This window comes from Shewanella sp. ENK2, assembly GCF_043568515.1.
GTDB classification, from domain to species: Bacteria; Pseudomonadota; Gammaproteobacteria; order Enterobacterales; family Shewanellaceae; genus Shewanella; species Shewanella japonica.
Map to the genome: position 1 here is coordinate 4,432,956 of NZ_CP171406.1, position 115,343 is coordinate 4,548,298.

The window sequence follows — 115,343 nt, forward strand, 5'->3', positions numbered from 1 at the left end:
GGCAAGAGAAAACCGTGCAGAACCTCATGTAAAAACAAAATTGGGGTTTCGTAAAGTCACGGTAAAGCCTAATTACTATAAATTACCATCCGCTGCAGGCGTCAATGCCAGTATCAATGACATATCGAAATGGCTAATTGCCAATTTAGGTGAGAATCCTGGTGTCATTTCAAACAGTGTGATTAAAGATGTCACGACGCCAGGCGTTAGAACAACCAAAGAGTTACGCCGCCGTGACTGGCGAGCACACCTTGATAATGCACATTACGGTAAAGGCTGGCGAGTATATGAATTTGAAGGCCGTCCATTAATTTATCATGCTGGTTGGGTCGCTGGTTACGTGGCAGAAATATCGTACTCACCCGAGTTGAATATTGGTATGGCGATGTTGTTAAACGGTGAATCAAGAGTGATTGCTAAATTAAGCTCTACCTTTTGGAAAAATGCTTTTGAACAAGCGAATAAAAATAAATCTTAGTGCGTAACTCGCCCTATCCACTTGTTATCTTTATAAACATTCAAGCATAAAAAAGGATGCCATTTGGCATCCTTTTTTGTATCACACTATCAGAATGTTATTGGTGATTAAGCATCTGATTCTGGTGTAGCTGAATCGTCAGCAGCATTCGTTTCAATGCTCTCAGCGGTTTCGCCTTCTGCACCTTCTTCGATTTGCTCATCTTCTTCAATTTCATCAAGACGCTGCAAGCCAACCACTTTCTCATCGTCAGCTGTTCGAATAATGGTGACACCTTGCGTGTTACGACCAATCAGCGAAACACCATTTGAAGGAGTACGTACAAGCGTACCTTTGTTACTAATGAGCATGATTTCTTCAGATTCAGTAACTTGAACTGCGCCAACTACGGCACCATTACGTTCACTGACTTTGATAGAAACAACACCTTTCGTGCCACGACTCTTCGCTGGGTACTCTGATAAGTCGGTACGTTTACCGTAACCATTTTCGGTAACAGTAAGAATTGCACCTTCTTCTTTCGGAATGATCATGGAAACAACTTTTTGACCATCTTCAAGTTTAATTCCGCGAACACCAGTAGCCGTTCGGCCCATTGGACGGATAGCAATTAAGTCTTCACCAGTTTCAGGGTCTTTTTTCACTTCACCCGTTTCTGAATCACGTACTTTTTCGTTGAAGCGAACCACTTTACCTTCGTTAGAGAACAACATAATGTCGTCACTACCGTTAGTAATATCGACGCCAATTAATTGGTCATCATCTTTAAGGTTTACTGCAATAATGCCGTTTGCACGTGGATTACTGTATGCAGTCAATGCCGTTTTCTTAACCGTACCGTGCGCTGTTGCCATAACAATAAACTTATCATCAGCGTATTCGCGTACAGGTAAGATAGCAGTAATGCGCTCACCATCAGCAAGAGGTAATAAGTTAATAATTGGACGGCCACGAGCTGTTCGACTTGCAAGTGGTAACTGGTACACTTTAAGCCAGTACATTTTGCCAAAGTCAGAGAAACATAAAATCGTATCGTGAGTATTCGCAACAAGCAGTTTTTCGACGAAATCTTCGTCTTTCACTTTCGTTGCCGCTTTACCCTTACCACCACGACGTTGAGCTTGGTAATCAGTTAGAGGCTGATACTTCGCATATCCCATATGAGATAGCGTTACAACAACATCTTCTTCATTGATTAAGTCTTCAAGACTCATATCAACTTCATTTTGATTAATCACAGTGCGGCGCTCATCACCATACTGCTCAAGCATTTCTTCAAGCTCTTCTTTGATCACTTCCATTAAGCGTTCAGGGCTACGAAGAATGAAAAGCAAGCTTGCGATGAACTCAAGTAATTCTTCGTATTCGTTTAGAATTTTCTCGTGCTCAAGGCCTGTTAAGCGATGAAGACGAAGTTCAAGAATGGCTTGCGCTTGTTGCTCAGTTAAATAGTATTTGCCATCGCGAATACCAAAATCTGGTTCTAACCATTCTGGACGAGCTGCATCATCACCTGCTTTTTCTAGCATGCCTTGTACGTGGCCTAGATCCCACCCTTGCTCAACTAATTTTACTTTTGCTTCAGCTGGCGTTGGTGAGTTCTTAATCAGCGCAATAATCGGATCGATATTCGCTAATGCAATCGCAAGTGCTTCAAGGATATGAGCACGGTCACGCGCTTTACGTAATTCAAAAACAGTACGACGAGTAACAACTTCACGACGATGAAGGATAAAGCACTCAAGCATTTCTTTAAGGTTGAACAATTTAGGCTGACCGTTAGTCAGTGCCACCATGTTGATACCGAAAGAACATTGCATCTGAGTTTGAGCATATAGGTTGTTCAGAACAACTTCGCCTACTTCACCACGTTTAATCTCAACAACGATACGCATACCGTCTTTGTCAGACTCATCACGTAAACCTGTAATACCTTCAATTTTCTTATCCTTAACAAGCTCGGCGATTTTTTCAATCAAACGTGCTTTGTTAACTTGATAAGGAATTTCGGTAACGATAATACGTTCACGACCGTTATCTTCTTCAATCTCAGCTTTAGAGCGCATGACGGCACGGCCACGACCTGTTTTGTAAGCATCAATAATACCTTTACGGCCATTAATTGTTGCAGCTGTTGGGAAATCAGGTCCTGGAATATGTTCCATTAACTGTTCGATTGAAAGACTTGGTTCAGCAATCAATGCTAAACAGCCATTAATCACTTCAGTAATGTTATGAGGCGGGATATTGGTCGCCATACCCACAGCAATACCGGATGAACCATTAATTAATAAGGTTGGTACGCGTGTTGGTAATACTGCTGGAATAAACTCTGTACCATCATAGTTAGGTACAAAATCTACTGTTTCTTTTTCTAAATCGGCTAAAAGTGAATGAGCCAATTTTTCCATACGGATTTCGGTATAACGCATTGCCGCAGCAGAATCACCATCTACTGAACCAAAGTTACCTTGGCCGTCAACAAGCGTATAACGCATTGAGAATGGCTGCGCCAAACGAACGATTGTGTCATATACAGCTGTATCACCATGTGGGTGATACTTACCGATTACGTCACCAACAACACGAGCTGATTTTTTATAAGGCTTATTGTAGTCGTTCTTTAATTCGTTCATTGCGAATAGAACACGACGGTGAACAGGTTTTAACCCGTCACGAACGTCAGGTAATGCACGACCTACGATTACACTCATCGCATAATCTAAATAAGAATTTTTTAGTTCGTCTTCGATGTTAATTGGCGAAATTGATGTTGCCAGATCAGTCATAAACTGCTCGTTCCCCTAAAATTAGCGCACAATAATTATTCCATTTTATTGTGTAGCTCAAAAACGTGATTTGGCATTCTAACACAGATATATAAAGTGGCTAGACCCTAGAACAACAATAAGTGAATGCAAGTGAAAAACTTAATAAAAACAGCGATAATTCCCCTAATTTGATTCGTAAGTTCTACTTTTTAATTTCCTGATATACGTGTTTTGAGAATTAATGTGTTTTTTATCGGCAAAGATTGCTGCTTATATAATCAATTGAAAATTAATCTTGTTTTATCTCACTTTGTTTATTGAAACGGATGGTTATAATACCTGCAATAATCATAAATATATTATGGGTCCTGTTATGTCTAATCACGAAAACCAAAATCAACAAAATGTTGATCACCAAGAAATCGAAAAGTTTGCTCAAATGGCACAGTCTTGGTGGGATCCAAATGGTGATTTCAAACCACTACACCAACTTAATCCTTTAAGGTTAAATTATATCGATCAAACTTGCGGCGGATTGTTTGATAAACACGTTATTGATATCGGTTGTGGCGGCGGTATTTTATCTGAGAGCATGGCAAAAGTTGGCGCTAAAGTTACCGGCCTTGATATGGGTGATGCGCAAATTGAAGTGGCCAAGCTTCATGCGCTCGAAACAGGTATCGATATTCACTATGACACTATGACTGCAGAAGAACACGCTGCTAACAATAGCGAAAAATATGATGTCGTAACGTGTATGGAAATGCTTGAGCACGTACCGGATCCATTATCAGTGATTCGTGCATGCTGCGATATGGTAAAACCAGATGGATTTGTTTTCTTTTCTACCATTAATAGAAATATGATGTCTTACATACAAGCGATAGTAGGCGCAGAATATGTATTAAAGATGCTGCCTGTTGGTACCCATGATCACAGTAAGTTTATTAAGCCGTCAGAATTAATCAATTTGGTCGATCAAACTGATTTAATCTGTAGAGACGCCTTAGGCATTACTCATAACCCGTTAACAGGTGTGTATAAATATACCAATAAACTTGACGTAAACTATATGATAGCGACTCAAAAAGCTGGATAAATCACACAATTCAGGACATGTCCTTGATTCATAGTTAATGGTTAATGATTAATGATTAATGATTAAAGATTAAAGGACATGACCACTTATTGCCTATTAGCAGTGTTCAAAACCAGGCTAGTTGATGTTCTACACTTTTATGTAATGTCATTATTAGTCTTTTTACTTAGCTTGCTTAGTTAACCTATTTATTCGTTTGATTACTTAACCCAATATAACGTGACGTTACTCTTTCCATTATTGATAAACGAATTAAAACCTAAGGTAGTACAATGAATCAAATTAGTGCGACGGATCAGATTAAAGCAGTATTATTTGATTTGGATGGAACCTTGGCTGATACCGCACCAGATCTGGTATATGCATTAAATTTAGCCTTGCAAGAGCGCGAAATCTCCCCTAAGTCCGTCGAAGCACTACGCTATTCAGCTTCACACGGAAGTTTGGCCTTAGTAAATGCTGCTGTACCAGAGTTAAATGAATCAGAGCAAGTAAGCATTCAACAGAGTCTGCTTGAACACTATCAAAAAGTGAATGGTCAAAAAGCCTCTTTATTCGAAGGTTTAGCTTCATTTCTCACTTTACTTGAAACAAAAGCAATACCGTTTGGGGTGGTAACAAATAAACAAGCAAAGTTTACTCGTCCGTTAATTGATGCTTTAGGGCTAACTGAACGTTTAACTAGCATCGTTAGTGGCGACTCTACCCTTCACCCTAAACCTCACACTGCCCCTATGTTATTAGCAGCTCAGCAAATTAACTGTGCGCCTGCAAATATATTGTACCTAGGTGATGCTGAGCGAGATCTAGTCGCAGCTAATAATGCGGGCATGATTGGCGGCACTGCTATGTGGGGATACCTTTCGGACGATGATCAGCCAGAATTATGGCCAAGTAAAATTGTATTTAACACAGTTAACGATTTACTCCAATTTTTTGAATAACAAGAACAACTAAAATAGTACTCTTCATAAACTCAATGCTTACATGTAAATCTTAATGTAATGATGCAAAAGTGATTGGTAAATTGCTGCTTCAAATGTCACAGTTGAAGCATCATTGACATGACTCACTTTCGATACATATCAGCAAGCCTTTAATGCCCTCACTATAGAGTTTCTTTACTAACGACTTTTCTGTACTAACGGCATTGCTGTCACTTCACTTTTTATCTCACTGTTCTAAGGATAACAGTAGTCATTTTGTGCAATGAACTCATCAATGGCACTGTACTTTGACTCATAAAGCCAAATGAAAACTCATTTTTCATTTTACATTCAAACATCACAAAAAAAATCAAACTATTTTTATATAAAAACAATCGATCGCTGAATATTTTAGCGATCAATCCAATCACGTTAACTGTCTAAAAAAACAACGTCACGAGAAATTCAAAGGCTATTTTGCGTTAGCAGGTTAGCTTTTACTAACTTGAATGACTATCCATAAGATATCCACAACTTATTAATTAAAATCCTACTTGCAAATGGTGACCAACCTCACTATCTTGTATGTTAGTTTTTATAAAACACCATATCTTGTGTGTGACATCAATACGAGGCACTAGCGATAAAAGCTCAGTATCTCGCTGTAACACTAGTATTTTTATCAATATTAGTTTGTTAATTGAATTTGGATGATCAACTTACAAGGGACGTATTGTGATTTATTGGCGATCGTAACGTAGTCGATAAAAAAAGATCCAATGAATAAATTACACCAATAAATATCGAATCAAGGCCTCTTTTTAATGAACAGCAATATGACAGTCACTAAACGCAGTGGCGAACGCGAAACAATCGATTTAGATAAGATCCATCGCGTAATCGAGTGGGCAGCCAAAGGCTTAAACAACGTATCAGTTTCAGAAGTAGAATTACGTTCTCACTTACAGTTTTTTGAAGGCATTCCAACAGAGGCTATTCACGAAACAATCATCAAAGCAGCAGCTGACTTAATCTCTCCAGAGTCACCAGATTACCAATTTCTTGCTGCGCGTTTAGCTGTTTTTCATCTGCGTAAAAAAGCCTTCGGTCAATTCGAGCCTCCAAAATTAATTGATCAAGTCAATCGTTTGGTTGAGTTGGGTAAGTACGACAAGCACATTATCGAAGACTACACAGCAGAAGAGTTAACTATCTTAGATAGCTACATCGACCACTGGCGTGACATGGACTTCTCATATGCTGCTGTTAAGCAACTTGAAGGAAAATACCTAGTTCAAAACCGTGTGACTAATGAAATTTACGAAAGTGCACAGTTTCTCTATATCTTGGTAGCTGCTTGCTTATTTGCTAAGTATCCAAAAGAAACACGACTTGACTACATTAAGCGTTTCTACGATGCCGTATCGACATTTAAAATTTCACTTCCAACGCCAATCATGGCTGGTGTGCGCACCCCTACTCGTCAATTCAGTTCGTGCGTATTAATTGAATGTGACGATAGCCTTGATTCAATCAATGCGACAGCATCTTCAATTGTAAAATACGTAAGTCAACGTGCGGGTATTGGAATCAACGCAGGCCGTATTCGAGCTTTAGGTAGCCCAATCCGAGGCGGTGAAGCATTCCACACTGGTTGCTTACCGTTTTATAAATATTTCCAAACTGCGGTAAAGTCTTGCTCACAAGGCGGAGTTCGTGGCGGCGCAGCGACATTATTTTACCCATTATGGCACCTAGAGGTTGAATCACTTCTTGTGCTTAAAAATAACCGTGGTGTAGAAGATAACCGTGTTCGTCATTTAGATTACGGCGTGCAATTAAACAAATTGATGTACCAACGCTTAATTAAGTCTGAAAATATTAGCTTATTTAGCCCATCTGATGTACCTGGTTTATACGATGCATTCTTCGCTGACCAAGTAGAGTTTGAGCGCCTATATCTTCAATACGAAGCGGATAGCAGCATTCGTCGTAAAGAGATTAAAGCCGTTGAATTGTTTTCATTAATGATGCAAGAACGAGCATCAACTGGCCGAATCTATATTCAAAATGTTGATCACTGTAATACTCATAGTCCATTTGACCCGCAAGTAGCGCCAATTAAACAGTCTAACCTTTGTTTAGAAATCGCTTTACCAACTAAGCCAATGCGTAACATTGAAGATCCTAATGGTGAAATTGCATTATGTACTTTATCAGCGCTTAACTTGGGTGCTATCAAAGACTTATCTGAATTAGAACCGCTTGCAGACCTAGCCGTTCGTGCATTAGATAATTTACTTGATTATCAAGATTACCCAATTATCTCTGCTCAACTGGGTTCTATGAACCGTAGAACGCTAGGTATAGGCGTTATTAACTTCGCAAATTACCTTGCGAAAAATGGCATGAAATATTCTGATGGCTCTGGTAATAACTTAACCCATAAGACATTTGAAGCGATTCAGTTCTACTTACTCAAAGCTTCTATGAACCTAGCAAAAGAGCAAGGTGCATGTCCTTTATTTAATGAAACTACTTACGCTGAAGGTGTTTTACCAATTGACACATATAAGCGTGATTTAGACAAAATCTGTGATGAACCATTACATATGGATTGGGAAGGATTACGTAGTGACATTAAAGCTCACGGCTTACGTAACTCTACTCTATCAGCATTAATGCCATCAGAAACGTCTTCGCAAATTTCTAACGCTACAAATGGCATCGAGCCACCACGTGGCTTAATCAGCGTTAAAGCAAGTAAAGATGGGCAATTAAAGCAAGTTGTTCCTGACTTTGATGAGCTAAAACATCAATATGAATTGCTGTGGAATATGCCAAATAATGATGGTTATTTACAGCTCGTTGGTATCATGCAAAAATTCGTCGACCAAGCAATTTCGGCTAATACTAACTACGATCCAACACGTTTTGACGGTCAAAAAGTACCGATGAAAACCTTGCTGAAAGATCTATTAACAGCCTATAAACTTGGTGTTAAAACACTTTACTATCACAACACCCGTGATGGTGCATCAGACAACCTTGATGACATTACCGTCGTTGAGAAAGAAGATGATGGCTGTGCAGGCGGCGCTTGTAAGATTTAATTCAACAATTTGCATTTAAATGCGGGGACTTATCCCCGCTTTTTTAGGATATATAAATGGCTTATTCTACTTTTTGTCAAACACCAAATAATCCGATGAACGAACCTATGTTCATGGGACAGTCAGTTAACGTTGCTCGTTATGATCAACAAAAATATGAAGTTTTTGAAAAGCTAATTGAAAAGCAATTATCTTTTTTCTGGCGCCCAGAAGAAGTAGACGTAAGCAAAGACAAAATTGATTACCAAGGTTTACCAGAACATGAAAAACACATTTTCATTTCAAACCTTAAGTACCAAACATTATTAGATTCTATTCAAGGTCGCTCACCGAATGTGGCGTTATTACCGTTAGTATCGTTACCTGAATTAGAAACATGGATTGAAACTTGGTCTTTTTCAGAAACAATTCACTCGCGTTCTTATACCCACATTATTCGTAATATTGTTAATGATCCGTCTGTCGTATTTGATGATATCGTGGTGAATAAAGAAATTTTAAAACGTGCAGGTGATATTGCTCAATACTACGATGATTTAATTGAACTGACCCAAGTGCTCAATTTACATGGTGAAGGAACACATCTGGTTAACGGTAAACAAATCACTGTTAGTCCACGTATCCTTAAAAAGTCTCTGTATTTATGCATGATGTCTGTAAATGCATTAGAAGCGATTCGTTTTTATGTCAGTTTTGCATGTTCATTTGCTTTCGCTGAACGTAAATTAATGGAAGGCAATGCGAAAATTATTCGTTTAATTGCTCGTGATGAAGCCTTACATTTAAATAGCACTCAGCATATTCTTAATATTATGCAAGGTGGCAAAGATGATCCTGAAATGGGTGAAATTGCCAAAGAGTGTCACGATCAAGCCTACGATATTTTTTATAAAGCAGCTGAGCAAGAGAAAGAATGGGCTAAATACTTATTCAAAGACGGTTCAATGATCGGCTTAAATGAGCAAATTTTATGTCAGTACGTTGAGTACATTACTAACCAACGTATGAAAGCCGTTAACTTGCCTCAACCCTATGCAGAACAAACTAACCCGTTACCATGGATGAAAAACTGGCTTGAAAGTGATGCTGTACAAGTGGCACCACAAGAAGTTGAAGTCTCATCTTACTTAGTTGGTCAAATTGATTCGGCCGTTGACAGCGATGAGTTTTCTGACTTTGACCTATAAGCCCAACTTTAAAAAAGCACCTATTGTTAGCTTAAATGGTGAGCCAGTGTTGTTGTTTAATCAACAACAACACACCTTACTAGATGTACTCGAAATAAAAAAGTTAATATCTTTTCTGAATGCAGAAATGGTTTTTGCGGTTCGTGTAAAACTCGCATCAATAAAGGTTCAGTGACTTATATCTCTGAACCTTTGGTCGAACTAGAAGCTGATGAATGCTTGCCTTGTTGCTGTGTACCTGAGACGAACCTAGATCTCGATCTCACTACAGATGAACCAAGTAACCTTTATGTTCAGCATAACAAAACACTGATTACACTCGATTAAATATGAAACGAGCCTTCTCGCTCGTTTCCCTTTTCAATAGCAAGTATTCGTTTTTACCGATTATCTAATTGCCGTAGTAAACCAAATTTCAACAAAAAAGTCGCCAAGATAAATAGTTAACCCTAATTTTTGTTCTTTTTAGCCTCAAGAAACATAGCTTCAAGTTCAGCAAACATCCAGTTCATAATATTGCCAGCACCTTTGTCTCGTCGTTTAACTAACCCCATTTCAATCAACAATGATTCGGGTATATGGTAAGTGCTCAACTCTTTTATTTCACCTGAATACCACTGAGAACCGGCAATATGTTCTGGAACCAACGCCCAACCCAAGCCACGAGTAACAAGTGACGTCATGTAATAGTAACTGTCAACATGCCAACAATTTGCAGATATGGGTTTACTTGCAGTTTGCAAGTCACAAATAACCAGTTGTCGATATTCATTTAGCTGCGATATGTTTGGAACCGGGATATCTGCTAATGGATGATCAACCGATACGATAAGAGATTGATGAAAGCTATCAATAGTAAAAAACTCTAGACGTTCACAAAGTTGCTCGCCTTGAAATAACACACCTAAGTCCGCTTTTCCAATATCTACCCAATGGGCAATATCATCCCTTGATCCATTTAAAATAGTGAGTTTCAACAATGGAAAGGTCTCGGCCGTTTTATCAAAAAAACTTCGAAAGTAGAAATTGGGACAGCTTCGTCAATCGCAATGGTTAATGCTAATTCGTTATTTGTTTGAACTGACATTGCTCTTGAGTTTAAACGCTCACACTGCGCAATCACGGCTTTAGCTTCAATTAATAACTGTTCCCCCTGCTCTGTTAGCACAGGCAAACGGTGGCTGCGATCAAATAGTTTAAAGCCTAAATCTATTTCTAAATTTGAAATTGCCGTACTAACTCTTGATTGCGCTTTACCTAAATCACGTGACGCAGCTGAAAACGAACCTGTATTGGCTGCGGCAACAAATGCTTTTAATTGTTCTATAGACCAGTTCATCTTTTTCCAACCGTAATGGCTCATTCCAATTATTATAACTATCCGATTATCGGATGGATACTAACTTTTTCCTATCTAAAATCAGATTATAATAAGCAATATTATTTTGTGTCCTGATAGTATTGAGAAATCATGTTAGCAATATCAACAGCGTCAATTGATCAATTAACCGTTAAACAGCATTTTTGGAAATACGCTATTCCATCCATTGCAGCAATGTTAGTGAGTGGCTTATATCAAATCATTGATGGGATCTTCGTTGGTCATTATGTAGGATTTGAAGGCTTAGCAGGCATTAACATGGCTTGGCCAATTATATGCTGTGTTGTGGGTGTTGGCATGATGATCGGTATGGGCGCTGGTAGTTTACTATCCATCACCCGTGGCGAGAAAAAGCCTTTAGAAGGACAAAAAGTACTTAGCCATGCCATAGTATTAATTGGCATAATGAGTATCGCATCAGCAATTTTCATTCACTTCTTCGGTGAGACTTTATTGCTCCTGCAAGCAGCAGATGGACAAAGCTTTAGCATGGCATCAGATTATATAGAAGTATTTGCCTATGGCGCTTTTTTTACAACTGCAGCTACAGCAATACCTTTACTCGTGAGAAATGATGAACAGCCCGGTTTTGCCACTATGTTGTTAATGATTGGCGCAGTCATGAATATCGCGTTGGATTACTTATTAATCGCTGTTTATCCTTTAGGACTAACAGGCGCTGCAATTGCGACATTGATTTCTCAAGCCATTGTAATGCTATTCGGTTTTTACTACTTCTTTTCAAGGAAAGCTAACACCAGGTTTAAGTTTTCTTATAAGGATATTAAGCTTAAACAACTACAAAAAATACTCGTTTTAGGTAGTTCGAGTTTGATTATGTTTATGTACTTTAGCTTCATTATTGCACTTCATAATTTCCTTTTTATGCAATATGGCTCGGCAGTTCATGTCGCTGCTTTTGCAATTGTAGGTTACGTTGCAACGACTTTTTATTTATTAGCAGAAGGTATAGCTGGCGGTATGCAGCCCCCTGTTAGTTACTATTATGGTGCAAAGCTGATCCCACAGATCAAACAAACAGTGAAACTGACCGTAAAAGTTGTCGCTACTCTGGGCGTTTTTACCGTTTTATTTATAAATATTTTTCCCAACTTTGTCATAGGTTTTTTCAGTAATCATGATAATGCTCTTATGGCTGAAACTTTAATCGGTATGCGTCTACATTTATTTGCGTTAGTACTGGATGGGTTTATTTTTATCGCAACCATGTATTTTATGGCGGTCAATCAAGGGAATAAGTCATTGTTTATTTCGATGGCTAATATGGCAATACAAATTCCGTTTTTACTCACGTTACCCAACTTGATTGGCGTCAACGGTATATGGCTATCTGTGCCACTTTCTAATGTCGTCTTATGTCTTATTCTGACACCATTGATTTTGTCAGAAAATAAACGGATAAATGCACTACATAACTAATCAGCAATGAGTCATTACATCAGCTTTTTAGACATTTGCTGATGTAACTGATTTACTTTCATTAATGCAGCGCTGCCATACCAAGGCTTTAACTCCATAGTAAGGCTACCAGCTTTAATGGCGGGATCTGATTCAGTGAGTATTTTGGCTTCAGCAACCGTTTTTACATCAAAAATATAAATTCCACGTAAATCATCGTTACCAAGAAAAGGCCCAGCCAGAACTAATTTGCCTTCATTTGCTAACTTAGTAATATTGTCTATATGAGCTTTTTGCAAAGCTAAGGCATCCTCCTCACTTCGTTCGCGATTGGGTCCTCGTTTCAAGAATGCAACAACGTATTGCTTCATGCCATACTCATCTGCGCCAACTTCGTTAGCTAATGCAGGATCAAATTTCGGGTTATCTTTGACCTTGGTAACGGTTTCTGAAGCCCATAGAGACGAAACCGACAAGAACAAAGTTAGAAAACACAATAAGCGAAAGCTTGATATGAACTGAGAATGTGATGTGTTTGATGCTAAGAAAGTCATTGTTTGCTCCAATCATTACCAATAATGAATATCATGGAGCAATTAAATTAAGATGTAAATTCGACTCAATAAGGTAAGAAAAAGCTGTTATGGTATAAATTACCCTTCGCTACAAATAGTATTTTTGCCTTGGGATTTAGCAATATATAAACGTTTATCAGTGAGTTTTATTAAACTCTCAACATCGTTCATCATGCGGCAGTCACTTGACTCAGCTAAACCGATGCTCACTGAAACAGAAAATGAATGAGTAGAATCGTTAAAATGCCTTTCAGCAAAACGACTTCTTATCACTTCAGCAGTTTGTAATGCGGCTTGTTCGTTTGCTGAAGGTAAAAATGCAATAAACTCTTCTCCCCCCAACGACCAACAGCCCCAATGTGATCTGCAAACGCATCACGTATAATTTCAGCAAGAGCTTGAATGACGAGATCGCCATTGTGATGACCATGAGTATCATTAACTAATTTAAAATTATCAATATCAAGTAAAACACAGGTCAACTGGTCATTGATTTCAATATGTTTCTGTAACCATTCTTGCACTGCACTGCGATTTAAAAGGTGCGTCAAACCATCATGACTTGCTTTAAATGCCAGCTCTTTTTCTAACTGTACTTTCTCGGTTACATCTTCCATTACGACTTGTACTGCAGGTTCTCCATCCCACTCAATAAGGTTATCATAAATATTAAAAAACCGATGTATGCCATCAAAGCAGATATTTTCGACCACACTGTTACTGCCAACAGCCACGCCATTAACAATATCTTGATAATGCTGCTTGGCCTGTTGTTGAACTGTTTCAGGAATGAGTGTGAGTAGAGAGCTTAAACTCATCACTTGCTCTATTGAGTCTGCGTGTAAATGCTTTACACAGGCTTGGTTTACCATCAGTGGTTTAAATTCCCGATGCACCATTATACCTTGACCTGATTGTGTAATGAGCCGCTTATACATTAGGTCTTTTTCACGTATACGCTTATTCGCTTCAACTAACACAGAAAGATCAATCACTGTCACCTGTAATGCTGGACGGCCTTGCCATTCAATTAAATGATCCACTGAAAAAACCGTGAACTCACGGCCATTTCTGTCAATATTAACGAATGTATGACCACGTGGATAAAGTGTTCCATTGACTATGTCATGGTAGTTCTGAGTGGCAATTTGATGATTTTCTGCAGGTAAAAGGTCAAGAAAAGAATCGATGCTGGTAAGTAGTTCTTCGGCTGAATTATAACCATATATTTGAGCATATCGTTCATCAACATGAACAGCATTCATGTCCTGAATAATGATAACTCCATAACTTGAATCAATATTAATCTTTGGCATAAATGATTTTTATAAAATTAATCTTTTAATTGATATACAACAATTATAGGCAGAAACAACTTAACTGCACTAGCCTGCGAGGATAAAAATGTTAACTGTAATGTGCTCTAAATCTTTTAGTTTTATGAAAAGACTTTTTGCTGGCCCAAAAAAAGTAGCGAATAATATCGCTACTTTCATTTTTAAAATCAGTTAATAAGTGTAACTTGCACCCAGTCCTAAAGGTAAACCAATGGACCAGTAAATGAGTAGCCATGTACTCCATATTGATAAAAGTGCCAGACTAAATGGCAACATCATCGAGATTAAGGTCCCTATCCCAATACCTTTGACATAGCGCTGACAATATACGACGACAAGTGGGAAATAAGGCATTAATGGCGTAATGATGTTAGAACTTGAGTCACCAATACGGTAAGCCGCTTGCGATAAGTCTGGACTAATGTTTAGCTGCATTAACATTGGCACAAGTACTGGGCCAATTAACGCCCATTTTGCTGAAGATGACCCAACGAATAAGTTAACAAAGCCAACTAAAATAATCATCCCGACCACGGTCACTTCTGCTGGAAGGTTGAGCGCCTTAAGGCCACCAGCTCCTTCAACAGCAATTAATGCACCTAAATTAGACGCCGAAAAAGCAGCAACAAACTGAGCACAGAAAAATGCCATTACGATGTAATGCGACATGCCGCTCATGGATTTAGACATTGCTTGCACGATGTCTGCAGACGACTTAAAGCTGCCAGTCATATAACCATATACTACCCCCGGAAGCATAAAGAATATGAAGATCAATGGCACAATAGATTGCATTAACGGCGCACCAAAGCTAGTCAGTGAACCATGCTCATCTCGCAGTGTTGAAGTTTCAGGAATGGTAAGCGAGAAAAAACCAATGATTGCAACGAACATAACAAGAGAAGCCACACTAAATGCACGCATTTCTTTTGGTGTTGCTTCTTCCATTGCTGGTAAGTCAACTTGGTCACGTTCTACTTTGTGCGTTTTATTTAATCTTGGCTCTAAAATTTTATCGGTTAAATACCAAATCACTAAGGTAATCGGAATACACGAAGATGCAGCGAAAAACCAATTATTCAATGGGTTAATTTGAATGTCAGGATCGACGATCTGGGCTGCCGACTGGGTAAAGCTTTGTAATAAAGGATCGATACCTGATGGAATAAAGTTGGCACAGAATCCACCAGAAACACCAGCAAAAGCCGCTGCAATACCAGCAAGTGGGTGGCGACCAACGGTAAAGAATATAACACCCGCAAGTGGTATCACTACAACATAGCCCGCATCTGTTGCGGTATGAGAAATAATACCGACCACAACAACCGCTGGCGTTAATAGCTTAGCAGGTGTGACTTTAAGCATTTGTTTTAATGCAGTATTGATAAAGCCTGACTGCTCAGCAATCCCCACACCTAGCATTGCAACCAGTACAACACCTAACGGTGCAAATGCGGTGAATGTTTTCACCATAGAAGTTAAAAATTCTGTTAACGCTGTTGCACTTAATAAGTTATTAATAACAATTGGGCTATCGGTTCTTGGATCTATCGCATCAAAACTGACGCCAGATAACAAGGCTGATATTACCCAAACAGCAAACATTAAAATTAAGAATAGCATTGCAGGATCTGGTAGTTTATTACCAATCCTTTCAATACTGTCTAGCGCTCTACCGAGCAATCCGGGTGCATTATCCCCAGATTCTGTTTTCGTCGTCATGATTCCCTATTCCTCACTATGGCACTGATTGAATCTAACTATCACAGTTTTATTCAATAGCACCTTAATATAATTATTAGCATTACATATTAAATATACAGTCTGTAACTAAACTTAAAATTTACGACATATTGCATACAAAACGAGCGGTTAAGCTTGTTTTAATCTAAATACTCAAAAACTGTGATACCTATTACCATAGAAAAGATAAAAACAGAGCATACAAATTTTACCAAGGTAATGTTTGTCCGTTTGAATGTTTGAATACACCAGTTGTTGTCATATCCAGTGAGTTAATTAGCCCCACCAGTCGACTCGCTGACTCTAAAGCCGAAATATCGCCTCCGTGATTTACCATATCGGTTTGAACATAACCTGGGTGGTATATGCCAACCGCTATTTGTTTTGGAGATAAATCATGGCTTAGCGACATCGATGCGGCATTAAGAGCAGCTTTAGACATTCGATACCCATATCGCCCTCCAGAGGTATTATCCTCGATTGATCCCATACGTGAAGTGATCATAGCGACTTTGCCGCCAGCATTCAGTTGATGATTTAGTGCGGCAACAATGCGAAGTGGTGCCAGAGCATTAATTTCAAATTGCTGCCTAATGGTATCAAGGTTTAAGTGTGCTAATTGCTCATCACGTAAAATGCCTGCATTACAAATCAAAACATCAATATTCACTCCCGCTAAAGAAGTTTGCATATTATGTATGCCTTCATCAGTTGCAACATCAATTTGAGTGATAACATTCACGTCTAGCAGCTCAAGCTCATCTGAAGTGTGGCGGCATAAAGCAAACACTTTATCACCCTGTTGCTTAAATAATTTAGCCAATGCTAAACCAATCCCTCTGTTCGCACCGGTAATAACAACATTTTTAGCCATCGTCGTTCCTTTATTTAAAATCATATTGAAAACACATCATAAAAAGTATCAATAAAACTTACACATACCAAACCCTAATTCTGAGCCATCTCTTACTAAATATTGATATTTTTTATAAAACCCTTCTTTACCTTGTGCGCAAAATAGACCCACTGTAGTGCCTTGTGTGACTTGTTGAGTTAAATACATTTCGATAGCTTGCATAATAAAATGTCCCAAGCCGTTACCTTGGTATGCTTTAGCCACAATGATATCTTGAATATAGAAAAACAGCCCGCCATCACCGATCACTCTGCCGGTGGCAATCAATCTAGTTTCTTGGAAGACACAAACGAAAAATAAAGAATTATTTAGGCTATTGTTTACTGTATCAACTGGAGCCGTTCCCCAACCCGTTTCTGTTCTTAATCGGTTAAATTCCTCAGCACTAGGGGCATTAAGCGTAAAGTTAAACACTTGCTTGGTATCAACCTCATTATGCCAAGACTTGAAAATACCTTTTATTTCGTCCATTTATATTCGTATCATTAATAAAATATGACGTTTAATAAAAACAAAAAACCTAGCAATTTGCTAGGTTTTATTAAGTTAACGATTAGAACCTTATTAGATTCAGTGGTTAAATAGCCATTGCTAGTTCAGCGCCTTGTCTAATTGCTCGTTTAGCATCCAGTTCAGCAGCAACATCAACACCGCCAATCAAATGCACTGGTAAGCCAGTTGATTTCATATCGTCTACAAGCGTGCGGTTAGACTCTTGACCTGCACACAGTACAACATTATCAACTCGCAGTACTTCGGATTCTTCCCCTACCTTGATGTGTAAGCCTTCAGTGTCAAATTTCTCATAGCTCACACCCGTTTTCATGTTCACTTTATGCTGTTTAAGAACACTTCTGTGGATCCAGCCGGTTGTTTTACCGAGGCCTTTCCCCATCTTAGTCGTCTTACGTTGCAATAAGTAAACTTCGCGATCTGGTTTATGTTCAGACTCCTCAGTTAAGCCGCCTGGATGTTGATAGGTTTTATCAATGCCCCACTGCTCGAGCCATTTGTCCGGTTGTAATGTGCTCGACTCACGTTCACATAAAAAATGTGCCATATCAAATCCGATACCGCCCGCTCCAATCAGCGCCACTTTCTCGCCAATATAGACTTCTCCTTTCAGGACTTGCTGATAATCGACAACTTTAGGGCTATCAAAACCAGGTAGATCAAGCGCACGCGGGACAACACCTGAAGCGACGATCACTTCATCAAATTTTTCATTCGCTAAAACATCTAAATCTAAACGAGTATTTAAACGTAATTCAACCTTGTGTAGCTTCATTTGGTTGTTGAAATAACGGATGGTTTCGTCAAACTCTTCCTTACCTGGGATCTTGCGTGCCAAATTAAACTGGCCGCCAACTTCATTTTTAGCTTCAAATAAAACCACTTCATGCCCACGTGACGCTGCATATACCGAAAATGCCATGCCAGCAGGACCTGCTCCCATAACTGCTAAACGTTTTTTGTGTTGCGTTGGGGTGAAATTGATTTCTGTTTCATAGCAAGCGCGAGGGTTAACAAGGCAAGTAGCACGCTTCATTGAAAACGTATGATCTAAACAAGCTTGGTTACAACCAATACAAGTATTGATAAGTTCACTTTGCCCAGCAGCGGCTTTATTAACAAACTCTGCATCCGCAAGGAAAGGTCTTGCCATTGAAACCATATCTGCTTGGCCAGAAGCAATGATTGATTCGCCAATTTCAGGCGTATTGATACGGTTAGTTGCAATCAAAGGAACTGACACTTCAGATTTAAGTTTCTCAGTCACCCAAGAAAATGCCCCTCTTGGAACACTTGTCGCAATTGTAGGTACACGCGCTTCATGCCAACCAATACCAGTATTGATAATTGAAACACCTTCACGCTCTAACCATTTTGCTAATTTAACGACTTCATCCCATGTCGAACCGTTATCAACTAAATCCAACATTGATAGTCTGAATATTATGATAAATTCTTTGCCCACCTTCTCACGGATAGCTTTGACTATCTCTAATGGGAAACGTGCACGTTGAACAAAGCTGCCACCCCATTCATCAGTACGTTTATTGGTACGAGAGCTAATGAATTGATTAATGAGATAGCCTTCTGAGCCCATTACTTCTACACCGTCATAGCCCGCTTTTTTAGCAAGCGCAGCACTGGATGCATAATCTTTAATTGTTCCAGCAACTTGTCTAGATGACATTTTTGAAGGCGTAAATGGTGTAATTGGCGATTTAATTTTACTCGGTGCTTGTGAAAAAGGATGATAACCATAACGACCAGCATGGAGGATCTGCATACAGATTTTACCATCAGCTTCATGGACAGCCTTTGTGACAATGCGATGCTTCTTAACTTGCCAAGGAAAACTTAATTGGCAAGCATGAGGTGCTAGGCGTCCACGAAAGTTAGGCGCGATACCGCCAGTTACGATTAGCCCACAGCCACCTGCTGCACGTTCTTTATAAAACGCAGCCAGTTTCTCAAATCCGCCCTTTTCTTCTAAGCCAGTATGCATGGAGCCCATTAACACTCGATTTTTTAATTGAGTGAAGCCTAAATCTAAGGGTTCTAGTAAATGTGGAAACGACATTCAAACATCCTTTTTAAACAAGTGATTTAAACTAGCATACAACGAGATTTTGTTAAGCTCAATGCTTTCGCTTTGCTATTGTTAAAAACCGTTACAATTCAATTTCCCATAGCCAAGCTTTTTCAGTTAGCATAATAGTAATGAAATGCTATAGGAGTGGCTTAATGTCCGCTAAACCCTCACTGATTAAACGAATTTTCTCTTTGATTTGGAAAACCATCAACGGGATACGTAAAGTCATTCTCAATCTTATCTTTTTTGGTTTAATTGCTATTATCGTTGTCGCGTTAAGTGCTGAAGAAGAAATTGTCATCGAAAACCAATCTGCACTTATGCTCAATCTTGCTGGCACTATCGTTGACCAAAAGCGTCATGTTGATCCTATTGAAGCGGTATTTAAACAAAGTAAAGGCAATGATCCAGAGGGCGAAATGTTGTTATCCGACATCATTTACGTCATAGACAGTGCTATTCAAGATCCTCGTATCAATACCATCGTCATTAACATGCAGCACTTGCGCTCTGCTGGTATCAGTAAGATGACGACTATTGGTGATGCATTGAATAAATTTAAACAAGCTGGCAAGTCTGTCGTGGCTTTTGGTAACTACTATGAACAGAACCAATATTTCTTAGCAAGTTACGCGGACACCATTTATCTTAATAATAAAGGGGCTGTTTCTCTTGAAGGTTTAAGCAGTTATCGCTTGTTTTATAAATCAGCATTAGAAAAATTAAATGTCAGCACCCATGTTTTCCGTGTTGGTACATTTAAGTCTGCTGTAGAACCTTTTATTCGTGATGACATGTCAGCGCCAGCTAAAGAAGCAAGTCAGGCGTTATTAGGCGATATTTGGCAAAGTTACGAATCAATTGTAGCGACAAACCGTAACATCGCTCCAGACAATATTGTACTAAGTCCAAATCGTTATCTAACAGAGCTTGACAGTGTATCCGGCGACTCAGCTCAACTTGCAATAAAATTAAACTGGGTAGATGAACTGGCATCTGATGAATCTTTCAGACTTGCCATGGTTGAAAAAGTGGGCGCTGATAGTGACGGCGATAACTTTAAACAAGTTTCTTTTACCGAATACTATAACGCTGTAAAACCGCTTCCTGCCCTTATCGAGAAAGACTCAGTTGGTATTATTGTTGCCAAAGGTAATATTTTAAATGGTACCCAACAAGCTGGCCAGATAGGGGGCGAAAGTACTTCAGCTCTTCTGCGCAAAGCGCGCTTTGATGAGAAAGTAAAAGCGGTTGTATTACGAATTGATAGTCCTGGCGGCAGTGCTTTTGCTTCTGAGAAAATTCGTCAAGAAGTTATCGCATTAAAGCAAGCAGGCAAGCCTGTTGTTGTCAGTATGGGCAGTTTAGCGGCATCGGGCGGTTACTGGATTTCTGCAAGTGCGGATTATATCTATGCAACACCAACAACCTTAACTGGTTCAATAGGTATCTTCGGTATGTTTGCCACATTTGAAAATGTCTTATCTAACTGGGGGATCCATTCAGATGGGGTTTCGACTTCAGATTGGGCTGGTATATCAGCAACCCGAGCTTTAGATCCTAATGTAGCAGCAGTCGTTCAACGACATATTGAACATGGGTATCAAGAATTTATTTCGTTAGTTGCTAAAGAAAGAAATATGAGCCTAGATCAAGTAGACAGAATTGCTCAGGGCCGAGTTTGGTCTGGTACAAGAGCTGTCGAGTTAGGACTTGTTGATGCAATAGGTGATATGGACAGCGCCATTGCTAAAGCAGCTGAAATGGCACAAATTGAGGTATTTGATACAAAAGTTATCGAACAAGAGTTAACTGCAGAACAAGAGTTTGTACAACAAATGCTTGCCTCAGTAGCAACCTATCTACCAGAAGCATCAAGTCAATCACCTGTTCTAAATCAAATGCTAGGTGAATGGCAAACTGTAGTTGATGAATTCAGCATGTTTGATGATCCTAAAGGCATGTATTTGTATTGCGAAAATTGTAACCTTTAAACAGTGTTTGCCTTAAACAGCCAGAAGGCTGGCAAAACCTTTAAAATATAGAATATTCAAAAAAGCCCGTTTTAAGGGCTTTTTTATTGAGTTTTATTCAGTTAGACACGTATAATTTAACGATTCATCAAATATCAGTCCTGAGAAATGCACGAACATGACAACAAGCATGATTAAACGCTCAATTTACGTCGCTTATACTGGCGGTACTATTGGTATGCGAAAAACCGACAATGGATTCGCCCCTGTTGCTGGATTTCTAACAGATTGCGTTAAATCTATGCCTGAGTTTTATCATGAAGAAATGCCCGACTTTGTCATAAACGAATATTCGCCATTAATAGACTCTTCAAATATGGCACCGACTGATTGGCAGTTGATCGCAAATGACATTAAAGCTAATTATGATAAATATGATGGCTTTGTCATTCTACATGGCACAGATACCATGGCATACACGGCATCTGCGCTCTCTTTTATGCTACAAGGGCTATCTAAACCAGTTATTGTAACAGGTTCTCAAATTCCTTTAGCTCAGCTACGTTCAGATGGCCAAACAAACTTATTAAACTCGCTCTATATTGCAGCCAACTACCCTGTCGCTGAAGTATGTTTATTCTTTAATAACAAACTGTTTAGAGGTAATCGTTCTACAAAAGCCCATGCTGATGGCTTTGACGCTTTTGCTTCACCGAATTTTCCAATACTGCTAGAAGCTGGTATTAAAATTAACTTACGTGCAGGCAAAATATCTGAACCTACAACGCAAGCCTTAGATGTTATTGAAATCAGTCCCCAACCTGTTGGCGTCATAACCCTTTATCCTGGTATTTCGACTGAGATATTCAACAACATATTAATGCAACCTGTTAAAGCGCTTATTTTGCTGACATTTGGTGTAGGAAATGCACCACAAGATAACGCTTTATTAGATACGTTAAAACAAGCCGACGAACGTGGCATTGTCATTGTTAACTTGACTCAGTGTTTTCAAGGTAAAGTCAACATGGGAGGTTATGCAACGGGCAATGCATTAGCTCAAGCCGGAGTGATTAGCGGCGCAGATATGACCATTGAAGCGGCATTAGCAAAACTGCATTATTTGCTATCAAAAGATTTGACCGCTGCAGAAGTAAAATTTGCAATGAAGCAGAATCTGCTAGGTGAATTAACCGAGTAAAGACAGATTACTAAAATAAATCAATAGATAATAAAAAAGCCACTGCAAACAGTGGCTTTTTTTGAATCAAATATTCTCATCAAATGTGATAGATTTATATGTAAAATATCAAACTCACATATTGAGCGATGTATTACTGCCTTTAAATATCTGATTCTTTGAATTCAGCGATTGATTCACCACGGAATTGTTTTTTAAGTTCAGATTTAGACAACTCATTTATTTTACCACCAGCACCAATAGTAAAGTGATCAGTTTGTTCAAGTTTACGCGCTTGATATAACATGACTACCTGTAATGTTGATTCTTTTTGTTCTGGCGATAATGCCGTGCCATCTTCCCATTTACCTGTTTCCGCAGCAGAGCGAAGACGCTGATAAACTTCATCTGGCATTTCATCAATCACTTTGTTGATATCGTTCATACACTTTTCCGTTTATGTAAGACAATTCTAGCTCGCGTAATCGTATAGCCTACGAAGCCAAACACGAAACAACCCACAGCAATATACGACGTCATTCCGGTTGCTGGTTCACCACCCCAAAACCAAATAACAACACCTGCTATAAATAACGTTAAAAACACAAAGCTATGTGTCATTAACTTATTAGATTGTTGTATATGACTTATCACACGGGCAGATTGATTATCACCATCGACTTTCACTTTGCAATGCTGACACTCTTTCACTTTGCTAGAAATACGTTTTTGGCACGAAGGACATTCAATTAACGCCATAATTGATTACTCGCTTAAATTGTCTACTACGGCAAGCATCGCCAGTAACGAAGCTTCACCTAGGTATTCGCATCGCGCAGGAGACCAACCGACAACAGGATCAGGTAAGTTATCATTATCCTTAAATGGCATTTCTAACGTATTAGCAAGACACTTAAAGGTGTTACCGACCCAGTTAGAACCAACGGTCAAGTTCGCTTTTCCTGGCTCATCTTTGTCATAACCATATTTAGTTTGGAAATCAGCACTTGCCATACCTAACGCTGCAAGGAACTGTTCTTGTAACTTGGCCATATGTGGAGTGTAATTTGGTGCACCTTCACAGCCAGCAACAAACACATAAGGTAAACCTTCATCACCGTGAACATCATAGAATAAATCGACACCCGTCTCTTTCATCTTATTGGTAACATAATAAACCTCAGGACTACGCTCTAAACTAGGCGACTCCCACTCACGGTTTAAGTTAGTACCAACAGCATTCGTACGTAAATGGCCTCTGACGCTTCCATCTGGATTCATGTTTGGCACGATATAGAAATTAGCTTTATCAAGTAACAACTTGGCCGTTGGGCAATCGCTGTCTAATAATTGGTTTAATAGCCCTTCTATTAACCATTCTGCCATTGTTTCGCCTGGATGCTGTCTGGCCGTAATCCAAATGTTCTTTTTAGCAGGATCGTTATCGCCAATTTTTAATAGGCTCATGTCACGGCCATCTAGCGTTAAGCCCAAGTTTTCGAGGCTAACAGCAGGATGTAATTGTACAGAGCTAATCAGATCTAGGTGACGCTCGTAACTGTACGGTGCAAAGTAAGCAATGTGAATCGCTTCACAATCTAAATCAACTTGAATAGAAAGCTGTCCATCTTGATAACTCGTTGGCAGACGGAACCAATGTTGACGATCGTAACTGGCTACCGCTTGATAATCTTCCCAACCTTTTGGATAAGATGCAGTACCCGCATTCATAATGTTCAATGTGTAAGTTTGACCGATTTCACCTTCCATACGGAAGTTAAACCATTGATAAAACTCACCACCTTCATCTGGTCGAATAGCAAGTTGAATGTCATCGTGTTTGTCTAAATTGATAGTCTCAATGTTGCCGCCATCAAAATTCGCGCTAATACGCATAGGACTTCCTTATGTAAGGTAATTATCGATTTTTTATGGCCACATCTTATCAAATGCTGTCACTCAATAAAATCTATTGCTGATTAACTGATAATCATCTGCTCAATTTATCGCTATTGCAGCCCTTCGCGTCATCACAAAAGTAAACTCCTACACAAATAGGGAACGTCACGCTTATTGAAGACATAAAAATACCGAATAACAATATTCGGCATCACTTGAAAATATGTAAAAGAAACAAACCTAATACTCAGATAGACAAAATCGTTGAGCAAAGACCAAAGACCAAAGACCAAAGACCAAAGACCAAAGACCAAAGACCACAAATCTAAATAAGGATTGGACTAAAGCAATAACCTTTACCACGAACAGTATTAATCAGCTCACGAGGTAAACATTTGTTAGCCATCTTACGCCGCGTATTACTGATATGCATATCTAGGTTGCGATCAAACTCACCGAGCTCTTTGTGTAAAACACGCATTTGCAATTCAGCTTTAGTGACAACCTCGCCTTTTCGCTGAAACAAATATTTAAATAATCGATACTCAGTTTGAGTCAGTTTTAAATGCTGTGTATTGAGCATTACAGTATTGTTTGTATCATCGAATAAGATGTCATCAAAGTCTGATTGATGAACAACCTTTTCACTTCGACGGCGCAGTACGTTTACACGCAATAATAATTCTTTCACGTTAAACGGAGATGCTATGTAATCGTCAGCACCAAGTTCAAATGCATGGATTCGTTCTAAGTTATTATTATCATTTGCCAGTACGATAACCGGCGTATGGCAATGCTTAGCCATCAGTAACCAAAATGATTCCATTTTAGGTACACAATAGTCTAATAGAATAACCTCAAATTCATTACGCTCTAATTCTACTAGTGCATTAAAACCATTATCCACGATTTCAATGCTGTAGCCCATCGATTCCATTTGCTGACAAAGGCGAAGACTGTGTGTGAGTTGTTGGTCAATTAGGAGAATTTTTTTCATAACGGTCTTAATCTAAACGATAACAATTACCATTTAGATTATCACCGAGAATATGATATTACTACCGAATTTATGTAAATTTGAGACCTAAGTTAGCTTTTAGTTAATTTATTAACAATTTTGACGATCAGTACGCCAAATTTATTGCAGAAAGCAACAACTAGGCATACTATATCGTTAATCGACGATTAACTATTGAGCTAGCAGAAGCTAAGTACCTAGACAAATGTAGACAGGTTTATAGTTAAGCCGTTTAACAACTACTTTAAGGAATGACCATGGTACAAAATTGTAAACAAAGTTCTGTATCAGCTTTTGAAGTCAATGAGCAGCAATTACTCATCGAAAAAACATTCGCAGCACAAGCGAAAGCCATGTCACACCCAGCTCGCATTCGAATTCTGAAGATATTGTTTAATCTTGATGAAATTGGTGGCTGTTTAAGTAGTGACCTTGTTTCAGAAGTTGGACTTGCTCAATCTACGGTATCGGAACATATACGTATTTTAAAACAAGCCGGTTTTATAACCGCTGAACCTAAGCCTCCTAAAATTTGTTACCGCATAAACCGCACTGCACTGACAGATTATCAGCAGCAGTTTAAAGATTTATTTTAACCAGACACTGATTGTTGAATAACGGAGTATGTAGCAACATACACCACACTATCGTTATTCGACGATATACGATTAAAGTCAATATAAGAGATAGTTACTATGAATGAACCAATTCCAGAAATGGTCAGTAAAAAAATGAGCTTTCTTGATCGTTATTTAACGGTTTGGATTTTTGTAGCCATGGCAATTGGCGTGTCAATTGGCGCATTATTTCCACAAGTAGAACAGCTTACACAATCAATGAATGTCGGTAGTACCAATATCCCCTTAGCAATTGGCCTTATTCTTATGATGTATCCGCCTCTTGCAAAAGTGGATTACAAGTTATTAGGTAAAGTCACTAAAGATAAACAAGTGATTACCCTTTCATTAATCATGAATTGGATTGTAGGTCCAATACTCATGTTCATTTTAGCCATGACTTTTTTAAGTGATTATCCGGGTTATATGGTTGGCATTATCTTAATTGGTATTGCTCGTTGTATCGCTATGGTATTGGTGTGGAATGATATTGGCGGTGGAAATAAAGAACTTGGTGCAGCACTCGTCGCCATTAACAGTGTATTTCAAATTTTAACTTACAGCTTCATGGCTTGGTTGTTTATCACTGTACTTCCACCCGTGTTCGGATACGAAGGTTTTGTTGTCGACATTTCAATGGCCGACATTGCTCAAAGTGTTTTGATATATCTGGGTATCCCATTTTTAGCTGGTTTTTTAACGCGTAAAATCCTAGTCGGAAATAAAGGAGAGCAATGGTATAACGATGTCTTTATTCCTAAAATTTCGCCTGTGACTTTAATCGCTTTACTAGCAACGATTGTCTTAATGTTCAGTTTAAAAGGTGACATGATTTTAGAATTGCCTATGGACGTATTAAGAGTTGCGTTGCCATTAGGGATCTATTTTATACTTATGTTTTTCATAAGTTTTTTTATCGGCCAAAAAATGGGACTTCCTTACGATAAAAATGCTTCAATTGCATTTACTGCCACTGGTAACAACTTCGAATTAGCCATCGCTGTTTCAATCGCAGTGTTCGGTATTCATTCTGATCAAGCTTTTGCAGGCGTGATTGGCCCATTGATTGAAGTGCCTGTTTTAATCGCATTAGTGAATATTGCCTTAAGAATGAAAGCTAAATCAGAGGCTAAATTGACAAACAAAACGATGAACACAAATTAATCTATTAATGGCTAATTTATAGATTTACTTGTTTTTACTTAATCAATAGCGTGAACTGCATAAGCAAATTATATTCAAAGGATTTGAAGAATGACATTTAACGTGTTTATAAAGCGTTTATTGATATTAGCGGTAGTATTAAACCTACCGCCTATTATCACACCACTGATTTTATTAATCGGTCTTGAGCCCACATTGCTTATCATGTCCCTAGGTGTTTGGGTAAATGTACCTCTGTTATTCGGGGTACAGTTAATCGTCGATACAACACAATTGAGTTATGGATCTTTTGGGCTAAATGAAGCCCCTACCATTGTTTGGTTTGCTATTACTTTGTTTTGGACAGCTTGCGCTGCAATATGTTCTGCATTAAGCCTTATCATATTTAAAGCTAAACCTAGCACTCAAATGTAAAGAAAAATCGCGTTTGCACTTTATTATTTACACCTTATCGTTTAAACCTTGGAAATATTAAGATACGTATAAAAAAGCCGACACATGCTGTCGGCTTTTAATTGTTGCGCTCTACTATGAGAACGGTATCGCAAGTTCTGATAAACAAATTAGGTCATGCAAACTATTGGCTAGTCATTAGTTGCTTAATGTATTTAACCGGTGCACTTCCGTAACTTAGAAACTGTTCATGGAATGATTTTAAATCAAACTCTTCACCTTGAGCTTGTTTTAACTCTTCACGTAAATCATAAATTTCACGATATCCAGAGTAATAACTGGTTAATTGTACTTGGCTTAATGTTGCACGGCGCCACTTTCCTTCCGCTTCTGCTTGCTGCTGGAACGCTTCCTTAGTCATAAGCTCAATGGCTTGCTCTTCAGTCATCCCATTGACCTGAATGCTGTAATCCAAAATGGTATTTGCGATAACACGTAAATTCCACTTGTAGTACATCAACCACATTTCAGGTTCGAAATTACCGTACCCTTCTTCCAGCATCATCCGTTCGGTGTACACTGCCCATCCTTCAACCATGGCACCGTTACCAAATAAACTTTTTATCAAGCTAGGCGATTCGTTTGAATATACAAGCTGAGTATAATGTCCTGGAATCGCTTCATGGATATTTAATACTTGTAGAATCCAATGATTGTATTCACGTAAATAACTTTCTGCAGATTCATCGCTCATACCATCAAGTGGTGTGACATTATAGTAAGTATTAGCAGATTTTTCGTATGGACCGGGGGCACTGATTGAGGCTCCAGCAAAACCACGCATATATTCCGGTGTTTCTCTAACAACTAACGGTTTTGAAGGATCTAAAGTCATCAATTGTTTTTCATTAACAAACTTCACTAGCTCCGGAATTTGAGCTCGGACTTCATCGACAAAATCATCTCGTTTAACATGCTTTACTGATAACACATCAATTAACTGTTTTATTGCGACATTGTCATCTTTAGGGATAGGTGTATCGATATATTTAGACCAAATATCATTTGTTATTTTAGCCATCTCACCTTGAACACGAAGTTTGTCAGCTGTCGCTTTTTCAAACAGTGCTTTCCCTGACATACCAGCTTGAATATCTAATGCAAACTTTTCTTCGTAAAGCTCTTCACCAATTCTAAAGCTACGTGCACCTTCTTTTTCAAGTTTAGCTTCTAGTGCTGTTAACCAATCAATATGTTGATTAATCGCTGTTTTAGCTAATTCAAAACGTATATTAAACAGTGCTTTTTCAGTTGAAGATAAACCAGATTCAGCCACTTTATTCGCTAAGTCATCTGATAATACTGAAAACGCGCCTTTATTTTGCATTATGGCAAGTTGAGTATGTTCTATCGTCGGGTTCTCAATATTCGCTTGCGCAGCTAAGTAATATGCAGGCACATTTTCAAGACGAGCAATAACAGACTGCAGTCTTTCATCTAAAGGGGCAAAATCTTCATTAATGATTTGAGCGAACCCGCCTGCCACATTGTATTGCGAAGGATTCCATTGCCATGCTTTAAACCTTTCCTGTTGCCATTTAATACTCGCTAGAAGGTTATAAATCAGCTCATAATCAATTAATTCACTCGTGGTCAAAGCGGTTTTATCAAAAGCAGTTAACTTAGCTTGTTGCTTGGCTACAAATGCTAAAGTTTTAGCGCGAGCCTGATCATTTGGCACTTCTAGATAGCCATCATTAACGTGTTTCCCACTGTATAACGCCCAAGTTGGGGACCATTGCCATAATGCGTTGATAAACTCATCAGAGTATTGCTGAAATGAAACTGCAGACTGCTGTAACTCAGATTGTTGAACATTTTGGGCTGTTTTGGTTTCATTAGTCATTGAATTACAACCGACTAAACTGGCTAGACCCAATGAAATTGCTAAGGTAAGCGCTGATTTTTGCATCTTAATAAGTCCTTTTTATTCATCAAAACGATATTTTTATTGTTTTAAAAGGTTAATTTTTAATATAAAAGCGGATTTACGTTTAGTTGTTATTATTTTTATGGCATAAGTAAATCATGAACGTTATGACTTTGCAGCACAATAAACGTATTTGACATCTTTTGTGACATCTTTTTGTGAATAAAAAATCACAAAGCTGCCTTATCAACAATCGGGACGAGCACATTCGATTTACTGACATCAATCAGGAAATATCCATGACAGCCAAATATTTCAGTTTAATACTTAATGGAAAAAAAGCCGGTATACCAGAAATTAGAACTGCGGTTTATGCACTAAGAGAAAGTGGAATAAAATTAGATGTTAAGGTCACTTGGGAAGGGCCTGACATGGAAAGGTTAATTAAAGAATCAATTGAATCAGGTGTTGAACGAGTCATTATTGGAGGTGGTGATGGCTCACTCAATGAAGCTGTCACAGCATTAATGCATTTAAAAGACAATGTCTCGTTACCTGAGGTTGCTGTGTTGCCTTTGGGGACGGCAAATGATTTTGCTACCGCCTGTAATATACCAACCAGCATTACAGATGCCCTCACCTTTGCTATTCATAATAAGGCGATAGATATTGATTTGATTGCTGCAAACGATCGACACTTTATTAATATCGCAGCCGCTGGCTTCGGTGCGCAAGTTACTGCAGAAACACCCGTAGAATTAAAAGACTTTTTAGGCGGCGGTGCGTATACCCTTACTGGCTTAGCAAAAGCCATCGGTTTTAAACCCTACGAAGGTAGCATAACGACTGATGAAGGTAAGTTTACTGGTAATATCGTAGTCGGAGCCATGTGTAATGGGCGCCAAGCTGGTGGCGGACAGATTCTCGCACCTAATGCAAAAATTAATGATGGTTTAATGGACGTCACTTTGCTTAAAGGATTTACACCATTAGAACTGCCTCAGGTGTTAGAAGAAATACAATCTGAAACGGCTAAAGGCGAGTTTTGCTTTCACTTTCAAACTCAGTGGCTAGAAATTGATTTCCCATTAAGCTTACCGCTCAACTTAGATGGTGAGCCTTACCGCAGTGAAAAAGTGCGATTTGAAGTGAAACCAAATGCGATTCGATTTGTATTACCAGAAAACAGCCCGCTCATATAGATTAACGACAACACCAGTGTAATGCTTGCAGTTAGAGATGTAAGCATTACACCCTGAGGTTTATGTCTGTTTATCATTTTATAAACAATCTTCTTGAAGTTTATAAGGAAACTTTAACCCTGCTCCCTGTGTCCCGTAGGAGACTTCTAATTGACATGTACCCAAGCTGTCATGATCTGGCGCTAAATGAGTTGCAGTCATAAATGAAGCGACACATAACATTAATGAAGCCATGATGGTGGCATTGCCGTAAAACAACATTAATACTTCACCCGCATTCCACTGCTCAGACAATCTATTCGGTTTCATACTCTTCCTAAAAGTTGAATCAATAATCAGCGTTAATCTAGTCGAAGAATTATTAAATATTAGGGGTATTAATAGTTATCATTTCACGCCAAAGCATAAAATATATAAGAATAGTGCAGGTAAAAATAAGAACAAAATGATGTCAGTTGGAAAGGCAAACTAGAGATTAAGAAGAAATATCAGAAGATAAATTGGCGGTGACGGAGAGATTCGAACTCTCGAAAGGTTGCCCTTTACACACTTTCCAGGCGTGCTCCTTCAGCCACTCGGACACGTCACCTTTTCAATTTATTGTGCTAAAAGCACCGCCACTGTCAATGAAACAAAGTGAATAATGATTTCAATATCCTGTGAACGGACGGTACTTTACGCAAATGCGCTAGGAGGGTCAAGGGAAAATCCCCTCTTGTGTTCCTATTGCGCATTTGCTGTTCAAAAAGTCGATTAAATTCACTAACACTACGGATATTAAGCCATTAATGTCGGGAATAATCCCTTTAATCCTGCAGCAACAACTTCAATACCAATGGATAGCATTAATAGACCCATTAGACGAGTGATAACATTAATGCCTGTTGTGCCCAGAATTTTGAAGATGATTGGCGCCATTCTGAATAAGGCAAAACTCATTAAACCGAAAACGACAACAGTAATCGACATACCGATTAAATCGATCAGTTTATTATGATCAGAAGCAAAAACAATGACCGAACTAATGGCACCAGGACCAGCCATTAAAGGTAACGCTAACGGAACAACCGCAACTGATTCCATACCTGATGCTTCACGATCTTCTTCTTGGTTACGTTTAACTGGACTCAATTTACCTTGCAACATTGACATCGCAATAATGGCAATCAAACTACCACCTGCAATTCTAAATGCTGATAAAGAGATGCTAAACATATTTAATATATGCTGACCAATGAAAATAGTAACAAGCAATATCACTACCACAGCAAAATTAGCAACTTTACCAGTATGATTACGTTCTTCTTCTGTTTGATGACTTGTTAAGCTGACAAATACAGGCAATAAGCCCACAGGGTTGATAATCGCTACTAAGCCTAAAAAGAACTTAACATAAAGCATTAAATCCACATTTATACCCTCAAATATCGTTAGTTTTGTGGCTGAAAAAATAGTCGCGCAACTTTACTGTTTTTTGTTTCTTTTTCAATCGTGTTTTCTTAAAAGTTTGACTTAGTTAATAGTAATTTTACACTTGCTTAATACTCTTTAGTAACGACATCGTCGCCGTCACATTGACCACAGGTGTTCGCTCGTTTTGAATCATAAACACACATTGTTGAAATTAAGTTTCAAAATTCAGTTATTATGAATAATTCTAAGCCTTAAAAGAATAATATTTGTTATAATAACCATAGTTCTGAATTTCAATTACGCTGAGTTATTTCGATAACTTTTATGATAATAATAAACAGCATAAAAAAGCTAAGTTAAGGTTTTCAATGGGTAAACGTAACCGAATTAGTCAAAAAAATGGGCAGCGAAAATTTACCTGCTCAAGAAGAAGATTAGCTTATTTTTTGTGGATAACAAAAACAGGCCATAAATGTCCTCCAACAGAACTCAAACTTGCTGATAAAGACTAGGTCATGACTATAAAGCTTACGCTTTGACACTGAGTTACTGCCACTTTATTCGTAGTAATTTTTAATATCATCAACATAAACTAGCTAAAGTGACACAAAAAAGAGATGCCATTGGCATCTCTTTTTTATTGGTTAACTGTAATGACAGTTTATTTATTTTCAGTCCAGCGATCCATCCAGCCTAAAACATTTTTGTACCACTGCTGTAGATTATCTTGATTAAGGATCCAGTGATTTTCGTCTGGGAACATTAATAACTCTGATGGGATACCGTTACGCTGCATATAGGTAAATGCCGCTAAGCCTTGACCATATGGAACACGGAAATCCTTTTCGCCATGAATAACTAGCATCGGCGTTTTCCAGTTTTCAACGTAATTAACTGGGTTAAATTTCTCGTATAAGTCTTTGTTTTCTGTATACGTACCGCCAAACTCGTACTCAGGGAACCATAGTTCTTCTGTGACGTGATACATAGAGCGCATGTCAAACAAACCAGCGTGGTTAACTAGACACTTAAAACCATCGCTCCAATTACCTTGGAACCAATTCATCATGTAACCACCGTATGAACCACCTAAGGCACATGCGTTTTCGGTATCTAACCACTTTTGTTGCTGACCAACTGCTGCTAAGCCTTTTTGTAAATCTTCTAAAGGTTTACCGCCCCAATCTTTAGATATTGAATCAGTAAAGGCTTGGCCATAACCTGTTGAACCATGGAAATCCACCATCACCACACCGTAGCCAGCACCAGCCCATAGTTGTGCATTCCAGCGACCACTAAATGAGTTGCCAAATGAACCTTGCGGGCCACCGTGAACTAAATATGCAACTGGGTACTTTTTACCAGACTCGTAGTTAGCAGGTTTAATCCAGTAACCATGTACAGTCTCGTTGTTCCAGCCTTTAAAGTTAAACTGTTGGAATTCACCAAATTGAATTTTGGCTAACTTATCTTCGTTGACATTCGTTAGGCGTGTTAAATTTTCGCCTTCTAAACTAATTTTGTATAAATCACCAGGTTCAACCAATGACTTGTTACTGAAAATAATGCTTGAATCAGTCACAGCAACTAAGCTGTTGCTGCCATCATTATAAATTGGTCGAACATCACCAAACTGTGTGTTGACCTCGAAAATACTGACTTGACCAACGTCTTGAGCTGTCACATACAATGTGCGTCCATCATCACTAAAAGTCAGTGAATGTGGGCTGCGATCCCATAACGGTGCAACTTCTTTTTCCGCGCCAGTTACAGTGTCACGTAGCATAATACGGTAGCGATCGGCTTCAAAACCTGGTTTGCTCATCGCTAAATAGGCTAATTGACGACCATCTTTTGAATAAGTCGGTTGTGCATCCCATGCTAAATTTTTCTCAGTAAGGTTTTCTGCATCACCACCAGTTACTGGCACTTTCCATAAATCATAATTCGTTGACCAAGCCTGATCTTTGCTTGGCGCTTTAGCGCTATAAACGATGTGTTTACCATCTGCGGTAAAAGTGACTTCTTCCATTCCTGAAAACGGCTTTGGCGGTGTTTCAGTATCTAAACCAAATGTAACGTCAACAACTTCAGTTACAGGCTTACCATTTAGCTGGCCTACAAATAAATGGCTACGGGCATGATCTTCCCAAGTATCCCAATGGCGAACCATTAATTGCTTATATTCACGGCCAGTTGTTTTCTTATTTTCTTCAGCTTCAATGCGATCGACTGTGCAAGTTAAATCTTTACAGTCTGGGAAAACACGCATATTCATGACAACTTGTTTGCCATCGTTTGAAAGCTTGTAGCCATTGACATCAAGTGGTAAATCGGTGACTTGCATTGCTTCACCGCCAGTTAACGGCAGATTAAAAAGCTGACTGGTACCATTACGAGCCGCTAAGAAGTAAATTGATTTATCATCAACACTGAAATTAACATCGTGTTCGGTGCCACTGTGTGAAGTAATTTGTTTTGGTTTAGCGTCTTTATTTGTTAAGTCCAATAAATACAAATCAGAACGGCTTTCACCCTGTTCATCAATTTGTTTGACCGCATAAACCAATTTACTACCGTCATTTGACACAGCAGCAGAATGAAGCTTATTTAAATTAACCAGCTGTTGAACATTAAATGGCGTTTTGCTTGTTTCTGCAGCTTGTGCAGTTAACGCAAAACCTGCGGCAGTTAGCGCAAGTAAAAGCGATGATTTTCTCATTTGATGATGTTCTCTTGTTATTTTTTGTTGTTTATAGCAATAGCATTGCCGATATAATTCGGTTCAACTTTAAACGTTGACGCCGTCTAGCGATGGCCTGTTAGATTCTCGTTGTTGTTCTGCAACCGCTATGTTTAAAAGCTGATTAGCACAGTACCCAAACAAAAACGCTCAGGCAATAGAGCAGTTCAAAAAAATGAAGCATTCTATTTCTGAGCGTTAATTTTTATCCAATTTGGCTAAATTTACGCCACAAATGGACCGTATTATCTAGCATCGCAAGCGTTAATTAACTTTTTGCGTTAGCAATGTTCACTTTCCAGATTGCAGGGCCCGTTTCGTGAGCATTCACGCCTTGAGTATCCACCGCCACAGTAACTGGCATATCTTTAACATCGAACTCATAAATGGCTTCCATACCTAAATCTTCAAATGCAACAACACGAGACTTTTTGATTGCTTTAGAGACTAAGTATGCAGCGCCACCCACAGCCATTAAGTAAACCGCTTTATGTTTCTTAATTGACTCAACGGTTTGTGGGCCACGTTCTGACTTACCAATCATGCCCATTAGCCCAGTCTTTTCAAGCATTAGGTCAGTGAACTTATCCATTCGTGTTGCAGTTGTAGGGCCTGCTGGGCCAACCACTTCATTGCCAACAGGGTCAACTGGGCCTACGTAGTAAATAAACTTACCAGTAAAGTCGACCCCTTCAGGTAAACCTTCACCTGATTCGATAAGGGTTTGAATTCGCTTATGCGCAGCATCACGGCCCGTTAACATTTTTCCGTTAAGTAATAATGTATCGCCACTCTTCCAAGTTTCAATTTCAGCTTGAGTGACATTGTCTAAATCAACTCTGTGCGTGTTTTCACCTGCTTCACGGGTAATTTCAGGCCAGTCAGACAATGAAGGTGGAGATAAATCAGCTGGACCTGTTCCATCTAAGTGAAAGTGGACATGTCGTGTTGCAGCACAGTTCGGGATCATCACAACCGGTTTAGAGGCAGCATGTGTTGGTACTGATTTAACTTTAATATCTAGCACAGTGGTTAAACCACCGAGTCCTTGAGCACCGATACCCGTATTATTGGCACGCTCAAAAATGTCTAAACGTAATTTTTCTTCAGTTGTTTCAGCGCCTCGTTCCATCAATTCATGGATATCGACTGGATCCATCAATGATTCTTTCGCTAATACTGCCGCTTTTTCAGCTGTGCCACCAATACCTATACCTAACATTCCTGGAGGACACCAACCTGCCCCCATCGTCGGTAAGGTTTTTTCAACCCAAGCAGCAATATCATCTGATGGGTTTAACATCACCATCTTAGATTTATTTTCTGACCCACCGCCTTTCGCTGCGATCATCACTTCAACATGATTACCAGGTACCATGTCGATATGAACGACCGAAGGCGTGTTATCACGGGTGTTTTTTCGAGTACCTGCAGGATCGGCAACAATAGACGCACGTAACGGGTTATCTGGATTGGTATATGCTTGACGTACACCCTCATCGACCATTTGCTGCACGGTCATATCCGTTTTATCCCACTGTACACCCATGCCGATTTTAACAAACGTCGTCACAATACCCGTGTCTTGACATAAAGGACGCTTGCCTTCAGCAGACATACGAGAGTTGATAAGAATTTGTGCAATCGCGTCTTTCGCCGCTGCACTTTCTTCGCGATCATAGGCTTTAGCCATCGCATCAACAAAGTCTTTTGGATGATAATAAGAAATATACTGTAATGAATCTGCAATGCTTTCGATAAAGTCAGCTTGCTTAATTACAACACTAGCAGAATGTGTAGACATATAGGGGCGCTCCAGCAGCCGTTGCGGCATAACTTGTTTTATTTTTATTTGAATACTCTAAATTGTATTCATTTAGCTATTAATCCTTGCAAGGACAATATGATACTCTTTCCAACCTTTTTGGGCTACATCACTTTTTAAATAGGTTTAGTAATGCGTTTAATTAACTCCCCATCATTAGCTGTCAAATCACTCGATTGGGCTCAAGATAGTCATACTGTCTTTAGTGCCATTGCGCAGCAACCATGGGCAATGTTATTAGACTCATCCCATACCGGTCATCAAGATGCCAATTACGATATTATCGTATTCAATCCAGTGGCAACAATAGAAAGCATAGCTGACAATATTCAATGGAAATTTCATCAAAAAATCACAAAAAATCAGGATTTTGCCCCAAAGAGCAAAACACGAGTTTCATTAACTGTTTTTGATGTTATTCAACAATTACAAACCTATCTTTACCCAGTAAAACAATCAAGCCAGCTACCTTTTAGCGGTGGCGTGGTTGGCAGTTTTAATTATGATTTAGGTAGAATAATCGAAAAGCTACCTCAACAAGCACTGAAAGATATTCAGCTTAACGATGTAAACCTTGGTTTTTATGACTTTGCCTTACTTTATTGTCATCAGCAACATCAATGGTTCGCTGTCCATTATTTAGGTGAAGAAGCACTCAATATTGAATTGAATAAAATTGATAACTTAATATCAAAAAAAGATAGCACTCACGAAACACAAGAGTTCACATTAACTTCTTCTTGGATAAATCAAACTACAAAACAGCAATATACAGAAAGATTTAATAAGGTTCAGCAATATCTTCATCAAGGTGATTGCTATCAAATTAATTTAACCCAAAGATTTAGTGCAAGTTATAAAGGTGATGAATGGCAGGCATATTGCGCGCTTTCAGATGCTAACAAAGCCCCCTTTTCAGCCTTTATACGGTTAAAAAATCACTGCATTTTATCTATTTCACCTGAACGATTTATTCAGCTTCACGACAATAAAATATCCACCAAACCAATTAAAGGCACCATGCCTCGCGGCGCCACATCAGATCAAGATTCACTGTTTGCAGAGCAGTTACGTCAATCAGAAAAAGACTTAGCTGAAAACGTCATGATTGTTGATTTACTTAGAAATGACATCAGCAAAGTGGCTACAGCGGGTTCCGTGAATGTACCGAAATTATTTGAGATTGAGAGTTTTCCTGCAGTACATCATTTAGTCAGTACAGTAGAAGCGACACTCGACAGCCAATATGATGCAGTAGACTTACTTAAAGCGGCTTTTCCTGGTGGCTCAATCACTGGCGCGCCCAAAATCCGTTCAATGGAAATTATCGAAGAATTAGAGCCTTCAAGACGCAACATTTATTGTGGCAGTATTGGCTATATCAGTCAGGATGGTCGTATGGATACCAGTATCACCATTCGTACCCTTGTCACTGAAGATAATAAGCTTTATTGCTGGGCCGGCGGCGGAATCGTTGCTGACTCGAATGTTGATGCTGAATATCAAGAATCATTTGATAAAGTCAGTAAAATTTTGCCAATACTTACTAACGTTAATCAATCCAACGTTAAATAATCTAACCTTAGACAAAGCTAAATCATCAAACGTTATGGAAATTAACCATCAATAATGCGTCAATTTCCATACCTTAAGTTTTACGCAAAGACTATTAATAACTGCCTTTTAATATCAGCATTTTGATACAAAGCGATTAATTCAAGGGTCTTGATACCGACTATTGATACCTGGCTATTAATAAAAGGCTATTAATAACAGTCTATTGATACAATTTATCTTTGTATTGTTGCGCTACACTATGCCAATCAAAACGCACATCCGCCGCAGACTGTCGCATTTTTTGGTATTGTATTAAATCATTAGTATGTAGTGATAATGCACTGACCACTACTTCAATCAATTGCTGTGATTGCTCAGCTAATCCTTGCCCCTCAAATAACCAACCATTTTTTTGATGGATTATGGTGTCTTTTAAACCACCTACACTGTGGGCTATGCAAACTTGTGCTGATTTCATCGCAAGTAATTGACTTATACCGCATGGCTCAAAGCTACTAGGCATGATAAATAAGTCCCCTTGCTTATATAAGACTTGTGATAATGCATCATCATAGCCGTTTAAAAAGACAAAATTGTCATATTTAGCCGCAATGACTTGAAACTCTTGCGCTATTTTTTCATCTCCACTGCCTAGTAATACAAATATACCATTTGGTTTATGAATATTTAGTTGAATCAAGATTGCTTCTAGCGTCGAACCATACTCATGATGTGGCTGCCTTAAGAGTAATACCTTTTGGTCGGTTAGACGGCCAACAGAGGTCATAACAAAATCAACCGTTACAGCATCAGAGCTAGTCGTAATAGCGCGATGGTCATATGAGTTTTTCATCGACAGCAATTGCAATCGCGATAGTGCAATTTGATCCACGCTTTTTACCCACTGACTTTGTCCCATCCAACGAATTAACGCGCGTTGCGCTGACGCTTCGATCTGAATAAACGCAGGTTGTGAGCCAAGTTCAACTGATGAATCGTCATAAACACAGCCATTTAGAATACCTACAACATCGCCACGTTGATGTTTATCTTGAAGTGATTGCTCCAAGCCTTCTCCACCAAAAAATCCATTTTGATGATCGGATGGCAGTAATACTTCTGTTGCATAGCTTGGCGACACTAAATGTACTTTATCGCTCAATTCTATACCCATTCTCATTGGATTAATGCACTCAGGATAACGAGGGTCGGTAATTTGCAGCTTCTGTTCATGGGTTAATTGTCTTGCTAAATCAGGATACCAAGCACAAAAGGATGAAACGTCATCTCGAATAGGTCGTATCCCTTGTATCGCTAGATTGTGAATTGAAAAAACACAACGAATATCCTTTAACGTTTTATATTCTGTTGCGAATGCTCTTAACATCACTAAAAAGCCAGTATGCCAGTCATGCATATGTAAATAATCAACTCGGCCAAGCAAACCATCAACATACGCTTGGGCAACTGCAAGATTAAACAAGGCAAACTTACTGGCATCTTCAGCAAACGGCCTTTCACTACTGCCATTACAGTAAACTTGATTGTTAGGCCCATTAAATAGCGGATGCTCAAACAAAAAAACCTGGTTATTTATTTTGGTTGAATTGGCTGCCTTAATCGGTAGTGACACCTGCCATAAAACTACTTTCTCGCTATTAGCACCAAACTTAACAACGACCTCGCCAACGAGTGTTGCTTGCTGCTGTTTTGCGATAAAGCCATAATTAGGCATGGCCACATCAACGTTAATATCAACACCCGCCAAAGCCAAAGGAAGATCACGAATGACATCTGCCATCCCGCCAACTTTGGCCCCCTTTATGGCATCATTTTCAGCAGCAATCATCAGCACTTTTTCAAAACATCTCCTTGCTTGTAGTTTTTCTATTTAACAAACTCACTCAACATTGAAGCCACAAGTTCTGTGGCTTCAATGGCAGTAAACTTTAGCGATTACTCATATCCAACCGGCAGTCCAAGCATATTGCGAGTAACTAAAGTGATGCCTTTTTCAGATACTCGAAAGCCGCGGTCTAAATCTTGTTGTTTGTTATAGCCAATCTCCATCCCCTCAGGAATGATGCAGCCACGATCGATAATCGCATTTTGAATTTTGCAATTTTTCAACACGACAACATCTGGCAATAGCACAGAGTCTTTCACAAACGAGTATGAACACACGCGTACTTCATCAAAAAGCACGCTACGTTTAACCTTCGCACCCGAAATGATACATCCACCAGAAACGATAGAATCTACCGCCATCCCTCTTCGGTCATCGTCATCAAACACGAACTTAGCCGGTGGCAACTGTTCTTGATATGTCCAAATTGGCCATTTTGCATCATACAAATTGAGCGCTGGCGTCGGTGACAGCAATTCCATATTTGCTTGAAAGAAAGAATCTAAGGTACCAACATCACGCCAATAAGCCGGCTCGTCAGGCACTGCACTCGTGAAAGGAAATGCAAATACATTCGCATCTTTGATAATTGAAGGAATAATGTCTTTACCAAAGTCTCTATCAGATTGATCATTGTCAGCATCTTTGCGTAACTGATCAAATAGGAATTTAGTGTTAAACACATAGTTACCCATTGACGCTAAACAAAATTCTTCATTACCGGGAATAGACTTAGGCACTTCAGGCTTTTCTTCAAAACCTATTACACGTTTATCTTGATCCACTTCCATGACGCCAAACGAACCCGCTGCTTCAGGTATCGGTGTTTCAAGGCAACATACTGTCATATCTGCGCCTGACTCTGCATGTGCAGCTAACAGCCCAGCATAATCCATGCGATAGACATGATCTCCAGATAAAATCATGATGTATTTGGGTAATTCATGTCTAATAATATCGATATTTTGGAATACCGCATCGGCTGTACCTTCATACCAATTACCTGAGGTTTGTTGTGATGCAGGTAGTATTTCAACTGACTCACCTAATTCCTTTTTAAAGTGGCCCCAGCCCCGACTGACATGGCGGATCAGTGAATGTGACTTATATTGAGTCACAACCCCAACTCTGCGTATGCCTGAATTTATACAATTTGATAAAGGGAAATCGATGATGCGAAATTTACCACCAAAATATAACGCCGGTTTCGCACGCCAGTCAGTCAACTCATGTAAACGAGAGCCCCTTCCTCCTGCTAATATGATGGCGTATGTATCCCTTGTAAGATTACTGATATATCGAACGTTTGACATATAAAATTAACTCCTAACTTCACAACGTAGATCGATTAAAGCGATAAATTGCTCATTGTTTAGCAAGCCAAATATCATCACGATAAGCACTGATGGTATTGTCACTAGAAAAACGGCCGCTTGATGCGGTATTTCGGATGCTCATTTGGGTCCAACCTTGTTGATCGGCATACGCCAAAGAGACTTTTTCTTGAGCTTGTTTATAAGCTTCAAAATCTGCGGCGATCATCCATTGATCGAAAGGATCTTCAATTGCAGCAATAATACTGTCGAATATGCCAGGTTCCACTAAGTTAAAGTGGCCACTTTTAAGCATGTTGATGACATTCGCTAATGCGGGGGATTGCTGAATAAAATCATGGGGGTTGTAGTGAGATTTAAGCTCACTGACTTCATCAGCGCGTAAACCAAATAGGAAGAAGTTTTCTTCTCCAACTTCTTCTAACATTTCAATGTTAGCGCCATCGAACGTACCGATAGTCATGGCGCCATTCATCATAAATTTCATGTTGCCAGTACCTGACGCTTCTTTACCTGCAGTTGATATTTGCTCTGATAAGTCAGTACCTGGGCATATTTTTTCCATTGCGCTGACGTTGTAATTCGGTAAGAAGGCAAAACGTAGGTATGGAGATACAATAGGGTCAGAATTCACCATGTGCGCCACATTGTTAGCCAATTTTATTATTTGTTTGGCCATGGCATATCCAGGAGCAGCCTTGCCTCCTATCAACACACATCTTGGCTGTAAGTCTTTTGTGTCACCCGACAAAATACGTTGATACAAATGAATGACGTGTAAAATGTTTAACAATTGACGTTTATATTCATGTATCCGTTTCACTTGAACATCGAACATCATGTTCGGATCAAACGCCACTTCACATTCATCAAGAACCAATTTAGCTAATTCGACTTTGTTATCGTATTTCACTTGTTGCCACTGTTTGACAAACGTTTTGTCGTCAGTGAAAGCATTAAGCGCGGTAAGTTGAATGAGATCGGTTAGCCAACTCTCCCCTAAACGGCGATTAATAAGCTGGGTTAATCTTGGATTACAATGCACAAGCCAACGTCTTGGGGTAACACCATTGGTCTTATTATTAAACTTATGAGGCCATAATGAATAAAAGTCTTTAAACAGCCCTTGCTTAAGTAATTGAGTATGAAGCCCTGCAACGCCATTGACAGAAAAGCTTGCCACAATTGCTAGATATGCCATACGTACGTGTGGATGCGCCCCTTCCTCAATTATCGACATCGATGCCAATTTATGGGTATCACCTGGCCAATGATGTGCAACATGCTCAAGATAGCGCGCATTTATTTCATAGATGATATCTAATATCCGTGGCAGCATATTACCTAACATTCTTACAGGCCAGCGTTCTAGCGCTTCTGGTAATAATGTATGGTTGGTATAAGCCATCGATTCTGTGGTGACTTGCCAAGCTTCATCCCAACCTAGGCCATAGCTATCCATTAAAAGACGCATTAATTCGGGTACAGCAATACTCGGATGAGTATCGTTTAGCTGCATCACATTGCGCTGACTAAATTGGCTAAAGTCTGCACCGTAAACGGCGGTATAACGCTGTAAAATATCTTGTAAGCTTGCTGATGATAAAAAGTATTGCTGCCTTAACCTGAGTTCTTTACCATTTTCACTGGCATCATTTGGGTACAGTACCATCGTAATTTGTTCAGCTAAATTTTTACGCGCAACGGCTTCGGTATAATCACCATCATTGAATTCTGCTAAATCAAAATCATCAGTTGCTTCAGCTTTCCATAACCTCAATGTATTAATTCGGCCGTTACGAAAACCTGGTACTGGCATATCATGTGGAATCGCTTGTACATCTTGTGTATCAACCCAGACATAATGGCGATCGCCACTTGGGTCGACATAAGTTTCTGTATGACCAAAGAACGGAACAGTAATGGCATGGTTGGCCATCCTGACTTCCCAAGGGTTGCCTTCACGTAGCCAACGATCAGGTTGTTCGACTTGATAACCGTCCACCAGCTTTTGTTTAAACATGCCGTACTCATAACGAATACCATAGCCAACAACAGACAAGTCTAAACTTGCACAGCTGTCTAAAAAGCATGCAGCTAAACGCCCTAAGCCTCCGTTTCCAAGTCCAGCATCTAGTTCAGCTTCTTGTAGCGACTCGAGGTCTGCTGCATACTCCGCCAGTGCCTCATGTGTTTCTTTGGTCAAATCAAGACTTAACAGCGCATTACCTAATGATCTGCCCATCAAAAATTCTAACGACAAATAAGCAACTTGCTTTTGTTGGTACTGATTGTCTTTGAGGCGTGTCTCTCGCCATTGATTTAAAAGTTGATTTTTAACTGTAGAAGCAAGTGCACTATACATATCGTTAATGGCATGCTCATCACGGCATAACGACCCATGTATTTGACGCTTAAATGTAGCTGCCAACGTCTCGCACGGATCGCAATCATGGTTACTGCCCACGACTTCCAATGTTGATTGATTTACTGCTGAATTGGTATCTAATTCATCAGGCTTCACCTGTTTGGCTTTACCTGACTTTGCCGTCTTGGCTGGCTTTTTACTGAAGACTTATCTTTAATAGATGGTTTTTCAGTAGTCGATTTCCCTTTCGTTACTGTCATATAGACTCCTTAGCACCTTACAATGTTAATCGTTCAATAAACCGGATCTGACTCGGTTAGCTAATTTGTTAAACAACGCGTTTTACATAGTCTTTTGACGACTGAAATGACGACTACAAAGCGCATTTTCAATTGACTACCTTGTTGTTAAGCTGATGATGTGCATGAAATAATTTTAAGCTTCGCCCACAAAGTAAAACTGCCTCTGATTTTTCTTTTTCATTGGGTTTAGTTTGAAATTTTTGATGGGTTAATTGCGTATCAACTAATAGTTGCCAACCTTGATATCCCTCAACTTCGGGTAATTGAAACGGCTTTGATTCTTCACAAGCATTCAATAGGAGTAATAAGGCTTGTGGGTATTGATAAGGTGGTATCACTTCTGAGGTGATCACAACTGCTAAAGTGCGAGTTTCAGCTTCGCTCCACTGTTGTTTGACCATAGGCTCGCCATGACGGCTATACCAAGTAAAGCCGTTTGCATATTGATCTTCTGGTTCATGAATGAACTCGGCATGACAAAGAATCGGAAAACGCTGGCGCAGTTTAATAAGTTCAGACGTAAATTCTACCAATGGCCAGTCAATTTGCTGCCAGTCTATCCAACAGATCGAATTGTCTTGGCAATATGCATTGTTATTACCTTGCTGACTGTGGCCCATTTCATCACCACTAAGCAGCATTGGTACGCCCTGAGATAGCATTAATGTAGTGATGAAATTTCTTTGTTGCCTAGCTCGAATATTAATAATATTTTCGTTGCTAGTATGGCCTTCAACGCCATAGTTATGACTTAGGTTTTCATGATGGCCGTCTCGGTTGTCTTCGCCATTGGCTAAATTGTGCCTGTGTTGATAACTCACAACATCACGGAGAGTAAAACCATCGTGGCTGGTAATGAAGTTAATACTGGCAGAAGGTGCTCGACCATGATGTTCAAAAAAGTCACCAGAACCATGAAATCGTCGAGCAAACTCCGGCAACATGCCTTTATCGCCCCGCCAAAAACGTCTCATGGTGTCACGATACCTGTCATTCCATTCACTGAATGCAATGGGATAATTACCGAGTTGATAACCGCCTGGTCCAATGTCCCAAGGTTCGGCTATTAACTTAACCTGACACAATACAGGGTCTTGACTTAATGCATCAAAAAAACCGCAGCCTGGATCAAACCCATATACTTCACGACCAAGACAACTTGCTAAATCAAACCTAAAGCCATCTACCCCCATGACCTCAACCCAATAGCGTAATGAGTCCATAATTAATCTCAGTACCTGAGGATGATTAGAGTTAACCGTATTTCCGCAGCCAGTATCATTGATATACAAACGCTGATCGTTTGACACTAATCGGTAATAACTGGCGTTATCAATACCTCGGAAACTAAGTGTTGGTCCTAGGCGGTTTCCTTCTGCAGTATGGTTATAAACTACGTCTAAAATAACTTCGATACCTGCATCATGAAAACGATCAACCATCTTTCTAAACTCACCAATATCCTCGCTACTTAAATAACTGGGATTTGGCGCAAAAAAACCAATCGAGTTATAGCCCCAATAGTTGTTTAGATTTTTTCAATTAAAAATGGCTCATTTAAAAATGATTGAACTGGTAATAGCTCAACACAGTTCACGCCCAACTGAGTTAAATATTGCAATGAGCTTTTAGAGGCTAAACCTGCAAACTTTCCTTGATGAGCTTTATTAACTTCGGGATTCAGTACACTGAATCCTTTAACGTGCATTTCATATATAACGGTGCTTTCAAGAGGAATGTTAAGTCTTTTTACAGGTGTAGATTTCAGTACTGAATCATCAATCACGACACATTTAGGCATATATTGTGCGTTATCGATTTCACAAAACGACAAGTCTGCATCAACATCATTACGCGTAATGTCATAACCATAATTTGCATCGTTGGGTGCTAAGTTGCCTTTAAGTTGTTTTGAATAAGGATCGAGTAACAATTTATTGTGATTAAACCTATGACCTAAGTGAGGTTGATACGGACCGTAAACACGATAACCATATAAATCCCCCGCTTTTACACCAGGCACAAAACCGTGCCAAATTTGCTTGGTTTTATGTACCAAACAAATTTGTTTTTCGTTATTACCGTTATGATCAAACAGGCATAACACAACTTGTGTTGCATTCGCTGAAAAAATAGCAAAGTTCACCCCACCAGCAATCACCGTTGCACCAAGTGGATATGATTGTCCTTTGGTAACAAGAACATTGAGGTTATTTTCAGCGCCGTTGTTCATCTTTACGCCTCGTTATTTGTTACAAGTTGACTTGCTGCTAACACAACACAACCTAGAGGTGGCACAGTGATAAATCCGCTTTGCTCCATGCCTTGCCAAGGTACCTCGTCGTTAATAACAGTTTGATTAATCACATTACTGCCTCCGAACTGGCTCGCATCACTGTTAAGCAGTTCTTCGTAGTGATTTGGGGTCGGTAAGCCAATTCGAAAATGATGATGTACTTGCGGGGTCATATTGATGATGAAAATGAGTGCGTCATCAGAAGATTGCGCATAACGAATAAATGAGAAGACACTGTCTTGACTGTTATCACAATCAAGCCACTGAAAACCTGTTGATTGATGATCTAATTCATATAAACAAGGATGAGATATATACAGACCATTAAGCGCCTTTACCCAGTCTTGTATGCCTTGATGAGGTGCAAACTGCAGTAAATGCCAATCTAAACTTTGGTTATGATTCCATTCATCACGTTGACCAAACTCAGTTCCCATAAACAATAATTTTTTACCAGGTTGCCCCCACATCATCCCGATGTAAGCACGTAATGTGGCAAACTTTTGCCAATCGTCTCCGGGAATTTTATGTAAAACTGAGCCTTTTCCGTGTACGACTTCATCATGGCTAATAGACAATATAAATTGTTCGGTATAGGCATAGACTAAAGCAAATGTCATTTCATGGTGATGATGTGAACGGTAGATAGGATCCCGTGCTAAGTAACGTAAACTGTCATTCATCCAGCCCATATTCCATTTAAAACCAAATCCTAAGCCCCCTTTTTCCGTAGAGTTAGTCACCCCTGGCCATGCAGTGGATTCTTCAGCAATCATTGTTGCGCCAGCAAAGCTGGCATATATACGCTCATTGAGTAGTTTTAAAAACTCTATGGCTTTAATATTTTCACGACCGCCATATTCATTCGGTAACCATTGACCAGATTGACGGCTGTAATCTAGGTAAAGCATTGATGAAACAGCATCTAAACGTAATCCATCAAAATGAAATTCAGATAACCAATAACAAGCATTACTCAGTAAGAAGCTTTGCACTTCACCACGGCCATAATTAAAGATAAGCGTATCCCAGTCAGGGTGCTCACCTTGTCGAGGATCTTCATGTTCATATAAACAACTGCCATCAAATTTAGACAAGCCGTGGGGATCTTTAGGAAAGTGTGCCGGAACCCAGTCCAACAGCACAGCAATCTGATGTTTGTGGCAAGCATCGACAAACGCCTTTAAGCCATCAGGATCACCAAAACGATATGTTGCAGCATACAAGCCCACAGGTTGATAGCCCCAAGACCCATCAAAAGGGTATTCACAAATGGGCATCAGTTGTAGATGCGTAAAGCCCATTTCAACGATGTAAGGAATTAACTCGCTAATTAGATCGTCGTAGCTAAGGTAAGATTCGCCCCATTCACCTTTTCGCTTCCATGAGGCAAGGTGCACTTCATAAGTTGACATTGGCGCTTGATGTAATTGAGTGTTGGCGCGTTTAGTTAACCATTTGCTGTCTTTCCATTGATACTGGCTATTCGCGGGAACGATAGATGAGTTACCCGGCGCAGCTTCCATCGCTTTTGCATAAGGGTCTGATTTTTCAATCGACTCACCATATTGATTAACAATATAAAATTTATAAAAATCCCCCGCTTTGGCATTGGGCAAAAATATCTCCCATATGCCATTGCTTGGATGAAATCTCATTACATGTTGTCTAGGATCCCAATGATTAAAATCCCCTACAACGGATACACGCTGTGCATTGGGTGCCCATACACAAAAAAGCACACCATCTACCTTATTAACTTGTTTCCAATTAGCACCTATAAATTGATAACTGGCTTGTTGTTTCCCTTCAGCAAATAAGTACACATCATCCGCATCTAACAAGCTTTCGAATTGATATGGGTCAATTATATTTTCTACGCTTAATGGATATGTCACTTTAAGACTATATAAAAACGGCTTAACCCTTCGCCCCATTACGCCTGCAAATAAACCTTGTTCATCAACCTGTGATAATTCAGCCACTTTTTTACCGTCTTTTATAGCAATAACCTCAACACTGACTGCCCCCTTGATAAAACATCTCACAATCAGTGATTTACCATTGGGTGCCTTGTGCATGCCTAATAAAGAAAAGACATCCGTATAATCTCCTTTCAAGATGGCAATATCCGATCCTTGATTAAATAAAGGCGCATTATTCGTCATTGTGTATTGCTCCATAAAATTAATAACTGTTCTAACTACTGCTCGAATTGTGCATCAGTCATTCTGGAATGATTAATCACACTAAGACGCTGTTTTATCGCATCTGATGTTGTTATATGTTCAAGTGACATTGATAAACGACGGCGCCAATTAGGGTATTCTTTCCATGTGCCAGGGATATTGACAGGCATGGTTTCACAAATAAGATCTTCAAGTTGTACGCTGTATAAAGATGAGTTTCCTGATGCGGAAAGTTGAAGCCAAGCCGTTAAAACCACATCAAACTTAATACGACTTATGTCGCCTTCAAACAGCAATATTCCTTTCTGACAAAATAGATGGATCAATTGATGCTTTTCATGGTCACGTTCATTTAGCATCTCTTGCTGTTGCTGATGATTAATTAGGTTTAGTTGGTGTCTTAATTCGATATCATTACCGTGCCACCAAGCTGATAATGTCGGCACATCATGATTAGCCAGCATCATCAAACTCTGGCGTTTGTAATGCTCTGGAGATGTAAACCCATTATTTTGCTTTGAAAAATAAAACAACTCATTTGAAAATATGTTGGCATTAGAAAGGTTTTGAACAATTTCTGGCGGAACAATGCCAAGATCTTCACCTATAACGATGCATTGAGCTCGCTGACTTTCTAACGACAAAATTGCAAGTAACGCATCAAGTGGGTAATACACATAAGCCCCATCACCTAAGCTTAAGTTTTTAGGCCACCACCAAAGACGAAGTAATCCCATGACATGATCAATTCGTAAACCACCACAAGATTGCATGTTGCTTCTAATTAAGTCTTTGAAGTGAAGAAAATTTAATTGCTGTAATTTAATCGGATCCATCGGGGCAAGTCCCCAATTCTGACCTTGGGGTGCAAAAGGATCTGGCGGGGCGCCAATATTAGCGTTAGCACAAAAATAATCAGCATTTTGCCGCACTTCTGATCCTGTCGGAGAAGCCCCTACGGCCATATCTCGGATTAAACCGATGGACATTCCCACAGATTTCGCCGTTAATTGGCACAAACTAAGCTGACTTGTTGCGACAAATTGTAAGTAGCACCAAAAATCGGGGTTAGAAAATGTATCCTGACTGCTATCTTCTTTATGATGACCTACCTGCCAGTCAGCATATTGTTGTAATGCTTGTTCATGCTGTTTTTTGAAGTCACTAAATGCTTTAAATCGAGCTGTTAAAGTCGATTGATTTTCTTCAATAAAGGTATCAAACAATAAACAGAAAACCCGCTGTTTTAGTGCATAAACTTCTGCGTAATCTAACAGTGAATTCTCAGATAGTTTGTGTTTATTTATTTGCCAATCAGGCGTTGATAAAACATGTTTAACGCTGTCATATTCTTTTACTGATTCAATATGAATATAAAGTGGATTCAGTCTACGTCGGTCATCAGGACTGTACGGACTAATATGGCTAGGTAAGTCTAGAGCATGAAGGGGATTGAGCAGAATAAAGTCAGCACCTTGCTCGGCACTGAATACAATTAACTTTTGTAAATCATTAAAGTCACCTACGCCCCACTGGCTCTCACTTTTAATGCTATATAACTGCGTAGAAATACCCCAAGGATTGGCTTTTTTACTTAGGGAAAAGTTGCCAGTAGTAGCTTGTTGATGATGCCTGAAACTTGATAATGGCTCAGAAAGCGATCCTGAGTAGGCATGTCTTGGTGCGAGCATCAGCTGACACAAATACTCAGTGACATGATTATCTGAGTCCAGTGAACACGTCAGTTGATGATAGCCAAGCCCAATTGCATTATTTTGATGCTCATTTAATAAAAAGTGATACTTGATATAGAGGCAATCATTTGTTTTATAGTCACCAATAGCGGTTAACTGACTGCTGTGTATTTGAAATCTAAATGATTCATTTTGTTCGCTAAAAAGATGTAAACGTATATAACCAACAAAATGTTCAGTCAAACATAACTCTACATATGGCTCATCGACGTAAGTCCACTGAAATGCCCCTATGGGTTTAAGCCAGGGTGCCACGTCTAATTCGTGGATGCGCTGCTCGATGAACTTATCATTGAGAACTGACAATGCGCCGTCGACATCAGATTGATGCGGCGCCAAACACATTGACGTTAGAATTCCTTTTCTATCATTAGGCGAAATATGAACATGATTGCCAAAGCAATCAATAAACTCTGCGCCTACGCCTTGCAAATACAGTAACTTTTCCAGTCCCATATTTGTCATCCTCGCAAATAACATGCCTGATTAATAACTCAGCAGTTACCATGCCAGTCAAACATCACAGTTTAACTACAGTGATATTTCATCAGGATGACAGAATATATTTACAACTTTTCAGTAACTTACTCTAAAGAAGTAAAAGAGGCACAATACGCCTTTGTTTAAAACTCGATGGATAATTCACGATATTTCAATAGTTTTGGTGCAATTTACGCACAAATAACGTGCAGTTAAATAAACAACTACAGGAGTCATAAGTAAGTTTTTAATCAACCTCATTGGCAAAAGTTACACCTTATTGGTGGCAATATGATAATTTAGTTATAACTGATTAATCAAAGATGCGACTTTTAAGTTAGGAAGGTAAATGAACGCTCAACAGTTTAATGTCCATTTTGCACTTCAAAACCTCAGCGACAATTCTAGCGATATCCCCATTCAACAGGCATTACGTAAAGCTGCAGTGTTAATCCCGCTGATGGAGGTTGATGGCCAGCTACACATGCTCATTACACGCAGAGCGCTGCATTTAAGAGCACATCCTGGACAGTACAGTTTCCCCGGCGGAAAAGTCGATAAACAAGATAATTCCATTATCGAAACAGCCCTTAGGGAAGCAGAAGAAGAAATTGGCTTAAAACAAAGTAATGTCGACGTGATTGGTCAGTTCCCCGCCCATGCGACATTCACAGGGTTTCGAATCACCCCTATTGTAGGAATAATAAAACAACCATTTGAGATCAAAATCGATCCAGGAGAAGTATCAGAGACTTTTTGGGTGCCACTAAGCTTTTTCACAACCGCCAGCAATCGATATCAATTAAGGTATATGCGTGATGGACAAACGTTTGATGTGCATTACATGCCCTATAAAGGCAAATTCATTTGGGGTGTTACTGCGGCGATTATTGATTTGTTGTGCAAACACATCAGTACCACTGATCAGAGCTAAATAACATAACGTATATACAAGCCAGCAACAATAGAGACCATCAGTAGCAATGGTATATTGACCCAAAAACCTATTCTCTTCGACGTTTGAGCATAAAAATTAACCCCAAGATTAACAAAACTAATTGCAGCACAAGCCCAGATAACATACTCCAGTCTCACAGTTAATTCTGGATCCCAATTTAATCTGACTTCAACACCTTTACTCATAAAATAACCTACCGCACGATCAGGTCTTGCGTCGCCAAAAACAAGCAGCGCATATACGGCCAAAGACCAACCGGCCACAGACAAAATGGTTAATATGATTTGCAAAAATTTTGTTTTGGTCACTAATTCACCCCACTACCAAGTGTTTTATTAAAATAGCGCTTTTGTTCATATGGTTACAAGATAATTTTTACAACCTATTGTACGTATATGACAGGAAATTGGCTCAATTAAGGCATTTATTAGTAAAACTTACGCATTTATCTGCGTCTAAGGGCGTTTTCGGCTTGTTAAACGCCGATATCAAGGTAATATAAAGCACTTATTTTTATCATTGATTCATTGGAGAACTAAGCAACAATGAGCATTACATCTGTCGCTTCTGTATTTAAAGGTGACTTCGCGATTGGTTCGCAAGTTACAGTTCGTGGTTGGGTTAGATCTCGCCGCGATTCTAAAGCTGGTATTTCATTCCTTGCTGTTTATGACGGTTCATGTTTTGACCCTATTCAAGGCGTAGTACCAAATAATTTAGATAATTATACTGATGAAGTGCTAAAGCTTACTGCTGGTTGTTCAGTTATCATGACTGGTGAAGTCGTGGAATCTCCAGGTAAAGGTCAAGCATTCGAAATGCAAGTTACGCAGGTTGAAGTAGCTGGGTTTGTTGAAGATCCTGACACTTATCCTATGGCTGCAAAACGTCATTCGATTGAGCATTTACGTGAATTAGCACACCTTCGTCCACGTACTAACATCATTGGTGCGGTTGCACGTGTTCGTAACTGTTTATCGCAAGCCATTCACCGCTTCTATAACGAACAAGGTTACATTTGGGTATCAACCCCGTTAATCACTGCTTCTGACACAGAAGGTGCTGGTGAAATGTTCCGTGTATCAACCCTAGACATGGAAAACTTACCTCGCACAGATAAAGGCAATGTTGACTTTGCTGAAGACTTTTTCGGTAAAGAATCATTTTTGACTGTATCAGGCCAATTGAATGCTGAAACTTATGCATGTGCTTTATCTAAAGTATATACATTTGGTCCGACTTTCCGTGCTGAAAACTCTAACACTAGCCGTCACTTAGCTGAGTTCTGGATGGTTGAACCTGAGGTTGCTTACGCTGACTTAGATGATGCAGCTAAACTCGCTGAAGACATGCTTAAATATTGTTTCCGTGCAGTATTAGAAGAACGTCGTGACGATTTAGAGTTCTTCGCACAACGTGTTGAGAAAACGGCAATTGAACGTTTAGAAGCATTTGTGACAAGTGACTTCGCGCAAATTGATTACACTGATGCAATCGAAATTTTAAAAGCCTGCGATAAAGAGTTTGAATTCGATGTTGAATGGGGTATCGACTTACACTCAGAACACGAACGTTACCTTGCTGAAGAGCATTTTAAAGCACCTGTTGTTGTTAAAAACTATCCGAAAGATATCAAAGCATTCTACATGCGCTTGAATGATGATGGTAAAACAGTGGCTGCGATGGATGTATTAGCACCTGGTATTGGTGAAATCATCGGTGGAGCACAACGTGAAGAACGTTTAGATGTGCTTGATGCTCGCTTAGCAGAAATGAAGTTAGATCAAGAAGATTACTGGTGGTACCGTGATTTACGTCGTTACGGCACTGTACCGCATGCAGGTTTCGGTTTAGGTTTTGAGCGTTTGGTATCTTATGTTACTGGTGTAAGCAACATCCGTGATGTAATCCCATTCCCTCGTTCACCTAAATCAGCTAATTTTTAATCGTTGGCTTTATAAAAAAACGCGCTATATGCGCGTTTTTTTGTGCATAAGAAACGACTAATTAATTTTCTCTACGCACAGTTCAATATATCCATAAATAGCAACAAGTACCATCCAAGGTAGCAGTAACCATAAATAATGAGTGCTAGCGGCTTCTTTAGAATATTGATATATAAGCAAGATAATGCTGGCAAAAATGCTCGCGCAATAGGTTAACCACAGGGCAATAATGACAGAGTTGTTTGTTTCAGTAATTTTATAGCCTGTTAATGCGCTTAATCCGAATATCAGCCCCATTGCAAGCGCTCCACCGACCAAAAACTGAATGGCTGAAGCCAATATAACTAAACCCATAGATTTTTATTTCCTTATAGAATGACAGCTTCTTATCCCTTGAAGCTTCAGTGTTATGTTGTATTGTGTTTTTTAGTAACAAATGATGAATCATCAACATAAGTATTCATCTCTATGATTAACTACTCACATCAAACTCGGTTAATTATTGGCTTTATCACTCCCCTTCTTAAACTTAGATAATCCCCAAAACAAAATACCCGTGCCACTACAAGAAAGAAAAAAGAATAAACCCAATCCAACAGGCGAACCCCAAGAAAATGCAAAGTACAAAACGTCCATATTTTTTCCTTTTCAACATGTCTAATAGAAGAAGATTGGATGCAATTGTGCACTATCACTGCTTTAATTAGCATTTAAGTTGTTACTTAAATCGTGCAACAACACTTTCGAACCAAGTGCCCAGCGTAGACTTTCTACTATTTAAAAATAAATGTTCGAAATCTGCAGCGACTTCCATTGCAAGAATGCAATCATCAAAATGTGTTTTGAGATTATCGTCAGTAAACACAAAAACCTCTCCATCAAATTGGATACAATGTTCGTTATCATCAAGGATAGATATCAACAAACGTGTATTGGCTATCCATGATGCACGAGCATTAAAAAACATTGCTTGTTCTATCGCTTTTTTCTCAATTTTAGAAACGCCGCTATGAATAGATTGACTCAAGCCCTTCTGTTTATTGTTTACTAATGTATTTAAAAAATCGCTACCAGAATTAAGTACGTACTGACAATAAAAACGTTTGTATTGAGATAATAACAAAGACAAATGATCTAATCGTTCTACACCCTGTTTTCTAAATTCTTTTGAACTGAGATAACTTGGCTCAATAAACTCATGAAGATTAAGCGCATTTTGCTGCGAGGAAAAATAAGACTGAGCTTCAGACAGCGTCATGTTATCAGCAGTATTGCTACTAAGAACCTGCTCAAACGCTACTGCTTCCATCTCTAATTCCCATAAAGTGTCTGATTCATGCTAAAAGTGTGGTGTCTATTACTTATAATGGCGTTATTATGCACAAAACGAGATAACAAGGCATTAACAATGACAGTTTTATTCAAAAAAAGAGGCTAACGCCTCTTTTTTAAAACACTAATGGATTAATATTTGGAGCGAACTAAAGATTTTTGTAAACCTTGCCATCTTTCATAACAAAACTGACGCTCAATAAAGCTGAAATATCCTTAAGTGGACTCTTTCTAGTCGCAATAATATCGGCAAATTTACCAGTTTCAATGGTACCTAATTTATCAGACATATCGATTAAATCAGCCGCATTCACTGTAGCAGACTGTAAAATATCGCTATTGGACATACCAGCTTGGTGCATTAACACCGCTTCTTGTGCATTAATACCATGCTTTGACACGCCACTATCAGTACCAAACGCAATCTTGACGCCCGCCTTATATGACTTCTCGAAGTTAGCTAACATATCAGCGCCAACACGGATCGCTTTCGCTTTGATAGGTTTAGACATAAAATCAGATGTTTCAGCCATATCTACAACCGTCGCACCAGCCAATAATGTGGGCACTAAATACGCACCAGTTTGCTTAAATAGTTTGATGGTTTCGTCGTCTGCATAACTACCATGCTCGATACTGTCGACACCTGCACGCAATGCGGCATTAATCCCTGCAGTTGCATGGGCATGACTGGCTACTTTTCGGCCAAGATCATGTGCTGTTTGCACAATTTCTTTTAGCTCTAAATCAGTCATTTGTTGACCCGTACCCGTATTGGTATCCGATAATACTCCACCAGTTGACGCTACTTTAATCGCATCAGCGCCATATTTAATTGCGTGCCTGGTCATTTTTCGACACTCATAAGGCCCATCACAAAGTGTTTTAGGAGACTTCATTGCTAATAAATCTGGCGCCATTCCATCTGCATCTAAATGTCCTCCTGTGATAGAAATACCTGCAGCGGCAATAATTCGAGGCCCTTCTATCCATCCCTTTTCAACACCATCTCGTAAAGCGTACATTTGCTCTGATTCACTCAGTAAATCACGCACTGTTGTAAAGCCAGCTAACAACGTTGTTTTTGCGTAATGAACACTTTTCATTGCGATATCAGCATCAGATAACTTTACTGTATCTTTCGTGTTACCTGGACCAAGTTCCATTTGTAAATGCACGTGCATGTCCATTAAACCTGGCATAACGAAACTGTTTGATAAATCGATTAACTTAGCGTCTTTTGCAATCGACTTAGCTGAAATAAAGCCTTCTCTGACATCAAGGATTTTACCATCTTTAACCACAATAGTTTGCTGAGTTAATGGCGACTTCCCTGGTATGGCAAGTAGCTCACCTGCATGAATAACTTGAGTTGCTGCGAATGCTGATTGAGCCATAACGCCGCTTAATAATAAGGATACTAGGCTAACAGAACCGCGAATAATAGTAGGTTTAAATGAGTGTTTATGATGATTTATCAGGGAATGAGTAAACATGAGTAGCGTCTTTTATAAGTTATTTATACGGGTAATATACCTAACAAAACACAAATGTAAACCAGCATTCACATCCCTTTAATATTAATTCTTTATATGCTAATTTACAGTAAAGACTAATTTTATTCGTCAAATCAGTATATAAAGGCTTATACAAAAGCTAAAGATTCATACTTCTCCAATGCTTAATTTTACTCGTCAAGGAATACACATGAACAAAGGCATATATCTGGTGTTAATGCTGACACCTATGGCCGTTGCTATTAGCTCAACAATGGCAATTGCGGATACTCAATCAGCGGATACGCAAGCTAGCCCCGACAATACATTGCAACTTGAGGATATTTTTACCCTCGAATATGCCTCAAACCTTGAAATCAATAACGACGGAGATGAGGTTTACTTCGTTAGAAACTACATGGATATTCAAAGTGATAAAAAGCTCGGCAATATCTGGAAGGTCGACAACAAAAAGCGTTTAACCCCTGTAACTAATGGTTTGCATGTGGACTTTTCTCCAACTTTATCACCCGATAACAGCAAGCTTGCTTATGTATCAACCGCGAGTGGTTCACCTCAAATACATATAAAGTGGTTAGAAAGCGGTGATGTAGGCCAAATGAGTCATTTTAGTCATGCGCCCAGTAACCTTACTTGGTCACCAGATGGCACAAAAATAGCCTTTACTCGTTTTGTTCCAAGCAAACCAAAGTCAGTTGTATCTTTGCCCGGTAAACCACATAACGCTAAGTGGGCTAAACCAGCAGTTTATATTGATGATATGTACTACCGTTTTGACGGTGCTGGTTTTACGAAACCTGGTCATAGCCATATTTTTGTCATGTCTGCTGATGGTGGCTCTGCTCGACAAATTACCCAAGGTCAATTTGATCATCGCAGCAACCTCAGTTGGACAAAAGACGGCAAACAGATAATTTATGCAACGAACACCCGTGAAGATAAAGAATTAGAATGGACTGATAGCAATATATTTAGTGTTGATGTCCAGACTCAAAAAGTTAGCCAACTCACTGACCGACTTGGGCCTGACAATGCACCTCATGTATCACCTAACGGTAATTACATTGCTTATTTAGGCTACGATCAACATCATATGAATTATGAGAACACTTTATTGTATGTCATGGATATTGATGGCAGCAATAAACGTGCAATCACGACTGATTTAGATCGCTCAATCAATAGCATCCAATGGGCTGACAATAGTAAAGCTGTGTATATGAGCTATCACGATAAAGGTGAAACTTATGTCGCTTATCAACCATTAAATGGTAAACGTAAGATAGTAGCTAAGAACCTCGGAGGCCTTGCATTTGGCCGACCTTATACAGGCAGTGATTTTGATGTAGCAGAGAATGGTACTATTGCTTTCACTTACTCTGATCCACAGCGCCCAGCAGATATTGCAATCACTCGAAAAGGCAAAACTCAACAGTTAACAGATCTCAACAGTGATGCTCTCGATTACAAAACATTAGCCGATATAAAAGAAATCAACGTCAAGTCGTCTTATGATGATCGTAATATTCAAGCATGGATTGCCTACCCACCTGGTTACAAAGCCGCAAAAGAGGCTGGCAAACAGTTTCCATTGATTTTAGAAATTCACGGTGGCCCAGTCACAAATTACGGTCCTCATTTTTCAGCAGAAGTGCAATTAATGGCAGCGAGCGGATATGTTGTTGTTTATGCAAACCCTCGAGGAAGTGATAGTTACGGTAAGGAGTTTGCCCAAACTATACATAACAACTACCCAAGCCAAGATTATGATGACTTAATGTCTGTGGTAGACGGTGTCATCGCCCAAGAGGCAATTAATAAGGACGCGCTATTTGTCACCGGTGGCTCGGGCGGAGGCGTATTAACAGCATGGATCATTGGTCACACCGATAGATTTAAAGCTGCTGTTGTCGCTAAGCCTGTCATTAACTGGTACAGCTTCGCATTAACAACAGATATTTATCCATTTGTTATCAAAAACTGGTTTAAAAAAATGCCATGGGAAGATACAGCTCACTACATGAAACTTTCACCAATAAGCTATGTAGGAAACGTTAAAACTCCAACTATGCTATTAACTGGTGATGCGGATCAGCGAACGCCCATAGCAGAAACAGAACAATACTACCAAGCACTAAAACTTCGCAATATCGATACAGCAATGGTTAGAATTCCAGATGCGCCACATGGGATTTATAAACGCCCAAGTAACTTAATGTCTAAAGTCGCTCATATTCTTTGGTGGTTCGAGAAATACCAATAGCTAAAAAAATATTATGCCCTTTCTAAGCCAGAGCCATGCTCTGGCTTTTTCATTAAAGTGTGTGAGGTTCTTATTAGAACTTCCTATCAATAGGTTACTCATTCATCGCTATTGGTTTCTGAATATAGCAAAGAGAAAGGAATATGAAGCTACATTGATTACGCTACAACCCTATTGCTAAAATTTCAAAATAAAGAAAGCAAAAAGCCCGCTATAAAATAGCGAGCTTCTCTAAATATGGCGGAGAGATAGGGATTTGAACCCTATATCGATTGCGCTACAAACCATTTCGATAAAAGTTCGAATCCAAACACAAAAAAGCCCGCTATTACTAGCGAGCTCTTTCGATAAATATGGCGGAGAGATAAGGTTTTAACCCTACATCGATTACGCTACAAACCCATTGCCAGTATTTCAAAATAAAGAAAGCAAAAAGCCCGTTACTTTGCAGTAACGGGCTTTTCTAAATATGGCGGAGAGATAGGGATTTGAACCCTAGATGGGCTACAAACCCATGCCGGTTTTCAAGACCGGTGCATTCGACCACTCTGCCATCTCTCCGAACGAGCAAGATAATAGCTATCACTCTGGTTAGTGTAAAGTATTAATTTAAAGATAATGATTGTTTGGCTAACTATGCATCAAATAGTGAGTTTAGTGAGCAGTTGCGTAGGCTGAGTAAATCAATACTAGAATCTGCAAGAAATAAACATATGGCACTCAGCTTCTACTCTTGCCTTTATTGCGCTCAAACCCATTGCCAATATTTCAAAATTGGAAAGCAAAAAGCCCGCGACTTTGTGGTAACGGACTTCTCTAAACATGAATGAGAAATAGGAATTTGAACCCTACATCGATTACGCTACAAACCCATTGCCAATAATTCAAATCGAAAAAGCAAAAAGCCAGCAATAAAATAGCGGGCTTCTTTAAATATGGCGGAGAGATAGGGAATTGAACCCTACATCGATTACGCTACAAACTCATTGCCAATTTATCAAAATAAAGAAAGTAAAAGGCCGTTACTTTGTAGTAACGGCCTTTTCTAAATATAGCGCAGAGTTAGGGTTTGACCCCTACATTGGCACCCTACAAACCATTTCATTAAAAGTTTGAATCCAGAAACAAAAAAGCCCGCTATTGCTAGCGGGCTTTTTCGATAAATATGGCGGAGAAATAGGGAATTGAACCCTACATCGATTACGCTACAAACTCATTGCCAATTTATCAAAATAAAGAAAGTAAAAAGGCCGTTACTTTGTAGTAACGGCCTTTTCTAAATATGGCGCAGAGTTAGGGTTTGCCCCCTACATTGGCACCCTACAAACCATTTCATTAAAAGTTTGAATCCAGAAACAAAAAAGCCCGCTATTGCTAGCGGGCTTTTTCGATAAATATGGCGGAGAGATAGGGATTTGACCCCTACATCGATTGCGCTACAAACCCATTACCAATATTTCAAAATCGAAAAAGCAAAAAGCCCGCTATAAAATAGCGGGCTTCTTTAAATATGGCGGAGAGATAGGGATTTGAACCCTAGATGGGCTACAAACCCATGCCGGTTTTCAAGACCGGTGCATTCGACCACTCTGCCATCTCTCCGAACGACGAGAATAATAATGTTCTCGACGTTTGCTGTAAAGTACTAAAACTAATAAAACTAATCGATTGCTTGACTTACAATCAATCTGTCGATTTTTTATCTGAATAAAGCCCTACTCTTGCTGGATCTGGCGCTACAAAACCATTCGACATGCTCGCCCAACTATCTTGCTTAGATAACAAGTAACCTAAATAGACTCCAACAGCGCTCAGTAATATGCCTAATCCAATAGTCATTTCAGCATATTGAGCCAGCATAGCAACAATACTCGAAGCCCCAAAAGCCATTCCGATTTGAATAAAGTTTTGTAAGCCAGCTGCCTTAGTCGCATTATTACTAAACTGCTGTAATGCGTTATTGACCACAATAGGATAAATCGCACCGTTGGCAGCCGCTAAAACAGAGAAAGAAATCAGCAATGGATATATAGTTTCCATCGTCATAACTAAAGTGACTAACGCAATTACAGCAACACAAGCAAAGAATAAACCTAGTACGTATTTAAGGGCTGATTGTGCTCCGCACTTTTTAACCAATACCTTACTCATATAACCACCTACGATAAACATGATGGTTTGAGGAATAAAACTGAGTCCAATTGCCTGCGCTTCGTAGCCAAACTTAATCATGACACTTGGCCACACAGTTAAGTAACTAAAAAATGCAGCCGAACACGCTCCAAAAATAACCACGTTTCCTAAGTAACGGGTGTTTTTCACAATGCTTTTATAGCTGATGCTTTGCTGCACTTCAGCTTGTTTTGATTCACTTGCCACTAACCATTTAGTGAGTACGATAAGTAAAACGGCCACAATGACTAAAGTAACAAATACCGAACGCCAGCCAAATGAATTAACAATCGCGGCTCCAATTAACGGCGCAACAGCTGGAGATAAAGCCACTAGCGGCATAATATTCGAGAACACTTTTTGCGCTTTGTCAGCATCGTATTTTTCAACGACGATGGCTTGCCAAATGACACCAGCACTACATGCTCCTAATGCTTGAAAAAAACGGGCAATATTTAACATCGTAATTGAATCACTTGCCACAATGACGCCACTTGCAGCTGCAAATAACGTTAAACCCGCAATTAATGCGTTTTGCTTACCAATTTTTTCAACTAAAGGACCATATAATAATTGGCCTATGGCGAGACCAGCTAAGAATGTGGTCAGTGAAAAGGCAACATTATTCAAGCTTGTTGAAAAAGAATCAGCAATATTCTGAAATGCAGGCAAGTACATATCAGTTGCAATAAAACCTAACATACTTAACAAAGCTAAATAGGCTAATAAAATAAAATACTGCACATTGGCAGTGTTTGAAGACGCATTAGTCATCTTAAAAATAATTCCAAATAAAGGGCTGTTAAAAATCAGCGTGCAGTCTAATCACTTGCAAAATGTTTGTGAAACGTTTACTTTTGATGACTGCATTCATATTTTTTCACAGCAAAGGATCGCCCTCTATGCTTTCAGAACAAGCATTGGAAATGATTGATATTGTCGCTCGTGTAGGTAGTTTCACTGCTGCAGCTAATCAATTGCATAAAGTTCCATCAGCCGTTAGTTACGCAGTAAAACAAATTGAAGATGAACTTGGTGTCATTTTGTTTGAAAGGCATCATCGCAGTGTTAGCTTAACAGAGCCAGGTAAACATTTTGTCCAACATGCAAGAGAGTTGCTGGCTGAAATGAATGACCTAAAACGAAGCACTCAACGTGTCGCAAACGGTTGGCAACCTACACTTTCTATTGCGTTAGATAACATTGTTAGAGCAGACCGAATCAGTGTGCTGATCTCAGATTTTTACCGCCACTTTAGTGATGTAGAATTAATTATTCGCATTGAAGTGTTTAATGGCGTTTGGGAAGCGTTAGCTACAGGCAGAAGTGATATTGCCATTGGTGCAACCACTGCGATACCTGTCGGTGGTGTTTTTCAGTATAAAGATATGCGAGACATTGAATGGGCGTTTTTAGTCAGTAAAAATCACCCATTAGCAGACATCGATCGTCCTTTAACTGATGATGAATTACGTATCTACCCTTCTATTTGTCTTGAAGATACGTCAAGAGAGATCCCTAAACGAACCACATGGCTACTCGACAATCAACGCCGTCTAGTTGTGCCTGATTGGATTCGAGCCATTAATTGCTTTAGAGACGGTTCAGGTATTGGTTATATGCCACTTAATCTCGCTAAGCCTTTTATCCAATCGGGTTCATTGATTGCGAAAACCTTAGAAAACCCTAAAAATGCAAGCCCATGTTGTCTTGCTTGGAATCAAGAAAAAATGTCCCCAGCACTTGAATGGGTGCTCGACTATCTTGGTGATACAGACAAGCTCCATCGTGAATGGTTAGCGTAAACACGGCTTTGTCGTCCTTTAAGATTGACCAATTTAATGTTCATTTAAGTATTGTTTTCAACAATAAGGTTAATGCTCAACATATTGTCTGATTTTGCGACATTGAAGATAAATTAATGGCGCAAAATCAACTAGTTCATCATGATGACTTTAAGCTGTAGCAAAGCTGTTGTATCATCAAGTTAAGTTATCAGTAATTTACCATGTGCTGAGAGAGCATTTTGTTAAATTACACTCTTTTTAACGTCTCGGAGACTGTTATGAATCAACAAACTTTGTCGGGTCAACAAGCCACGACGATGGAAACCAACAAACTCATTAAAAACACTTATATGCTGCTGTCTATGACATTAGCATTTGCTGCTGTAATGGCAGGTGTCGCAATGGCGTTAAATATCGGCCCATTCATGTCTATCGGTTTATCTCTTGGTAGTATTGTCGTCATGATGGTCACCTTGAAAAAAGCTGACAATGCATCAGGATTAGCGTGGATCTTTGCCTTCACAGGTATGCAAGGTGCTTCATTAGGCTATATTCTAAATCACTATGTTGGTTTGAATAATGGCCCAGAGCTTATCATGCAAGCATTTGGTTTAACGTCTGTTATTTTTGTATCTTTATCAGCTTACGCAATCACGACGAAGAAAGACTTTAACTTTATGGGTGGCTTCTTATTCGCCGGCCTACTTGTTGTTATTGGCCTTTCATTAATCAATATGTTCTTTGTTAATAGCGGTGCTATGTTCATGGCATTACAAGCTGCTGTCGCTATGATCATGGTTGGTTTAATCCTTTACGATACAAGTCGTATCGTAAATGGCGGCGAAACTAACTATATCCGCGCAACAATTTCGTTATTCTTAAACTTCATCAACCTATTCATGGCACTTCTTCACCTGCTTGGTATGGGAAATGATGATTAATAGCGTCAAGTAACGGGTCAGTCACTTTATAAATCCACTGTGATTAATCAGTTAACTAGGCTAAAATGGCTCCTCATTCAGGAGCCATTTTTTATTGTTATGAGTAAATTTATTATCCAAGTTAATGGCACGGTTTATGGGTCTACTGCCAGTTTTAGAGCGCTTCGTTTTACTGAAAGTGTTTTATCACTAGGTCATCAAGTCAGCCATATCTTCTTTTATCAGCAAGGTGTATTCAACAGTAATAGCCTCGTTTGCCCAGCATCTGATGAGCATGATTTACACCGCGCTTGGACTAAACTGGCATCAGAACATAATGTCAAATTAGTCAATTGCGTCTCTGCTGCATTAAGGCGTGGAGTCCTATCAGCGCAAGATGCATTAGAAAATGACAAGCAGCAATATAATGCTAGTGAACAATTTACTATGGGTGGTTTAGGTGAGTTAGTCACGGGTATTGAGCAATCAGACAGATTGGTTTGCTTTTAGTAATGCATACAGGAATGGATATGAAAAAAATCTGCGTCATCTTCAGAAAAAGCCCTATTGGAAATACATCCAGTCGTGAAGGCTTAGACTTTGCTATGCTCAGTGCAAGTTTCGAGCAAGAAGTCAGTATTATATTTACCGATGAAGCTGTACTGCATTTACTGCCTGAACAACAACCTGAACTTGTGGGAAGTAAAGATTACCTGTCGACTTTCAAAGCATTAAGTTTATACGATATTGATACTGTTTTAGTCTGCCGAGAGTCAGCAGTACAATTTGGTATTACAGCTAAAGATTTTAACTTTGAAGCTGAATTAGCCTCAGAAAAACATATCCAAACTTTAATACAGCAAGCAAATGAAGTGGTGGTGTACTAATGATAATGCACCTAGTACAACACTCAGCAACGACAGATAACGCACTAACCTGCTGTTTACGATACATCGCAGAGCAAGACAGCATCTTGTTATCAGACGATGCCATAAACTGCTTACTTAATCATAAGTGGCAACAGCGATTATCAAACATCAAAATTTACGTGTTAATTGAAGATATTGATGCAAGAGGATTAGGCGCTCGCCTACCTCAGACAAACAATATTAAGGTTATCGATTATGACCAGTTTGTACTGGCCACATTGGAACATACGAAGGTGATCACTTGGTAAACTCATTTGACTTTAACGGTCAGCAAATCGAAGTCGATGCTAAAGGTTATTTAAAAAATTATACCGATTGGAAAGCTGATATGGCGCCTATTCTAGCGGCCACAGAAGACATTGTCCTTACAGAGCAACATTGGGAAGTCATAAACTTCGTTCGTGACTTTTACTTAGAATACAAAACTAGCCCAGCTATTCGTGTTTTAGTAAAAGCGATAGGTCAAGCATTAGGCCCAGACAAAGGTAATTCTAAATACCTTTACACATTATTCCCTATTGGCCCCGCAAAGCAAGCAACCAAAATTGCCGGTTTACCAAAACCCGCTAAATGCATTTAACCTACTTGGTGACTTCAACAAGCCTGACACGTATTCGTTCAGGCTTTTTTAATTGTGTCGTTATCGCACAAGCTAACGGGCTAACGGGTAAATATCTTCAATATAAGCTTAAATAAACTAAGCAATTGGCAAATGATCACGTCCAGCTTTAACCACATTACTATCCCCTACTCGACTGTCGTTAAGGGCCATACCATAATTGTCACGACAATACTGGCATGGGCTCATGGTGTTAATTAACCGACCACGCTTACTGTACTTACGAATATAGGCATGAGAAATAGTGACATTTTGTTGAGTTAATAAACTGACATCTGCAACTTTATCTTTTAGATCAATAACAGCTGCATCCTCAGCACAATGCCGATCATTAGCTCGCCCCCAACCAATAAACTCATTACCCACTTCATCAAGATACTTTGCAGCAACCCATGGCCCACTATGATGACCTGTCGGCTCTCCATTAGGTAAGTAAGAAGGTTTATTGGCAAGTTGATATGGAATTAATTCAAGTGGGTCATCAGGTGGTTGCTCACAGCTAACTTCAAGAGCCGATTGAGGCTGTTGTGTAACGAAGAAGTGATGGTTATGACTTAACTTAACGTCACGTAATTTAGCCACTAGTTCTACATTGGGTTTACGAGTATCGACTTCAACAATTCGTAATATACTTGCTTGGCTACCATTACGGGCGATTATTTTGTCACCCGTTTTTAATGATGCAGCGGTGACCCATTGTTTGTTGAAATTACTGAAGATATGAACTTGATCGACATACATTAGGGTGGTGATGTCATCTATGGTGTATTTAATTTCTAGCATGAACTCGTTGATTAAGTTTAGTGTTGATTGCTGAAAAGCATTTTAGCATTAATTACTCGACAGCGTTTACCTGTACTAATAAACAAGAGTGAATCAATAAAAGCGAATCAAATTAAACCACTTCCGAGGACAAGTACACTTCACACCCTTACACCCTTACACCCTTACACCCTTACACCCTAACAAAACGCAAACTATCACTATCACTTACAATAAGCTGAATTTAATTCGTTGAACGAGCCAAGCGCTTGCAATGAGAAACACACTAAAAGTCCAGTAAAGATAAATACAAGACTCAATACCAATTTAGCGTGTCCTTTACCTCGATTAGGATTTAGAACATGCAAATAAATGGTTGCGTGAAGATTGAATTAATTGATTAAACTCAGACGCTGATTGAAGATGGTTCTCTACAAAATGTTGATCCAAAAAATATGGAAACTTATCAGCTTTATTAACCAATAACTGATAACGCGTAGTGGCATGTTGCACATACGGAGAGAAACTTGTCTGCTCAGCACCTTCACATTGCTCGGAATAAAGCGTTAATAGCTTAGATGCGATAGCAATTTCATTCGGATAATCATTTATCTCATCTTGAAGTTGAGCTCGGGTTGCTTGAAAACTTGCTAATCCGTATCCGCATACAAAAACAACCAATAACGACATTCTTTTCACTTATTTTTGATCCGTAATAAAAAGGAGAATCTGGCTATTCAAAAAACTGATTTAAATTAAGCAGCGGCCTCGATAAAGTCATAAATTGTATGCTTTAGGCACTAATAACCTTCTATGAGAATCTCTTTTATACTCCTTAACAATGGTCAAATGAAGCGCGTCGTTGTAATTCCACATTTTCTCCTTATTGTTTGCAGAGATTGACGAATTTGTGTATTTCACTTATCCATTATTGCTATGTAAATCCAATAGATCACAGTGTTCATATTGCAATTTTTATTTCAGCACGTGTTAACTTCATTAAACTCGGATTTACTTTGCGTTATTTTATTTATGGCATAAAAAAACCAAACACAGGGTTTGGTTTTTTGTAGAGAAAACTGGCTTACAGAATATTAGGCCATTTTAATAGCTAATTGCATTAGCCAATCTTCTCTAAGCCACGCATATAAGGACGCAATACTTCAGGGATCGTGATTGAACCGTCCGCATTTTGGTAGTTTTCGAGAATCGCAACGACAGTACGCCCAACAGCTAAACCCGAACCATTTAATGTATGCAGTAATGTAGGCTTTTTATCATTAACACCACGGTAGCGAGCTTGCATGCGACGAGCTTGGAAATCCTTCATGTTAGAACAAGAAGAAATTTCACGATAAGTATTTTGTGCAGGAAGCCAAACTTCTAGATCGTAAGTTTTAGCAGCGCCAAAACCCATGTCGCCAGTACATAAAATCATTGTGCGGTAAGGTAAGCCTAACCCTTGTAATACTTTTTCAGCATGGCCTGTTAACTCTTCAAGTGCAGCCATAGAATCTTCAGGCTTAACAATTTGAACCAGTTCTACCTTGTCAAACTGATGTTGACGTATAAGGCCACGTGTATCACGGCCATATGACCCTGCTTCACTACGGAAACATGATGTTAATGCCGTCATTTTTAATGGTAAATCCGCTTCATCGATAATCGTGTCACGAACCATGTTAGTTAATGGAACTTCAGCAGTAGGAATTAAGCTTAGTCCTTGGCCTTCTTCAGTAGCAGGTTTTGTGTGGAATAAGTCTTCACCAAATTTTGGTAGCTGACCTGTACCTAATAAACTTTCTTCATTGACTAGAAGTGGTACATACATTTCTGTATAACCATGGTTTTCAGTATGTAGATCTAGCATGTACTGACCGACAGCTCGAGTTAAACGAGCGATTTGACCTTTCATGACAATGAAACGAGAACCGGTAATTTTAACCGCACTTTTAAAGTCTAAACCATCTAAGCCTTCGCCAAGATCTAAGTGATCTTTGATTTCAAAATCAAATTTAGTCGGCTCACCCCAAGTGCGAACTTCAACGTTATCATTTTCGTCAGCGCCTGCTGGTACTTCATCATCAGGTAAGTTAGGCATGCTCATCGCAATACCATTTAGCTCTGCTAATAACGCTGCTAGTTCTGATTTCTTCGCATCGAGCTGAGAACCTAAGTCACCCACTTTCGCCATGATTTCACTAACATCTTCACCACGAGACTTTGCTTGACCAATGGATTTAGAGATTGCATTACGGGATGCTTGTAATTCTTCTGTTTCCACTTGTAGCGACTTACGTGTTTCTTCTAAAGCAGTTAAGCGGCTAACATCAAGGATAAAGCCACGTCGTGCTAAAAGCTCAGCTGTGACTTCAAGTTCGTTACGCAAAAATTTTGGATCTAACATGTTATATATTCTTAATAGTTAAATGCGAGAAAATACTAGCTGCTGACCGACATACACCATGAATATACATAGGATGACATTCAACAACACGTTGAGAATTGCTTTAATGAAGAGTCCCTCTTGCATTAGCAATAATGTTTCATTGGAAAAAGTCGAGAATGTAGTTAAAGCACCTAAAAGGCCAACTCCGACCATCGCTTTTAGCTCTGGGCTTAAATGCGAGGTTTCGAGACTAATGGCATATACAATGCCCATTATGAATGATCCCAATATATTGACCAACAGTGTACCAAAAGGAAAACTGCTTCCAAATAGCTGAAGCATTAAAATTGAAATAACATAGCGAAAAACTGCTCCAATAGAGCCGCCGAGTGCCACAAACATGATATTGGTCAAGCTAATCATATCGTTTTACCTCACTTGTTCTGTCAAGTTCAGCCAAATGGACCAATTTATCTTTTATCCGTTTTTCAAAACCACGTTCTGTTGGATAGTAAAATTGGCTGTCTTGTAATGATTCTGGGAAGTAATTTTCTCCTGGTGCATATGCGCCAGGTTCATCATGAGCGTAGCGATATTCTGCCCCCAATCCCATATTTTTCATTAGTTGAGTTGGTGCATTTCGTAGATGATCTGGCACTGATTCATGGCCTGACTCACGTGCTAATGCTCTTGCGGCTTTAAAAGCAGTATAAACGGCATTACTTTTTGGGGCACTTGCCATATACACTATCGCTTGTGCAATTGCTCTTTCACCTTCTGCAGGTCCCACTCGGTGGAAGCAATCCCAAGCATTTAGCGCAATATTCATTGCCGTTGGATCTGCATTGCCGATATCTTCTGAAGCGATAGCTAGCAATCGTCTCGCAACATATAGCGGATCGCCGCCACCTTCCAATATACGGCAATACCAGTATAAAGCGGCATCAGGAGCAGAACCGCGAACTGATTTATGCACTGCCGAGATTAAATCGTAAAATTGATCGCCATTTTTGTCATAAGCCGCCATTTGATGCCCGGCAACTTGCGTCAACATGTCTGGTGTAAAACTGCCGTTATCGTCAACCAAGTCACTCATTAACTCTAATAAGTTTAATGCTTTTCTCGCATCGCCATCTGAAATGCTGGCTAATTGCTGCATCACGTCATCTGGCATAACAAAATGACGAGTCCCAAAGCCACGCTTTTCGTCTGTTAAGGCTTGCTGGATAATTGTAGCAATGTCTTGGTCTGAAAGTGGTTTGATTAAATAGACTCTTGCTCGAGATAACAACGCGTTGTTTAACTCAAATGAAGGATTTTCAGTGGTGGCGCCAACAAAAATAACCGTGCCATCTTCAATAAAGGGTAAAAATGCATCTTGTTGGCTTTTATTAAAACGGTGTACTTCATCAACAAACAATAAAGTACGTTGGCCTCTACTTTGTGCCACGGCTTGAGCTTGTTCTATAGCTGCTCGAATTTCTTTTACACCAGACGTTACAGCAGAAATTCGCTCAACATGCGCGTTCGCATAATGGGCAACGAGCTCTGCTAGGGTAGTTTTACCCGTTCCTGGAGGCCCCCAAAGTAACATTGAGTGAGCACGGTTGGCTTCAAGAGCTTGCCTTAAAGGTTGACCTTCACCTAATAGGTGAGACTGCCCGACATACTCACTGATATCCCTTGGACGCATTCTAGCAGCCAATGGGCGAAAGTCAGGGGCAAAGTCAAATCCTAAATTAGCCACTATGATTTATCGCTCTGATTGACGCTGATCATCAATATCGACATCTGTTGGGATAACAAACTCAAACAACCCCTTTTCTTCTGTTGATACATTAGTCTGCTCGCTTAAAGCAAATTGACTATGATTACCTTGCTGATCAAGTAAGCTAAAATCACTAATGCCTGAATCGTTAAAGCACACAGTGACAGTCACAACAGACGTATCCAATGATTTAGGCTTAATCAAATAACACGCTTTACCAGACTCTGGTTGCACTTGGCTAACATGGTATTGTTGCCAGGTACTCTCATCTCGATGTACCAATAATGCGATTGGCGATGCTTCAACTGCATCAGCAAAATCCATTACCGTCACCTCTTCTGCAAACGGGTTGTATATCCATAAATCAGAGCCATCAGCGACGATTAATGACTCATCAGGTTCAGTCAAATGCCAAAAGAATTTATTGGGGTACGCTAATGCAAAGACGCCACTACCACTTTGAATAACTTTGTCGTTAATATCTGTGACTTCTTGTGTAAAATTCGCTTTTAATGATTCAAGTTGTTCTAATTTGCTACGCAATGCTTGTGAATCATCTGCCAGAACGTTAGCTGATAGCAACAAGGCTACCATTGAAATTACACCAACACTTTTTGTCATATTGTTTCCTACTACTTGTTTGAGGTGCAGAACGCTTATTACACACTACCTCATATCTGAGGTGCCATTGCCAATCAGGTTAATGTTAGCCTCTAGGCGGTGGTGGCGCTAATACTTCACGATTTCCGTTATGGCCTTGTGTACTGACAATCCCCTGCGCTTCCATCATCTCGATGATTCTAGCTGCTCGGTTATATCCAATTTTAAACTTACGTTGCACACTGGATATTGAGCCACGACGCGTTTCAGTAACAAATGCCACCGCCTCGTCATAAAGTTGATCGGTATCGTCATCAGTCTCAGCTGTTTCACCTGGCAGTAATACTTGTTCACCTTCGCTTACGCCATTTAGAATTTCATCAACATATTGTGGTTTACCTCGTGCATGCCAATCAGCAACCACTTTGTGCACTTCGTGATCGTCAATAAACGCGCCGTGAACACGAATAGGAACGCTTGTCCCTGGTGGCAAATAAAGCATGTCACCCATGCCAAGTAAGGTTTCTGCACCTTGTTGATCTAAAATGGTTCGAGAGTCAATTCTTGAAGAAACTTGGAAAGCTATCCGTGTTGGAACGTTGGCTTTAATCAAACCAGTAATCACATCCACAGAAGGTCTTTGGGTTGCTAGTATCAAATGGATACCCGCAGCTCGCGCTTTTTGGGCAATACGAGCTATCAACTCTTCTACCTTTTACCAACAATCATAATCATGTCGGCAAACTCATCAACCACAACGACTATTGAAGGTAATTTATCTAACTCAGGCGCTTGTTCATCCATGCTTTCCGATGATTTCCACAACGGGTCAACGATCGGAGTGCCAGCTTCTTTAGCCAGTTTAATCTTAGTGTTGTAGCCTTTAAGGTTACGTACACCCAGCGCCGACATTAACTTATAACGGCGTTCCATTTCCCCAACACACCAACGCAGCGCATTGGCTGCTTCTTTCATGTCGGTGACAACTTCACAAAGTAAGTGCGGAATGCCTTCATAAACCGACAGTTCCAACATTTTCGGGTCAATCATGATAAAGCGAACATCATCAGGACCAGATTTATAAAGGATACTGGTGATCATGACGTTCACACCGACAGACTTACCCGAGCCTGTAGTACCCGCCACTAATAAATGCGGCATTTTACCTAAGTCAACAACAACAGGGTCGCCCGCGATGTCTTCACCCAGCACCATAGATAAGTTCGACTGGCTTTCATCAAAGGTTTTACTATCAAGCACATCTCGCATAAAGACCGTTTCACGGAATTTGTTAGGTAACTCTAAGCCAACATAGGCTTTTCCTGGAATGACCTCTACAACACGAACACTTTCAGCAAGTAGAGAGCGCGCTAAATCCTTAGAAAGGTTTGTAATTTTCGAGGCTTTAACACCTGGTGCTAGTTCAAGTTCAAACCTTGTCACAACCGGTCCTGGAAATACGCCAACCACGTTTGCGACAATGTTAAAATCAGCTAATTTAGTTTCAACAAGCCTTGCAACTATATCTAGCTCATCTTTAGTTATTGGGTTTTCTTTACGATCAGGTACATCTAATAAACTGATACTCGGTAATGGCGGCATTGCCACTCTTGGCTGACTCGTGACCACTTGCGGCTCTTGACCAGGAATAACAATGATTCCCTCGGCAACATACGGTTTTTCAGCTGCACTTGCTTGAACGGGTGCGCTTTCAGTAGAAGCCACAGAATCTGATACCGATTCTGATTGCTGGTTTTTAACCGCAGCAGCCATAACCGTTGCACCAATAGACGTCGTACGTTCAAACTCATCGCCAAATTCTGCAACACTGTTTTGTTGGTTCTGTTGAGTAAGATCAACCGCTGGTGCATCACCTGTTGCGGCCCACGCTGGCGTGTCATCAGCTACAATAGCGTCATTTGTGTTTAATTGAGGTTCGACTCTGCCCTGCTCATTTATATTTGCCTGAGTATGCTCTGAGTCATTCAAATATTCGTCATCCAAAGCATCATTTACTTGTTGACGACGTGGTGAAAGTTTAGATTTTAAACGCGAGAAAACCGAAGGTTTATCTTCGCTATTATCTTCATCAACGTAAACGGAATCATGGTTTGATTCTTCGTTGTCGGCGGTAAACTGAGGTTCTAGTTTTCCGCCATATTCACGTGGCGTTGCAGGGTTAATTTGATTGTCGCCCTGACTTTCGTCATGTTGTGGTGCACTGAATTGCGTATTACCGTCAGCAGTGACATTGGCATTGTCACGACCTTGTTTGAATTTATCGACAACAGATAAGAAACCTCGCGTGTCTTCTGTTTCTGTATTTCCAGAAAAGTAGGTAGGCAAACTAATAATTTTTTTGACACACCATATCGTGCCATAACCTGTGCCTTCAATAACCGTGAGCCAGCTAATACCTGTCGCTAATGTAAAGCCTGCACCAATAAAGCAAAGCAACAAGAGTGTCGTGCCAAGATTATTAAAGTAAGGCAGCATAGCTTGGCCAATGACATCTCCCGCAACACCACCTGCTGAAAAAACATAAATATCATCAGCATTCATACTCGCTAAAGCAGCTAAGGCTAATACCATAAGCATGAACCCAATGATTCTTAATCCAACCGAAAAGTAGTCAATTTCAAACAGTTTATGAGTTCGGTTAAATATGAACCAACCTGTTGCCGCAATAATGATGGGAATAAGGTAAGCAATAAAGCCAAAGAAGTAGAACAAGACATCTGCAGTCCACGCGCCCACAGCACCAGTTAAATTACTGATTTCCCCTTGATAATGGGACTGGCTCCAGCCTGGATCATTCGGGTCAAAGCTACTTAAAGCTAAAAGGATATATGTTGCTGTCATGCAACAAATGATTAGGCCACCTTCAAGAAGACGCTGTAGGCCACTAAGTGTTTGAAGACTATTTCCCTGAGACAAACGAAAACACCTGAATATGAATTAAATAAGAATGATAACAATAACAGAATATCAATGACGTTGCAGTGATTATGCAATGCTTGAAAGCCAAGCTCAACCTAATGTTTTCATATAGATGCCTGCATAACCAATATTTAATTAACAAAGCGATTTTGGAGTGAAAAGTAAGCAATTCAGGCTGTAAAAAAGCCAAGAAGTGGGATTTTAGATAAAAAAATAAAGGGCAACGCCCTTTATTTTATTTGGTCAGAAAGTTTAGTAGCTATCTGCTAATAAATTTAATGCGACTTTATTAGTTTGTTTGACTTCTTCCATGACCACGTAAGTACGAGTATCAGAAACTGATGGCAACTTAAGTAGTGTCTCACCTAATAAACGACGATATGCCGACATGTCAGATACTCGAGTCTTCAATAAATAATCAAAGTCACCAGAAACTAGATGACACTCTTGAATATCATCTAACAACTGAACAGCTTTGTTGAAGCGCTCAAAAATATCGGGCGTATCTCGTGTTAACGTGATTTCCACAAAGACAAGTAAAGATGCACCAAGATAATGCGGGTTAACTAATGCTGTATAGCCATTAATGTAACCTTGTTTCTCAAGACGCTTAACTCGCTCTAAACAAGGAGTCGGACTTAACCCAACTCGCTTGGATAACTCCACGTTTGATATGCGACCATCAACTTGAAGTTCATTGAGGATATTACGGTCAATCCGATCTAAATCTTTTACAGAATTTTTTTATTATTTGCCATATTATTAACCTTGCTTTAGCACAAAAACAACATATTCATCTTTTAATGTGTAAAGTTTAGCAGCATAAACTGCGTCTAGGGCACTATACTAGACTTCCCTGAAATAAGCACGTTCAGGCGACCGAATATAATAACAATTGATATGTCGACACCGACAAATTTAAATAGAGGCACAAAATGATTATTGGTATCCCTACTGAAATCAAAAACCACGAGTACCGTGTAGGTATGGTTCCTTCAAGCGTTCGTGAATTAACGATTAAAGGCCATGATGTATTCGTTCAATCTAATGCCGGTATGGGCATTGGCTTTACCAACCAAGATTATATTGACGCTGGTGCTTCTATCTTAGAAACAGCTGCAGAAGTCTTTGCTCAGTCAGACATGATTGTCAAAGTAAAAGAGCCGCAAGCTGTTGAACGCGCTATGCTTCGTGAAGATCAAATCCTATTTACTTACTTGCATTTAGCTCCGGATATGCCGCAAACAGAAGACTTAATTAAGAGTAAGTCTGTCTGTATCGCATATGAAACTGTCACTGATGATCGTGGCGGCTTACCGTTACTTGCTCCAATGTCAGAAGTTGCTGGACGTATGTCGATTCAAGCTGGTGCACGCGCACTTGAAAAGTCTTTAGGTGGTCGCGGTATGTTACTTGGTGGTGTTCCAGGTGTTGAGCCAGCTAAAGTCGTAATAATTGGCGGCGGTATGGTCGGCACTAATGCTGCGCAAATGGCTGTGGGTATGGGCGCAGACGTTGTTGTGCTTGATAGAAGTATCGATGCCTTACGTCGTTTAAACGTTCAGTTTGGCTCTTCAGTTAAAGCAATTTACTCAACAGCTGATGCAATTGAACGTCATGTTCTAGAAGCGGATCTTGTTATTGGTGGTGTCCTAGTTCCTGGCGCTGCAGCCCCTAAATTAGTGACTCGCGACATGATTTCACGCATGAAAACAGGTAGTGCGATTGTCGATGTAGCTATTGACCAAGGTGGTTGTGTTGAAACGTCGTACGCAACAACTCACCAAGAGCCAACTTACATTGTTGATGATGTTGTTCATTACTGTGTTGCCAACATGCCTGGTGCCGTTGCACGTACATCAACTTTCGCACTCAATAACGCTACACTGCCTTATATCATTAAGTTAGCGAACTTAGGTTACAAAGCAGCGTTATTAGACGACAAGCATTTATTAAATGGCTTAAACGTTATTCATGGCAAGCTTGTCTGCAAAGAAGTTGCAGAAGCATTAGAACTTGAATTTACTGAGCCTAAAAGCATGCTAGCGTAAACAATATCAGCTTGATTTAGTTGATAAAATCATATTTAAAAGCCGCTGATTAAGCGGCTTTTTTTATTTCCTCACCGGTTATACCCAAGCTAAACACGTCTTACTTTTTAATCCCAAATGCATAAACTTCTCAATTTTCAAACACGTTAAATGCCGTTGAAAAGCGCGTTTAATGCACTCTACGTACACACAAAAAACGGCTATAAAACGTAATATAAAATGCATCAATTTGTATCAATCGTTTGTTTTACACTCAGCTAACACGTGTTAACCTTTTTATTAGCTGTTGCTTAAGCAAATAATTTAATAATTCTGCTCTTGACAGCATTTTTAGTGTTTTTTGATTAAGCGTTTAAAGGATACCCTATAAGTCAATGCTGGTAAGGGTTTCAAAAAATACAACAAATAAAACACGCCAAATCATCACGTTAATCACCCTAATAGTGTTTTCTACTGAGTTAGTTTTTTTGAACAGTATTTTAAACTGTTGGAAAAATGACTGATTTTAACTACAATTTGGACTCATTTTTACCATCTCAGTGATTAAGTTATGTGGCTACAAAAGCAAGTACAACTCGCATCAAAAACACGTGGATTTCATATCGTCACAGACGAAATCCTCAATCAAATACCCGAACTTAATCAGCTGAAAGTTGGTTTAATGCATGTTTTTTTACAACACACTTCCGCTTCCATTACTATCAATGAAAATGCAGATCCAAGTGTAAGGCAAGATTTTGAATCTTACTTCAACCGTGTCGCTGCAGAAAATGAGCCTTATTATATTCATACCTATGAAGGCAGTGACGACATGCCCGCTCATTTGAAATCTAGCTTATTAGGTTGCCAAGTAACCATACCGATTAAAAATGGCCAACTTGAGCTAGGCACCTGGCAAGGAATATATCTTGGAGAGCACCGTAACCATGGCGGACGTCGGCGTTTACTGGTTACTATAAATGGTGAGTAAGATGTCTGATAGTCATCGAAAGCGGTGTTATATCCATTTTATAAGCCGACATATCACGGTTAAATAACATCAAGTATTAAGGGTTATCTAAGCTTAGTTTATTTCAGTATTTATTTTAGTCAGCTTAAGAGCAAAATTGTTTTTCAACTAATGCCAAAAACTCCTTTTGCGGCATTGGTTTATAAAAAAAGTAACCTTGAATATCGTCGACTTTTTGCGTTTTAACGAAATCTAACTGAGTTTGTGTTTCAACGCCTTCAGCTGTAACAGTTAACTCTAAAGCATTACTCATACTTGCAATGGCTTCTACTAATGCTTTGTGGCGTGCGCCCTGTTCAATTTTTTGGATAAACGCTTTATCAATTTTTATCTGATCAACTGGGAAGTTGGCAAGATAAGATAACGATGAGTAACCAGTGCCGAAGTCATCGACCGATATTTTAATTCCCCACTCTCTTAATCGTATGAGTAAGTTTTCAATATTTTGATGCTGGTCCATCATTAGCGACTCGGTAATTTCCAAGGTTAATAACTCAAACGGAAATGCGGTTTTGCATGATTGTTCACTGCAGGATTTGATTGAATCAATAAATTGATGTTGTAACTCATCATTTAAGAATTCGCAGGTCGATACATTTACCGACAGTGCAATAGGTGTATTTTGTTCAACGAATTGATTAATCAGCTTGATGGCTTTTTCTCTAACCCACTTTCCAATTGGTACGATTAAACCCGAATGCTCAGCTATAGGAATAAACTCCTCAGGTGACACAAACTCTCCGTGAAGCTTCCAGCGCAATAGAATCTCAGCCTTAGCAATATGAGTATTTAGAGTCGACACTATTGGCTGAAAGTACAATTCAAAGCCTTGCTCATTTAATGCCTTAGTCATCTCCATTTGCAAATAAGCGGTACGTTCAGCATTTTGCTGCATTGTCTTATTAAAAAACTGATAACCGTTACGACCGGTTAACTTAACGTCATACATCGCTTGGCTGGCACAATTGACTAAAGATTCAACAATGGTAGAGTCTTCAGGGTAACGAGAAATACCAATACTAATAGAGGGGTGAACTTGTTGATTATCAATATTAATTTTATCAGTCACCACTTGGTTGATATCTTTGGCAATGCTGATTAAATCTGAGGTGGAGATTTTGCCAGGAATGAATAAACCAAATTCATCACCCGCGATTCTCGCTAGTAAGCCATTTGAAGGAGCGACATTGGCTAAACGGTTTGATACTTCTTTTAACAATACGTCGCCATTTTCATGTCCCAAACTATCGTTAATCTGTTTGAAATTATCAATATCCATTAACAGAACACTACAAGCCGCCCCTTTTTGATGGGTACGCTCTATTTGCCAAACATAGTCATAGATTTTATCTAAGAAACAACGACGATTAGCTAAACTCGTTAATGCATCGTTATTTGCTTGAAAATGAATCAAACGATTAGCATTTTTGTGCTCGCTAATGTCAGTAATAAGCCAAGAAAAACAATTCTGTTCACCGTGATAATCCCTAAAAGTGGTGACCGTTACATCAGCATCAAAGGTTTGCCCATTTCGCTTATAAGCAAGTAACTCACCTTGCCAAGTATTGCCACGATGAATGTTCTTCAGCATTGATTCCAGTACTACCGGATCGGATTGCTCAAAAAAAACATTAGGATCAAAACATTGCTTGTCAGCAGTAAAGTCTCTCGTGATGGTTTTGAACATCGGGTTAACGGACAAAATTGAATGTTCATCATTGGTGATAATCAAGCCCATTGGCAGTTTATTAAATATACGGCTAGTTAATCGTTGTAAATGCAGCCCCTGACTACGCTCTATGGCAAGGCTGCCAAGCTTTGCCGCTTCTTGGATTAACTCAAGATCAACGCCAGCAGGAGATTTAATCGTATCGTAATACATGGCAAAAGTACCAAGTACATTGCCATGGGTATCGATAATAGGCTCTGACCAACACGCTTTTAACCCTGCTTTAAGCGGTAGTTCTTTATAGGCGGCCCAATTGGGGTGATTTGCAATATCTTCAACAATGACACGTTTTTTGGTTGCTGCAGCGGCGCCGCATGAACCAACATCAATACCGATTTCAACACCATGAATTGCTTGATTATATTCTTCAGGTAAACTTGGAGCAGCACCAGTCAGTAATCTTTTTTTATCATTGCTTAGCAATAATACTGAGGCTTTAGTACCGATTTTTTGCGCTTCTATGGAAAGCACTAATGAATGGAGGATTTCTCTGAGTGGTGACCCATCTAAAACCATAGAAAGTATCGTACTATAACGCACGATACTTGATGAACGATGACTTAGTACGGCATGTTCTTCAATATTCATTGGTTGATATTGGGCACTTTCCATAGAGCTCCTTAGCATTACAGCTAGCCTACAATGCTAGTTTTTATTTTTGATTTACTCTTGAGATTATTCATAAAAACAAAGAAGATCAACCAAAGTATTACTAAAATTTAACATCTCCATCTGGGACAAACACCTAGCTAGTATGATTATCTTACAAAAATATGCTTTGGTATATTTTGTTCTTAGAACAACAAAAAAAGCAGTAATGTCTGCTGACATGACTGCTTTCATAACTTGTTTTAAATTAAAACAACTGAGTTTACGCTTCGCTAACGCGTTCCATTCTCGCTAAGTAAAAACCATCAAACCCGTGCTCTGAAACTAAAATCTCTTCATCATCGATAAAGCTAAAATGCGGGTTAGCGGCTAAAAATGCATCGACTTGATTACGATTTTCATCAGGCATAATTGAGCAAGTTGCATAAACCAATATACCGCCAACTTTCACCATTCTGCTGTAGCTTTGCAAAATATCTTTCTGTAACTCCATTAGAATAGGTAAACGTTCAGGCGTATCTCGCCATTTTGCATCTGGATTACGTTTTAATACACCTAAACCAGAGCATGGTACGTCCAACAGTACGCGATCAGCCGTTAATTTTAGGCGTTTAATTGTTTTACTGCTGGCAATAATTCGAGTTTCAACATTGTGAGCACCAGCTCTTCTAGCACGTGCTTTTAAATTGTCGAGTTTCCATTGTTCAACGTCCATTGCTAGCAAACGGCCTTTGCCTTGCATTTGCGCTGCAATATGTAAGGTTTTACCACCAGCGCCAGCGCAAGCATCTACAACACGCATCCCCGGTTTAGCGTCGACTGCTGCTGCAACTAATTGAGAACCTGCATCTTGTTGCTCAAAAAAGCCTTCTTTGAACGCTGCCGTTTTAAATAATGCTGAATCAGATCGCACTTCTAATGCACTCTCAACACCTTCGACTTCGTTGGTTGCTACCAGCTCTTTTGTTAAACGTTGCTTTAACTCTTCTCGACTCGCTTTTAAACTATTCGCGCGAATATAACGTTTTGGAGGCATTGCTAATGCAGCACGCTCAGCTGGCCATTTTTCGCCAAGTTGCGCAGCGCCAATGTCATCTAACCATTCAGGACAACCATCCCACAGTGCTGGTTTAGTTTTCGCTTCAGCGAGTTTCTGCGCAAAATCATCTTGATCAACGGGTAAAGCATATTCCATTTTCGGCAAATCTAATTCATGAAATAAATGCCAGCCATTTAATAATTTCGAGCCCATACGTTCGATATCGGAAGCTTGTATATCTACAAGTTCACAATATAAGTTTAGTCGACGCAGGATATCACCCGTTACCGTTGTAATTCGCGCAAGCTCTGCTGGCGGTAATTGACGGCCTGAGAAATTGTGAGAGTATGCTCTATCTAATGGTTTACCATCAGTTAACACCATGGTTAGCACATCTATTACCAGCTCAGAAGAACTGCCAGAAAGTGGAAAAGTCAGCATTGAAAATCTCACAGAATTATGGAAAAGAAATTTATATAGGAAAAGCGGATGGATCATAGGAGCTATCAGGCTGTAGCGCAAGTATTGATTATGATTTATCAGGCGTTAACCCGAATTAACAAGGTCTATGTAGAAAACTAAAAAGCAGCCAAAAGGCTGCTTGATAGTTACAACATAATTATCTAACAGAATTATGACATCTGAGAGCCTTTAGCACCGTAAAATACGATAAAAGCATAACAAACAACAGGCAATATAAATGCTGGTTGAATGCCCATTGAATCAGCCATAACACCTTGCAATAAAGGAATGATTGCACCACCAACAATTGCTAAACATAATATACCACTGCCTTGTGACGTGTGCGGCCCTAAATCTCTTAGTGCTAAACTGAAAATGGTCGGGAACATAATTGAATTAAATAACCCCACGGCTAAAATGGCATACATAGCAACTTCACCGCTGGTATACATTGCCACTAACACCAATATAGCGGCAACCAAACCATTAAAGGCTAATACTTTACCTGCAGCAATTTTTTGCATTACAGCTGAGCCGATAAAGCGCCCTACCATAGCTCCGCCCCAATAATAGGTAATGTATTTAGCAGCATCAGCTTCTTGTAAGCCGACAATGTGCTCTTCACCTAAAAAGTTAACTAAAAAGCTACCAATAGAGACTTCAGCACCAACATAAACAAAAATACCCACTGCACCTAATACTAGATGTAAACTTTGTACCGCACTGGTTTTGCCTTTATAGCTCACTTCACCTGTGGTTTCTTGTTCTACGTGCTCTTCAATAACGGGTAAAGACAATTTGGCAAAAATAATTGCTAAAATTGCTAGAGTGGCCGAAAGAAAAAGATACGGCATTTTAACGACTTCAGCTTCGGCTTGAGCATGACTCATTTCCCCAACGGCACCTGTAGCGACCGATAAAATCAAGATAGCGCCAAAGTATGGCGCAACTGTCGTGCCTAGCGCATTGAAAGCTTGGGTTAAATTAAGACGGCTAGAAGCTGTTTCTTCGCTCCCAAGTGCATTTACATAAGGATTAGCAGCAACTTGTAGAATAGTAATCCCTGATGCTAATACAAAAAGTGCCCCTAAAAACAAACCATAAACGGCTAAATCAGCTGCAGGGTAAAACAACGCACAACCGAAGCTTGCAATAACTAATCCTGTAACAATACCGCGCTGGTAGCCAAGTTTTTTGACTAACTTACCCGCAGGTAAAGACACTAAAAAGTAAGCACCAAAAAAACAGAATTGAATCAGCATAGCTTCGGTATAGCTTAATGAAAATACAGCCTTTAAGTGCGGGATTAAAATGTCGTTAAGACACGTTATAAACCCCCACATGAAAAAGAGTGAGGTCAGCGAAACCAATGCAAACCGGTATTTTCCATCACCTGAATGGCTAACGGTCGTATTAGAACTAGAGATAGTAGAGGCCATATTCTTGTTACTCTTGTTATTGTGTAATGGTTGTTAATTGAATATATGAACAGCGATCGTGAGATCGCTATTTAAGATTTAATCAATCACAGCGAAGAAACAGTTAAATGCATCGAGAGAAACGCTATTGTTTTTATCTACAACTGCACTCGCCAAACCATGGTCAGTAATGACTTGGTTAATTGTAAAGTTCGAAACATCAAACTCGTGAGTTTTATTTGCCAGGTTAAATATCACTAACAAGGTTTGTGTTTCGAAATGACGTGTGAAAGCAAGAATAGGTTCACTGCTATCAATAAACTTAATGTCACCTGCAATTAATGCAGGGAAATCTTTGCGCCAAGCTAAGAAATGACGATATGCGTGTAAAGTTGAATTGCTATTTTGCTCCTGAACATCGACAGCTAACTGTTTGTGGGCATCAGGTATGGGTAACCACGTTTGCTTACTTTGACTGAACCCAGCTTGCAAATGGGCATTATCCCAAGGCATAGGCGTGCGACAACCATCTCGACCTTTAAACATTGGCCAGAATGTAATACCGAACGGGTCTTGTAATTGCTCATATTCAATAGGCGCTTCAGTTAAGCCCAGTTCTTCACCTTGATAGCTGCACACACTGCCGCGAAGCGAAAACAACAAGCCATTTAGCATTTTGACTAAGTCAGGGTTCGCTTCACCTTTGCCCCATCGTGTCGCAACACGTTGAACATCATGATTACCAATAGCCCAACAAGGCCACCCATTTCCAATACTGGCTTCTAATTCTTCAACAGTTTGACGTATATAAGCAGCACTAAAATCATTGGTGAGTAATTCAAAGCTATATGCCATGTGTAAACGATCGTCACCTTGAGTATATTCTGCCATCGTCGCTAGCGAATCTTCAGATGAGACTTCACCTAAGGTCACTGCACCAGGGTACTTGTTGATCAATGCACGTAAGTCTTCGATAAAACCAACCGTTTGTGGGCGAGTGTTATTATAATAATGGTACTGATACGCGTAAGGGTTATCTTCGCTGAAGCCTCGGCCTTGGCGTTGATCTTTAGGTTTTGCAGGGTTATCTCGAAGTTGTTCATCATGGTAACAGAAGGTAATGGCATCTAAACGGAAACCATCAACACCTTTTTTAAGCCAAAACTCCACATTATCTAGAACCGCTTTTCTCACTTCTGGGTTATGAAAGTTAAGATCTGGCTGACTTTTAAGAAAGTTATGCAAATAATACTGCTGACGACGTGGTTCCCACTCCCAAGCACAACCACCAAAGATAGCTAGCCAGTTATTAGGTGCCGTTCCATCCTCTTGTGGATCTGCCCAAACATACCAATCCGATTTATCATTATCACGGCTTAATTTACTTTGCTTAAACCACGCATGCTCATCTGAGGTATGACTCAATACTTGATCAATAACCACTTTAATATTTAACTTGTGCGCTTTGGCGATTAACTCATCAAAGTCATTCATGGTGCCAAACATAGGATCAACATCGAGATAATCACTAATGTCGTAACCAAAGTCTTTCATTGGAGACTTAAAAAAGGAGATATCCATATCGCATCAACATTTAAGCTAGCAATGTAATCAAGTTTCGCAATAATTCCCTGTAAATCGCCTACTCCGTCGCCATTGGAATCCATTAAGCTTCGTGGATACACCTGGTATATCACTCCACCGCGCCACCATGATAACTGACTCATTGCACACCCTCTGTAATAAGAGAATTAACTATTAAACAACTTAGACATAGTTAATTCTTTGTTGCGACCCAGTAACGAGCCGTCATTATTATTTAATTGACTCGAGGATACGTGAATATGGAAATCAGGTTCAATAGAGCTGCATACGTATGCAAAGAATTAATACAAATTTTAAAAATACAAAACCACAAGTTAAGTGCTACAATTCAACAACTTAATTAATCAGCAACAAGACTTTTGAATGTTAATTAAAAGTAAAAAAACGGCCTTTTTTAGCCTGCATAACCTTTGAATACGTATGCATAACGTTGTCGTAGAAAGAATGCTAGGAGTAGTATCTTCACTGTTCCGCAACAAAACGGACATATACCTCAGCGCTTATGCAGTCATTTAAGCAAGCTGAAGGAAATACTATAAAGACTGTAAATATAAATAATAGAAATCTAGCAGCCTAACCTTACACATTAATTAAGGGCTGCTGGCCATTCAGAAGGGGAAAGATGGATGTCGCTATTTAAACCAAGCTTACTAACGTTAGCAATGGTTGCTGCCAGTACAAGTATGTATGGTTACGCAGCTGAAGCAGAAGAAGGCACAACTGCAGATGAATCAATTGAGGTGTTAAAAGTCACCGGTATTCGTCGAAGCTTACAAGAATCTCAATCATTAAAAATGTCTTCTTCATCAATTGTTGAAGCGATTTCAGCTGAAGATATCGGTAAATTACCTGATGTCAGTATTGCAGAATCACTTGCACGTCTGCCTGGTGTATCAGCACAGCGTCTTGATGGCCGTGCTAACGTTATCTCTATTCGTGGTATGGGTCCTGACTTCACAACTGCAACATTAAATGGCCGTGAACAGGCTTCTGTTAACGACAACCGTGGTGTTGAATTCGACCAATACCCTTCTGAATTATTAAACCGTGTTGTGGTTTATAAAACGCCAGATGCATCAGTAATGGCTCAGGCTATCGGTGGTACAGTCGATATGCAAACCATTAGTCCGCTAGCACACGGCGAGCAAACATTCGCAATTGGTTTACGTGGTGAAATGAACGATCTTGGCGCATTAAATAGCGGCTCAGATGACACTGGTTACCGTGGCAGCATTTCATACATTGACCAATTTGCAGATGATACTATCGGAATAGCATTAGGTTACGCTCGTATGGTGTCACCTAACCAAGAAGAACGCTGGCAGGCTTGGGGTTACCCTGAAAATGATGCTGGTGATAGTGTGTTAGGTGGTGCTAAGCCATTTGTTCGTTCATCAGAGCTTGAGCGTGATGGTGTTCTAGCGGTATTCGAATATGCTCCAAATGATTTTTACCACACAACGGTTGATCTTTATTACTCAAAATTTACTGATGATCAGCGATTACGTGGTATTGAGATCCCAGCAGCATGGGGCGCTAATGGCGGTGTTGAAGCCACTAATACTGAAGATGGTTTGGTAACTGAAGGCATCATTCGTGGCGCTGAAGTTGTTGTTCGTAATGACGTCAATAAGCGTGATGCTGAATCTTTATCTGTAGGGTGGAATAATAAATTCTTCCTAAATGATAACTGGTCTGTTGAAGCTGATGTTGCTTTGTCAAAAGCAGAACGTACTGATATCGGTATGGAAAGCTACAGTGGTACAGGTCGTGGTACTGGTGTCGGTGCAGTTGATGATTTAGGCTTCGCCTACAATGGCAGTGGTGGTTATAACTTCACGCACAACCTAGATTACTCAGATCCAAACGTTATCAAACTAGGTGATCCACTTGGTTGGGGAGCCCGTTAGGCGCAAACACTCAAGACGGCTTTATTAACAAACCAGAGATTGAAGATGAATTAAAATCTTTCCGTTTGAGTGCTGAATATGTATTTGATGATGGTGCATTCCGTAGTATTGAATTTGGTGTAAACCGTACAGACCGTGACAAAACCAAGTTAGACAAAGGTTACTACTTAACCTTAAAAGGTTATGACGGTACAGACCCAAACTATGTAATGACAGTACCTGATCAGTATTTACTGAGCCCTACTTCTCTTGATTTCTTCGGTATGGGCGACGTATTAAGCTATGATTCTCTAGCTTTTTATAACGACGGTAATTACACAGAAACTGATGTAGCAAATGTTGACTTATCTCGTGCCACAAACTCTTGGGGCGTTTACGAAGAGATTTCTACTGCTTACATTATGGCTAATATTGAAAGCGAGTTATTTGACCTACCACTAACAGGTAACTTTGGTATCCAAGCGGTACATACAGATCAAACTTCAGACGGTACTGTTGCAACAGTTGAAAACGGTGAAGTAGTCGTTACTCCACGTACGGCTGGTGACGATTATTTAGAATGGTTACCAAGCGTCAACTTAGGTTTAGAAGTTGCTGAAGGACAAATGCTTCGTTTTGCAGCTGCACGTACATTAACTCGTGCACGTATGGACAAAATGAATGCAAACGTTAACTTTAGCTACAATGAAAACCCTAATGACGGAGTAAACTGGTCTGGTGGTGCAGGTAATCCTGAGCTTCGTCCATGGTTAGCTCGTCAATACGATTTGAGTTATGAAAACTACTTCAGTGATCAAGGTTACTTTGCCATAGCAGTATTCTATAAAGATTTAGAAAACTATGTCTATGACCAACAGTCAGCATTTGATTTCAGTACTATCTTGCCGCAAAACCCAGGCGATAACCCTATTGGCATCGTAACTCAGCCACAAAATGGTGACGGTGGTTATGTACAAGGTATCGAGGCTTCTTTCTCACTAGATTTTGGCTTCTTTGCTGATGCATTAACAGGTTTTGGTACTGTTATGAGTGGTTCTTATAACGATAGTGAAGTTAAAGAAACACCTGATAGTGACCCTACAACTCTACCAGGTCTATCAGAGAAAACGTTCAATGCGACCGTTTACTACGAAAACTCTGGATTTGAAGCACGTGTTAGCTCTCGCTACCGTAGTGACTTCTTAGGTGAAGTCACCGCAATTAGTTTGACGCGTCAAAACGTGAACATCAAAGCTGAAACTGTGGTTGACGCTCAAGTGGGTTATGACTTCTCTGAAAGCGGTATTGATGCCCTTTATGGTTTATCTGTACTTTTCCAAGTGAATAACTTAACCAATGAGCCATTCACATCTTATACAGGTGAAGATGCACGTCATGTTCGTGATTATCAAAATTACGGTCGTAACTACATGTTAGGCGCTAACTATAAGTTCTAATTAAGACGGTTTTGTCTCGTTAGTAACATTGAAAGAGCCTCTGTAACCTGTTACAGGGGCTTTTTTATTATTTCATAATCTGTTTATTACAACCCGGCAAATAAAAGGCGATTACTATGAATAAAAATAAAATAAAAGACATTGTAATTGTTGGAGGCGGTACTTCTGGTTGGATGACCGCTGCCATGTTAATCAAACTATTTAAGGCTCAACTTAACATCACATTGATTGAGTCAGAGTCCATTGGCACCATTGGTGTCGGTGAAGCGACCATCCCTCCTCTTCAAATATTCAATAGCGTCCTTGGAATCAACGAGGCTGACTTTATCAAACAAACCCAAGCGAGTTTTAAACTAGGAATCCAATTTGAGAATTGGGGTAAGGATAAAGACAGCTACATGCATGCTTTTGGCAATATTGGCAAGGATATTGGCTACACTCAATTTCATCATTATTGGTTAAAGTCCTCGCCTCAAAATGCTCATTCATTTTGGGATTACTCACTCAACTATCAAGCTGCTACTGAGAATAAATTTGCTCCTATAGACACAATTAAGGGCTCTCCTCTTGCTGGAATAACGCATGCGTATCATTTTGATGCATCTCTTTATGCCCAAATGCTAAGGCAATATAGTGAAAACTTATCAGTAAAACGTCTTGAAGGGTTCATTAGCTCAGTACAGCTCAAGCAAGAAGGCGACATTCAATCGGTTACTCTTAAAGATGGCCAGGTCATTAACGGCGATTTGTTCATTGATTGTTCCGGGTTTGCAGCACTATTGATAGCAAAGCAATTAAATGTCGGTTACGAGAATTGGCAACATTGGTTGCCGTGTGATAGTGCTTACGCAGTGCCATGTGAGCGCAGTGAGCCATTAGTCCCCTACACTCGCTCAATAGCTCATAAAGCAGGATGGCAATGGCGTATACCATTACAACATCGTACTGGAAATGGGTTGGTTTATAGCAGTCAGCATATAACAGATGATGAAGCTAAATCGTTATTGCTCAACAATTTAGATGGAAAACCACTTGCTGAACCCAAAAAGATAAGCTTTACAACTGGAAGACGTGAAAAGCAGTGGCATAAAAACTGTGTTGCTATTGGTCTTTCCAGTGGGTTCCTTGAGCCCCTTGAATCAACCAGTTTACATTTAGTTCAGTCTGCAATAATTCGATTAACAAAGTTCTTCCCACATCAAGGTATTCAACAATCCAGCGTTGACGAATTTAACCGTCAATCAAAGTTGGAGTTTGAACAGATTCGTGACTTTATCATTTTACATTATCACGTGAATCAACGAAGCAGTTCATCCAATAAAACTGACTTATGGCAACAATGTCGTGATATGCCAATACCTACATCATTACAGCAAAAAATTGACTGTTTCAGAACAACGGGAACAGTCACTCGATATCAAGATGAACTGTTTACAGAAGCGGCTTGGATCCAGGTCTTACTTGGCCAAGGGGTGACACCAAAAGATTATAACCCACTCGCTAACAATATTAACCAAAGTGATCTCACTGAATTTTTAAGTAATGTAAAACAGATCATTTCTGGTGCAGTTACTAATATGCCAACACATAATGACTATATTCAGCGGCTTTAAACGCTATAACCAGTAATCTCATCCCCAAATAAAATATATAAAGCAAGGTTTATAATATGACGGATCAGTTTAAATTAGCTTACCCACTACTAATAAGTTTGCTGTTTTCAGCGCCAGTTGCTTCAGAAGTATCATCATTTTCAGTTGAGCCAGAGTCATGGTGGGCTGGCATGCATAACAACCAACTTCAATTACTGGTTTATGGTGACAATATCGCCAACAAACAAATCAGACTCGCCCAAGCTAATGGGGTTAAATTAATTGACGTTCATCAATCTAGCAGCGATAACCACTTATTTGTCGATCTTGACCTAGCTAATGCCAACCCACAAAAGTTAACGTTCGCCATTTATGATAACGATAAACTAGTGCAGCATTTTGATTACCCTATCCTTGCACGTGAGCCAGGATCACGTGACAGACAAGGCTTTAGCAATAAAGACGTCATTTATCTAATAACACCCGATCGTTTCGTAAATGGTAACCCTGATAATGATAACCACCCAGATATGCTCGAAAAAGTTAATCGTGCAGACAAAGATGGTCGACATGGCGGCGATATTATGGGGATCCGTAAATCACTTCCTTACTTGAGCGAGTTAGGTGTTACCCAGTTATGGATTAACCCGCTTTTAGAAAATAATCAGCAAAAGTATTCATATCATGGTTATTCCACCACTGACTTTTACAACATAGATCCCCGCTTTGGCAGTAACGAAGAATACAAGTCATTAGTCGAAGAAGCAAAGCAGTTCGGAATTGGAATTATTAAAGATGTTATTGTCAATCATATGGGTTCAGGACATCGCTGGATGGCAGATTTTCCAACTTCAACTTGGATAAACGGCCAACAACAATGGCAACAAAATCCATCTGATATCTTATATACCAGCCATCGAAGAACAACAGTACAAGACCCTTACGCACTGAAAAGTGACAGAGCCGAGTTCGAAAACGGATGGTTTACTGACACCATGCCTGACATGAATCAACATGATCAGTTTATGGCAAATTACCTGATTCAAAATAGCATTTGGTGGGTGGAATATGCAGGGTTAAGTGGGATCCGTGAAGACACCTATTCATATGCCGACAAGACATTTTTAACTCGCTGGTCAAAAGCGATTATGGATGAATATCCAAACTTCAATATTGTCGGTGAAGAATGGACTGCGAACCCGATTACAGTCAGTTACTGGCAAGCGGGAAAACAAAATGCTGATGGTTATGTGTCACATACTCCTAGCATGATGGACTTTCCGCTATATGAAGAAATGATTAAATGCTTAACCGATAAAGAGGACTGGGGAAGCGGCTTAATCACTTTATATGAAATGCTTGCCAATGATGTGATTTATGCCAAACCGACGGATTTAGTCTTATTTGAGGGCAACCATGATACCAACCGCCTATACAGTTTGATGGGTGAAGACTTAGCGACGTATAAAATGGCGATGACTTATGTGATGACAAGTAACCGTATTCCACAAATGTTTTATGGAACAGAAGTGTTAATGACTAGCCCAACCAAAGACCGAAATGATGGGTTAGTGCGCAGTGATTTCCCTGGCGGCTGGCCAACGGATAAAGCCAATGTATTTAATCAAACAAACTTAACGCCAGATCAATTAGATGCGCTAACGTTTAATAAGACCTTATTAAACTTTCGTAAAAACTCACTTGCTATCCAACAAGGTACCCTGTCTCATTACGTGCCTAAAGACGGTGTTTACGTGCAAGCAAGACGTTATCAAAAATCTGATAAAAATGAAGATATTCTGATCATATACAACAAAAATGAAAACGCTGTTGAGCTTGATTTAAATCGATTTAGTGAAGTGCTCAGTCAGCATACCTCAGGCGTTGAACTGTTCAGTCAACATTCGTATTCATTAGATAAGCCACTCACTTTACATGAAAAAGGTGTCATTATCTTAAGCTTATCTAACTAATAACAAAAATGACTGCAGCGATTAAATTATTCAACTAAACCGCTGCAATAATAAGAGATAATTATGCATACCCTATCAAGTATTAATAAACCACAACTGCGGTCTTCTGTACTCGCCAGCGCACTCGTATTTTTTGCTGCAGGGTGTAGTCACTCCAGCACATCGATTGAAAATCACATTGCAGAATCAGAAGATAAGCTTCACGATACAGCACAACACAACACAAGTGCTTTGACTGGAAAGCCGGTCATATATCAAGTCTTCACGCGTTTATATGGTAATACCAATACAACCAACAAACCCTGGGGAACCATAGATGAAAATGGTGTCGGTAAGTTTAGTGATTTTACTGATGTTGCCTTACAGGACATAAAATCACTTGGAACCACGCACGTTTGGTACACAGGTGTGCCCCATCATGCATTGATCAATGACTACACTGATTATGGGATCAGTAATGATGATCCTGACGTTGTAAAAGGCCGTGCGGGCTCGCCCTATGCAGTAAAAGATTACTATAACGTTAACCCTGATCTAGCTGATAACCCAAAGCAACGATTAGCGGAATTTGAAGCGTTAATTAACAGAACTCACAATAATGGCATGAAAGTCATCATTGATATTGTCCCAAATCACGTCGCCCGTCGTTATGAATCACTGGATCAAAACACAGCGTTACCTGAAAACCGCCATTTTGGCCAACAAGATAATACTCAAGTTGAATACGCTAAAAATAACAATTTTTATTATGTTGTTGGTGAAGAATTCAAAGTACCAGATCCAATCAATGGTTATTCACCTTTAGGTGGTGAACCGCACCCTTTAGCCGATGGCAAATTTAACGAAGTCCCTGCTAAATGGACTGGCAATGGTTCACGTTTAGCCAAACCCGATGCAAATGACTGGTATGAAACAGTCAAGGTTAACTATGGTGTCAAACCAGATGGTTCATATGACTTTCCGGTGTTACCTGAGGGTTACGCTGATAAGTCAGCTTCAGAGCATCACCAGTTTTGGCAATCGCAACAGCCAGAATCGATCCCAGACTCTTGGGTTAAATTTAAAGACATCACAGAGTACTGGTTAGCAAAAGGCGTAGATGGCTTTCGCTATGACATGGCTGAAATGGTGCCTGTAGAGTTTTGGAGTTACCTAAACAGTAATATTAAACAGTTAAACCCTAACGCATTCTTATTAGCAGAAGTATATAACCCTAGCCTTTATCGCGACTACATTCATTTAGGAAAAATGGATTATTTGTACGATAAAGTCGACTTATACGACACTCTTAAAGATATTATTCATGGCAAAGAATCTACCGCTCAAATTGCTGCTGACCAAGCTAAAGTTATGGACATTGAGCAGCAAATGCTTCATTTCCTTGAGAACCATGATGAGCAACGTATTCATACCACTGACTTTGCAGGTCGCCCAGAAGCTGCCTTACCCGCTATGGTAGTTTCAACCACTATTAGCCGTTCGCCAACATTATTGTATTTTGGTCAAGACGTTGGTGAACAAGGCGCTGAAAATGCAGGATTTGGTCAACCAACTAGAACCAGTATTTTTGACTATGTTGGCGTACCAGCGCATCAACGTTGGATGAACAATGGTAAATTTGATGGCGGGCAATCAACTGAAGCAGAGAAATCTCTTCGTGCTTACTATCAAACATTGTTAAATTTAAGCCATACTGCATCTGCACTCAATGGCGAATATTTTGAGCTAGATACACATAACCGTGATGTATCTGTAGCAACAAAAAATGGTTACTCAGAGAAGCTGTTTGCATTTAGCCGTTATGATGAAAACCAATTTATCGTTGTCATCAGCAATTTTAGTCAACAAGAAGCAACAGACTTAACGTTAAGTTTACCTAAAGCCTTGCTTAAAGCCGTAAGCTTAACTGATGGTGTTTATAAGATGACAGATTTACTAACGACTGAAGAACAGACTGAGATGACGGTTAATCAAGATATTGGCACAATATCGATAACGCTAAAACCATTACAATCTAGTGTGTTAATGATTGAACTATAACGTCTTTCATCATTAATCGTTTAAGCCAGATAGCCATGTTATCTGGCTTTTTATTTACATTTATTACAACGATTTATTTATATAACTCAACTTCAACAACGGTAATACTCAGCTGGGCAGTTAAATCAGCCAACAATAGCTTGCTTAACTGCGCTGCTGCACTGTATAAGCCACTATTATCATTATCTATAACCAAGGTTAAAAACCGTTCACTCCAAGGTAAAAGATGTTGGCTCAGTAGCACCTCTGTTCGACTTGTCCCCTTTTCACCTTGGCTAGATGCTAAGCCTGAGACACTATCAAGTTCTAAACAATGCACCAAAGCAACTAACATCAGGCTAAAGTGATCTGTCGGTTCATTATTTTCAAGATTAAAATTAAGATCTTGAAGCTTACAAAAGTCCATAAAGGCAAGCGTTGTATGGTCAAACAAACGATTTTGTTTATTTAAATACACTGCCCCCCAAGGATACGCTAACTTGCCCTTCGGCCTCACAAATAAAGCATTAAAATCTTGCTTAAGTGCTAATAATGGCAGTTGTGATGCTAACTGTTTAATTTCATCTATTTTTAATAAAGCTAGATCTTGCAAATTCGTTTTATTTGTTATGAATATTGATGTATCGAGTTCAGATAAGGTGTTTTTAAATTCTTCATCAGGATTTCGATAAAAAATTTCAGCTAAAATATTAAACATTAACGCTATAGATTTAACGTTATCTGAATTACTCATGTTTATTCCTTATTATTTAATTTACACCATATTATTTCAGGTTATTATTAATATCTGTGATGCATTTCCAGTTATAAAAAGTAATAGCAATGATTTGTAAGCACAGTGATTTAGATCATTATTCAATGCTTAAAAAATTCGTATGATGTTTCAATGCGGTTTATTAATAATAGGTAAACTATGTTAGTCATGAGCTTTAAAGAAAGATGGCGAGCAGCCGAATTGGCCTGTGCTATCGAAAACACCTTAAAGAATGAAGCTGTGTGGTTAGCATCATCTAACCCAGCAAAGTCGATAGATGCTATCAGCAGAAAGCTTGCAAGTATGGTAATTAATGACTTCAGACGTGTGGAAACCTTTCCTGAGACTTTAACGGAGTCTGAATTATTAAGCGCTTTTTTAACGGCTTCAGCGTAGTAATTAATAAAAGTATTAATCAAGAAACCATTACAAAAACCGACTACTCTATCATTGCTTTAGCGAGAGGTTTTGCATTAGATATTGATTTATCCCATGAACAAGCATTATTAGATCAAGCAAGTTCAGTTATTCAAGTTGCAAATAACTGGGATAAGCATATCAGAAATTTAAATCAAAGACGTAATACTCGATTTACTGTGTAATGATTTTTAAAGCTAGTGTATAAATAAACATTAAAAACTCTGTCACCTAGATAACAAATCTATATTTATTATTGTTCGTCTAAAAAACTATACTTTAGTATTAAAAAAGCCTGTTAAATTAACAGGCTTTTACATAACAGCATTTCATTTTGAGCTTTAAAAAGGACATTAATATTTTAAATGCTCATATTATTAACGCTTTGTCAGTCACTAACCTCTTAATTTAATAAAGACTGTACTTGGCGCCGTACCTAAATCTTGATGACCATCACCTGACATACTCGCACCAGGTAACGCTAACGCCTCACTGAGATCCATCACATCTAGAACCTGTACAGGACATCCCGTTACACAGAAAGGTTTTTCACCGACATCAAGCCTATCTTTGCACATATCACATTTGGTTAGCACACCTCGACTTGGGTCGATCTTAGGCGCATCATAAGGACACGCATAATGGCAAACACCACAACCAATACAAGTAGATTCATCTATGTATACAATCCCATCATCTCGTTGGATCATCGCACCTTGTGGGCATTTCTCGACACAAACCGGTGACTCACAATGGTGACAAGACTGAGATAAAAATACCGAGACTTCTCTACCTTCACTATTAATTTTTTCGCCTTGGCTAATATCGCGCAAAGTAACGAATTCATTGACGTCGTTACCTGCTTGGCAAGCGACGGTACATGCTTCACAGCCGACACAGTTTTCTTGGCGAAATACAAAACATTTTTGTTCAGACATTTGTTTTTTCCTTAATGTAATGGATTACGCCAAAGCGATATCAACACGAGTTGAGTGGAAAGTTGAACCAAAGTTCATATCGGTTAACTCACTATTGGTAAGCTGATTAATAGCAGTGCCACTGCCGTTTTCATTGAGTTTTTTCCATGCATTTTTCCAAGCGAAAATTGTTCCTGTTGGTGTCATAGCTTCAACTCTTGCAGTGTATTGAATCACCACATCACGCTGACCATAACGACTTGCCGTTAACTTAACTTGGTCGCCATCACTGATCCCTTTGCGCATAGCATCATCTGGGTGAATATAAACCATATGCTGCGGGAAAGTGCCTTCAATATACTTAACGTTTGCCCATTGCGAGTTACTCAGCTTGGGATGCGCTGGTGAAAGTAAACGGAATTCACGTGATTTTTCATCATCTGTCATGCCTTTGGTGGCAAAGTCATCTGACTCTGGTGTACCAGTATCGATAACAGGATTGAATTTTTCAGGATCGAAATAAGTACCACTGGTGTCTTTAAATTCAATTTTTCCGCTAGGCGTTGGGAAGTCATAATTTTTACGGAATGGGTAATCAACCACTGGGCTATCCCAGTTTTGAACACAGAGTTCATCGTAGCTGATGTTGCCCTTCCAAGTACCACGTAAAATATCCTCAATACTTTCACTAAACTCAGGGTCGCTGTAACCCATGGCTTTAGCTAAATCTTGGAAGATAATGGTATCTGGTTTTGACTGATATAACGGGCTAATCGCTTGGGTGCTGTGTTTAGCATAATAACAGTGGTAACTATCAATCATATTAGCTTGCTCAATGTAACTTGAGGTTGGCAGTAAATAATCAACGTAGTCCATGGTATCGGTTTGGAATAGATCAATCCCGACTAAAAATAAGTCATCCCGCATTAATCCAATTTCAATTAAATCAGCATCAGGAGCAATAGCAATCGGGTTACTTGAATATACAATCATCGCTTTAATCGGATCGCATGGCTCATCAAACGCTAATGGGCCGACTTGACCGTCTTCATGCTGATAATCTTCTGGCAGAAGTGATTTACCAATTTCACTAATATTGACAGTATCTCTTACTGCATCTTCTGGTGTTAAATGACTACCGCCACAATATGCCCAGTCAAACAACCCACCAGCTTGAGTGTTCAGATACACAACGCCTGCACCGACTTTACCAATATTACCTGTTAAAGCAGCTAGCGTTGGAATAGCTTTTACCATACGTCCACCATTTAGTGTACGTTGTAAGCCATAACCAATACGGATCATTGCACATTCTGCGCCAGCATAAGCTCTTGCAAAAGACTGATACTGTGACTTGCTTACCCCTGTTTCAGCTTCAATTTGCTCATGGGTAAATTCTTCTAATCTTGCCAATAACGCATCATAGTCTTGGGTATACGATTCAATAAAACCAGTATCATGCAAGCTTTCTTCAATCAATATCTTAGCAATACCAATAACCAAGGTTGCATCAGTCCCTGGTGTCGGTTGTAACCAGATATCTGCCTGTGATGCTAGCGGCGTTCTTGCTGGGTTAACTACCAGTACTTTTGCCCCTTTATCACGCGCTTCATTGATAAATTTTAAGTGATGAATATTGGTCGCTTGTTCGTTTGTTCCCCACGACACAAAACACTTGGTATTGACGTAATCTTCTGGGCTCGGACCGGAGAATTCGCCTAAAATTGAGCTCATGCCAGAATAACCCGCACTAGCACAGATGTTTCGTTGTAAATTACGACTCGCAATTCGGTTAAAGAAACGGTTAGCACCTGAACTGGCACCAATGCCGCTGTAGCCTGAATAGAAATAAGGCACAATGGCATTACCAGAATAGGTATCAATAACTTCATTTAATTTTGCAGCAATTTCGCTATTAGCTTGTTCCCAACTAATTGGCTCGAAGGTTGCCCCAGGACCACGAGGACCAACGCGTTTCATTGGTTGCTGTATGCGGTCAGGACTGTAAATAGATTCGAGATACGCATGGCCTTTTACACATGGCGTACCTGCAGTCACAGGATGCGAAGGATCGCCACTAACAGAAACGGCAACCCCATCTTTAGTTGAAACTAGCAGGCTACATCTATCACCACAGTTTCTTGGACATGTTGTATGAAAAACACCGTCGGGTTCAGGTGTTGGCGGCTCTGTTACGGGTGGTTCTGTTGTATTGTCATCATCGCTACTAGAACACCCCATGATACTCGCAGAAAATGCAAAAGCACTACTGCCTTTTAAAAAACTACGTCTGTTCATTGCCATCATTTAATCCTTATTGTTATTCAAAAAAACCATAGCAAAAAGCCGTGTTTTGTTAACAAAAAAGATTAAAAAATATAATCTGTTCAAACATTTAGAAAATCATTTAACGCTATCACAGTTTCATCTTTTGGATATCAAGTTTTCACATATCAAAAGTTATTGTTAGTAAATATCTCATTAAAAATTTAAAGCTGTAAAAATAAAAACAATTGTTTCAGTGCAATCAATATTTACATTGTCAGTATCAAACAATCACTGTTACATCCAGTTATTTTCCTAAAAAGTGCAAACTATGACTTACCAAAATTTATCTCTCAGCAAAGTGTATTTAAAAACAACAAATTCTAATTTTTGAAATCAGCATTGCGAATTTTTGGTTTGAATACGTATGCAGTCAATTGCGGCAAAAATATGAACAGCCCTAGTATGAAGTAACAAAAATAATTAAATCTATAATGGAGTTATTAATGTCGCCGGTTTCAAGGAAGTCTCAACCTAATGTCTCGCTGTTACCCAAAAGAAATTTAGCTCGTCTACCGCTATTAATTAGTCTTGTTTTGCTTGGCGCCCACCAATCGGCTCTCGCAAAAACAGTAACCGTAAATTCTCCTGATAAGCGTATTTCAGTTAGTTTGACCGATGACGGTGACAGACCGGAATATAAAGTAACTTTTAACGGTAAAGAAGCCGTACTTAATTCAAGACTAGGGTTGGTTTTTGAAACATTTGGTGAATTTGGTAGCGGTTTTGATATTACAGAGTCCAGTAAGTCAACGCACTCTTCTCGATGGCAACAACCTTGGGGCGAGCGTGAATGGATAGACGACAACCATAATAAGCTGACAGCGACTTTTTCTAATGGTCGGCATCAATTTGCACTGGAGTTCAAAGCATTTGATGACGGTATCGGATTTAGATATCTCGTCCCCAAGCAAGCGTCATTTAATAAAGTGACTCACCTTAATATCACCAATGAGCTGACAGAATTTTCCGTTCCTGATGCGCATCAAGCAACAGCGTGGTGGATCCCTGGCCGAGGCTGGAACCGTTATGAGTATTTATATCAAACAACATCGGTTAACAAAGTCGACCGTGCCCACACACCTTTCACTTACAAATTAACTTCAGGGCTTCACTTAAGTATTCATGAAGCGGCTCTAACAGATTACGCAGCGATGGTGTTAGATCAGCGCCGAGATGGCACGTTAAAAGCCGATCTCACCCCTTGGTCCGATGGCACCTTAGTCAAAACTCAACCTGGTTTCACTACCCCTTGGCGCACTATTCAAATTGCTGATGCAGCAACAGGACTTCTCAATTCAGATTTAATCCTTAACCTGAATGAACCGAACAAACTCGGTGATGTTTCATGGGTTGAACCTGGTAAATACGTCGGTATTTGGTGGGGGATGCACATTAATGAAAACACTTGGGGTTCTGGCGAAAAACACGGTGCAACCACCTCAGAAACGAAACGTTATATGGATTTTGCAGCTAAGTACGGTTTTGATGGTGTTCTCGTTGAAGGCTGGAATCTTGGTTGGGATGGAAGCTGGTTCCATAACGGTGATGTATTCAGTTTTACTCAGTCTTATGATGATTTTGATATTGATGCTGTCAGTGCACATGGAGCAAACAACAATGTGCGTTTAATTGGCCATCATGAAACTTCAGGTTCTGTGACCAACTACCGCAATCAAATGAGTGACGCTTATGATTTATATAAGCAACACGGCGTAACACAAATCAAAACAGGTTATGTTGCTGATGGTGGCGACATTAAGCGAGTCGACTCGCAAGGTATTGTTCGCCATGAATGGCATGATGGTCAATTTATGGTTAATGAGTATCTTCATAGCATTACAGAAGCTGCTAAACGTCAAATTAGCATTAATACTCACGAGCCAATAAAAGACACTGGTTTAAGACGAACCTACCCTAACTGGATTTCTCGTGAAGGCGCTCGCGGACAAGAATTTAATGCATGGGGAACGCCCCCTAACAGTCCAGAGCATACCGCAATATTGCCATATACACGCATGCTATCAGGACCGATGGACTTCACTCCGGGTATTTTTAATCTTGCCCCTGAGGGACTTGATGCCGTTAACCGCGTCCAGACAACCCTCGCAAAACAACTGGCTTTGTATGTTGTACTATACAGCCCAATTCAAATGGCAGCTGATTTACCAAGAAATTACGTTGAACGATTAGATGCATTTCAATTCATTCAAGATGTACCAACGGATTGGAGCGAGAGTATTGCAGTCGCTGGCGAGATTGGTGATTTTGTTGCCTTTGCACGAAAAGACCGCGCTTCAGAGGATTGGTATTTAGGCGCACTAACCGACGAATCTGAGCGGGAGTTAACAATCAAGTTAGACTTTTTATCATCTGATAAATCCTATCAAGCACAAATATATCGTGATGGAGCCGAAGCTGATTGGAAGAGCAATCCATACGATTATGTTATTGAAAACAAGCAAGTAACAGCGAAAGATACCTTAACATTAGCCCTTGCCACCAGCGGCGGTGTAGCGATTCGTTTTATCCCATTCGATTAACACTCAACTTTAAGTCTCCCCCAAAAACCTGATGCGCAAAGTGATTGTTGCCATCAGGTTTTTCTTCATTTACATTGCCTTAGCTCACAAAAAAACAACACCGAAGACGCCATGACATTTAAGAAAACACTCCACAACCTTGTTACAAATATGATCAGTTTTCGTTGTGCATAAATGATGAATACGTATGTAATTAGTTGTGCCAAAATCCACCACAAGGCTAATATAAAACCTGCTAAATTTCTTCCTCTGCTTGTGGGGATGAAATGGGCTAGGTCGTTACTGGCGCATCACCTTCATCGGATTGTGTCAGGTTTAAGAACCTTTCTAACTTCTTTATCAATCGAAGTCAGAATACGAGGTCTTTGGCGAATACCCGTCTTAGGGAGATGTGTATTCGCCATTTTTTTAACTATCGTCTAATCAAGCCGAAATGAATACCTAGCAAAATAACAAGTAACAATAAGAATTCAGCCATGATGCTGAACAGCCCATTTATAATGGAAGATAAAGGAAGATACATGTCTGCCGATAATACATCGCATCAGGGTACACCGAATAAACAACCGCTTCGTCAGCAACCAGAATTAAACTTCTGGCAAATTTTCAATATGTGTTTTGGATTTTGGGGATCCAATTTGGTTTTGCACTTCAAAACGCTAATGTCAGCCGTATTTTTCAAACCCTAGGCGCTGAGATTGATGAAATTCCAATCTTATGGATTGCTGCTCCGTTAACAGGACTTATCGTCCAGCCCATTATTGGCTACTTAAGTGATAATACATGGAATGGACTGGGTCGCCGTCGCCCTTATTTTTTAATTGGCGCAGTTTGTACCACACTCGCTTTATTTATTATGCCGCATTCTCCAGTTTTATGGGTCGCAGCGGGCATGCTTTGGATCATGGATGCCTCAATTAACATTGCCATGGAGCCATTTCGTGCGTTTGTTGGAGATAACCTACCAAAGTCTCAGCGTACTCAAGGCTATGCTATGCAAAGCTTCTTTATTGGAATCGGCGCCGTTGTAGCGTCAGCCTTGCCGTATTTATTAACCAACTATTTTGATGTGGCGAATACTGCTCCTGAAGGCGAAATTGCCGACTCGGTACGTTACGCATTTTATTTTGGTGGCGCCGTTTTATTCCTCGCGGTTGGATGGACCATCGTAACCTCTAAAGAATATTCACCTGAAGAACTGGCCTCTTTTCATCAAGAAAATGATGAAGAATTAATAGCTGAAAACAACAGCGATAGCCGCACTAGAACAGCTAAGCAATATCAATTTGCTTCTATGCTTTGGATGGCGATTGGTGGTGGTTTAACAGGTTTAGTTTTTGGCTTTTCGTTAGATAAGCAGCTTTATATATTGACCATCGGTATTTTTGTATTTGGCCCTTTGCAATTTTACTGCGCCAAAGCCCTCGCAAAAGTTAATCCAAATGACATCGCTGAGCGCGAAAGTCTAGGCATGGTATTTAACGTAGTTGATAATTTATTCCATATGCCAAAAGCCATGCACCAACTGGCCATCGTACAATTCTTTTCATGGTTTGCCTTATTCGCAATGTGGATTTATACCACTTCAGCAGTAACCTCCTACCATTATGGTACCAGTGATGTACTGACCAAAGCCTACAATGATGGCGCAGATTGGGTCGGTATGCTATTCGCTTCATATAATGGTTTTGCTGCTGTCGCTGCGATTGCAATACCTTTTCTAGCAAAAGCAGTCGGAATAAGATTCACACATACCATCAATTTAACAATGGGTGGTATTGGGCTTATCAGCTTTTATTTCATTAGCGATCCTGCCCTACTTTGGATACCTATGATTGGAGTCGGCATCGCGTGGGCGTCAATCTTATCAGTACCGTACGCAATGCTATCTGGGATCTTACCACCTAAGAAAATGGGGGTGTTTATGGGAATATTTAACTTTTTCATTGTTATCCCTCAATTGCTTGCGGCCAGTGTTTTAGGCGTAATTCTTAATACATTATTTGATGGAGAGCCAATCTTTGCATTAATTACTGGCGGTGTGTTTATGATTATTGCGGGTATCGCAGTGTTGTTTGTAGACCAACCAAAACAATAAGTTATTGAGTCATATTTCTGATTATTCAAATTATAAAACGTTTCGTGACTATACGCGGATCTTGATTGGGGAAAGTTACACATGATGGGTAAAAGCATTAACAGTTATAAAAAATCTACACTGGCAAGTGCGATCAATATTGCAATGATTGGTGCCTCTATTTTTGCTTTATCGGCTTGTTCAGAAACAACAGCCAACAAAGATGTTCCAACATCAACAGACACCAGTACAGCAGTGACTCAAGTGCAAATAGCACCAGGCGCGCCAGGTGCTGCGCCTACATGGGCTTTTTCTGGTAAGACAGGTATCGGTACATCTTATGAGCCGTACATTGACGGTCAGTACCAAGGAACAGCTGAGAACCCTGTCAGCAAAGTGTGGTTTTCACTCGCACAAGGGATCTTAACCGAAACCATGTATGGCATGATCCACAATGCACAACTAAAAGAAATGCAATTTATCATCACTGGTGAAGGGTTTGTCGATACAGAAAAAGATGACACGATCAGCACCATCGAATACCTACATCTGGATGAACAAGGTCGCCCGCTTTCATTGGCATACAAAGTCATTAATAAAGCTAAAAACGGTCAATATCAGATAGAAAAACATTTTTTCACTGATCCAAACCGTGACAGTATGATGATGAAGGTTATTTTTACCGCTTTTGCTGATGGAATAACCCCGCATTTATACGCCAACCCGCATGTAGATAATAGCGGTGCTAACGATATTGCGAGTATTGAAGAACAAGCACTTGTTGCTTACACCAATGCTAAAGACTCATCTGTGATGACGATTAAATCCGATGTAGCCTTTACAAAAGCTTCAGCAGGTTTTGTTGGTCAGTCAGACGGCTTAGTAGATTTGGCAGATAATGGCGTACTGGACAACATCTATCAATCTACCAGTAAAGCATCAGAAACTGTCGGTAACGTTGCGTTAACTGCTCAGTACAAGACGCTCAACAAAGCCACTGGTGAAAACACCATAGAAATGAATGTGGCTATTGGTTTTGGTGCAGACAAAGCCCAAAGCTTAGCTAATGTTGAAGCCACGCTTTCTGCAGGTTACGACAAAGTATTAAGTGCTTATTTAGGTGATGATAAACACCTTGGCTGGAAAGACTACTTAACAGGCTTACCCGCACTTAATGCCATGAGCAGCAATACTACTGATGATGGCAAATTACTTTATACCAGTGCGTTAGTGCTAAAAGCGCAAGAAGATAAAACCCATGCCGGAGCATTAATTGCTTCGCTATCAAACCCATGGGGTGACTCAGTCTCAGCTAAAGTCGGTAGTACAGGCTATAAAGCAGTTTGGCCACGTGACTTTTATCAATGTGCAATGGCCTTTCTTGCTATGGGCGATCTTGAAACGCCAAAAGTGGCTTTTGAATACTTGAAAAAAGTGCAAGTTAGTCAGCAAACACCTGAATATGTTGGCACGCCTGGTTGGTTCTTACAAAAAACGCATGTTGACGGTCAAATTGAATGGGTGGGCGTGCAGTTAGACCAAACGGCTATGCCAATTATGTTGGGGTGGAAGTTATGGCAAGCTGGCGTATTAAGTGATGCAGAAATCACTCAGTGGTACCAAGACATGTTAAAACCCGCTGCAGACTTTTTAGTCACTGGCGGTAAAGTTAAATTAGACTGGAACGATACTGAAATAACCCCGCCAAGTACCCAACAAGAGCGCTGGGAAGAACAAGCGGGATTCTCACCTTCGACAACTGCAGCAGTCATTGCAGGATTAGTGGCAGCCAGTGATATTGCCCAACTAGTTAACGATGAAAAAGCAGGTGAATATCTAACGTTAGCCAAAGAACTAGAAGCAAGCCTTGAAACCACTATGGTAACTAACAATGGCGAACTTGCCAAAGAAGGTAAACCTTACTATGTGCGTATCAGTCCAAACGGAAACCCAAATAATGCTGATAAATTACTGGATAATAATGGTAAGCCAGGGTTAGATCAGCGCCAGATTCTAGACGGCGGTTTTCTTGAATTAGTTCGTTACGGAGTTAAAGATGCTACAGATGGTATCATTCAGAACAGCGTCATGCTGATTGACGATACAACTCTTGAGCATAACCTTCGTGTTAAATATGAATTTACTGCCAAAGATGGCAGCAAAATTCCGGGTTACCGTCGATATGGTAATGATGGTTATGGCGAAGATATCACAACTGGTTTCAGCTATGCTGAGCAAGGTAATACCGCCGATCAACGAGGCAGAGTATGGCCATTCTTTACCGGTGAACGTGGTCATTATGAGTTGGCACTTGCCAAATCGACCGATAGTTTAACGCCAGAAGTCCACCAGCAATTAATTAATACCTACGTTCAAGGTATGGAAACATTTGCCAATGAAGGCTTAATGTTGCCAGAACAAGCTTGGGATGGTGTTGGTAATCCAACTCGTTATAACTACGCGATGGGTCAAGGCACTAACTCAGCAACACCACTTGCGTGGACACATGCTGAATACGTTAAGTTAGTTCGCTCGATGACTGATAAAGCAGTATGGGATTTCTATCCTGTTGTTGCGGATAAACTGGCTGAATAACTTGTAGATTTAGATAGATGGCTTGCGTTTAAAGCAAATTATTAACTATCGCTAAAAGAATGAGTTATTGAATTCAGAAAATTCAAAATCTTCAGTTCAACACCCACAAATCGAAAAATGCCACTCAATGAGTGGCATTTTTATTTTGGAGTTTGCTAAAACAAACCTAGCGAATACCTAAGCGTTTTGTCGTTTATTGTCCTTGCTTTAGTTTAGCAAATAAAGAAAATATCGATACGGCAATGGCACCGGCAATCAAACCAAAAATCGCATTGAGTATGCTTGGAGTTATAAATGCCAGTACATAGCCCACATATTCGACTTCAGCAATCCATAGCGCTGTTTGTGTAATTAAACCGCTAACTTGATGAATACCATGTGTCAGAATACCTCCACCTACCATGAACATTGCTATCGTGCCGACAATTGTTAGTCCTTTCATTAAGTACGGTGCAGAGGTTAATAGACCAAAACCAAGCTTATGCCAAAAAGCAACTAAGGCCCCTTTGCCTTGTCGTTTTGTTAAGTACAACCCTAAATCATCAATCTTAACAATGCCTGCTACTAATCCATAAACGCCAACAGTCATAATAATCGCAATCACACTTAAGGTTAAAAACTGACTTAACAAACTGCTTTGAGCCACAACACCCAAGCTAATCGCAATGATCTCTGCTGATAATACAAAATCAGTTCTAATTGCCCCCTTCACTTTTATCTTTTCAAAAGCCGCAATATCTTCTACTGATTTTTCAACAACAGCCTGCTCTGACAAGTCAGTTTGCCTATCTTTACGATGAACATACCAATGATGGACTTTTTCAAATCCTTCAAAGCATAAAAATAACCCACCAAACATGAGCAGCGGTGTTATTGCCCAAGGAATAAAAGCACTGATTAATAAAGCTGCTGGAACAAGAATTAATTTATTGAGAAAAGAGCCCTTAGCAACGGCCCACACAACAGGTAATTCACGTTCAGAGGCAACTCCTGACACTTGCTGAGCATTTAGCGCTAAATCGTCTCCCAATACACCTGCAGTTTTTCTGGCAGCAACTTTACTCATAGCAGCAACATCATCCAAAATTGCAGCAATGTCATCCAATAACATTAATAAACTTGCGCCAGCCATATCTCGTCCTTGTTTGTCGTCAATGTTTTCGTTTTGACTAATCGGGTTGCGATTAATGATGTTAATCGTATTTTTAAGGTAAAAATCTAAGCTTAATATTGCTTAACGATAGCTCAAGTCGACGTTTTACTTTCGACAAAGCGATTAAAAAGCGTATTGCCAGACTAATCCCAGTGTATCGAAATCATTCCCTATGCGTGTGATCACGCCCGTACTGGCATAAAGCTTCATACTATGATGTTGATTAAAGGCAAGTGAATACGTCAAACCAAAACGAGAATTGTCCTCAGCATCATCAGCGTCAATTCCATTTTTGCTGGTTTCTCCGCCAACAAAGTAATTTCCACTCAATGACACCCATTGTCCTGGTCCAATACTGTATATGACATGAGCTTGAAACGTGTATTGTGCTTGTTTCTCAAGTGACACTTGATTGTAAAACTCATCATTATCACTATAAATTCGAATTGACGTCATGGCATCGTAATACCAATTACCCACTCGGTACGACATCCCTATTCCTGGTCTAAATACCCATTGATTGGCACCAGCGTTGATCAGTTTATCTTCATCATAGGTTCCTAATGGCAAGCTAAGTTGCAAACTTGAGCCAACAACTAATCCATCTTTAGATTTAGCAAAATCTTTTCGTTGTAAAGCTTGTGCACCATAAAAGTTCCAAGTCAGACGCATTTTAGGATCGCCATACCCACATCTGTCAGCTTCAACAATATCGTTTTTATAATTCGCTGTGCCTGCCATACAAATACGAGATAAGGACATATCAAATTTTGATGAACTACCCGCTAGCGCAAATGAGTGCGCATAACCAAGCACGGCAGCATCTAACGTTAAATGTGCATCTTTGAGTGGAACTGAAGGTGATGGCGATAAGGCCCCTTCTGAGTGCAGATAGCCCAGGGCTAGAAAATGCATGTCGATAGGAATATTGGTATAACTGCGAGGTTCAAGATCTTGGCTATACACATGGGTATGCCAAAACAGCGCTGTAATGCCTAACAAACTTATTTTACTAAATTTTGTGAGTAAAACGAATGCACATCGATTAAATCGGGTTAATTCCTTCATAAATTACAAAGCATTTTCCATAATGACTGATATAAAACGGACTTACACAAGAAACAAAGACTTAAGCGATAGTCATTAACGTGGCAAATGTCACTAAAACAAAATGCGGCACTGATTACCGCACTTTGAATAACATAAGGTGGCTAACATAAGGTGGCTAACATAAACCAAAGTCATTATTTGTTACGAATTATCAACGCCACCGCACGACTGCCTAACCACTAAATTAGTCGGAATTAATTGCGGTCCAACGTCCTTACCACGAATTAATTTCAAAAGACTTTCAACTAAAATTTCACCTGCCAGTTTAGTATTTTGTTTGACCGTAGTGAGCGCAGGGTTTGCAAAACTTGCAACGGGAATGTCATCATAACCAACAACAGCAATATCTTCTGGTACATTAACGCCACGCTGTTTAAGTGCTCTTATTGCACCAATGGCGATTAAATCACTGGCAGCAAAGATTGAATCGAATTGATGCCCGCTATCTAATAATTTCATTGCAGCATCAAAACCTGAGCTTTCAGTGCTAATGGCATCAAATTGACATTTTTTATTGAGTTTAATACCCGCTTTTTTTAGCGCTTCGGCATGACCTAAATAACGGTCTCGAAACTCAGGGCTATGCTCTGATGCATCACCTAAAAAGGCAATATTCTTTAAGTTTAATGAGAGAATGTGCTCTGTGGCGATAACACCACCTTGGTGATTATCACAACCGATGGACAGCACTTCTTTGTTATTATGTTCTGCCCCCCAAATAATAAAGTGGGTATTTTGTTCTAATAACTTTTGCAGCTTATGTTCATAGTCTACGTAGTCTCCGTAACCTAATAAAATAATCCCATCAGCTTTATTACTGTCTTCGTAATCTGCATGCCAATCACTCGAAAGCTGTTGAAATGAAACGAGTAAGTCATACCCTTGCTGTGCAGTTGCACGGGTGATTGAACCGAGCATAGATAAAAAGAAAGGATTAATTAACGACTCATCGTTTGTGGATCTTCACAAATTAACAGCGCTAAAGTATGGCTATTTTGGGTACGAAGATTACTGGCGTTTTTATCGACTTTGTAATTTAACTCTTTGGCAATAGCTTGAATGCGTTGCCGCGTTTCCAAGTTTACAAGTGGACTATTTCTCAACGCTCTAGAAACAGTAGATTGAGATACGCCAGCACGGTATGCGATATCAATTGAGGTAGCTTTAGATGTCATTTTGCATCAGGCCTTTTTATAGTTATTTTAGATACTCACGTATTGTTTATACCTAAAATAACGCTTCTTTTCACCGTTTAATTTCTTTTATAATCCTAACTCACTCAGTAAGTCGTCAGCATCATCAGCAACCACGACTGCTGGGTCTTTTTTTGCAGTTGATTTATCAGCTTCGCCTTGTGTATTTCTGTGGGCTTCAATTAATGAGTCTGGGTCAAATTCTTCATCTAATTCAAACTCTTTTAATTTAATGAATTCAGTTTTATCCATCGCAAATTCTAAGTAAAAGATATGATTATCTGCCGTTTTGAACGACACTCTTCTTGATACTGCTTCATCTAAATTAGTATCAATCGATATAGTTAACTCTTTATTAATGGTCAACATTTTCGGCTGACTTTGACTGATAGATGTTTGTAATTCTTTAGACACAGTTTTAATGAAATCACCTAATATTTGATTCATTAACTCCCCCATGACATTACCAACGTCATCAGAGGTGTGTGAGAAAGCAAGCTCTGACTCTGGCATCCCCATATTTATCATGTATCGACGGTATATTTCTATTGCAGCTTCTTTGGAAAAGTTAATCACCACTAAACCAGAAAACCCGCCATCAAAAATTGAAAAACACCCTAAATCAGGCTTTAAACATGTACGTGTAATGTTTTGCACCATACCGGCATGGGTAACTTGACTGTCGCTAGTGCTTGAAAGAACGTGGGAAACCGAGTGACATAATTTGAGTAAAATATCATCTGTTGTAACAACTTGAACTGAATCCATAGCAATGTATACCTAGTTTTTACTTTTCCCTCATTCTGAGGCTTAACGAGTAATAAATCAAAGACTAAACATCTCATTATCAAAAATAAACAATCAAGCTAACAAGCGTTACACTAACAAGCTGATATTGCGTATATTCTTTGCCGTTTATTTGTGGGCCAACTCTACTCAACATATGTATCTTTTTGTAAAAACCTTTCAATAGATCACATATCAACTATTAAACAGTTCTTTCTGGAACTGTTTCTGTCTATATTTGCGCAATACATTGAACTTACTCTCTTTAAGGACGAACATGATCGCTTTCCTCAGACAGTTAACTATCTTAAAGCGCCTGATCATAATGCTCGCCCTGGCAGCAATAGGAACCGTTTGCTTTGCCAGCTTTTCAATTAACGAACAATACAATAATTTAATTGCACAGAAGCAAGTTCAAATTGCTGCGCAAGTTAGCACCGCTACCTCAATGCTTAGCGCGCTATCAGCTGATTTGCCCCAATCTGCTGACCAACAGCAACAACAAGACATTCTTAATATTATTTCTCAACTGCGTTATGGCTCTAATGACGCTTATATTGTTATCAATGATCAAAATGTCATTATTAGCTTTCCTGAAAGTCCAAACCTAGAAGGCCGCTCTTTTGAGCAATATATTGCCGCTGATGGCAGTAAACCGTTTGCGCAACTTACCAGACTAGCTAAATCGACAACGACAAGTCACGTTGAATATAAAGATAATATTGCATCAACATCTGGCGTTGAAACTATTCTCGCAGGCGCCCAGTTCTACCCAGAATGGGGCTGGACTATTATCGCCCATGCCAGTGCGACCGACGTCATGGATAGCATGGGAAGTGTTGTTATCAACTATCTGATTATTATGATGTTGATTTCTATTCCTATCTTTACTTTCTTCTTATTGCTGAATGTATCGATTACTTCCCCGATTAATGCAGCAATTGCAGCAATGGAGAATATTGCTAAAGGTGAAGGCGATTTGTCACAGCGACTTGATAACAGTGGTAAGGATGAAGTGGCTAAAATGGCCGATGCGTTCAATGACTTTGTGATCAAAATTTCAGCCATGGTGTCGGATTTAAAACCACTTGGCCGTGATCTAGATAATGATGCACAACATTTATTAGTGGCTGTAGAAGAGTCGAATCAAAGCTCTGAGTTGATCCATAGTGAAACTCAAAGTGTTGCTACTGCGGTTAATGAAATGTTAGCCACTACCCATGATATGGCGCAAAACACCTATCAAGCCGCTGATGGTGCTAACAATGTTAAACAACAAGCCGAGCAATCACACGCATTTATGCAGCAGACTGTGCATGAAACAGATCAGTTAGTAAATGAGTTGAAAAACGCAGAAAGCGCCACCCATGACCTAGGCAAGTCTTCTGTAGAAATTAGTACAATACTAGATACCATTGGTGGTATTGCAGATCAAACCAACTTATTAGCACTAAATGCAGCAATTGAAGCCGCACGAGCAGGTGAATATGGCCGAGGTTTTGCTGTCGTTGCTGACGAAGTAAGAGCGTTAGCAACACGTACCCAAGCATCTACCAATGAAATTAATAAAATCATTACTGATATTCATAACGGCGTTGAGTCTGTTATCAAAAGTAATACTGAAACCCAGGAACAATCGATTCAATTGCAATCTAAGGCGTTACAGTCACAAGATGCCATGACTGAGATACTCGCCGTTATTGCTAATATCAGTGACATGAATACTCAGCTTGCCAGTGCAACAGAAGAGCAATCTCAAGTCACTGAAGAAATAAACCGCAACATTACCCGAATTTCTGAATTGACCGAAATAGCTGTAAAAACCAATGAAACAAACTCTGAAGCAGCGCAATCATTACAAACGATTAGCCAAACTGTTACTGAGACACTAGGTCAATTTAAAACCAGCTAATGTCATGACAACTAAAGCCAAACGTATTAGTGAAAAATAAATCACCTTTCTATACCAGCAGGCGCCACCTTGTGGCGTTAATGCTGATATATCTCTTTGTCGCTCTCCTAAATGACCTCGCAAAATTCATCTTCAAATAAGCCTTAACACGTAAAGTCTCTGTCAGCCTAAAAAGCTTTGCGGTATCATGCTTCGCAAGCCCATTATTAAGAGTTACCTGTTGATGTACGAAAAGACTGTTACCATTATTGCCCCTCACGGAATTCACACACGACCTGCTGCATTATTAGTCAAAGCAGCAAAAAACTTTGACTGTGACGTCATTGTCGAATGTAATGGAAAACAAGCAAGCGCCAAAAGTCTATTTAAATTGCAAACTCTTGGCTTATATCAAGGCCAGTCGGTTAAGGTATTTGCTGAAGGAGAACAGGCAGAAAAAGCGGTAGAAACCGTGTCTGAATTGCTAATTACACTCAGTTAACAGGATAGTTTATGGCTTTAACAGGAATCGTAGCGTCACCAGGAATTGCTTTTGGACAAGCAGTTCATATCAATTTGCATCATCAACATGTTGATTACCGATTACTGCCTGTTGCGTCAATTAAAAGTGAATGTGACAAAGCCATTAAAGCCATAGACTTTTTGGCAAAACACCTCAAGCATTGCCAAGTTAACCTTGATACTGAAAGCGACCATTTTCATCTAATTGATGCTGATATCATGCTATTAGAAGATGAAGATTTAGCTGATGAACTCACCCAATATATTACTCGATTTCGTTTCTCTGCCGTTGTCTCCATTGAACGGATTTTTGCGCAACATGCTGAAGAGCTAGCCAAGCTAGAGGATCCTTATCTCGCTAACCGTAGTAATGATGTAATTTGTTTAGGTAAGCGATTAATGTCTGCCGTCAATGGTACGCTTCAATGGGATGTATCAAAACTCACTGATAATAGTATTTTGTTAGCTGAGGATATAACACCTGCAGAATTTGCCACCATTCCGCTTAACAAAATAAAAGGCATTGTGCTCAAAACTGGCGGGCTCACTAGCCACACCGCTATTTTGGCCAAAGCTGCTGGGATACCTGCGTTATTAAGTTGTCAATTCGATGACTATGACATTCAAGATGGTGCCCCGCTAATTTTAGACGCCTTTAGTGGTGAATTGCATGTTAATCCCGTTGCTGAAACACAGCTGCAACTAGAGCAAAAAGCCACCGCAGAAAAAGAACGCCGAGAAGCACTGTTACATTATGTCGATAAACCCAGTGTCACCCGTGACGGCCATCCTGTCTGTTTGCTTGCCAACGTAAGTAGCATGAGTGATTTCACTCAGATAGAGCGCATTGGCGCTGCTGGAGTTGGGTTATTTAGGACTGAGTTTTTACTTATGCAAGTCGACTCAGTTCCAGATGAAAAGCAGCAGTTCAAACAATACTGCGATGCATTACATAGCTTAAATGGCAAGGTCCTTACCATACGTACCTTTGATATCGGAGCGGACAAAGAAATCCCTTGCCTTACTCAACAATATGAAGATAACCCGGCATTAGGCGTACGTGGTATTCGGTATAGCTTACAACACCAACACCTTTTTACGACTCAAATTAAAGCAGTACTTCGCGCAGCGAATCATGGACGTATCCGATTACTATTCCCAATGGTTAATCAAATTGAAGAGTTGGAGTTCGCGCTAGAATTAATTGATTGGTGCAAACAACAGTTAATTGAAGAAGAAAAAGGCTTTGGTGATCTTAATATCGGCATCATGGTTGAAACACCAGCAGCAGTGTTAAATTTACCGCATCTACTGCCACGACTTGATTTTGTTAGTATCGGTAGTAATGACTTAACCCAATATACTCTAGCAGCTGATCGCGGTAATCCTGTACTAGTTAATGATTATCCTCCAGTTTCTCCAGCAATGATAAAGTTCATAAAAATGGCTGTAGACATCTGTAAAATACACCAAACAAAAGTGTGCCTTTGCGGCGAATTAGCCAGCGACACGAAATTAATTAGTTTACTCGTCGGTCTAGGAATTGATGAGCTCAGTGTTAATACTGCCAGCTTATTGGATGTAAAAGCGACCATTTGTAATGGTCAATACCAACAATTTTATCAGCAAGCCCAACAAGCATTAGGGTTTAGCCATATTGAACAACTTAATCAATTATTCAGCTAATTTGACTAATTTACTTGAAAATAATAATTATTGTTTATAAAAAAATCAGACAGCACTAGAATAAAACCATAATAACATTACAAAAAGAGGCTATATCTCATGGGATTTTTAAGCCGTATTCGCCGACTTATATCTGGGCAGCCGACCTTAACTGGCGGCATTGAAATTTTTGCGCCTGTTTCTGGCGACCTAGTAGACATTGAAAAAGTACCCGACGTAGTATTCGCTGAAAAGATTGTCGGTGATGGATTAGCAATTAACCCAACAGGCGAGCTAATTCTAGCCCCTATTGATGGCACCATTGGCAAAATTTTTGAAACTAATCATGCTTTCAGTATTGAGTCCCCTCAGGGGCTCGAATTATTTGTTCATTTTGGTGTCGGCACAGTAGAGCTTAGAGGCAATGGCTTTAAGCGACTCGCTGAAGAAGGACAACAAGTTAAAGTTGGCGATCCAATTTTACAATTCGATTTAGACTACTTAACCGATCAAGTAGAGAGTCTACTTACCCCAGTTGTGCTTGCCAACATGGAAGATATTCAATACTTAGTGAAAGCTCAAGGTCCTGTAACAGCTGGTAAAAGTGTCATTTTTACCGTTGAGCTTTAAATTCGATTTACATTGTAGATATGGGTAATAGCTAAAAACAGGCTTGCTTTAACCCATCATTGAACAGAGCGCAGTGCAATATTCAGCTATAGATGAAAAGCAATAACTGCAGTGCGTAACAATAACTTAATTCAAGGAATACATTACCCCATGAGCAACAGTGTTATTTATGGTATTAAAAACTGCGATACAGTGCGTAAAGCACGTAAATGGCTAGAAGCAGAAAATCAGCCATTCACCTTCCATGACTTTCGCGAAGATGGCATCACAGCTGATATTATCAACCAGTGGTTTGAGTTAAGTGATTGGAAGCTACTGTTTAATAAACGTAGCACAAGTTTTCGAAATTTAACCGATGATCAAAAAGCTGATATTGATCAGAAAAAGGCGCTCGAGCTGATGCTGGAGTTTCCAACGCTAATTAAACGTCCTGTATTAATAACAAATAATAAAATATTAATCGGTTTCAAAGCTGCAGACTATCAAGCGTGGTTTAACTAATGACCCAGGACGTACTTGAGCTCACTAAAGATTTACTCGCACGCCCTTCAGTAACCCCACTTGATGAAGGCTGTCAAACTTTGATGGCTGATAGGTTATCTGCTGTTGGTTTCAACATTGAATCAATGGTATTTGAAGACACCACCAACATGTGGGCAAGAAAAGGCACTAAAAGCCCCGTTTTTTGTTTTGCTGGACACACTGATGTTGTTCCCACAGGCGATTTAAACAAATGGCACACCCCACCATTTGAACCAACTGTCATCGATGATTATGTTCATGGTCGCGGCGCAGCCGATATGAAAGGATCATTAGCAGCTATGGTTATTGCTACAGAACGCTTTGTGGCAAAACACCCAGATCATAATGGCTCCATAGCTTTTTTAATCACCAGCGACGAAGAAGGTCCATTTATTAATGGTACAACTCGTGTCATTGATACCCTTGAAGCTCGTAATGAAAAAATTACTTGGTCACTTGTTGGTGAGCCTTCATCGACTCATAAGTTAGGTGATGTTGTTAAAAACGGTCGTCGTGGTAGTTTAACCGGAAATTTAACGGTGAAAGGGATTCAAGGACACGTTGCCTACCCTCACCTTGCTGATAACCCTATTCATAAAGCCTCACCAGCACTTGCTGAACTCGCGCAAATGCATTGGGATAACGGTAATGAATTTTTCCCACCAACCAGTTTCCAAATAGCAAATATTAACGGTGGTACAGGCGCATCTAATGTTATCCCTGGTGATTTACAGGTAATGTTTAACTTCAGATACTCAACTGAAGTCACAGCCGATGAATTAATCAAACGTGTACTAAACATACTTGATGCCCATGGGCTCGATTATGATATTGATTGGGTATTTAATGGTCTTCCTTTCCTTACTGGCGATGGCCCATTGCTGGACGCAACGAAAGACGCCATTTTTGAAGTCACAGGCTATGCAACCGACCCGCAAACTTCAGGTGGTACGTCAGATGGCCGATTCATCGCCCCCACTGGTGCTCAAGTTATTGAATTAGGCCCGGTAAATGCGACAATTCATAAGGTGAATGAGTGTGTAAAAATCTCAGATCTTGAACTATTGGCCAAATGTTACGAGTCTATTCTGGAAAAGCTCCTTTGCTAACCTCTTCACTCAAAAGTATTGCTCATCCGGCTCTTTATGGGCTGGATGCTGAGCATCTTGTCTCTATTGATCAGTTTCTGCTAACTCAAAAAACAGCTGCAGCTTTTCAGCGGTTACAAAAGCATGCTGCAGATTCAGGTATTAATATTCAAATCTGCTCCGCCTATCGTGATTTTCATAGGCAAATGGCAATTTGGAATGCTAAAGCCAATGGTAAACGAGTACTGCTTGATATTAATAACCAAGCTATTGATAGCAAATGTCTTTCA

General features: G+C 39.6%; 81 protein-coding genes, 3 tRNA genes and 8 pseudogenes (2 of these 92 cut by a window edge). 40 read left to right on the plus strand and 52 right to left on the minus strand.

From position 1 onward, the window contains the following. On the plus strand, positions 1-478 hold the 3' end of the coding sequence (locus ACGEDC_RS19345; RefSeq protein ID WP_394495186.1) for a serine hydrolase domain-containing protein. 674 nt of this gene lie to the left of the window's left edge; the window shows 478 of its 1,152 coding nt (coding positions 675-1,152); the start codon falls outside the window, past its left edge; the stop codon is at positions 476-478. A 107-nt stretch (positions 479-585) separates the two neighbouring features. Here the strand turns inward: ACGEDC_RS19345 and gyrA are convergent, their stop codons facing one another. Continuing rightward, positions 586-3,267 (minus strand): DNA gyrase subunit A, encoded by a 2,682-nt coding sequence (gene gyrA / locus ACGEDC_RS19350; protein ID WP_055024577.1) that lies wholly within the window; start codon positions 3,265-3,267, stop codon positions 586-588. A gap of 355 nt (positions 3,268-3,622) precedes the next feature. Here gyrA and ubiG point away from each other — a divergent pair, with 355 nt between their 5' ends. The 5 genes and pseudogenes from ubiG to yfaE all read left to right on the plus strand — a co-directional run bounded on the left by ubiG (position 3,623) and on the right by yfaE (position 9,901). Further along, positions 3,623-4,348, plus strand: a complete 726-nt coding sequence (gene ubiG / locus ACGEDC_RS19355; protein WP_192022732.1) for a bifunctional 2-polyprenyl-6-hydroxyphenol methylase/3-demethylubiquinol 3-O-methyltransferase UbiG — start codon at positions 3,623-3,625, stop codon at positions 4,346-4,348. Positions 4,349-4,620: 272 nt separating this feature from the next. Next, a complete protein-coding gene (locus ACGEDC_RS19360; RefSeq protein ID WP_394495189.1) occupies positions 4,621-5,292 on the plus strand; it encodes an HAD family hydrolase in 672 nt (223 codons plus the stop codon). An 806-nt stretch (positions 5,293-6,098) separates the two neighbouring features. Continuing rightward, complete coding sequence (nrdA, locus tag ACGEDC_RS19365; RefSeq protein WP_055024579.1) at positions 6,099-8,387, plus strand: class 1a ribonucleoside-diphosphate reductase subunit alpha; 2,289 nt, start codon at positions 6,099-6,101, stop codon at positions 8,385-8,387. A 56-nt stretch (positions 8,388-8,443) separates the two neighbouring features. Further along, positions 8,444-9,574, plus strand: a complete 1,131-nt coding sequence (gene nrdB, locus ACGEDC_RS19370; RefSeq protein ID WP_080915767.1) for a class Ia ribonucleoside-diphosphate reductase subunit beta — start codon at positions 8,444-8,446, stop codon at positions 9,572-9,574. Continuing rightward, positions 9,549-9,901, plus strand: a pseudogene (yfaE, locus tag ACGEDC_RS19375) (class I ribonucleotide reductase maintenance protein YfaE). The gene nrdB and the pseudogene yfaE overlap by 26 nt, the downstream one beginning before the upstream one ends. Positions 9,902-10,023: 122 nt before the next feature. Here the strand turns inward: yfaE and ACGEDC_RS19380 are convergent. Continuing rightward, positions 10,024-10,554, minus strand: a complete 531-nt coding sequence (locus ACGEDC_RS19380) for a LysR substrate-binding domain-containing protein (RefSeq protein ID WP_394495192.1) — start codon at positions 10,552-10,554, stop codon at positions 10,024-10,026. Further along, positions 10,548-10,913 carry a LysR family transcriptional regulator gene (locus ACGEDC_RS19385; protein WP_394495194.1) on the minus strand — a complete coding sequence of 122 codons (366 nt, stop codon included), beginning with the start codon at positions 10,911-10,913 and terminating at the stop codon, positions 10,548-10,550. The genes ACGEDC_RS19380 and ACGEDC_RS19385 overlap by 7 nt, the downstream gene beginning before the upstream one ends. A 132-nt stretch (positions 10,914-11,045) precedes the next feature. On the opposite strand from ACGEDC_RS19385, the gene ACGEDC_RS19390 reads away from it, so the two are divergent. Next, entirely contained in the window at positions 11,046-12,395 is a 1,350-nt protein-coding gene (locus ACGEDC_RS19390) for an MATE family efflux transporter (RefSeq protein ID WP_394495196.1), read from the plus strand. Positions 12,396-12,409: 14 nt separating this feature from the next. Here the strand turns inward: ACGEDC_RS19390 and ACGEDC_RS19395 are convergent, their stop codons facing one another. The 6 genes and pseudogenes from ACGEDC_RS19395 to ACGEDC_RS19420 form a co-directional block, all read right to left on the minus strand. Next, positions 12,410-12,928 (minus strand): YciI family protein, encoded by a 519-nt coding sequence (locus ACGEDC_RS19395; protein WP_394495198.1) that lies wholly within the window; start codon positions 12,926-12,928, stop codon positions 12,410-12,412. A 99-nt stretch (positions 12,929-13,027) separates the two neighbouring features. Further along, positions 13,028-14,265, minus strand: a pseudogene (locus tag ACGEDC_RS19400) (diguanylate cyclase). Between the two features lie 192 nt (positions 14,266-14,457). Further along, entirely contained in the window at positions 14,458-16,008 is a 1,551-nt protein-coding gene (locus ACGEDC_RS19405; protein ID WP_080915771.1) for an AbgT family transporter, read from the minus strand. 229 nt (positions 16,009-16,237) lie between these two features. Then, positions 16,238-16,903, minus strand: coding sequence for an SDR family oxidoreductase (locus ACGEDC_RS19410; protein ID WP_080915772.1), 666 nt, complete (start codon positions 16,901-16,903; stop codon positions 16,238-16,240). Positions 16,904-16,951: 48 nt separating this feature from the next. Further along, a complete protein-coding gene (locus ACGEDC_RS19415) occupies positions 16,952-17,416 on the minus strand; it encodes a GNAT family N-acetyltransferase (protein ID WP_394495201.1) in 465 nt (154 codons plus the stop codon). A gap of 106 nt (positions 17,417-17,522) precedes the next feature. Beyond that, entirely contained in the window at positions 17,523-19,535 is a 2,013-nt protein-coding gene (locus ACGEDC_RS19420) for an FAD-dependent oxidoreductase (RefSeq protein ID WP_394495203.1), read from the minus strand. A gap of 164 nt (positions 19,536-19,699) precedes the next feature. Here ACGEDC_RS19420 and sppA point away from each other — a divergent pair, with 164 nt between their 5' ends. Beyond that, positions 19,700-21,541 carry a signal peptide peptidase SppA gene (gene sppA, locus ACGEDC_RS19425; protein WP_394495205.1) on the plus strand — a complete coding sequence of 614 codons (1,842 nt, stop codon included), beginning with the start codon at positions 19,700-19,702 and terminating at the stop codon, positions 21,539-21,541. A 169-nt stretch (positions 21,542-21,710) separates the two neighbouring features. Next, positions 21,711-22,721, plus strand: a complete 1,011-nt coding sequence (gene ansA / locus ACGEDC_RS19430) for an asparaginase (protein ID WP_055024621.1) — start codon at positions 21,711-21,713, stop codon at positions 22,719-22,721. A 142-nt stretch (positions 22,722-22,863) separates the two neighbouring features. Here ansA and ACGEDC_RS19435 read toward each other — a convergent pair whose 3' ends face one another. The 4 genes from ACGEDC_RS19435 to ACGEDC_RS19450 form a co-directional block, all read right to left on the minus strand. After that, on the minus strand, positions 22,864-23,145 hold the full coding sequence (locus tag ACGEDC_RS19435; protein WP_055024590.1) for a YeaC family protein: 282 nt from the start codon (positions 23,143-23,145) through the stop codon (positions 22,864-22,866). Then, positions 23,142-23,459 (minus strand): zinc ribbon domain-containing protein, encoded by a 318-nt coding sequence (locus ACGEDC_RS19440; RefSeq protein WP_394495208.1) that lies wholly within the window; start codon positions 23,457-23,459, stop codon positions 23,142-23,144. Before ACGEDC_RS19440 ends, ACGEDC_RS19435 begins: the two co-directional genes overlap by 4 nt. Positions 23,460-23,465: 6 nt before the next feature. Then, positions 23,466-24,596: a M14 family metallopeptidase gene (locus tag ACGEDC_RS19445; protein ID WP_394495210.1), complete on the minus strand. Its 1,131-nt coding sequence runs from the start codon at positions 24,594-24,596 to the stop codon at positions 23,466-23,468. A gap of 328 nt (positions 24,597-24,924) precedes the next feature. After that, positions 24,925-25,596: a response regulator transcription factor gene (locus ACGEDC_RS19450; RefSeq protein ID WP_394495212.1), complete on the minus strand. Its 672-nt coding sequence runs from the start codon at positions 25,594-25,596 to the stop codon at positions 24,925-24,927. 278 nt (positions 25,597-25,874) lie between these two features. Here ACGEDC_RS19450 and ACGEDC_RS19455 point away from each other — a divergent pair, with 278 nt between their 5' ends. The 3 genes from ACGEDC_RS19455 (at position 25,875) to ACGEDC_RS19465 (ending at position 27,812) form a co-directional block, all read left to right on the plus strand. Then, on the plus strand, positions 25,875-26,213 hold the full coding sequence (locus ACGEDC_RS19455; RefSeq protein WP_394495214.1) for an ArsR/SmtB family transcription factor: 339 nt from the start codon (positions 25,875-25,877) through the stop codon (positions 26,211-26,213). A gap of 120 nt (positions 26,214-26,333) precedes the next feature. Beyond that, positions 26,334-27,398 carry an ACR3 family arsenite efflux transporter gene (arsB, locus tag ACGEDC_RS19460; protein WP_394498413.1) on the plus strand — a complete coding sequence of 355 codons (1,065 nt, stop codon included), beginning with the start codon at positions 26,334-26,336 and terminating at the stop codon, positions 27,396-27,398. Between the two features lie 90 nt (positions 27,399-27,488). Continuing rightward, positions 27,489-27,812, plus strand: coding sequence for a hypothetical protein (locus ACGEDC_RS19465; protein WP_394495216.1), 324 nt, complete (start codon positions 27,489-27,491; stop codon positions 27,810-27,812). 163 nt (positions 27,813-27,975) lie between these two features. Here the strand turns inward: ACGEDC_RS19465 and ACGEDC_RS19470 are convergent, their stop codons facing one another. Further along, positions 27,976-29,763 (minus strand): DUF885 domain-containing protein, encoded by a 1,788-nt coding sequence (locus tag ACGEDC_RS19470; RefSeq protein ID WP_394495218.1) that lies wholly within the window; start codon positions 29,761-29,763, stop codon positions 27,976-27,978. 257 nt (positions 29,764-30,020) lie between these two features. Here ACGEDC_RS19470 and yegS point away from each other — a divergent pair, with 257 nt between their 5' ends. Further along, positions 30,021-30,923, plus strand: coding sequence for a lipid kinase YegS (yegS, locus tag ACGEDC_RS19475; protein WP_372036697.1), 903 nt, complete (start codon positions 30,021-30,023; stop codon positions 30,921-30,923). Between the two features lie 78 nt (positions 30,924-31,001). Here yegS and ACGEDC_RS19480 read toward each other — a convergent pair whose 3' ends face one another. The 5 genes from ACGEDC_RS19480 to ACGEDC_RS19500 all read right to left on the minus strand — a co-directional run bounded on the left by ACGEDC_RS19480 (position 31,002) and on the right by ACGEDC_RS19500 (position 36,883). Then, positions 31,002-31,232 carry a hypothetical protein gene (locus ACGEDC_RS19480; protein WP_055024599.1) on the minus strand — a complete coding sequence of 77 codons (231 nt, stop codon included), beginning with the start codon at positions 31,230-31,232 and terminating at the stop codon, positions 31,002-31,004. A gap of 192 nt (positions 31,233-31,424) precedes the next feature. Continuing rightward, positions 31,425-31,512 (minus strand) — tRNA-Ser (locus ACGEDC_RS19485). A gap of 188 nt (positions 31,513-31,700) precedes the next feature. Then, positions 31,701-32,333 carry a YchE family NAAT transporter gene (locus ACGEDC_RS19490; RefSeq protein ID WP_055024600.1) on the minus strand — a complete coding sequence of 211 codons (633 nt, stop codon included), beginning with the start codon at positions 32,331-32,333 and terminating at the stop codon, positions 31,701-31,703. Positions 32,334-32,997: 664 nt separating this feature from the next. Further along, positions 32,998-35,058 carry a prolyl oligopeptidase family serine peptidase gene (locus ACGEDC_RS19495; protein ID WP_394495221.1) on the minus strand — a complete coding sequence of 687 codons (2,061 nt, stop codon included), beginning with the start codon at positions 35,056-35,058 and terminating at the stop codon, positions 32,998-33,000. 289 nt (positions 35,059-35,347) lie between these two features. Then, positions 35,348-36,883: a fumarate hydratase gene (locus tag ACGEDC_RS19500; RefSeq protein ID WP_065108016.1), complete on the minus strand. Its 1,536-nt coding sequence runs from the start codon at positions 36,881-36,883 to the stop codon at positions 35,348-35,350. Positions 36,884-37,036: 153 nt separating this feature from the next. On the opposite strand from ACGEDC_RS19500, the gene pabB reads away from it, so the two are divergent. Beyond that, complete coding sequence (gene pabB / locus ACGEDC_RS19505) at positions 37,037-38,479, plus strand: aminodeoxychorismate synthase component I (protein WP_394495224.1); 1,443 nt, start codon at positions 37,037-37,039, stop codon at positions 38,477-38,479. 202 nt (positions 38,480-38,681) lie between these two features. Here pabB and ACGEDC_RS19510 read toward each other — a convergent pair whose 3' ends face one another. From ACGEDC_RS19510 to malQ, 6 genes and pseudogenes are all read right to left on the minus strand, one after another. Then, on the minus strand, positions 38,682-40,310 hold the full coding sequence (locus tag ACGEDC_RS19510) for a glycogen synthase (RefSeq protein WP_394498415.1): 1,629 nt from the start codon (positions 40,308-40,310) through the stop codon (positions 38,682-38,684). Between the two features lie 107 nt (positions 40,311-40,417). Beyond that, positions 40,418-41,680, minus strand: a complete 1,263-nt coding sequence (gene glgC / locus ACGEDC_RS19515; protein WP_065108014.1) for a glucose-1-phosphate adenylyltransferase — start codon at positions 41,678-41,680, stop codon at positions 40,418-40,420. Positions 41,681-41,732: 52 nt separating this feature from the next. After that, on the minus strand, positions 41,733-44,225 hold the full coding sequence (locus tag ACGEDC_RS19520; protein ID WP_394495227.1) for a glycogen/starch/alpha-glucan phosphorylase: 2,493 nt from the start codon (positions 44,223-44,225) through the stop codon (positions 41,733-41,735). 232 nt (positions 44,226-44,457) lie between these two features. Then, a pseudogene (gene glgX / locus ACGEDC_RS19525) lies at positions 44,458-46,604 on the minus strand (glycogen debranching protein GlgX). A 2-nt stretch (positions 46,605-46,606) separates the two neighbouring features. Next, entirely contained in the window at positions 46,607-48,835 is a 2,229-nt protein-coding gene (gene glgB, locus ACGEDC_RS19530; protein WP_394495229.1) for a 1,4-alpha-glucan branching protein GlgB, read from the minus strand. A gap of 35 nt (positions 48,836-48,870) precedes the next feature. Continuing rightward, positions 48,871-51,066, minus strand: coding sequence for a 4-alpha-glucanotransferase (malQ, locus tag ACGEDC_RS19535; protein WP_394495231.1), 2,196 nt, complete (start codon positions 51,064-51,066; stop codon positions 48,871-48,873). A 373-nt stretch (positions 51,067-51,439) separates the two neighbouring features. On the opposite strand from malQ, the gene ACGEDC_RS19540 reads away from it, so the two are divergent. Next, positions 51,440-52,024, plus strand: coding sequence for a CoA pyrophosphatase (locus ACGEDC_RS19540; protein ID WP_394495233.1), 585 nt, complete (start codon positions 51,440-51,442; stop codon positions 52,022-52,024). On the opposite strand, the gene ACGEDC_RS19545 is transcribed toward ACGEDC_RS19540, so the two are convergent. After that, the gene (locus ACGEDC_RS19545) at positions 52,021-52,356 is read right to left on the minus strand and encodes a hypothetical protein (protein WP_394495235.1); all 336 of its coding nucleotides are present in this window, start codon (positions 52,354-52,356) and stop codon (positions 52,021-52,023) included. The genes ACGEDC_RS19540 and ACGEDC_RS19545 overlap by 4 nt on opposite strands. A 237-nt stretch (positions 52,357-52,593) precedes the next feature. Here ACGEDC_RS19545 and asnS point away from each other — a divergent pair, with 237 nt between their 5' ends. Further along, positions 52,594-53,994, plus strand: coding sequence for an asparagine--tRNA ligase (gene asnS, locus ACGEDC_RS19550; RefSeq protein WP_394495237.1), 1,401 nt, complete (start codon positions 52,594-52,596; stop codon positions 53,992-53,994). A gap of 57 nt (positions 53,995-54,051) precedes the next feature. On the opposite strand, the gene ACGEDC_RS19555 is transcribed toward asnS, so the two are convergent. The 4 genes from ACGEDC_RS19555 to ACGEDC_RS19570 all read right to left on the minus strand — a co-directional run bounded on the left by ACGEDC_RS19555 (position 54,052) and on the right by ACGEDC_RS19570 (position 56,723). Beyond that, a complete protein-coding gene (locus ACGEDC_RS19555) occupies positions 54,052-54,348 on the minus strand; it encodes a hypothetical protein (protein ID WP_055024611.1) in 297 nt (98 codons plus the stop codon). Between the two features lie 141 nt (positions 54,349-54,489). Beyond that, the gene (locus tag ACGEDC_RS19560) at positions 54,490-54,630 is read right to left on the minus strand and encodes a hypothetical protein (RefSeq protein WP_394495240.1); all 141 of its coding nucleotides are present in this window, start codon (positions 54,628-54,630) and stop codon (positions 54,490-54,492) included. A gap of 82 nt (positions 54,631-54,712) precedes the next feature. Further along, positions 54,713-55,303, minus strand: a complete 591-nt coding sequence (locus ACGEDC_RS19565) for a hypothetical protein (RefSeq protein ID WP_055024612.1) — start codon at positions 55,301-55,303, stop codon at positions 54,713-54,715. 172 nt (positions 55,304-55,475) lie between these two features. Next, entirely contained in the window at positions 55,476-56,723 is a 1,248-nt protein-coding gene (locus ACGEDC_RS19570; RefSeq protein WP_394495242.1) for a metal-dependent hydrolase family protein, read from the minus strand. 337 nt (positions 56,724-57,060) lie between these two features. Here ACGEDC_RS19570 and ACGEDC_RS19575 point away from each other — a divergent pair, with 337 nt between their 5' ends. Next, complete coding sequence (locus tag ACGEDC_RS19575) at positions 57,061-59,106, plus strand: S9 family peptidase (RefSeq protein ID WP_394498417.1); 2,046 nt, start codon at positions 57,061-57,063, stop codon at positions 59,104-59,106. Between the two features lie 470 nt (positions 59,107-59,576). Here ACGEDC_RS19575 and ACGEDC_RS19580 read toward each other — a convergent pair. The 3 genes from ACGEDC_RS19580 to punC all read right to left on the minus strand — a co-directional run bounded on the left by ACGEDC_RS19580 (position 59,577) and on the right by punC (position 62,052). Continuing rightward, a tRNA-Ser gene (locus ACGEDC_RS19580) sits at positions 59,577-59,667 on the minus strand. A gap of 950 nt (positions 59,668-60,617) precedes the next feature. Then, positions 60,618-60,708: transfer RNA gene (locus ACGEDC_RS19585), tRNA-Ser, on the minus strand. A gap of 81 nt (positions 60,709-60,789) precedes the next feature. Beyond that, positions 60,790-62,052: a purine nucleoside transporter PunC gene (gene punC, locus ACGEDC_RS19590; protein WP_394495244.1), complete on the minus strand. Its 1,263-nt coding sequence runs from the start codon at positions 62,050-62,052 to the stop codon at positions 60,790-60,792. Positions 62,053-62,180: 128 nt separating this feature from the next. Between punC and punR the strand changes: the two genes are divergently transcribed. The 6 genes from punR to ACGEDC_RS19620 all read left to right on the plus strand — a co-directional run bounded on the left by punR (position 62,181) and on the right by ACGEDC_RS19620 (position 65,494). After that, positions 62,181-63,083, plus strand: coding sequence for a DNA-binding transcriptional activator PunR (punR, locus tag ACGEDC_RS19595; RefSeq protein ID WP_065108006.1), 903 nt, complete (start codon positions 62,181-62,183; stop codon positions 63,081-63,083). Between the two features lie 260 nt (positions 63,084-63,343). Next, positions 63,344-64,006, plus strand: a complete 663-nt coding sequence (locus ACGEDC_RS19600) for a Bax inhibitor-1 family protein (protein ID WP_055026036.1) — start codon at positions 63,344-63,346, stop codon at positions 64,004-64,006. Positions 64,007-64,105: 99 nt separating this feature from the next. After that, positions 64,106-64,495: a sulfurtransferase complex subunit TusD gene (gene tusD / locus ACGEDC_RS19605; RefSeq protein WP_394495248.1), complete on the plus strand. Its 390-nt coding sequence runs from the start codon at positions 64,106-64,108 to the stop codon at positions 64,493-64,495. Positions 64,496-64,515: 20 nt separating this feature from the next. Then, positions 64,516-64,872: a sulfurtransferase complex subunit TusC gene (tusC, locus tag ACGEDC_RS19610; protein ID WP_282166217.1), complete on the plus strand. Its 357-nt coding sequence runs from the start codon at positions 64,516-64,518 to the stop codon at positions 64,870-64,872. Then, positions 64,872-65,162, plus strand: a complete 291-nt coding sequence (gene tusB / locus ACGEDC_RS19615; protein WP_394495250.1) for a sulfurtransferase complex subunit TusB — start codon at positions 64,872-64,874, stop codon at positions 65,160-65,162. Before tusC ends, tusB begins: the two co-directional genes overlap by 1 nt. After that, positions 65,156-65,494, plus strand: coding sequence for a TusE/DsrC/DsvC family sulfur relay protein (locus tag ACGEDC_RS19620; protein WP_080915817.1), 339 nt, complete (start codon positions 65,156-65,158; stop codon positions 65,492-65,494). The genes tusB and ACGEDC_RS19620 overlap by 7 nt, the downstream gene beginning before the upstream one ends. 117 nt (positions 65,495-65,611) lie before the next feature. Here the strand turns inward: ACGEDC_RS19620 and ACGEDC_RS19625 are convergent, their stop codons facing one another. From ACGEDC_RS19625 to lrp, 8 genes and pseudogenes are all read right to left on the minus strand, one after another. Then, positions 65,612-66,316 carry a hypothetical protein gene (locus tag ACGEDC_RS19625; protein WP_394495253.1) on the minus strand — a complete coding sequence of 235 codons (705 nt, stop codon included), beginning with the start codon at positions 66,314-66,316 and terminating at the stop codon, positions 65,612-65,614. Positions 66,317-66,643: 327 nt separating this feature from the next. Next, positions 66,644-66,985 (minus strand): hypothetical protein, encoded by a 342-nt coding sequence (locus tag ACGEDC_RS19630; protein ID WP_055026030.1) that lies wholly within the window; start codon positions 66,983-66,985, stop codon positions 66,644-66,646. A gap of 430 nt (positions 66,986-67,415) precedes the next feature. Continuing rightward, positions 67,416-68,702, minus strand: coding sequence for a serine--tRNA ligase (serS, locus tag ACGEDC_RS19635; RefSeq protein WP_055026029.1), 1,287 nt, complete (start codon positions 68,700-68,702; stop codon positions 67,416-67,418). An 18-nt stretch (positions 68,703-68,720) separates the two neighbouring features. Next, a complete protein-coding gene (gene crcB / locus ACGEDC_RS19640; protein ID WP_372036725.1) occupies positions 68,721-69,107 on the minus strand; it encodes a fluoride efflux transporter CrcB in 387 nt (128 codons plus the stop codon). Further along, positions 69,100-70,377 carry a replication-associated recombination protein A gene (locus ACGEDC_RS19645; protein WP_394498419.1) on the minus strand — a complete coding sequence of 426 codons (1,278 nt, stop codon included), beginning with the start codon at positions 70,375-70,377 and terminating at the stop codon, positions 69,100-69,102. Before ACGEDC_RS19645 ends, crcB begins: the two co-directional genes overlap by 8 nt. A 60-nt stretch (positions 70,378-70,437) precedes the next feature. After that, entirely contained in the window at positions 70,438-71,073 is a 636-nt protein-coding gene (gene lolA, locus ACGEDC_RS19650) for an outer membrane lipoprotein chaperone LolA (RefSeq protein ID WP_394495257.1), read from the minus strand. 85 nt (positions 71,074-71,158) lie between these two features. Then, positions 71,159-73,989, minus strand: a pseudogene (locus tag ACGEDC_RS19655) (DNA translocase FtsK 4TM domain-containing protein). 255 nt (positions 73,990-74,244) lie between these two features. After that, the gene (lrp, locus tag ACGEDC_RS19660) at positions 74,245-74,709 is read right to left on the minus strand and encodes a leucine-responsive transcriptional regulator Lrp (RefSeq protein ID WP_394498421.1); all 465 of its coding nucleotides are present in this window, start codon (positions 74,707-74,709) and stop codon (positions 74,245-74,247) included. 218 nt (positions 74,710-74,927) lie between these two features. On the opposite strand from lrp, the gene ald reads away from it, so the two are divergent. Both ald and ACGEDC_RS19670 read left to right on the plus strand, forming a co-directional pair. Next, on the plus strand, positions 74,928-76,043 hold the full coding sequence (gene ald, locus ACGEDC_RS19665; RefSeq protein ID WP_055026024.1) for an alanine dehydrogenase: 1,116 nt from the start codon (positions 74,928-74,930) through the stop codon (positions 76,041-76,043). Between the two features lie 550 nt (positions 76,044-76,593). Further along, positions 76,594-77,013, plus strand: a complete 420-nt coding sequence (locus ACGEDC_RS19670; RefSeq protein WP_065107996.1) for a secondary thiamine-phosphate synthase enzyme YjbQ — start codon at positions 76,594-76,596, stop codon at positions 77,011-77,013. A 124-nt stretch (positions 77,014-77,137) separates the two neighbouring features. Here ACGEDC_RS19670 and ACGEDC_RS19675 read toward each other — a convergent pair whose 3' ends face one another. The 4 genes and pseudogenes from ACGEDC_RS19675 to ACGEDC_RS19690 all read right to left on the minus strand — a co-directional run bounded on the left by ACGEDC_RS19675 (position 77,138) and on the right by ACGEDC_RS19690 (position 84,036). Continuing rightward, entirely contained in the window at positions 77,138-79,393 is a 2,256-nt protein-coding gene (locus tag ACGEDC_RS19675; protein ID WP_394495260.1) for an EAL domain-containing protein, read from the minus strand. A 259-nt stretch (positions 79,394-79,652) separates the two neighbouring features. Next, entirely contained in the window at positions 79,653-80,870 is a 1,218-nt protein-coding gene (locus ACGEDC_RS19680) for an RsmB/NOP family class I SAM-dependent RNA methyltransferase (RefSeq protein WP_055026021.1), read from the minus strand. Between the two features lie 191 nt (positions 80,871-81,061). Further along, on the minus strand, positions 81,062-82,330 hold the full coding sequence (locus ACGEDC_RS19685) for a sugar MFS transporter (protein WP_080915822.1): 1,269 nt from the start codon (positions 82,328-82,330) through the stop codon (positions 81,062-81,064). A 78-nt stretch (positions 82,331-82,408) separates the two neighbouring features. Beyond that, a pseudogene (locus ACGEDC_RS19690) lies at positions 82,409-84,036 on the minus strand (alpha-glucosidase family protein). A gap of 504 nt (positions 84,037-84,540) precedes the next feature. Between ACGEDC_RS19690 and ACGEDC_RS19695 the strand changes: the two are divergent. The 4 genes and pseudogenes from ACGEDC_RS19695 (at position 84,541) to ACGEDC_RS19710 (ending at position 92,865) form a co-directional block, all read left to right on the plus strand. Then, positions 84,541-87,260, plus strand: a pseudogene (locus tag ACGEDC_RS19695) (TonB-dependent receptor). A gap of 116 nt (positions 87,261-87,376) precedes the next feature. Next, a complete protein-coding gene (locus tag ACGEDC_RS19700) occupies positions 87,377-88,873 on the plus strand; it encodes a tryptophan halogenase family protein (RefSeq protein WP_394495264.1) in 1,497 nt (498 codons plus the stop codon). A gap of 56 nt (positions 88,874-88,929) precedes the next feature. Then, positions 88,930-90,825: a glycoside hydrolase family 13 protein gene (locus ACGEDC_RS19705; RefSeq protein WP_394495266.1), complete on the plus strand. Its 1,896-nt coding sequence runs from the start codon at positions 88,930-88,932 to the stop codon at positions 90,823-90,825. Positions 90,826-90,888: 63 nt separating this feature from the next. Next, a complete protein-coding gene (locus ACGEDC_RS19710; RefSeq protein WP_394495268.1) occupies positions 90,889-92,865 on the plus strand; it encodes an alpha-amylase family glycosyl hydrolase in 1,977 nt (658 codons plus the stop codon). Between the two features lie 73 nt (positions 92,866-92,938). Here ACGEDC_RS19710 and ACGEDC_RS19715 read toward each other — a convergent pair whose 3' ends face one another. Continuing rightward, positions 92,939-93,598 (minus strand): TorD/DmsD family molecular chaperone, encoded by a 660-nt coding sequence (locus ACGEDC_RS19715; protein ID WP_394495270.1) that lies wholly within the window; start codon positions 93,596-93,598, stop codon positions 92,939-92,941. 180 nt (positions 93,599-93,778) lie between these two features. On the opposite strand from ACGEDC_RS19715, the gene ACGEDC_RS19720 reads away from it, so the two are divergent. Beyond that, on the plus strand, positions 93,779-94,015 hold the full coding sequence (locus ACGEDC_RS19720; protein ID WP_394495272.1) for a hypothetical protein: 237 nt from the start codon (positions 93,779-93,781) through the stop codon (positions 94,013-94,015). Between the two features lie 416 nt (positions 94,016-94,431). Here ACGEDC_RS19720 and ACGEDC_RS19725 read toward each other — a convergent pair whose 3' ends face one another. Together ACGEDC_RS19725 and ACGEDC_RS19730 are read right to left on the minus strand one after the other, a co-directional pair. Then, positions 94,432-94,974 (minus strand): 4Fe-4S dicluster domain-containing protein, encoded by a 543-nt coding sequence (locus ACGEDC_RS19725; RefSeq protein WP_065107987.1) that lies wholly within the window; start codon positions 94,972-94,974, stop codon positions 94,432-94,434. Between the two features lie 24 nt (positions 94,975-94,998). Next, complete coding sequence (locus tag ACGEDC_RS19730) at positions 94,999-97,251, minus strand: molybdopterin-containing oxidoreductase family protein (RefSeq protein WP_394495275.1); 2,253 nt, start codon at positions 97,249-97,251, stop codon at positions 94,999-95,001. Between the two features lie 473 nt (positions 97,252-97,724). Here ACGEDC_RS19730 and ACGEDC_RS19735 point away from each other — a divergent pair, with 473 nt between their 5' ends. The 3 genes and pseudogenes from ACGEDC_RS19735 to ACGEDC_RS19745 all read left to right on the plus strand — a co-directional run bounded on the left by ACGEDC_RS19735 (position 97,725) and on the right by ACGEDC_RS19745 (position 104,493). After that, positions 97,725-99,821, plus strand: coding sequence for a glycoside hydrolase family 97 protein (locus tag ACGEDC_RS19735; RefSeq protein WP_394495277.1), 2,097 nt, complete (start codon positions 97,725-97,727; stop codon positions 99,819-99,821). 521 nt (positions 99,822-100,342) lie between these two features. Continuing rightward, a pseudogene (locus ACGEDC_RS19740) lies at positions 100,343-101,919 on the plus strand (MFS transporter). Between the two features lie 81 nt (positions 101,920-102,000). Further along, a complete protein-coding gene (locus tag ACGEDC_RS19745) occupies positions 102,001-104,493 on the plus strand; it encodes a glycoside hydrolase family 15 protein (protein WP_394495279.1) in 2,493 nt (830 codons plus the stop codon). 193 nt (positions 104,494-104,686) lie between these two features. Here ACGEDC_RS19745 and ACGEDC_RS19750 read toward each other — a convergent pair whose 3' ends face one another. The 4 genes and pseudogenes from ACGEDC_RS19750 to ACGEDC_RS19765 all read right to left on the minus strand — a co-directional run bounded on the left by ACGEDC_RS19750 (position 104,687) and on the right by ACGEDC_RS19765 (position 108,717). Continuing rightward, entirely contained in the window at positions 104,687-105,625 is a 939-nt protein-coding gene (locus ACGEDC_RS19750) for a DUF808 domain-containing protein (protein WP_394495281.1), read from the minus strand. A 144-nt stretch (positions 105,626-105,769) separates the two neighbouring features. Beyond that, positions 105,770-106,648 (minus strand): transporter, encoded by an 879-nt coding sequence (locus ACGEDC_RS19755; protein ID WP_394495283.1) that lies wholly within the window; start codon positions 106,646-106,648, stop codon positions 105,770-105,772. A gap of 249 nt (positions 106,649-106,897) precedes the next feature. Further along, positions 106,898-107,931: pseudogene (locus ACGEDC_RS19760) on the minus strand (LacI family DNA-binding transcriptional regulator). A gap of 87 nt (positions 107,932-108,018) precedes the next feature. Further along, on the minus strand, positions 108,019-108,717 hold the full coding sequence (locus ACGEDC_RS19765; RefSeq protein ID WP_055026007.1) for a DUF3334 family protein: 699 nt from the start codon (positions 108,715-108,717) through the stop codon (positions 108,019-108,021). A 295-nt stretch (positions 108,718-109,012) separates the two neighbouring features. Here ACGEDC_RS19765 and ACGEDC_RS19770 point away from each other — a divergent pair, with 295 nt between their 5' ends. The 7 genes from ACGEDC_RS19770 to ACGEDC_RS19800 form a co-directional block, all read left to right on the plus strand. Beyond that, positions 109,013-110,647: a methyl-accepting chemotaxis protein gene (locus ACGEDC_RS19770; protein ID WP_394495286.1), complete on the plus strand. Its 1,635-nt coding sequence runs from the start codon at positions 109,013-109,015 to the stop codon at positions 110,645-110,647. A 223-nt stretch (positions 110,648-110,870) separates the two neighbouring features. After that, positions 110,871-111,128, plus strand: a complete 258-nt coding sequence (locus tag ACGEDC_RS19775; RefSeq protein ID WP_055026005.1) for an HPr family phosphocarrier protein — start codon at positions 110,871-110,873, stop codon at positions 111,126-111,128. An 11-nt stretch (positions 111,129-111,139) separates the two neighbouring features. Continuing rightward, on the plus strand, positions 111,140-112,834 hold the full coding sequence (gene ptsP, locus ACGEDC_RS19780) for a phosphoenolpyruvate--protein phosphotransferase (RefSeq protein ID WP_394495288.1): 1,695 nt from the start codon (positions 111,140-111,142) through the stop codon (positions 112,832-112,834). A 99-nt stretch (positions 112,835-112,933) separates the two neighbouring features. Beyond that, the gene (gene crr, locus ACGEDC_RS19785; protein ID WP_065107979.1) at positions 112,934-113,443 is read left to right on the plus strand and encodes a PTS glucose transporter subunit IIA; all 510 of its coding nucleotides are present in this window, start codon (positions 112,934-112,936) and stop codon (positions 113,441-113,443) included. Positions 113,444-113,593: 150 nt separating this feature from the next. Next, positions 113,594-113,944: an arsenate reductase gene (locus ACGEDC_RS19790; RefSeq protein WP_394495291.1), complete on the plus strand. Its 351-nt coding sequence runs from the start codon at positions 113,594-113,596 to the stop codon at positions 113,942-113,944. After that, positions 113,944-115,074 (plus strand): succinyl-diaminopimelate desuccinylase, encoded by a 1,131-nt coding sequence (dapE, locus tag ACGEDC_RS19795; protein ID WP_192022773.1) that lies wholly within the window; start codon positions 113,944-113,946, stop codon positions 115,072-115,074. Before ACGEDC_RS19790 ends, dapE begins: the two co-directional genes overlap by 1 nt. Beyond that, a protein-coding gene (locus ACGEDC_RS19800) for a M15 family metallopeptidase (protein ID WP_394495293.1) crosses the window boundary here: on the plus strand, positions 115,068-115,343 show its 5' end (the start). It continues 423 nt past the right edge of the window; 276 of the gene's 699 nt are visible here — the first part of the coding sequence; its start codon is at positions 115,068-115,070; its stop codon lies off the right edge, out of view. The genes dapE and ACGEDC_RS19800 overlap by 7 nt, the downstream gene beginning before the upstream one ends.

Bases quoted from the DNA above. Each gene is read 5' to 3' on its own strand.
- gyrA (WP_055024577.1), bottom strand. From the start codon at position 3,267: ATGACTGATCTGGCAACATCAATTTCGCCAATTAACATCGAAGACGAA.
- ubiG (WP_192022732.1), top strand. From the start codon at position 3,623: ATGTCTAATCACGAAAACCAAAATCAACAAAATGTTGATCACCAAGAA.
- ACGEDC_RS19360 (WP_394495189.1), top strand. From the start codon at position 4,621: ATGAATCAAATTAGTGCGACGGATCAGATTAAAGCAGTATTATTTGAT.
- nrdA (WP_055024579.1), top strand. From the start codon at position 6,099: ATGAACAGCAATATGACAGTCACTAAACGCAGTGGCGAACGCGAAACA.
- nrdB (WP_080915767.1), top strand. From the start codon at position 8,444: ATGGCTTATTCTACTTTTTGTCAAACACCAAATAATCCGATGAACGAA.
- ACGEDC_RS19385 (WP_394495194.1), bottom strand. From the start codon at position 10,913: ATGAACTGGTCTATAGAACAATTAAAAGCATTTGTTGCCGCAGCCAAT.
- ACGEDC_RS19390 (WP_394495196.1), top strand. From the start codon at position 11,046: ATGTTAGCAATATCAACAGCGTCAATTGATCAATTAACCGTTAAACAG.
- ACGEDC_RS19395 (WP_394495198.1), bottom strand. From the start codon at position 12,928: ATGACTTTCTTAGCATCAAACACATCACATTCTCAGTTCATATCAAGC.
- ACGEDC_RS19405 (WP_080915771.1), bottom strand. From the start codon at position 16,008: ATGACGACGAAAACAGAATCTGGGGATAATGCACCCGGATTGCTCGGT.
- ACGEDC_RS19410 (WP_080915772.1), bottom strand. From the start codon at position 16,903: ATGGCTAAAAATGTTGTTATTACCGGTGCGAACAGAGGGATTGGTTTA.
- ACGEDC_RS19415 (WP_394495201.1), bottom strand. From the start codon at position 17,416: ATGGACGAAATAAAAGGTATTTTCAAGTCTTGGCATAATGAGGTTGAT.
- ACGEDC_RS19420 (WP_394495203.1), bottom strand. From the start codon at position 19,535: ATGTCGTTTCCACATTTACTAGAACCCTTAGATTTAGGCTTCACTCAA.
- sppA (WP_394495205.1), top strand. From the start codon at position 19,700: ATGTCCGCTAAACCCTCACTGATTAAACGAATTTTCTCTTTGATTTGG.
- ansA (WP_055024621.1), top strand. From the start codon at position 21,711: ATGATTAAACGCTCAATTTACGTCGCTTATACTGGCGGTACTATTGGT.
- ACGEDC_RS19435 (WP_055024590.1), bottom strand. From the start codon at position 23,145: ATGAACGATATCAACAAAGTGATTGATGAAATGCCAGATGAAGTTTAT.
- ACGEDC_RS19440 (WP_394495208.1), bottom strand. From the start codon at position 23,459: ATGGCGTTAATTGAATGTCCTTCGTGCCAAAAACGTATTTCTAGCAAA.
- ACGEDC_RS19445 (WP_394495210.1), bottom strand. From the start codon at position 24,596: ATGCGTATTAGCGCGAATTTTGATGGCGGCAACATTGAGACTATCAAT.
- ACGEDC_RS19450 (WP_394495212.1), bottom strand. From the start codon at position 25,596: ATGAAAAAAATTCTCCTAATTGACCAACAACTCACACACAGTCTTCGC.
- ACGEDC_RS19455 (WP_394495214.1), top strand. From the start codon at position 25,875: ATGGTACAAAATTGTAAACAAAGTTCTGTATCAGCTTTTGAAGTCAAT.
- arsB (WP_394498413.1), top strand. From the start codon at position 26,334: ATGGTCAGTAAAAAAATGAGCTTTCTTGATCGTTATTTAACGGTTTGG.
- ACGEDC_RS19465 (WP_394495216.1), top strand. From the start codon at position 27,489: ATGACATTTAACGTGTTTATAAAGCGTTTATTGATATTAGCGGTAGTA.
- ACGEDC_RS19470 (WP_394495218.1), bottom strand. From the start codon at position 29,763: ATGCAAAAATCAGCGCTTACCTTAGCAATTTCATTGGGTCTAGCCAGT.
- yegS (WP_372036697.1), top strand. From the start codon at position 30,021: ATGACAGCCAAATATTTCAGTTTAATACTTAATGGAAAAAAAGCCGGT.
- ACGEDC_RS19480 (WP_055024599.1), bottom strand. From the start codon at position 31,232: ATGAAACCGAATAGATTGTCTGAGCAGTGGAATGCGGGTGAAGTATTA.
- ACGEDC_RS19495 (WP_394495221.1), bottom strand. From the start codon at position 35,058: ATGAGAAAATCATCGCTTTTACTTGCGCTAACTGCCGCAGGTTTTGCG.
- ACGEDC_RS19500 (WP_065108016.1), bottom strand. From the start codon at position 36,883: ATGTCTACACATTCTGCTAGTGTTGTAATTAAGCAAGCTGACTTTATC.
- pabB (WP_394495224.1), top strand. From the start codon at position 37,037: ATGCGTTTAATTAACTCCCCATCATTAGCTGTCAAATCACTCGATTGG.
- ACGEDC_RS19510 (WP_394498415.1), bottom strand. From the start codon at position 40,310: ATGATTGCTGCTGAAAATGATGCCATAAAGGGGGCCAAAGTTGGCGGG.
- glgC (WP_065108014.1), bottom strand. From the start codon at position 41,680: ATGTCAAACGTTCGATATATCAGTAATCTTACAAGGGATACATACGCC.
- glgB (WP_394495229.1), bottom strand. From the start codon at position 48,835: ATGACGAATAATGCGCCTTTATTTAATCAAGGATCGGATATTGCCATC.
- malQ (WP_394495231.1), bottom strand. From the start codon at position 51,066: ATGGGACTGGAAAAGTTACTGTATTTGCAAGGCGTAGGCGCAGAGTTT.
- ACGEDC_RS19540 (WP_394495233.1), top strand. From the start codon at position 51,440: ATGAACGCTCAACAGTTTAATGTCCATTTTGCACTTCAAAACCTCAGC.
- asnS (WP_394495237.1), top strand. From the start codon at position 52,594: ATGAGCATTACATCTGTCGCTTCTGTATTTAAAGGTGACTTCGCGATT.
- ACGEDC_RS19555 (WP_055024611.1), bottom strand. From the start codon at position 54,348: ATGGGTTTAGTTATATTGGCTTCAGCCATTCAGTTTTTGGTCGGTGGA.
- ACGEDC_RS19560 (WP_394495240.1), bottom strand. From the start codon at position 54,630: ATGGACGTTTTGTACTTTGCATTTTCTTGGGGTTCGCCTGTTGGATTG.
- ACGEDC_RS19565 (WP_055024612.1), bottom strand. From the start codon at position 55,303: ATGGAAGCAGTAGCGTTTGAGCAGGTTCTTAGTAGCAATACTGCTGAT.
- ACGEDC_RS19570 (WP_394495242.1), bottom strand. From the start codon at position 56,723: ATGGCTCAATCAGCATTCGCAGCAACTCAAGTTATTCATGCAGGTGAG.
- ACGEDC_RS19575 (WP_394498417.1), top strand. From the start codon at position 57,061: ATGCTGACACCTATGGCCGTTGCTATTAGCTCAACAATGGCAATTGCG.
- punC (WP_394495244.1), bottom strand. From the start codon at position 62,052: ATGACTAATGCGTCTTCAAACACTGCCAATGTGCAGTATTTTATTTTA.
- punR (WP_065108006.1), top strand. From the start codon at position 62,181: ATGCTTTCAGAACAAGCATTGGAAATGATTGATATTGTCGCTCGTGTA.
- ACGEDC_RS19600 (WP_055026036.1), top strand. From the start codon at position 63,344: ATGAATCAACAAACTTTGTCGGGTCAACAAGCCACGACGATGGAAACC.
- tusD (WP_394495248.1), top strand. From the start codon at position 64,106: ATGAGTAAATTTATTATCCAAGTTAATGGCACGGTTTATGGGTCTACT.
- tusC (WP_282166217.1), top strand. From the start codon at position 64,516: ATGAAAAAAATCTGCGTCATCTTCAGAAAAAGCCCTATTGGAAATACA.
- tusB (WP_394495250.1), top strand. From the start codon at position 64,872: ATGATAATGCACCTAGTACAACACTCAGCAACGACAGATAACGCACTA.
- ACGEDC_RS19625 (WP_394495253.1), bottom strand. From the start codon at position 66,316: ATGCTAGAAATTAAATACACCATAGATGACATCACCACCCTAATGTAT.
- ACGEDC_RS19630 (WP_055026030.1), bottom strand. From the start codon at position 66,985: ATGTCGTTATTGGTTGTTTTTGTATGCGGATACGGATTAGCAAGTTTT.
- serS (WP_055026029.1), bottom strand. From the start codon at position 68,702: ATGTTAGATCCAAAATTTTTGCGTAACGAACTTGAAGTCACAGCTGAG.
- crcB (WP_372036725.1), bottom strand. From the start codon at position 69,107: ATGATTAGCTTGACCAATATCATGTTTGTGGCACTCGGCGGCTCTATT.
- ACGEDC_RS19645 (WP_394498419.1), bottom strand. From the start codon at position 70,377: ATGCGTCCAAGGGATATCAGTGAGTATGTCGGGCAGTCTCACCTATTA.
- lolA (WP_394495257.1), bottom strand. From the start codon at position 71,073: ATGACAAAAAGTGTTGGTGTAATTTCAATGGTAGCCTTGTTGCTATCA.
- ald (WP_055026024.1), top strand. From the start codon at position 74,928: ATGATTATTGGTATCCCTACTGAAATCAAAAACCACGAGTACCGTGTA.
- ACGEDC_RS19670 (WP_065107996.1), top strand. From the start codon at position 76,594: ATGTGGCTACAAAAGCAAGTACAACTCGCATCAAAAACACGTGGATTT.
- ACGEDC_RS19675 (WP_394495260.1), bottom strand. From the start codon at position 79,393: ATGGAAAGTGCCCAATATCAACCAATGAATATTGAAGAACATGCCGTA.
- ACGEDC_RS19680 (WP_055026021.1), bottom strand. From the start codon at position 80,870: ATGCTGACTTTTCCACTTTCTGGCAGTTCTTCTGAGCTGGTAATAGAT.
- ACGEDC_RS19685 (WP_080915822.1), bottom strand. From the start codon at position 82,330: ATGGCCTCTACTATCTCTAGTTCTAATACGACCGTTAGCCATTCAGGT.
- ACGEDC_RS19700 (WP_394495264.1), top strand. From the start codon at position 87,377: ATGAATAAAAATAAAATAAAAGACATTGTAATTGTTGGAGGCGGTACT.
- ACGEDC_RS19705 (WP_394495266.1), top strand. From the start codon at position 88,930: ATGACGGATCAGTTTAAATTAGCTTACCCACTACTAATAAGTTTGCTG.
- ACGEDC_RS19710 (WP_394495268.1), top strand. From the start codon at position 90,889: ATGCATACCCTATCAAGTATTAATAAACCACAACTGCGGTCTTCTGTA.
- ACGEDC_RS19715 (WP_394495270.1), bottom strand. From the start codon at position 93,598: ATGAGTAATTCAGATAACGTTAAATCTATAGCGTTAATGTTTAATATT.
- ACGEDC_RS19720 (WP_394495272.1), top strand. From the start codon at position 93,779: ATGTTAGTCATGAGCTTTAAAGAAAGATGGCGAGCAGCCGAATTGGCC.
- ACGEDC_RS19725 (WP_065107987.1), bottom strand. From the start codon at position 94,974: ATGTCTGAACAAAAATGTTTTGTATTTCGCCAAGAAAACTGTGTCGGC.
- ACGEDC_RS19730 (WP_394495275.1), bottom strand. From the start codon at position 97,251: ATGAACAGACGTAGTTTTTTAAAAGGCAGTAGTGCTTTTGCATTTTCT.
- ACGEDC_RS19735 (WP_394495277.1), top strand. From the start codon at position 97,725: ATGTCGCCGGTTTCAAGGAAGTCTCAACCTAATGTCTCGCTGTTACCC.
- ACGEDC_RS19745 (WP_394495279.1), top strand. From the start codon at position 102,001: ATGATGGGTAAAAGCATTAACAGTTATAAAAAATCTACACTGGCAAGT.
- ACGEDC_RS19750 (WP_394495281.1), bottom strand. From the start codon at position 105,625: ATGGCTGGCGCAAGTTTATTAATGTTATTGGATGACATTGCTGCAATT.
- ACGEDC_RS19765 (WP_055026007.1), bottom strand. From the start codon at position 108,717: ATGGATTCAGTTCAAGTTGTTACAACAGATGATATTTTACTCAAATTA.
- ACGEDC_RS19770 (WP_394495286.1), top strand. From the start codon at position 109,013: ATGATCGCTTTCCTCAGACAGTTAACTATCTTAAAGCGCCTGATCATA.
- ACGEDC_RS19775 (WP_055026005.1), top strand. From the start codon at position 110,871: ATGTACGAAAAGACTGTTACCATTATTGCCCCTCACGGAATTCACACA.
- ptsP (WP_394495288.1), top strand. From the start codon at position 111,140: ATGGCTTTAACAGGAATCGTAGCGTCACCAGGAATTGCTTTTGGACAA.
- crr (WP_065107979.1), top strand. From the start codon at position 112,934: ATGGGATTTTTAAGCCGTATTCGCCGACTTATATCTGGGCAGCCGACC.
- ACGEDC_RS19790 (WP_394495291.1), top strand. From the start codon at position 113,594: ATGAGCAACAGTGTTATTTATGGTATTAAAAACTGCGATACAGTGCGT.
- dapE (WP_192022773.1), top strand. From the start codon at position 113,944: ATGACCCAGGACGTACTTGAGCTCACTAAAGATTTACTCGCACGCCCT.